This is a genomic window from Telluria sp. LT2P34 (assembly GCF_059685915.1).
Genome location: NZ_JCASIN010000002.1, coordinates 742,425 through 853,458, shown reverse-complemented (window position 1 = coordinate 853,458; position 111,034 = coordinate 742,425). Strand labels below are relative to the sequence as shown.

The 111,034-nt window shown below is 65.0% G+C and carries 108 protein-coding genes (1 of these 108 running past the window's edge); 59 read left to right on the top strand and 49 right to left on the bottom strand.

What is annotated here, in order from left to right:
• Positions 1-149, top strand: partial view of a dienelactone hydrolase family protein gene (locus AC56KZ_RS09685; RefSeq protein ID WP_497161940.1) — the final stretch only. 703 nt of this gene lie to the left of the window's left edge; only the last 149 of its 852 coding nucleotides appear in the window; its start codon lies beyond the left edge, outside the window; the stop codon is at positions 147-149.
• A 49-nt stretch (positions 150-198) separates the two neighbouring features.
• Here AC56KZ_RS09685 and AC56KZ_RS09680 read toward each other — a convergent pair whose 3' ends face one another.
• Positions 199-1,164, bottom strand: a complete 966-nt coding sequence (locus AC56KZ_RS09680) for a TerC family protein (RefSeq protein ID WP_497161939.1) — start codon at positions 1,162-1,164, stop codon at positions 199-201.
• Between the two features lie 14 nt (positions 1,165-1,178).
• A complete protein-coding gene (locus AC56KZ_RS09675; protein ID WP_497161938.1) occupies positions 1,179-1,583 on the bottom strand; it encodes an HPF/RaiA family ribosome-associated protein in 405 nt (134 codons plus the stop codon).
• Positions 1,584-1,695: 112 nt separating this feature from the next.
• Between AC56KZ_RS09675 and nhaR the strand changes: the two genes are divergently transcribed.
• Positions 1,696-2,595, top strand: a complete 900-nt coding sequence (gene nhaR, locus AC56KZ_RS09670) for a transcriptional activator NhaR (protein WP_497162132.1) — start codon at positions 1,696-1,698, stop codon at positions 2,593-2,595.
• Positions 2,596-2,604: 9 nt separating this feature from the next.
• On the opposite strand, the gene AC56KZ_RS09665 is transcribed toward nhaR, so the two are convergent.
• From AC56KZ_RS09665 to AC56KZ_RS09640, 6 genes are all read right to left on the bottom strand, one after another.
• Positions 2,605-2,784, bottom strand: a complete 180-nt coding sequence (locus tag AC56KZ_RS09665) for a hypothetical protein (RefSeq protein WP_497161937.1) — start codon at positions 2,782-2,784, stop codon at positions 2,605-2,607.
• 303 nt (positions 2,785-3,087) lie between these two features.
• Positions 3,088-3,585, bottom strand: coding sequence for a GNAT family N-acetyltransferase (locus AC56KZ_RS09660; RefSeq protein ID WP_497161936.1), 498 nt, complete (start codon positions 3,583-3,585; stop codon positions 3,088-3,090).
• Positions 3,582-4,529, bottom strand: a complete 948-nt coding sequence (locus AC56KZ_RS09655; RefSeq protein ID WP_497161935.1) for a DMT family transporter — start codon at positions 4,527-4,529, stop codon at positions 3,582-3,584. Before AC56KZ_RS09655 ends, AC56KZ_RS09660 begins: the two co-directional genes overlap by 4 nt.
• A 50-nt stretch (positions 4,530-4,579) precedes the next feature.
• On the bottom strand, positions 4,580-5,026 hold the full coding sequence (locus AC56KZ_RS09650) for an outer membrane lipoprotein (RefSeq protein ID WP_497161934.1): 447 nt from the start codon (positions 5,024-5,026) through the stop codon (positions 4,580-4,582).
• Positions 5,027-5,091: 65 nt separating this feature from the next.
• Positions 5,092-5,556 carry an Mpo1 family 2-hydroxy fatty acid dioxygenase gene (locus AC56KZ_RS09645; RefSeq protein WP_497161933.1) on the bottom strand — a complete coding sequence of 155 codons (465 nt, stop codon included), beginning with the start codon at positions 5,554-5,556 and terminating at the stop codon, positions 5,092-5,094.
• Between the two features lie 18 nt (positions 5,557-5,574).
• Positions 5,575-6,531: a LysR family transcriptional regulator gene (locus tag AC56KZ_RS09640; RefSeq protein ID WP_497161932.1), complete on the bottom strand. Its 957-nt coding sequence runs from the start codon at positions 6,529-6,531 to the stop codon at positions 5,575-5,577.
• A 160-nt stretch (positions 6,532-6,691) separates the two neighbouring features.
• Between AC56KZ_RS09640 and AC56KZ_RS09635 the strand changes: the two genes are divergently transcribed.
• The 7 genes from AC56KZ_RS09635 to infA all read left to right on the top strand — a co-directional run bounded on the left by AC56KZ_RS09635 (position 6,692) and on the right by infA (position 15,016).
• The gene (locus AC56KZ_RS09635) at positions 6,692-6,859 is read left to right on the top strand and encodes a hypothetical protein (RefSeq protein WP_497161931.1); all 168 of its coding nucleotides are present in this window, start codon (positions 6,692-6,694) and stop codon (positions 6,857-6,859) included.
• Complete coding sequence (locus tag AC56KZ_RS09630; protein WP_497161930.1) at positions 6,856-7,713, top strand: alpha/beta hydrolase; 858 nt, start codon at positions 6,856-6,858, stop codon at positions 7,711-7,713. The genes AC56KZ_RS09635 and AC56KZ_RS09630 overlap by 4 nt, the downstream gene beginning before the upstream one ends.
• A 161-nt stretch (positions 7,714-7,874) precedes the next feature.
• The gene (locus tag AC56KZ_RS09625) at positions 7,875-9,050 is read left to right on the top strand and encodes an efflux RND transporter periplasmic adaptor subunit (RefSeq protein ID WP_497161929.1); all 1,176 of its coding nucleotides are present in this window, start codon (positions 7,875-7,877) and stop codon (positions 9,048-9,050) included.
• A 4-nt stretch (positions 9,051-9,054) separates the two neighbouring features.
• On the top strand, positions 9,055-12,237 hold the full coding sequence (locus tag AC56KZ_RS09620; RefSeq protein WP_497161928.1) for an efflux RND transporter permease subunit: 3,183 nt from the start codon (positions 9,055-9,057) through the stop codon (positions 12,235-12,237).
• Complete coding sequence (locus AC56KZ_RS09615) at positions 12,234-13,652, top strand: efflux transporter outer membrane subunit (protein WP_497161927.1); 1,419 nt, start codon at positions 12,234-12,236, stop codon at positions 13,650-13,652. The genes AC56KZ_RS09620 and AC56KZ_RS09615 overlap by 4 nt, the downstream gene beginning before the upstream one ends.
• Positions 13,653-13,661: 9 nt before the next feature.
• The gene (locus AC56KZ_RS09610) at positions 13,662-14,189 is read left to right on the top strand and encodes a DNA-deoxyinosine glycosylase (protein WP_497161926.1); all 528 of its coding nucleotides are present in this window, start codon (positions 13,662-13,664) and stop codon (positions 14,187-14,189) included.
• Positions 14,190-14,746: 557 nt separating this feature from the next.
• Positions 14,747-15,016, top strand: coding sequence for a translation initiation factor IF-1 (gene infA, locus AC56KZ_RS09605; protein WP_497161925.1), 270 nt, complete (start codon positions 14,747-14,749; stop codon positions 15,014-15,016).
• Positions 15,017-15,036: 20 nt separating this feature from the next.
• Here infA and AC56KZ_RS09600 read toward each other — a convergent pair whose 3' ends face one another.
• Together AC56KZ_RS09600 and AC56KZ_RS09595 are read right to left on the bottom strand one after the other, a co-directional pair.
• A complete protein-coding gene (locus AC56KZ_RS09600) occupies positions 15,037-16,215 on the bottom strand; it encodes a tetratricopeptide repeat protein (protein WP_497161924.1) in 1,179 nt (392 codons plus the stop codon).
• Between the two features lie 70 nt (positions 16,216-16,285).
• Positions 16,286-17,146, bottom strand: a complete 861-nt coding sequence (locus AC56KZ_RS09595; RefSeq protein WP_497161923.1) for an HDOD domain-containing protein — start codon at positions 17,144-17,146, stop codon at positions 16,286-16,288.
• A gap of 157 nt (positions 17,147-17,303) precedes the next feature.
• Here AC56KZ_RS09595 and AC56KZ_RS09590 point away from each other — a divergent pair, with 157 nt between their 5' ends.
• A complete protein-coding gene (locus AC56KZ_RS09590; protein WP_497161922.1) occupies positions 17,304-17,885 on the top strand; it encodes a DNA-3-methyladenine glycosylase in 582 nt (193 codons plus the stop codon).
• Here the strand turns inward: AC56KZ_RS09590 and AC56KZ_RS09585 are convergent.
• Both AC56KZ_RS09585 and AC56KZ_RS09580 read right to left on the bottom strand, forming a co-directional pair.
• On the bottom strand, positions 17,866-19,590 hold the full coding sequence (locus tag AC56KZ_RS09585; protein WP_497161921.1) for a methyl-accepting chemotaxis protein: 1,725 nt from the start codon (positions 19,588-19,590) through the stop codon (positions 17,866-17,868). The genes AC56KZ_RS09590 and AC56KZ_RS09585 overlap by 20 nt on opposite strands.
• 60 nt (positions 19,591-19,650) lie before the next feature.
• The gene (locus AC56KZ_RS09580) at positions 19,651-20,106 is read right to left on the bottom strand and encodes a cache domain-containing protein (RefSeq protein WP_497161920.1); all 456 of its coding nucleotides are present in this window, start codon (positions 20,104-20,106) and stop codon (positions 19,651-19,653) included.
• A 296-nt stretch (positions 20,107-20,402) separates the two neighbouring features.
• Here AC56KZ_RS09580 and AC56KZ_RS09575 point away from each other — a divergent pair, with 296 nt between their 5' ends.
• From AC56KZ_RS09575 to AC56KZ_RS09565, 3 genes are all read left to right on the top strand, one after another.
• Complete coding sequence (locus AC56KZ_RS09575; protein WP_497161919.1) at positions 20,403-21,809, top strand: KamA family radical SAM protein; 1,407 nt, start codon at positions 20,403-20,405, stop codon at positions 21,807-21,809.
• Between the two features lie 11 nt (positions 21,810-21,820).
• Positions 21,821-23,110, top strand: a complete 1,290-nt coding sequence (locus tag AC56KZ_RS09570; protein WP_497161918.1) for an MFS transporter — start codon at positions 21,821-21,823, stop codon at positions 23,108-23,110.
• A 93-nt stretch (positions 23,111-23,203) separates the two neighbouring features.
• Positions 23,204-24,532 (top strand): PQQ-dependent sugar dehydrogenase, encoded by a 1,329-nt coding sequence (locus tag AC56KZ_RS09565; protein WP_497161917.1) that lies wholly within the window; start codon positions 23,204-23,206, stop codon positions 24,530-24,532.
• A gap of 116 nt (positions 24,533-24,648) precedes the next feature.
• Here the strand turns inward: AC56KZ_RS09565 and AC56KZ_RS09560 are convergent, their stop codons facing one another.
• Genes AC56KZ_RS09560 through AC56KZ_RS09545 form a run of 4 tightly spaced genes read right to left on the bottom strand, consistent with a single transcriptional unit; the run spans position 24,649 to position 28,881 of the window.
• A complete protein-coding gene (locus tag AC56KZ_RS09560) occupies positions 24,649-24,981 on the bottom strand; it encodes a hypothetical protein (RefSeq protein ID WP_497161916.1) in 333 nt (110 codons plus the stop codon).
• Positions 24,982-24,986: 5 nt separating this feature from the next.
• On the bottom strand, positions 24,987-27,515 hold the full coding sequence (ctaD, locus tag AC56KZ_RS09555) for a cytochrome c oxidase subunit I (protein ID WP_497161915.1): 2,529 nt from the start codon (positions 27,513-27,515) through the stop codon (positions 24,987-24,989).
• The gene (locus AC56KZ_RS09550) at positions 27,512-28,477 is read right to left on the bottom strand and encodes a cytochrome c oxidase subunit II (RefSeq protein WP_497161914.1); all 966 of its coding nucleotides are present in this window, start codon (positions 28,475-28,477) and stop codon (positions 27,512-27,514) included. Before AC56KZ_RS09550 ends, ctaD begins: the two co-directional genes overlap by 4 nt.
• On the bottom strand, positions 28,474-28,881 hold the full coding sequence (locus tag AC56KZ_RS09545) for a c-type cytochrome (RefSeq protein WP_497161913.1): 408 nt from the start codon (positions 28,879-28,881) through the stop codon (positions 28,474-28,476). The genes AC56KZ_RS09550 and AC56KZ_RS09545 overlap by 4 nt, the downstream gene beginning before the upstream one ends.
• 92 nt (positions 28,882-28,973) lie before the next feature.
• On the opposite strand from AC56KZ_RS09545, the gene AC56KZ_RS09540 reads away from it, so the two are divergent.
• From AC56KZ_RS09540 to AC56KZ_RS09530, 3 genes are read left to right on the top strand one after another with little or no spacing between them, the layout of a single operon-like run.
• Positions 28,974-29,573: a c-type cytochrome gene (locus tag AC56KZ_RS09540; RefSeq protein WP_497161912.1), complete on the top strand. Its 600-nt coding sequence runs from the start codon at positions 28,974-28,976 to the stop codon at positions 29,571-29,573.
• Entirely contained in the window at positions 29,570-29,956 is a 387-nt protein-coding gene (locus tag AC56KZ_RS09535; RefSeq protein WP_497161911.1) for a c-type cytochrome, read from the top strand. The genes AC56KZ_RS09540 and AC56KZ_RS09535 overlap by 4 nt, the downstream gene beginning before the upstream one ends.
• Before the next feature lie 60 nt (positions 29,957-30,016).
• Positions 30,017-30,868 carry a fumarylacetoacetate hydrolase family protein gene (locus AC56KZ_RS09530; RefSeq protein WP_497161910.1) on the top strand — a complete coding sequence of 284 codons (852 nt, stop codon included), beginning with the start codon at positions 30,017-30,019 and terminating at the stop codon, positions 30,866-30,868.
• Here the strand turns inward: AC56KZ_RS09530 and AC56KZ_RS09525 are convergent.
• Positions 30,865-32,190 (bottom strand): aspartate aminotransferase family protein, encoded by a 1,326-nt coding sequence (locus tag AC56KZ_RS09525; RefSeq protein ID WP_497161909.1) that lies wholly within the window; start codon positions 32,188-32,190, stop codon positions 30,865-30,867. The genes AC56KZ_RS09530 and AC56KZ_RS09525 overlap by 4 nt on opposite strands.
• 143 nt (positions 32,191-32,333) lie before the next feature.
• Between AC56KZ_RS09525 and AC56KZ_RS09520 the strand changes: the two genes are divergently transcribed.
• Positions 32,334-32,888, top strand: coding sequence for a carboxymuconolactone decarboxylase family protein (locus AC56KZ_RS09520; RefSeq protein WP_497161908.1), 555 nt, complete (start codon positions 32,334-32,336; stop codon positions 32,886-32,888).
• Positions 32,889-32,910: 22 nt separating this feature from the next.
• Here AC56KZ_RS09520 and AC56KZ_RS09515 read toward each other — a convergent pair whose 3' ends face one another.
• From AC56KZ_RS09515 to yjgA, 4 genes are all read right to left on the bottom strand, one after another.
• Complete coding sequence (locus tag AC56KZ_RS09515; RefSeq protein WP_379784566.1) at positions 32,911-33,108, bottom strand: hypothetical protein; 198 nt, start codon at positions 33,106-33,108, stop codon at positions 32,911-32,913.
• Positions 33,109-33,277: 169 nt separating this feature from the next.
• Positions 33,278-33,946, bottom strand: a complete 669-nt coding sequence (locus tag AC56KZ_RS09510) for an alpha/beta hydrolase (RefSeq protein ID WP_497161907.1) — start codon at positions 33,944-33,946, stop codon at positions 33,278-33,280.
• On the bottom strand, positions 33,943-34,590 hold the full coding sequence (gene mog / locus AC56KZ_RS09505) for a molybdopterin adenylyltransferase (protein ID WP_497161906.1): 648 nt from the start codon (positions 34,588-34,590) through the stop codon (positions 33,943-33,945). The genes AC56KZ_RS09510 and mog overlap by 4 nt, the downstream gene beginning before the upstream one ends.
• On the bottom strand, positions 34,571-35,167 hold the full coding sequence (gene yjgA / locus AC56KZ_RS09500) for a ribosome biogenesis factor YjgA (RefSeq protein ID WP_497161905.1): 597 nt from the start codon (positions 35,165-35,167) through the stop codon (positions 34,571-34,573). The genes mog and yjgA overlap by 20 nt, the downstream gene beginning before the upstream one ends.
• Before the next feature lie 94 nt (positions 35,168-35,261).
• Here yjgA and pmbA point away from each other — a divergent pair, with 94 nt between their 5' ends.
• Genes pmbA through AC56KZ_RS09485 form a run of 3 tightly spaced genes read left to right on the top strand, consistent with a single transcriptional unit; the run spans position 35,262 to position 37,307 of the window.
• Positions 35,262-36,614 carry a metalloprotease PmbA gene (pmbA, locus tag AC56KZ_RS09495; RefSeq protein ID WP_497161904.1) on the top strand — a complete coding sequence of 451 codons (1,353 nt, stop codon included), beginning with the start codon at positions 35,262-35,264 and terminating at the stop codon, positions 36,612-36,614.
• Between the two features lie 24 nt (positions 36,615-36,638).
• The gene (locus AC56KZ_RS09490) at positions 36,639-36,878 is read left to right on the top strand and encodes a hypothetical protein (RefSeq protein WP_497161903.1); all 240 of its coding nucleotides are present in this window, start codon (positions 36,639-36,641) and stop codon (positions 36,876-36,878) included.
• Between the two features lie 6 nt (positions 36,879-36,884).
• Positions 36,885-37,307, top strand: coding sequence for a DUF1801 domain-containing protein (locus tag AC56KZ_RS09485; protein ID WP_497161902.1), 423 nt, complete (start codon positions 36,885-36,887; stop codon positions 37,305-37,307).
• 51 nt (positions 37,308-37,358) lie between these two features.
• Here the strand turns inward: AC56KZ_RS09485 and AC56KZ_RS09480 are convergent, their stop codons facing one another.
• From AC56KZ_RS09480 to paaX, 5 genes are all read right to left on the bottom strand, one after another.
• The gene (locus AC56KZ_RS09480; protein WP_497161901.1) at positions 37,359-39,092 is read right to left on the bottom strand and encodes a response regulator; all 1,734 of its coding nucleotides are present in this window, start codon (positions 39,090-39,092) and stop codon (positions 37,359-37,361) included.
• Entirely contained in the window at positions 39,079-40,590 is a 1,512-nt protein-coding gene (locus tag AC56KZ_RS09475; RefSeq protein WP_497161900.1) for an ATPase domain-containing protein, read from the bottom strand. The genes AC56KZ_RS09480 and AC56KZ_RS09475 overlap by 14 nt, the downstream gene beginning before the upstream one ends.
• A gap of 177 nt (positions 40,591-40,767) precedes the next feature.
• Positions 40,768-41,001: a hypothetical protein gene (locus AC56KZ_RS09470; RefSeq protein WP_497161899.1), complete on the bottom strand. Its 234-nt coding sequence runs from the start codon at positions 40,999-41,001 to the stop codon at positions 40,768-40,770.
• Positions 41,002-41,062: 61 nt separating this feature from the next.
• Positions 41,063-42,196 (bottom strand): M14 family metallopeptidase, encoded by a 1,134-nt coding sequence (locus AC56KZ_RS09465; protein WP_497161898.1) that lies wholly within the window; start codon positions 42,194-42,196, stop codon positions 41,063-41,065.
• A 43-nt stretch (positions 42,197-42,239) separates the two neighbouring features.
• Positions 42,240-43,172 (bottom strand): phenylacetic acid degradation operon negative regulatory protein PaaX, encoded by a 933-nt coding sequence (gene paaX / locus AC56KZ_RS09460; protein ID WP_497161897.1) that lies wholly within the window; start codon positions 43,170-43,172, stop codon positions 42,240-42,242.
• 107 nt (positions 43,173-43,279) lie between these two features.
• Between paaX and paaA the strand changes: the two genes are divergently transcribed.
• The 13 genes from paaA to AC56KZ_RS09395 all read left to right on the top strand — a co-directional run bounded on the left by paaA (position 43,280) and on the right by AC56KZ_RS09395 (position 55,754).
• Positions 43,280-44,269, top strand: coding sequence for a 1,2-phenylacetyl-CoA epoxidase subunit PaaA (gene paaA, locus AC56KZ_RS09455; protein ID WP_497161896.1), 990 nt, complete (start codon positions 43,280-43,282; stop codon positions 44,267-44,269).
• 29 nt (positions 44,270-44,298) lie between these two features.
• Entirely contained in the window at positions 44,299-44,583 is a 285-nt protein-coding gene (gene paaB / locus AC56KZ_RS09450) for a 1,2-phenylacetyl-CoA epoxidase subunit PaaB (RefSeq protein WP_171083342.1), read from the top strand.
• Positions 44,584-44,591: 8 nt separating this feature from the next.
• The gene (gene paaC, locus AC56KZ_RS09445; RefSeq protein WP_497161895.1) at positions 44,592-45,344 is read left to right on the top strand and encodes a 1,2-phenylacetyl-CoA epoxidase subunit PaaC; all 753 of its coding nucleotides are present in this window, start codon (positions 44,592-44,594) and stop codon (positions 45,342-45,344) included.
• On the top strand, positions 45,344-45,874 hold the full coding sequence (gene paaD, locus AC56KZ_RS09440; RefSeq protein WP_497161894.1) for a 1,2-phenylacetyl-CoA epoxidase subunit PaaD: 531 nt from the start codon (positions 45,344-45,346) through the stop codon (positions 45,872-45,874). Before paaC ends, paaD begins: the two co-directional genes overlap by 1 nt.
• Positions 45,875-45,894: 20 nt before the next feature.
• Positions 45,895-46,971, top strand: a complete 1,077-nt coding sequence (gene paaE, locus AC56KZ_RS09435) for a 1,2-phenylacetyl-CoA epoxidase subunit PaaE (protein WP_497161893.1) — start codon at positions 45,895-45,897, stop codon at positions 46,969-46,971.
• 17 nt (positions 46,972-46,988) lie between these two features.
• Positions 46,989-47,780 carry a 2-(1,2-epoxy-1,2-dihydrophenyl)acetyl-CoA isomerase PaaG gene (gene paaG / locus AC56KZ_RS09430; RefSeq protein WP_497161892.1) on the top strand — a complete coding sequence of 264 codons (792 nt, stop codon included), beginning with the start codon at positions 46,989-46,991 and terminating at the stop codon, positions 47,778-47,780.
• Entirely contained in the window at positions 47,780-49,342 is a 1,563-nt protein-coding gene (gene paaH, locus AC56KZ_RS09425) for a 3-hydroxyacyl-CoA dehydrogenase PaaH (RefSeq protein ID WP_497161891.1), read from the top strand. Before paaG ends, paaH begins: the two co-directional genes overlap by 1 nt.
• Positions 49,335-49,781, top strand: coding sequence for a hydroxyphenylacetyl-CoA thioesterase PaaI (gene paaI, locus AC56KZ_RS09420; protein ID WP_497161890.1), 447 nt, complete (start codon positions 49,335-49,337; stop codon positions 49,779-49,781). The genes paaH and paaI overlap by 8 nt, the downstream gene beginning before the upstream one ends.
• Positions 49,782-49,802: 21 nt before the next feature.
• Positions 49,803-51,110, top strand: a complete 1,308-nt coding sequence (gene paaK / locus AC56KZ_RS09415) for a phenylacetate--CoA ligase PaaK (RefSeq protein ID WP_497161889.1) — start codon at positions 49,803-49,805, stop codon at positions 51,108-51,110.
• A 32-nt stretch (positions 51,111-51,142) separates the two neighbouring features.
• Positions 51,143-52,348, top strand: a complete 1,206-nt coding sequence (gene pcaF, locus AC56KZ_RS09410) for a 3-oxoadipyl-CoA thiolase (protein ID WP_497161888.1) — start codon at positions 51,143-51,145, stop codon at positions 52,346-52,348.
• A 2-nt stretch (positions 52,349-52,350) separates the two neighbouring features.
• Entirely contained in the window at positions 52,351-52,944 is a 594-nt protein-coding gene (locus AC56KZ_RS09405) for a phenylacetic acid degradation protein PaaY (protein ID WP_497161887.1), read from the top strand.
• A gap of 67 nt (positions 52,945-53,011) precedes the next feature.
• Positions 53,012-55,102: a phenylacetic acid degradation bifunctional protein PaaZ gene (gene paaZ / locus AC56KZ_RS09400; protein ID WP_497161886.1), complete on the top strand. Its 2,091-nt coding sequence runs from the start codon at positions 53,012-53,014 to the stop codon at positions 55,100-55,102.
• A gap of 94 nt (positions 55,103-55,196) precedes the next feature.
• A complete protein-coding gene (locus AC56KZ_RS09395) occupies positions 55,197-55,754 on the top strand; it encodes a cupin domain-containing protein (RefSeq protein WP_497161885.1) in 558 nt (185 codons plus the stop codon).
• A gap of 1 nt (position 55,755) precedes the next feature.
• Here AC56KZ_RS09395 and AC56KZ_RS09390 read toward each other — a convergent pair whose 3' ends face one another.
• Complete coding sequence (locus AC56KZ_RS09390; protein ID WP_497161884.1) at positions 55,756-55,983, bottom strand: hypothetical protein; 228 nt, start codon at positions 55,981-55,983, stop codon at positions 55,756-55,758.
• A 130-nt stretch (positions 55,984-56,113) separates the two neighbouring features.
• On the opposite strand from AC56KZ_RS09390, the gene AC56KZ_RS09385 reads away from it, so the two are divergent.
• The gene (locus tag AC56KZ_RS09385) at positions 56,114-56,578 is read left to right on the top strand and encodes a hypothetical protein (RefSeq protein ID WP_497161883.1); all 465 of its coding nucleotides are present in this window, start codon (positions 56,114-56,116) and stop codon (positions 56,576-56,578) included.
• Here the strand turns inward: AC56KZ_RS09385 and AC56KZ_RS09380 are convergent.
• Positions 56,566-57,201, bottom strand: coding sequence for a class I SAM-dependent rRNA methyltransferase (locus AC56KZ_RS09380; protein ID WP_497161882.1), 636 nt, complete (start codon positions 57,199-57,201; stop codon positions 56,566-56,568). The two genes, AC56KZ_RS09385 and AC56KZ_RS09380, sit on opposite strands and share 13 nt — an antisense overlap.
• Positions 57,202-57,357: 156 nt before the next feature.
• Here AC56KZ_RS09380 and AC56KZ_RS09375 point away from each other — a divergent pair, with 156 nt between their 5' ends.
• From AC56KZ_RS09375 to AC56KZ_RS09365, 3 genes are all read left to right on the top strand, one after another.
• Positions 57,358-57,774 carry a hypothetical protein gene (locus tag AC56KZ_RS09375; RefSeq protein ID WP_497161881.1) on the top strand — a complete coding sequence of 139 codons (417 nt, stop codon included), beginning with the start codon at positions 57,358-57,360 and terminating at the stop codon, positions 57,772-57,774.
• Between the two features lie 75 nt (positions 57,775-57,849).
• The gene (locus AC56KZ_RS09370) at positions 57,850-58,941 is read left to right on the top strand and encodes a helix-turn-helix domain-containing protein (protein ID WP_497161880.1); all 1,092 of its coding nucleotides are present in this window, start codon (positions 57,850-57,852) and stop codon (positions 58,939-58,941) included.
• Positions 58,942-59,039: 98 nt separating this feature from the next.
• On the top strand, positions 59,040-60,521 hold the full coding sequence (locus AC56KZ_RS09365) for a S41 family peptidase (protein WP_497161879.1): 1,482 nt from the start codon (positions 59,040-59,042) through the stop codon (positions 60,519-60,521).
• Positions 60,522-60,541: 20 nt separating this feature from the next.
• Here the strand turns inward: AC56KZ_RS09365 and AC56KZ_RS09360 are convergent, their stop codons facing one another.
• The 3 genes from AC56KZ_RS09360 to argH all read right to left on the bottom strand — a co-directional run bounded on the left by AC56KZ_RS09360 (position 60,542) and on the right by argH (position 63,998).
• Positions 60,542-61,984: a serine hydrolase domain-containing protein gene (locus tag AC56KZ_RS09360; protein WP_497161878.1), complete on the bottom strand. Its 1,443-nt coding sequence runs from the start codon at positions 61,982-61,984 to the stop codon at positions 60,542-60,544.
• Between the two features lie 28 nt (positions 61,985-62,012).
• Positions 62,013-62,477: a MarR family winged helix-turn-helix transcriptional regulator gene (locus AC56KZ_RS09355; RefSeq protein ID WP_497161877.1), complete on the bottom strand. Its 465-nt coding sequence runs from the start codon at positions 62,475-62,477 to the stop codon at positions 62,013-62,015.
• 123 nt (positions 62,478-62,600) lie between these two features.
• Positions 62,601-63,998: an argininosuccinate lyase gene (argH, locus tag AC56KZ_RS09350; protein ID WP_497161876.1), complete on the bottom strand. Its 1,398-nt coding sequence runs from the start codon at positions 63,996-63,998 to the stop codon at positions 62,601-62,603.
• A gap of 140 nt (positions 63,999-64,138) precedes the next feature.
• Here argH and AC56KZ_RS09345 point away from each other — a divergent pair, with 140 nt between their 5' ends.
• From AC56KZ_RS09345 to AC56KZ_RS09325, 5 genes are all read left to right on the top strand, one after another.
• The gene (locus tag AC56KZ_RS09345) at positions 64,139-64,723 is read left to right on the top strand and encodes a hypothetical protein (protein ID WP_497161875.1); all 585 of its coding nucleotides are present in this window, start codon (positions 64,139-64,141) and stop codon (positions 64,721-64,723) included.
• 87 nt (positions 64,724-64,810) lie between these two features.
• A complete protein-coding gene (locus AC56KZ_RS09340) occupies positions 64,811-65,248 on the top strand; it encodes a GNAT family N-acetyltransferase (protein ID WP_497161874.1) in 438 nt (145 codons plus the stop codon).
• Between the two features lie 69 nt (positions 65,249-65,317).
• The gene (locus AC56KZ_RS09335) at positions 65,318-66,556 is read left to right on the top strand and encodes a cyanophycinase (protein ID WP_497161873.1); all 1,239 of its coding nucleotides are present in this window, start codon (positions 65,318-65,320) and stop codon (positions 66,554-66,556) included.
• 75 nt (positions 66,557-66,631) lie between these two features.
• Positions 66,632-68,062 (top strand): IgA Peptidase M64, encoded by a 1,431-nt coding sequence (locus AC56KZ_RS09330; RefSeq protein WP_497161872.1) that lies wholly within the window; start codon positions 66,632-66,634, stop codon positions 68,060-68,062.
• 120 nt (positions 68,063-68,182) lie between these two features.
• Positions 68,183-68,686, top strand: a complete 504-nt coding sequence (locus tag AC56KZ_RS09325) for a hypothetical protein (RefSeq protein ID WP_497161871.1) — start codon at positions 68,183-68,185, stop codon at positions 68,684-68,686.
• A gap of 145 nt (positions 68,687-68,831) precedes the next feature.
• Here AC56KZ_RS09325 and parC read toward each other — a convergent pair whose 3' ends face one another.
• On the bottom strand, positions 68,832-71,159 hold the full coding sequence (gene parC / locus AC56KZ_RS09320; protein WP_497161870.1) for a DNA topoisomerase IV subunit A: 2,328 nt from the start codon (positions 71,157-71,159) through the stop codon (positions 68,832-68,834).
• Positions 71,160-71,175: 16 nt separating this feature from the next.
• Positions 71,176-73,173: a DNA topoisomerase IV subunit B gene (locus tag AC56KZ_RS09315; protein WP_497161869.1), complete on the bottom strand. Its 1,998-nt coding sequence runs from the start codon at positions 73,171-73,173 to the stop codon at positions 71,176-71,178.
• 291 nt (positions 73,174-73,464) lie between these two features.
• Here AC56KZ_RS09315 and AC56KZ_RS09310 point away from each other — a divergent pair, with 291 nt between their 5' ends.
• The 3 genes from AC56KZ_RS09310 (at position 73,465) to AC56KZ_RS09300 (ending at position 75,997) form a co-directional block, all read left to right on the top strand.
• The gene (locus AC56KZ_RS09310; protein ID WP_497161868.1) at positions 73,465-74,262 is read left to right on the top strand and encodes a PleD family two-component system response regulator; all 798 of its coding nucleotides are present in this window, start codon (positions 73,465-73,467) and stop codon (positions 74,260-74,262) included.
• 67 nt (positions 74,263-74,329) lie between these two features.
• Positions 74,330-75,313 carry a gamma-glutamyl-gamma-aminobutyrate hydrolase family protein gene (locus AC56KZ_RS09305; protein ID WP_497161867.1) on the top strand — a complete coding sequence of 328 codons (984 nt, stop codon included), beginning with the start codon at positions 74,330-74,332 and terminating at the stop codon, positions 75,311-75,313.
• An 87-nt stretch (positions 75,314-75,400) separates the two neighbouring features.
• Positions 75,401-75,997 (top strand): CPBP family glutamic-type intramembrane protease, encoded by a 597-nt coding sequence (locus AC56KZ_RS09300; protein ID WP_497161866.1) that lies wholly within the window; start codon positions 75,401-75,403, stop codon positions 75,995-75,997.
• 33 nt (positions 75,998-76,030) lie between these two features.
• Here the strand turns inward: AC56KZ_RS09300 and AC56KZ_RS09295 are convergent, their stop codons facing one another.
• Genes AC56KZ_RS09295 through AC56KZ_RS09285 form a run of 3 tightly spaced genes read right to left on the bottom strand, consistent with a single transcriptional unit; the run spans position 76,031 to position 78,676 of the window.
• Positions 76,031-77,212, bottom strand: coding sequence for a vWA domain-containing protein (locus AC56KZ_RS09295; protein WP_497161865.1), 1,182 nt, complete (start codon positions 77,210-77,212; stop codon positions 76,031-76,033).
• A gap of 1 nt (position 77,213) precedes the next feature.
• A complete protein-coding gene (locus AC56KZ_RS09290) occupies positions 77,214-77,813 on the bottom strand; it encodes a GNAT family N-acetyltransferase (protein ID WP_497161864.1) in 600 nt (199 codons plus the stop codon).
• Positions 77,810-78,676, bottom strand: coding sequence for an AAA family ATPase (locus tag AC56KZ_RS09285; RefSeq protein ID WP_497161863.1), 867 nt, complete (start codon positions 78,674-78,676; stop codon positions 77,810-77,812). Before AC56KZ_RS09285 ends, AC56KZ_RS09290 begins: the two co-directional genes overlap by 4 nt.
• Before the next feature lie 192 nt (positions 78,677-78,868).
• On the opposite strand from AC56KZ_RS09285, the gene AC56KZ_RS09280 reads away from it, so the two are divergent.
• Together AC56KZ_RS09280 and AC56KZ_RS09275 are read left to right on the top strand one after the other, a co-directional pair.
• Positions 78,869-79,213, top strand: a complete 345-nt coding sequence (locus tag AC56KZ_RS09280) for a c-type cytochrome (RefSeq protein WP_497161862.1) — start codon at positions 78,869-78,871, stop codon at positions 79,211-79,213.
• A gap of 10 nt (positions 79,214-79,223) precedes the next feature.
• Positions 79,224-79,565, top strand: coding sequence for a c-type cytochrome (locus AC56KZ_RS09275; protein ID WP_497161861.1), 342 nt, complete (start codon positions 79,224-79,226; stop codon positions 79,563-79,565).
• A 70-nt stretch (positions 79,566-79,635) separates the two neighbouring features.
• Here the strand turns inward: AC56KZ_RS09275 and AC56KZ_RS09270 are convergent, their stop codons facing one another.
• The 5 genes from AC56KZ_RS09270 to AC56KZ_RS09250 all read right to left on the bottom strand — a co-directional run bounded on the left by AC56KZ_RS09270 (position 79,636) and on the right by AC56KZ_RS09250 (position 85,492).
• Entirely contained in the window at positions 79,636-81,120 is a 1,485-nt protein-coding gene (locus AC56KZ_RS09270) for an aspartyl protease family protein (RefSeq protein ID WP_497161860.1), read from the bottom strand.
• Positions 81,117-82,631 carry an aspartyl protease family protein gene (locus tag AC56KZ_RS09265; protein WP_497161859.1) on the bottom strand — a complete coding sequence of 505 codons (1,515 nt, stop codon included), beginning with the start codon at positions 82,629-82,631 and terminating at the stop codon, positions 81,117-81,119. The genes AC56KZ_RS09270 and AC56KZ_RS09265 overlap by 4 nt, the downstream gene beginning before the upstream one ends.
• A gap of 136 nt (positions 82,632-82,767) precedes the next feature.
• Positions 82,768-83,196: a DUF1841 family protein gene (locus tag AC56KZ_RS09260; RefSeq protein WP_497161858.1), complete on the bottom strand. Its 429-nt coding sequence runs from the start codon at positions 83,194-83,196 to the stop codon at positions 82,768-82,770.
• 30 nt (positions 83,197-83,226) lie between these two features.
• Positions 83,227-84,747 carry an aspartyl protease family protein gene (locus tag AC56KZ_RS09255; protein WP_497161857.1) on the bottom strand — a complete coding sequence of 507 codons (1,521 nt, stop codon included), beginning with the start codon at positions 84,745-84,747 and terminating at the stop codon, positions 83,227-83,229.
• A gap of 127 nt (positions 84,748-84,874) precedes the next feature.
• Complete coding sequence (locus AC56KZ_RS09250) at positions 84,875-85,492, bottom strand: RNA pyrophosphohydrolase (RefSeq protein ID WP_497161856.1); 618 nt, start codon at positions 85,490-85,492, stop codon at positions 84,875-84,877.
• Between the two features lie 204 nt (positions 85,493-85,696).
• Here AC56KZ_RS09250 and AC56KZ_RS09245 point away from each other — a divergent pair, with 204 nt between their 5' ends.
• From AC56KZ_RS09245 to AC56KZ_RS09230, 4 genes are all read left to right on the top strand, one after another.
• Entirely contained in the window at positions 85,697-87,427 is a 1,731-nt protein-coding gene (locus AC56KZ_RS09245; protein WP_497161855.1) for a proline--tRNA ligase, read from the top strand.
• On the top strand, positions 87,427-88,071 hold the full coding sequence (locus AC56KZ_RS09240; protein WP_497161854.1) for a lytic transglycosylase domain-containing protein: 645 nt from the start codon (positions 87,427-87,429) through the stop codon (positions 88,069-88,071). Before AC56KZ_RS09245 ends, AC56KZ_RS09240 begins: the two co-directional genes overlap by 1 nt.
• An 80-nt stretch (positions 88,072-88,151) precedes the next feature.
• Positions 88,152-89,588, top strand: a complete 1,437-nt coding sequence (locus tag AC56KZ_RS09235) for an alkaline phosphatase (RefSeq protein ID WP_497161853.1) — start codon at positions 88,152-88,154, stop codon at positions 89,586-89,588.
• A gap of 26 nt (positions 89,589-89,614) precedes the next feature.
• Positions 89,615-91,015: an alkaline phosphatase gene (locus AC56KZ_RS09230; protein ID WP_497161852.1), complete on the top strand. Its 1,401-nt coding sequence runs from the start codon at positions 89,615-89,617 to the stop codon at positions 91,013-91,015.
• A 227-nt stretch (positions 91,016-91,242) separates the two neighbouring features.
• Here the strand turns inward: AC56KZ_RS09230 and AC56KZ_RS09225 are convergent, their stop codons facing one another.
• Together AC56KZ_RS09225 and ffh are read right to left on the bottom strand one after the other, a co-directional pair.
• Positions 91,243-91,644, bottom strand: coding sequence for an SWIB/MDM2 domain-containing protein (locus AC56KZ_RS09225; protein WP_497161851.1), 402 nt, complete (start codon positions 91,642-91,644; stop codon positions 91,243-91,245).
• A gap of 228 nt (positions 91,645-91,872) precedes the next feature.
• The gene (gene ffh, locus AC56KZ_RS09220) at positions 91,873-93,243 is read right to left on the bottom strand and encodes a signal recognition particle protein (protein ID WP_497161850.1); all 1,371 of its coding nucleotides are present in this window, start codon (positions 93,241-93,243) and stop codon (positions 91,873-91,875) included.
• Between the two features lie 92 nt (positions 93,244-93,335).
• On the opposite strand from ffh, the gene AC56KZ_RS09215 reads away from it, so the two are divergent.
• The 8 genes from AC56KZ_RS09215 to AC56KZ_RS09180 all read left to right on the top strand — a co-directional run bounded on the left by AC56KZ_RS09215 (position 93,336) and on the right by AC56KZ_RS09180 (position 105,036).
• Complete coding sequence (locus AC56KZ_RS09215; protein WP_497161849.1) at positions 93,336-94,145, top strand: cytochrome C assembly family protein; 810 nt, start codon at positions 93,336-93,338, stop codon at positions 94,143-94,145.
• Positions 94,142-94,393, top strand: coding sequence for a PP0621 family protein (locus AC56KZ_RS09210; RefSeq protein ID WP_497161848.1), 252 nt, complete (start codon positions 94,142-94,144; stop codon positions 94,391-94,393). Before AC56KZ_RS09215 ends, AC56KZ_RS09210 begins: the two co-directional genes overlap by 4 nt.
• A gap of 34 nt (positions 94,394-94,427) precedes the next feature.
• Positions 94,428-96,218, top strand: a complete 1,791-nt coding sequence (locus tag AC56KZ_RS09205) for a sensor histidine kinase (RefSeq protein ID WP_497161847.1) — start codon at positions 94,428-94,430, stop codon at positions 96,216-96,218.
• Entirely contained in the window at positions 96,215-97,657 is a 1,443-nt protein-coding gene (locus tag AC56KZ_RS09200; protein WP_497161846.1) for a sigma-54-dependent transcriptional regulator, read from the top strand. The genes AC56KZ_RS09205 and AC56KZ_RS09200 overlap by 4 nt, the downstream gene beginning before the upstream one ends.
• A 584-nt stretch (positions 97,658-98,241) precedes the next feature.
• Positions 98,242-101,178, top strand: coding sequence for a ribonucleoside-diphosphate reductase subunit alpha (locus AC56KZ_RS09195; RefSeq protein WP_497161845.1), 2,937 nt, complete (start codon positions 98,242-98,244; stop codon positions 101,176-101,178).
• Between the two features lie 76 nt (positions 101,179-101,254).
• Positions 101,255-102,367 carry a ribonucleotide-diphosphate reductase subunit beta gene (locus tag AC56KZ_RS09190; protein WP_497161844.1) on the top strand — a complete coding sequence of 371 codons (1,113 nt, stop codon included), beginning with the start codon at positions 101,255-101,257 and terminating at the stop codon, positions 102,365-102,367.
• Positions 102,368-102,999: 632 nt separating this feature from the next.
• Complete coding sequence (locus tag AC56KZ_RS09185) at positions 103,000-104,421, top strand: hypothetical protein (RefSeq protein ID WP_497161843.1); 1,422 nt, start codon at positions 103,000-103,002, stop codon at positions 104,419-104,421.
• 81 nt (positions 104,422-104,502) lie between these two features.
• A complete protein-coding gene (locus AC56KZ_RS09180) occupies positions 104,503-105,036 on the top strand; it encodes a YggT family protein (RefSeq protein WP_497161842.1) in 534 nt (177 codons plus the stop codon).
• Positions 105,037-105,100: 64 nt separating this feature from the next.
• Here the strand turns inward: AC56KZ_RS09180 and AC56KZ_RS09175 are convergent, their stop codons facing one another.
• The 6 genes from AC56KZ_RS09175 to aroQ form a co-directional block, all read right to left on the bottom strand.
• Positions 105,101-106,042, bottom strand: a complete 942-nt coding sequence (locus AC56KZ_RS09175) for a carbohydrate kinase family protein (RefSeq protein WP_497161841.1) — start codon at positions 106,040-106,042, stop codon at positions 105,101-105,103.
• A 4-nt stretch (positions 106,043-106,046) separates the two neighbouring features.
• On the bottom strand, positions 106,047-107,468 hold the full coding sequence (locus tag AC56KZ_RS09170; RefSeq protein WP_497161840.1) for a zinc-ribbon and DUF3426 domain-containing protein: 1,422 nt from the start codon (positions 107,466-107,468) through the stop codon (positions 106,047-106,049).
• Positions 107,469-107,481: 13 nt separating this feature from the next.
• The gene (gene prmA / locus AC56KZ_RS09165; RefSeq protein WP_497161839.1) at positions 107,482-108,438 is read right to left on the bottom strand and encodes a 50S ribosomal protein L11 methyltransferase; all 957 of its coding nucleotides are present in this window, start codon (positions 108,436-108,438) and stop codon (positions 107,482-107,484) included.
• The gene (gene accC / locus AC56KZ_RS09160; protein ID WP_497161838.1) at positions 108,435-109,823 is read right to left on the bottom strand and encodes an acetyl-CoA carboxylase biotin carboxylase subunit; all 1,389 of its coding nucleotides are present in this window, start codon (positions 109,821-109,823) and stop codon (positions 108,435-108,437) included. Before accC ends, prmA begins: the two co-directional genes overlap by 4 nt.
• An 87-nt stretch (positions 109,824-109,910) precedes the next feature.
• Positions 109,911-110,372, bottom strand: a complete 462-nt coding sequence (gene accB / locus AC56KZ_RS09155; protein WP_497161837.1) for an acetyl-CoA carboxylase biotin carboxyl carrier protein — start codon at positions 110,370-110,372, stop codon at positions 109,911-109,913.
• Positions 110,373-110,468: 96 nt separating this feature from the next.
• Positions 110,469-110,900: a type II 3-dehydroquinate dehydratase gene (gene aroQ / locus AC56KZ_RS09150; RefSeq protein WP_497161836.1), complete on the bottom strand. Its 432-nt coding sequence runs from the start codon at positions 110,898-110,900 to the stop codon at positions 110,469-110,471.
• Positions 110,901-111,034: the final 134 nt, after the last annotated feature.

Genomic DNA, 111,034 nt, shown 5'->3' with positions numbered 1-111,034 from the left:
TCAAGGCAGCCGGTGGCGACCTCAGCTTCAAGCTGCTCGAGGTCGATAAAATCAATGGTCACCAGCTGTTTCATCGCGCACTGCCGTTGTGGGAGAGCAGTGTGGAAGAGTTTTTGGGTCGCTTGCGGGTGACACCTGCAGTGAAATGAGACGCCGAAAAAAGGGGAGCCCTGTAGAGCGCTCCCCTTTTGCGTTTCCTTACTCGCCGCTTTTCTTCCGCGTCACAAACACGCTGGCGATACAGCTGCCGGCAATCAGCACAGCCACCACGGTGAGCGAGGCCTGCACGGGTACGTGGTACCACGGCATGATCAGCATCTTGGTACCGATGAAGGTCAGCACCATGGCCAGGCCATATTTCAGCAGATGGAAGCGGTCAGCCACATCCACCAACAGGAAATACAGTGCACGCAAGCCCAGGATCGCGAACATGTTCGAGGTGAACACGATGAACGGATCGGTGGTGATCGCGAAAATCGCCGGAATCGAATCCACCGCGAACACCAGGTCGGTTACCTCGATCAGGATCAGCACCAGGAACAAGGGCGTGACATAGCGCACACCTGCTTTCGTGACGAAGAACTTTTCTCCGTGGTCGCCCTCGGCCACCTTCAGGTGCCTGCGTGCGAAACGCAGCACGGGATTGTTCGCCACGTCGGGTTCCTGGTCGACCGCCACCAGCATCCGCAGACCGGTGTAGAGCAGGAAAGCGCCGAACAGGTAGAGCACCCAGCTGAATTCGCTCACCACCCAGGCGCCGGCGCTGATCATGATGGCCCGCATCACGATGGCGCCCAGTACGCCGTAGATCAATACCCTGCGCTGGTATTGCTGGGGCACCTGGAAGGCCGTGAAGATCAGCAGGAAGACGAAGACGTTGTCGACCGAGAGCGCTTTCTCGATCAGGTAACCCGAGAAAAACTCGAGCGCCTTCTGGTCGGCGATCTCCGCACCCACCGTCCCTTTCAGGTACCACCACAGACCGCCATTGAACAGCAAGGCCATGCTGACCCAGACCAGGGACCAGATGCCGGCTTCCTTGACGCTGACCTTGTGCGCCTTGTTTCCGCCGAAGACAAACAGGTCAAGCGCCAGCATCACCAGCACGAAGCCGACGAAACCGGCCCACATCGGGCCGCTTGCAATACTTTCCAGGCTATTCATTGAATACTCCACATTCAGCGCGATGTTGAAAAATCGGTCAGGCCGTGATCGGGCACTGTGCCATCATCCGTGGCGTCGGCTATCGACGCAGGGGCGGGCATCCGGTCATGCGAAAACTGGCGGGCGCGTTCAACCTGCTTCACGACAGCGCGGTCCGCACGGTCGGCGGCGCGGTCGATCGCGGCATACAGATCGGCTTCGCATTCCTCGATGATGACTTCGCGTCCGCCACTGAGCTGGACCTGGATCTTGCAGCGCTTGTCGACGCCGCCGCGTGGCCCGTTGATGTCGGACAGCGACACGGCCAGCTTGCGCATATGATGGCGCGCCCAGCCCAGTGCGACGGACAAGCGCTGCTCGGTGTACATGCGTAATGCGATGGTCATGACAAAACCGTTGGATTGAATGGCGACGCGCATGGTGGATCTCCTGTTGGGGTTGAAGACCCGACTATATGGGGTGGCGAAACATCGTACAATCCGAATAATACTTATCGTCGATTCGGTTTTTTCGATGTTTACAGGGGCGACCGTGCAATCACTCAACTACAAACACCTGCGCTACTTCTGGATGGTGGCGAAAACCGGCAGTGTCGCCAAGGCAGCCGCGCAGCTGCATCTGACGCCGCAATCCGTTTCCGGGCAGCTCAGCGAATTCGCGGACACGCTCGGGGTCGAGCTGTTTCGTCGGGCCGGCCGCAACCTGGAGCTGACCGATACCGGTCGCCGGATTGTCAGCTTCGCCGAGGACATCTTCAACACGGGCGATGAGTTGCTCGAGCTACTGCGCGACAAGACCCTGACGGCCACGAGGTCGTTTCGTGTCGGCTGCGCCGACTCGGTGTCGAAGCTGATCGCATGCAAGTTGGTGGAACCGGCCTTGAAACTGCGCGAGCCGGTCAAGCTGATCTGCCGTGAAGGCAGGCTCGACAGCCTGATTGGAGACCTTGCGGTACACCGGCTCGATCTGGTGATCGCAGACCGGCCGATCCCGGCGCATTTCAGCGTGCGTGCCTACAATCACCTGCTTGGCGAAAGTGCCATGACCGCGTTCGCGACGCCGGCGCTCGCTGCCGGACTGAGCGGGGAGTTTCCCGGCTGCCTGCACGAGGCGCCCATGCTCTTGCCCGGCGAAGATTTCGCCATCCACCACCGTCTGTTGAGATGGCTGGAAAGCAGCGATGTGCACCCGCGCGTGGTCGGGGAGTTCGACGACAGCGCCATGATGAAAGCCTTCGGCCAGTCCGGTGCAGGGGTGTTTTTTGCGCCTGCCGTGATTGCGCCGAATGTATGCAGCCAATACAAGGTGGTCGCACTCGGTCAGGTTGATTCTGTTGTCGAGCAGGTGTATGCCATCAGTACGGAACGGCGCATGAGCCATCCGGCAACCGTGGCGATCAGCACCATGGCGCGCGACCAGCTGTTCGTCTGAGTCTTCGCTTCACAGCGACTGCAGCTTCGAACGCATTGCCGTTACTTCCCGGTGCAATATGCGCTCGGCATGAAAATCATTTTCGCGCTGGGCCGCGATGGCGTGCAGGCTGCGGGTGTAGTTGTCGAGGCGGGTGCGCAGCCAGGCTTTGTAGAGCCGCCTGGCGACCGGTTTCAGGATGCGAGTCATGGCGTCTTCCTTATGCGAAGAGCACATTTTCATTGCGGCCCATCTATTGCACTTGTGCTAACTCAATCGTGCGACAGCCGGTTTCATCATTTGACGAACCTCAAGTTGCCAATCTACAGCTCGGTAATTATAGGTATCAGACAAGCGGTAAGAGAGGTAAGCAATTGTAAGAACAACCACTTTCCACGAGCTCACGCGGCTATAGTGAACTCGATTTCCGGTCTCCCCTCCCCATCCTAAAAAATGGGTTCGCCCACGGCGCCTCACGGTCCCGTGGGTTTTTTCTTGTGCGGCGGCTTTACATTACAGTGCGCGGCGCGCCAGGTGGTCGAGCGACTCGCCGGTGACACGGCAGATGCGCCACTCCGGCAGGATCTCGGCGCCCATCGTCTCGTAAAAGCCGATGGCCGGCGCGTTCCAGTCCAGCACCGACCACTCGAAGCGGCCGCAGTTGCGCTCTACCGCCAGCTGCGCCAGGCGCGACAGCAATTGCGTGCCATAGCCCTTGCCGCGATGCGACTGGCGCACGTACAGGTCTTCCAGGTACAGGCCCTTCTTCGTGAGGAAGGTCGAGAAATTATGGAAGAACAGGGCGAAGGCGACGACTTCGCCGTTCTCCTCGCCGACGATCGCCTCGCAGGCGGGACGCATGCCGAACAGGCCTTCGTGCAGCAGCTCTTCGGTGGCGACGACCATGTGCTCGAGTTTTTCGAACACGGCCAGTTCGACGATCATGGCGTGGATGTGGGTAACGTCGGCGGGTTCAGCGGGGCGGATGGAAAAATGGGTGACGGCGGTCATGGGGTTTCGATGGCGTTGTTGACGTTATTCAGGGTTGCGGAGGCGAGCGGTTTGGCAGCGGGTGCGCGCAGGGCCCAGGCCACGCTGGCCAGGCACAGAATCATGCCCAGGAACTCGATGGGGCCGGGGCGATAGGCTTCCAGCTTGATCGACAGCAGCACCGACAGCACCGGCGTGATGACGCCGATATACACGGCTTTCTGCGGCCCGATGCGGTTGATCAGCGTGAAATAGGCCAGGAAGGCGATGACCGAGCCGAACAGCGACAGGTAGATCAGGCCGAGCGTATACGTGAGGCTGGGCGGCGCCACGAAGCGCTGGCCGGTCAGGACGACATACAGCCCGACCATGAGCGTACCCCACAGCATCGACCAGGCGGTGGTCAGCATCACGTTGCTCGACTCCTTGCGGATATTCCCGACGACGATGCTGCCGGCCGAGCTGGCGATGGTGGCGACCAGCGCCAGTACCACGCCCAGCAGGAATTGTCCGCTGCCGCCCGCCTGCATGTCTTGCCAGGCGCTGCCGATCGAGTGGTAGAAGAGCAGGCCGACGCCGCAGATGGCCGCCGCGCCCGTGGTCCAGGTGCGCGGTGCGATCGGCGTGCCGTGGAAGACGCGCCCGAGCAGCGGCGTCCAGAACACCATCAGCGCGAACAACACGGCGACCAGGCCGGACACCACGACTTCTTCGGCCTGGTAGGTGCAGATATACGACAGGCCGAAGGTGGCCAGTCCCTGCAGCATCAGCCATTTCTGGGTGCGCCAGGGCAATTGCAGCTTGTGGCCGCGCATCATGCAGATGGCGAACAGGGTGGCGGAAGCCAGCGCGAAGCGGTAGACCACCGACACCGACGGCGGCACTTCGCCCAGCTGCAGGGTGATGGCCCAGAAGGTCGAACCCCAGATCAGCGAGGCGATGATGAACAGGACGGAAGTAGGCATCGCGGGAGTATACGTGCTTTCCGCCCCGCAAGGGAACTGCCGCTCCTGGGCTAGTGCGTTACCCGTGTCTGGTAACCGTTGCTCACCAGGCGCACGCGTTCGCCGGGGCGGAACAATTCGTCCGCCGCCTGGGTGATGGCGCGCAGCTCGCCACTGTCGAGCTTGACGGTGATTTCGAAACCGGGACGCTGATTCGCGCTCGCCTCGACCCGCTGGCCGAGCAGGCCGCCGGCGATGGCGCCGACGATGCTGGCCGCCGCCGAGCCGCGGCCGCTGCCCGCGTGCGAGCCGGCGATGCCGCCGAGCGCCGCGCCGCCCATGGTGCCGACGCCCGATTCCGGGTTGACGATGACGACATTGCGCACCGATTCGACGGTGCCGGTACGCACGACCTGCTCGTTCTGGGTCTGGTAGGCACGGTAGACGCTGGCAGAGGGCGGCGGCGTGGCGCAGCCGGCCAGCAGGGCCGCGCAGAAGAGGGCGAGGGTGGGTTTCATGGCGGTCTCCGAAAAGCGCAAGGTGCTCCCGAAAAGTCTACTCCTGCCGGCGCCAGCGCGCGAGGTCAATAGGCCACGTTCAACCGGCGGTACAGGAAGCCCAGCACGAACAGCGGGCCGATCAGCAGGAAGCGCAGGTCATCCAGAAACGAAGGTTTCTTGCCCTCGATTTTGTGGCCGATGAACTGGCCGATCCAGGCCACCACGAAGATGGCGATCGACAGCGGCAGCACCGTCATCGGCGGCATGATCGCCAGGATCCCCAGCATCAGGGCCGACATCGCCAGCATGCCGTAAGCAAATGGCTTTGACAGCTGGAAGTAGTACCACATCGCCCAGCCCACCGCCGCCAGCGCCGCCACCGGGTGGATGGTCCACAGGATGCCCAGCAGCGAAAACACGATCAGCGGCACGCACACGAAGTGAAAGCGCTCGTTGGTCGGGTTGCGGTGGCTGTCGCCGTACTGCTCGAGCAGGGCGTGGATGTTGCGCTGGTTGCCTTCATTGCGCGGCTGTGCGGTCTGGTCCATGGAAGTCTCCGGCGATGTTCACACTGATGCCTGGGATTCTACACCGCCAGCCACGGCCGGACGCGCCCCCAGCCGCATCTGCGGATGGCTGGCGAACAGTTCCGATACCCACTCCACAAAAACGCGTACCTTGGCCGACATGTGGCGGTTCTGCGGGTAGACGATGTGGACCGGCAGCGGGTCGCTCGTCCAGTCCGGCAGCACCGGCACCATCCGTCCTTCCGCGACATGGCTGGTCAACAGGTAATCGGTCATCTGGATGATCCCGAGGCCTGCCAGGCCCGCCTTGACATACGCATTCGAGTCGTTCAGCGCGATCACGCCCGGCATCGGCACCTCGATGCGTTCGCCGTCGCGGTTGAAATCCCAGTCGTAGACCTTGCCCGTCTTGGCCGAAAAATAGTTGACGCAGCGGTGCTGCGCCAGGTCGTGCGGATGGCGGGGAACGCCGAAGCGCGCCAGGTAGGAGGGGGAGGCGGCGGTGACGAAGTGGATGATGCCGACGCGCCGCGCGATCAGGCTGGTGTCGAACAGGGGGCCGCCACGCACCGCGCAATCGACACCTTCCTCGACCAGGTCGACCGGGCGGTCGGTGCTGTCGAGTTCGAGCGTGATGTCGGGATAGCGCTCGAAAAAGGCCGGCAGGGCCGGCACCAGGATCTCGCTCGACAGACCGGTGGGCGTGCCGACCCGCAGCCGGCCGCTCGGATTGATGCGCATGCGCGACAGCGATTCCTCGGCCTCGCGCACATCCGACAGGATGCGTACGCAGCGCTCGTAATAGGCGGCGCCATCCGAGGTGACCGTGACCTGGCGCGTGGTGCGGTGCAGGAGCTTGGCCGAGAGCGCCTTTTCCAGCGCCTGCACCAGGGTCGACACGCTGGCCTTGGGCAGGTTCAGCAGCTCCGCAGTGCGCGTAAAACTGCCGGTATCGACCACCTGGACGAACACTTCCATCGCCTGCAATTTGTTCATGATTCCCTCGCCGACGCCAATGCGCCGCCATTTTATCGGCTATTGTTCGCGAATTGCGAACAATGATTTCACTATTGCCGTCTTTATCAGATTGTAGACGAGGTCTATAGTGAGCGTACTGACACACACAACTTCGCCCCACGGCGCCAGGAGCAGCATCATGAAACACGCGGATTCGGTAATAGGCACGATTGCACTGGCGCTCGGCACGCTGGCGATGGCCGGCGTGATCGCCAGCGGCGCCTACGGCCAGGCCGCCGGCGCCGAGGCCCGTGGCGTGCATGCATTGACCACCGTGCTGGCGTCCGCACCACAGGAAACCCGATGAACGCGCCACTCGACAGCCGCAGCCTGGCGGCCGACGCGGTGCGTGTGCGCGAACTCGAAGTCGCCGGCGAGCAGGGTCCGCTGAAAGCGCGCCTGTACGCGGCCGGCGTCCCCTCCAAGCGCGACACCTTGATCGTCTTCTTCCACGGCGGCGGTTTCGTCAAGGGCGACCTCGACGACGCCGACGGCTTCCTGCGCCACCTGGCCGACGCCAGCGGCTCGCAAGTCATCCTCGCGTCGAACTACACGCTGGCCACCGTGCGTCCCTTCCCGGCCGCGGTCGAGGATGCCCATGCGGTGCTGTTGTGGGCCAAGAAGAACAAGACGAAACTCGGCTGGAACGGCAAGCGCATGCTGGTGGCCGGGATCGAGGCCGGCGCCAACCTGGCGGCGGTGTGCGCGCTGATGGCGCGCGACCGCGGCGCCCCGAAACTCGACGGGCAAATCCTGCTGATGCCGATGCTCGACCCCGGCCTGTCGACCTGCTCGATGCGTGAAATGCCGCTCTGCCCGGACAAGGAAAAACTGGCAGACAGCTGCGCCGCCGCCTACCGCGGCTACCTGCCGAACGCCGCCGACCGTACCCACCCCTACGCCTCGCCGCTGCAATCGAGCCGGCTGAAGAACCTGCCGCCGGCCCTGATCCTGTCGGCCGAGGACGACCCCTTGCGCGACGAAGCCGAAGCCTACGGCGAAAAGCTGGCCAGCTTCGGCGTTGCCGCCACCGTGCGCCGCCTGCTGCCGGCGCCGCAGCAGGCCGACGACCGCAACGAATGCGCCTGCGAAGGCGCCGCGCTGAGTGAAATCGCGACCTTCATCGCAAGCCTCTGCGGGCAGGAGGCCCCGCCCGGCTAAGCCAGCACCTTTCCCCGGCATTCCCATCATCGATTGACAGGACCCGCGCCCTACCATGGGCGCGGCGAGCCCCCTTTTACCCGCGCGTTTGCCAGCATGCGCGCCGGGAGGGACGGGTGTCGCCTGCTGATTAACATTCTCGCAATAAAAAAGAGGCCATCATGAAAAACCAACACGTAATTAAAACCGTCCGTCCACTGTTTGCGGCCCTCGCGGCAGCCGGCCTGCTCGCCGCGACGCTGGCGGGCTGCGGCGACGCCAACAGCAAGGCCGCGGCCGCCCCGCCGCCGCCGCCGGTCTCGGCTGCCCTGGTGCTGGAGCAAGCGGTCGCCGAAACCCAGGAGTTTTCGGGACGGCTGGAAGCGGTGGAACGGGTCGAGATCCGTTCGCGTGTCAGCGGTTTCATCACCGCGGTGAACTTCAAGCCGGGCAGCGAAGTCAGGAAGGGCGATGTCCTGTTCATCGTCGACCCGCGTCCTTACCAGGCCGAGGCGAACCGCGCATCCGCCGCGGCGGCCTCGGCGCGCGCCAAGCTGGAACTGGCGCGGCGCGAGCTGACCCGTGCCGAAAGCCTGCTGGCGGACAAGGCGATCGCCAAACGCGAGTTCGACGAAGCCTTCGCAGCGCAGAAGGAACTCGAGGCGAATGCCGGCGCCGCCCAGGCGCAATATGAATCGGCGCGCCTGAACCTGGCCGACACCCGCGTGGTGGCGCCGATCGACGGCCGCGTCTCGAAAGCCGAGATCACGCTCGGCAACCTGGTCGACCCGACTGCCGTGCTGACGTCGGTCGTATCCATGAAACGCATTTACGCCAGCTTCGACGGCGACGAGGAAACCTACCTGCGGATCGGCGCCCGCGCCCAGCAGGGCATGCCGGTGGCGGTACGTGTCGGCCTGGCCAACGAGCAGGGCTTCCCGCACGAGGGCCGGCTCGAGTTCGTCGACAACCAGCTCGACGCCCGCACCGGCAGCGTGCGCATGCGCGCCCTGTTCGAGAACGACAAACGCACGCTGGTGCCGGGCCTGTTCGCACGGGTCCAGCTGGGCGCGGCCGACAGCCGCAAGGAGGTCCTGATCAGCGACCGCGCCGTCAGCACCGACCAGAGCCGCAAGTTCGTGGTCGTGGTCGACGCCGCCAACAAGGCCGAATACCGGCAAGTCACGCTGGGCCCGGTCATCGACGGCCTGCGCGTGGTGCGCACGGGCTTGAAAGCAGGCGAGAAAATCGTCGTCAATGGCCTGCAGCGCGTGCGTCCGGGCGAGCCGCTGGCGCCGAAACTGGTGCCGATGGATGCGGCGCTGGCGCTGGCTTCCGCCTCGCAAGCCAAGGAGTGATGCGATGAATTTCTCGCGCTTCTTCGTCGACAAACCGATTTTTGCGGTGGTGCTGTCGGTGCTGATTTTCGTGGCCGGCCTGATTGCCATCTTCCGCCTGCCGGTGTCCGAATATCCTGACGTGGTGCCGCCTTCGGTGGTGGTGCGTGCGCAATACCCCGGCGCCAACCCGAAAGTGATCGCCGAAACGGTGGCCGCGCCGCTGGAAGAGCAGATCAACGGGGTCGAGAACATGCTCTACATGTCCTCGCAAAACACCTCGGATGGCGCCCTGATGCTGACCCTGACCTTCGCCATCGGCACCGACATCGAGCAGGCCGAGTCGCAGGTGCAGAACCGGGTCCAGCGCGCGCTGCCGCGCCTGCCCGAGGAGGTGCGCCAGATCGGCGTCACCACCGTGAAAAGTTCGCCGAATCTCACCATGGTGGTGCACCTGAAGTCGCCCGACGGCCGCTATGACGACCTCTACCTGCGCAATTACGCGACCCTGAACGTCAAGGATCGCCTGGCCCGGCTGAACGGCATGGGCGAGGTGCAGCTGTTCGGCTCGGGCGACTACGCGATGCGCGTCTGGCTCGACCCGCAAAAGGTCGCCGCGCGCGGCCTGGTCGTGGGCGACGTCGTCGACGCCATCCGCGAGCAGAACGTGCAGGTGGCGGCCGGCGTGATCGGCCAGGGACCGAGCAAGGGCGCCGAGTTCCAGCTCACCGTGAATACCCAGGGCCGCCTCGAGTCGGTCGAAGAGTTCGGCGCCATCATCGTCAAGACCGGCGACGACGGCGCGACCACCTTGTTGAAAGATGTGGCGCGCCTGGAGATGGGCTCGAATTCGTACGCACTGCGTTCGCTCCTGAACAACAAGTCGGCGGTCGCGATCCCGATTTTCGAGGCGCCGAATGCGAATGCGCTGCAATTATCTACCGACGTGCGCGCCACGATGGCCGAGCTGTCGAAAGAGTTTCCGGAAGGCGTCGAATACAGCATTGTGTACGACCCGACCCAATTCGTGCGGGAGTCGATCGACTCCGTCATCGTCACCCTGTTCGAGGCGATCGTGCTGGTCGCGCTGGTGGTGATCGTGTTCCTGCAAAGCTGGCGCGCTTCGCTCATTCCGCTGCTGGCGGTGCCAGTGTCGGTGGTCGGCACCTTTGCCGTGATGCTGATGTTCGGCTTCTCGATCAACACGCTGTCCCTGTTCGGCCTGGTGCTGGCGATCGGCATCGTGGTCGACGACGCCATCGTCGTCGTCGAGAACGTCGAGCGCAACATCACTGACGGCCTGTCGCCGCGCGACGCGACGATCCAGGCCATGCGCGAAGTGTCGGGACCGATCATTGCGATTGCCCTGGTGCTGTGCGCGGTGTTCGTGCCGATCGCTTTCGTGTCCGGCCTGACCGGCCAGTTCTACCGCCAGTTCGCGCTGACCATCGCCATTTCCACGGTGATTTCGGCCTTTGCTTCGCTGACGCTGGCGCCGGCTTTGTCAGCCGCGCTCTTGAGATCCCACGATGCGCCGAAGGACCGCGCAACGCGCATCATCGACCGCATCTTCGGACGCTTCTTCGCCGCCTTCAACCGCTTCTTCGGGCGCGCCTCGACCCGCTACGAAGGCGGCGTGCAGACCGTATTGCGCCGCAAGACCCTGTCGCTGGCCGTGTACGCTCTGCTGGCCGTGGCCGCGCTGTTCATGTTCAAGGCGGTGCCGCCGGGCTTCGTGCCGCAGCAGGACAAGGCTTACCTGATCGGCTTTGCCCAGCTGCCGGACGCCGCCTCGCTGGACCGCACCGACGCCGTGATCCGCAAGATGTCGGCCATTGCCCAGGAAATCCCCGGCGTCGAATCGTCGATCGCCTTCCCTGGCCTGTCGATCAACGGCTTCACCAATGCCCCGAATGCCGGCATCGTGTTCACGGGCCTGAAACCGTTCAGCGAACGCACAGGCAAGGACCAGACGGCCGAAGCCATCGCCGCGGAAATCAACAAGCGCATGGGCGCCGTCGAAGACGCCTTCGTGATGGTGCTGTCGCCGCCGCCGGTAAATGGCCTCGGCACGACCGGCGGCTTCAAGATGATGCTGGAAGACCGCGGCAACCTGGGTTACGACGCGCTGTACAAGGCAACCCAGGCGATGCAGGCGAAAGCCTGGGCCGAACCGCGCCTGCAAGGCGTGTTCTCGAGCTTCCAGATCAACGTGCCGCAGCTGTACGCGGACGTCGACCGGGTGAAAGCCAAGCAGATGGGCGTGCCTTTGGCGAGCATCTACCAGACCTTGCAGGTGAACCTCGGCTCGCTCTACGTGAACGACTTCAACAAGTTCGGCCGTACTTATCAGGTGCGGGTCCAGGCGGACGCTCCCTTCCGCTCGCAGCCCGAGCAGATCGCCCAGCTGAAAGTCAGGAGCAGCAAGGGAGAGATGATCCCGCTGTCGTCGCTGATGCAGGTGAAGGACACCTATGGTCCGGACCGCGTGCAGCGCTATAACGGCTACGTGTCGGCCGACATGAACGGCGGCCCGGCCCCGGGCGTGTCTTCGGGCCAGGCCCAGGCCATCATGGAGCAGATCGCGAAAGAGACGCTGCCCAAGGGGATCGCCTACGAATGGACCGACCTGACCTACCAGGACATCCTGTCCGGGAACACGATGATCTATGTCTTCCCGCTGTGCGTACTGCTGGTGTTCCTGGTGCTGGCGGCCCAGTACGAAAGCTGGACGCTGCCGCTGGCGGTGATCCTGATCGTGCCGATGTCGATCCTGTGCGCGCTGGCCGGCGTCAAACTCACCGGCGGCGACAACAACGTGTTCACCCAGATCGCGCTGTTCGTGCTGGTGGGCCTGGCCTCGAAGAACGCGATCCTGATCGTGGAATTCGCTCGCGAGCTGGAACACCATGGCCGCAGCGTGGTCGACGCCGCCCTGGAGGCGAGCCGCCTGCGCCTGCGTCCGATCCTGATGACCTCGATCGCCTTCATCATGGGTGTGCTGCCGCTGGTGTTTTCCAGTGGCGCCGGCGCCGAAATGCGCCATGCGATGGGTGTGGCCGTGTTCGGCGGCATGCTGGGCGTGACCTTCTTCGGCCTGTTCCTGACGCCGCTGTTCTACGTCCTGCTGCGCACGTTCGCAAAACGATTTGAAAAGCCGGTCGCGCATGTTGCGCCGGCCGTGCACCAAGAAGGAGTTGCGCAATGAACAAGATGATCGCAAGGGGCATGGCCCCGCTGATGGCCGCGCTGCTCCTCTCCGCCTGCGCGGCGCCCGCCTTCCGCCAGCCGCAGATGGAGGTGCCGGTCGCGTTCAAGGAAGTGTCCGACGCGCCGCGCCTGGCCGCCGACGGCAGCCTGTGGCGGCCGGCCCGTTCGAGCGAAGCCCAGGCCCGCGGCGAGTGGTGGCTGGCCTTCCAGGACCCGGCCTTGAATGGACTGGTCGGCGAGGCGACGCGCAACAATGCCAGCCTGGCCGTGGCCGCGGCCCGCGTCAAGCAGGCGCGGGCGATCGCCGGCATCGCGCAGGCCGATCGCGTGCCGCAAGTGGGGCTGGGCGTCGGCGCCCAGCGCGGACGCGCCTCAAACGAGGCCCCTGCGCGCAGCACCTACACGGCCAGCCTCACTGCCAGCTATGAAGTCGACCTGTTCGGCCGGGTGGCAGCGAACGTCGAGGCGGCGCGGCGGGACGCCGGCGCTGTCGAGGCGAACTACCGGTCGGTGCTGCTGTCGCTGCAGGCGGACGTGGCCCAGACCTGGCTGCGCCTGCGCACGCTCGACGCCGAACTCGAGACCCTCGAACGGGCAGTACGCCTGCGCGAGGAAAGCGTGGCGATCAATGCTCGCCGCTTCGAGCTGGGCGCCATCGGCGAATTCGACCTGGCGCGCGCGCGCACCGAGCTGGCGACGACCCGCGCCGAAGCCGTCGGCCTGCAGCGCCAGCGCACCACGGCCGAACATGCGCTGGCGGTGCTGCTGGGGCGGCCGGCGGCGCATTTCACGGCGGCCGCCAACCCGCTGCCCGACACCGCCGCGCTGCCCGTCATCCCGGCCGGGCTGCCCTCGACCCTGCTCGAGCGCCGTCCCGATATCGCCAGTGCCCAGCGCAGCATGGAGGCGGCGAACGCCCGCATCGGCGTGGCGCGCGCGGCGATGTTCCCGGCGCTCGACATCAGTGCCGCGGGCGGCGGCGTCGGCGGCGCGCTGTCGCAGGCCTTCAAATGGAGCAGCGGTTCCTGGGTGCTGGGCGCATTGTTGTCGCTGCCGGTGATCGACGGCGGGCGCAATGCCGCCAATGTCGCGCGCAGCGAGGCGGGGCTGGAAGAAGCGGTCGGCGCCTGGCGCGAGAGCGTGCTGGGCGCCTTTGCCGAAGTCGAGGACAACCTGGCCGGCCTGCGCATCCTGGGCGAGCAGGGCGCGCAGCTCGATGAGGCGGTGCGTTCGGCGCGGCGCTCGGCGGAACTGGCGCGCAAGCTGCATGACGCCGGCCGCTCGAGCTACCTCGACCTGCTCGACGCCCAGCGCAACCTGGCCGCGGCCGAACGCAGCGCGGTCCAGCTGCGCGGCAGCCGCGCCATGACGACGGTGGCGCTGATCCGCGCCCTGGGCGGCGGCTGGGGCTAGAATGGACGCATGACCATCCCGTCGACACTGCTGACCGGCCTGGCGCCGGTACTGCGGCCAGATACGCGCATCCTCATCCTGGGCAGCTTCCCCGGTGCCCAATCCCTCGCCGCCGGCCAGTACTACGCGCATCCGCGCAACCAGTTCTGGCCGCTGGTCTCCCAGTTGGCCGGGGAGGAGCTGGCAGTCTTGCCGTATGCCGAGCGCCTGGAGCGCCTGCTGGCGCACGGCTTCGGCCTGTGGGACGTGCTCGGCGCCTGCGAGCGCGAAGGCAGCCTCGATTCGGCCATCCGCCAGCCGGCCGCAAATGATTTCGAGCGCCTGCGCAGCCTGTGCCCGCAATTGCGGACGGTCGGCTTCAACGGCCAGGCCTCGGGCAAGTTCGCCCCCCAGTTCGCGCAGGCCGGCTACCGGACCGTCGTGCTGCCCTCGAGTTCTCCGGCGCACATGACGCTGAGCTTCGAGCAGAAGCTGCAGCTGTGGCGGCAACTGACGGACGGCAGCGCGGCCGCGCCTGCGCAAGCCGATTTGTTTTGACCGGCAGCGAACTGAGCAGCTACGCAACGGATTCGTGCGCTTTGCACGCGCCAGGCGGCAAAAGCTGACCCAGCCATACGTGGTTTCGCCAACCGTGTTACACTGTGTTCAGTCGAAGGAGTTCTGGTGAAGGTTTCACTGAACTTCAGAGACATCCCGCAACAGCCCGCAGTGCGATATGTGTAATGTCGCCGCGACCAGCAAAGCGGGATTGTGATTCGAGATACGTTGGTCGACTTACACGATGGAGGCACTACGCAGATAGCGTGGGCGTCCAGGGCTCCGCACCACGCAGATAGCATGGGCTGGGGCAGCGATACAAGCATTGGCAATACATTGAAACGAAGCCCGCAGCAAGCGGGCTTTTTTTTCTGTCCCACGCAGGTCGGCGTCCGGCTGCAGTCCCGGATCGAAGCCGCCGCCGTTCAAGTATCCGCCAGATAGCGGCCCATCCACTCTTACTTTCGATCCAGTCGCAGTGAAGGACTGGCATCCAGCAGCATCGTCGCGGCGCCGTCATCTTGCGCCTAGCAGAACAACCTCTAAAAGGAAAAAACATGGCAAAAGAAGAACTCATCGAAATGAACGGTCTCGTCACCGAAGTGCTGCCGGAACTGCGTTTCCGCGTCGACCTCGAAAACGGCCACAAGCTGATCGCCTACACCTCGGGCCGGATGAAGAAAAACCACATCCGCATCCTGATGGGCGACAAGGTCACGCTCGAACTGTCGCCGTACGACCTGAACAAGGGACGCATCGTGTTCCGTCATATCGAAACCCGCGGCGCCCCGGCGCCACGTACCGGCGGCTTCCAGCGCCGTCGTTAAGCAACACGCAGTAAAGCGGTTCAGCGCGGGCGCGGCATATTTGCCGCGCCCGTTGCGTTTGAAGTGCGTAAATTCTCCAGTTTCGCTACATAGCGCTCGCGTGTGTCCGCACGCACGCTGGTGTCGCGCGCCAGCGCCAGCTGCTTGAGTGCCGGCTCGCGCTCTCCCAGCCCCAGGTGGGCCACCCCCAGCCAGAAATGAAACTCGTCGTTGTAGGGCGCACGCGCCACTTCGCGCGCGAACAGGGCGCGGGCGCGTGCGAAGTCCCTGGCGCGCCAGGCGTCCATCCCCTGGTCGAAATAGTGGAAGGGCGGGGCCGGATACAGCCGGGTGATGCGTTGCGCCAGCAGGTCCGCTTCCGCGGTCTTGCCGTTCGCGGCCAGCAGCGGCGCCAGGTTCTGCATCACGACCAGGCTGTCGGGCTGGCGTTCGAGGGCGGCGCGGTAGGCGCGTTCGGCCAGCAGCGGCCGGTTGCTGCGCTGGTAGACGACGCCGAGCGTGTTGTATGCCGGTACGCTCGACGGCCGTGCCTGCAGCGCCGCCCGCGCCCACCAGTAGGCGTCGGTCGTGCGTCCCTCGGCCAGTTCCTCGACGGCGCGGTTGTTCATGTAGAGCGCAACGATATCGGCTTGCTCGAGCGCGCGCGTGCGCATCTGGCCGGCATCCGCCGAGGGCAGGAAATCGACCGTCAGCCCGCCGTCCGGATCGTGCACATTCCCTCCGGACGGGCGCGCCGCCAGGTGGATGTTGACATGGTCGCTGACGAGATAGAGCGCATTCGCGCGGGTCCAGGTTTCGTTGGCCTGCACGCTCTGGAAGCGCACCGGCATGCCCAGTTCGCGCGCGAAGGCGGCCGTCATGATGACGAGCGACAGGCAGTTGCCCGAGCGCGCCGCATAGGTCTCGGCGGCGGTCCTGGTGCGCGTGGCGTCGTAGTCGAGCTGCAGCTCGCGCTTGTCGTAGAGCGCTTCGAGCAGGCCGCGTACCGCGCCCTTGTCACGCAGCTTGGCCTGGAACTCGGGGCTGCCCAGGTGCGCCGACATGGCGGGACTCAGGGTAAACAGATCGGAAGCCGTGACCGGCACGGCCGGGGCGGCGAAGGCGCCATCGTCGAACAGGCCGGGGGGCAGGGGCGCTTGTGGCGGCGCGCTGGCGCAGCCGGCCAGGAATGTGCACAGCAGCAGGGACCAGGATCGCATTGCGCCTCCGTGACGGGGATTTTTCCCAGTATCGGCCGCTTGCGCGGCGCTGTCAAAGCATGCAGCGTTCTCAGTGGTCGTCGTGCAGGGCTTCTTCCAGTTCTTCCAGCAGTTCGGCCGTTTCGTCCTCGTCGAGCGACAGGTAGGCCTGGGCGCGCGCGCCGCCCTTGTCCCATTCCGGCGAGCCGGCCAGGCCGCGGTAGCGGCAGATCGCGCGTTCAGCCAGCAGCGACAGCGCCACCAGCGAACGCACCGCATCGGACGTTGCCTCGTCCTCGAGCACCGCATGGTCGTGGTGGTGCAGGATGGCCCAGGACACATCGCTCGACAGGCCCCAGTTACGCGCCAGCAGGGTGCCGACGGCGGCGTGGTTGGTGCTGTGGCGCTCGTCCTCGACTGCCGTGAAGGCGCGCTGCGCTTCGGCGCCGGCGTCGAGGAAGGTCGATTCGTAGCCAGGAAAGCGGTTCATCAGGAGCGGCATGCCGATGTCGCAAAACAGGCCGAAGGTGTGGGCGATGTCGGGTGCGCCGATGCGCAGGCGGCGCGACAGGAACACCATCGCGTGCGAGCGCCGGGTCGACACGTCCCAGAAATTCGCCAGCGCCGGACTGTCGGCGGGAATGGCCTGGCGCGCCAGCAGGCCGGTCATCAGCGCCGCCACCTGGTTAATGCCGAGGAACAGGATGGCCTGCTCGATCGACTTGGCGCGGCGTCCGCCGAAGAGCGAGGAATTGGCCAGTTTCAGCAGTGCGCCGGCCATGCCGACGTCACGCGCGACGATGCGCCCGATGCGTGCCAGCGAGGGGTCGGGCGATCCCAGCTCGGCCTGCAGGTCGGCCAGCAGGCCGGGACGGGGCGGGATGCGGATCGATTTGATCAGCTCTTCCACGGGATCCCCTGCGGCCGGGGCGCGGGCAAGGCGCCCTGGCATTGCTTGAACGGCAGCTGTACTCATGGGAAGAGGTGTTCAGGAGAAATAAAAGCGAAGTTCACCACTATAAACCAGGTTAAATTTCCATGCAGCAACAGGTTGCCTTGTGTGGCAAAACGGACAGAACGGTGTTGCGAACATGCCTAGAATCGCCTGCATGAACCTCAATATGACCCCGACACGCCTGGCAGGAATCGATTTCACGGCCCCGTCCGAGGAGGTGGCGCGCCGCCTGATCGGCGTGGTGGTGCTGGTTGACGGCGTCGGCGGGCGCATCGTCGAGACCGAGGCCTACGATCGCGAAGATCCGGCCTCGCATGCCTTTTCCGGGCCGACCGAGCGCAACATGGCCATGTTCGGCCCGCCCGCGCACGCCTACGTGTATCGCTCCTACGGCATCCACTGGTGCCTGAACTTCGTCTGCCGCGAGGAGGGACATGGCGCCGGGGTGCTGATCCGGGCCATCGAACCGCTGGCCGGACTCGATGCCATGCGCGCACGGCGCGACGTGCAAGACCCGGTGCAGCTGTGTTCCGGCCCCGGCAAGCTGTGCCAGGCGCTGGACGTGACGCGCGCCTTCAACGGCCGTTCGCTGGCGCAGCCGCCCTTCGTGCTGGAAGCGGCCGCGCCGGATCTGGAAGTGGTGGCCGGGCCGCGCATCGGCATTTCCAAGGCGATGGACGTGCCCTGGCGTTTCGGCCTGGCCGGCTCGCGTTTCCTCAGCCGCCCGTTCCGGTAAGGTGGGAAGCAGGCTTGCGCTTGCCGCTGCCCTCGTGGGTGAGGGCGCGTGGCGTGCGCGTGCGCAGCGGGCTGTCGGGAGCGCGCCGCTCGAGCGGATCCTGGAAGGCGTCGGCGCCGTCTTCCTGCGCCTCAAGGGTTGACGCGGCGAGCGGCTCGACGCCTTCGATCTGGAAGATCGACACGGCGCGCGACAGGTTCACCGTCTGCTCGTGCAGGCTCTCGGCGGCGGCCGCCGCTTCCTCGACCAGCGCCGCGTTCTGCTGGGTCATGTCGTCCATCTGGCCGACCGCCCGGTTCACTTCGGCGATGCCCTCGGCCTGCTCGGTGCTGGCCACGCTGATGCGCTCGATGATGTCGTTCACCTGCTGCACCGAGGCGACGATGTGGCCCATGCTGCTGCCGGCTTCATTGACCGAGACCGCGCCGCCGTCGATGATCGCGACCGAATCGGCGATCAGGGCCTTGATCTCCTTGGCCGCCGCCGCCGAGCGCTGGGCCAGCGTGCGCACCTCGGAGGCCACCACGGCAAAGCCGCGTCCCTGTTCGCCGGCGCGCGCCGCTTCCACCGCGGCGTTCAGCGCCAGGATATTCGTCTGGAACGAGATGCCGTCGATGACGCCGATGATCTCGACGATCTTGCGCGAGCTGGCGCGGATCGACGCCATCGTCTCGACCGCGCGGCCGACCGCCTGGCCGCCGTGCGACGCCAGGCGCGCCGCTTCGGCCGCCAGGTCGGTCGCCAGGCGCGCATTGTTCGCGTTTTCCTTCACCGCCACGGTCAGGGTTTCCATGGCGCTGGCGGTCTGCTCGAGCGAGCCGGCCTGCAGCTCGGTGCGGGTCGAGAGGTCGAGGTTGCCGGTGGCGATTTCCTTCGAGGCGGTATCGATCGAGCGCACCGAGGTCAATATCGCGTGCAGCGTCGTGTTCAGGGTGGCGATCGTGTGGTCGAGCGCGCGCGAGGTGTCGGCGATCTCGTCGCGCCCGGTGCTGGCGGTGGCGCCGGCCAGGCGGCCTTCCGCCAGTTCCGCCACCACGTCCGAAATGGCGCGGATATCGGCCAGCATGGCGCGCCGCACCAGCACCGTCACGGCCAGCGAGAGCGCGATCGACAGCACCACCAGCACCGCCATCGACATCCCCAGCGTGCGGAATTCGGCGCCGGCGGCGGCATAGGCTTCCTCGGAGAGGCGCGTCTCGAGCGCCGCCAGCGCGGCCAGCTGGGTATTGAGGATGCCGAAATCCTTCTCGGCCTTCTGCATCGAATTGGTGGCGATCGACTGGTCGACCTGCGCCATCTCGATCGTTTCCAGCACCCCCTTGTGGTAGGCCGCCAGCGCCGTGCTGGAGGCGTCGATCAGCTTGCGCTCGGCGGGGTTGGCCACCTTCGCCAGCGCGTCCAGGCGGGTCTTGATGGAGCTGTGCTTCTTGTTGATGTCCTGGACCAGCGCGTCCAGGCGGTTCTTGGCGAAGCTGCCGCTGATCCAGGCCAGCAGCTGGTAGATGTTCGCGTGCGCATATTTCGCTTCGCCGGCGACGTCGGCCGTGTCCTGCAGGCGCGCCGCGCGCACCTGCACCATGTTCTCGAGCGAGGCATGCTGGCGCACCATGCCGTAATAAGCGGCGCCGGAGAGCAGCGTCAGCAGCACCAGCACCAATCCCGGCGCCAGCAACAGCTTCGGGCCAATCCGCAGTTTTTTCAGCATGCTCTTCCCCCTTGGTACCAAAGAAAAAGGCGGCCGAAGCCGCCCCAGGCAATACCGCGTTTACTTCTTGTACAGGCCCGCTTCCAGCACGACGCCGTCGACCAGCAGGATATAGGTGGTCTTCGGTTCGATCTTGCCGCTGGTCGGGTTCTTGTACATGTAGTCGACCCAACCCTTGCCCTTGGCGGCGGCCAGTTCGATGATCTCGCGGCGATATTTCTTGCCGTTAGCATCCGGCACGTCGGTCAAATCCTTGCCGACGATCGACGGGTTGTAAGGATGCGCCAGCACGATGCCGGTCTTGACGTCGCGCAGGTCGACGTACAGCGCGCCCTGGACGAAATCCGGATCCTTGGCATTGATGCGCTTCATCATTTCGTCCTTGCCTTTGGACTTGATCAGCGCGGCGCCGCGTTCGGCCATGGCGATCGCGTCTTTTTCGGTGGGTTCGTTGGCCAGTGCACCGGCGGAGGCGAGTCCGAGGCACAGGGCGGTGGCAGTGGCGAGCAGCTTCATGGGGTCAATCCTTTCGATAAGACGTGTATGGATCAAAACTTTCCTAAGTGCATTGAGGAATGTACGCCGCACTTCCTACAGGCAATTTGAGGCATCGCAAACGGGTAGGCGAGGTGGGGGAAGTATGCAACATGTCGAATAGCAAGAAAAAATACGTGCAAGAAAGATTGTTGGTGATGAGTTGATTGCGTGCAACGTCGAATCAGACGCTGCCTCCTAAGATTAATTCCCGTCGGCAATTTCTTATTCGAGAATTCGTCCGCCGTCCCACCATCTTTCCTTTCCAGGAGCATGACGTGATCACCACCGATTCGACGCCCGCCAAGTTCAAGCCCTACACGCGCCAGACCATCGCCCTCGCGCGCCAGTGGCAATGGATGAGCCCCGACCTGCAGGAAGCCGTGCAGGTGGTTTCGCATGTGCTGCCGTTTCGCGTCAACGAATACGTGCTCGATGAGCTGATCGACTGGAGCCGCATTCCGGACGACCCGATCTTCCGCCTGACCTTCCCGCACCGCGACATGCTGCCCGCGCGCGAATACGAGCAGCTGCGCGACCTGGTGCTGCACAAGAAGGATTCCGCCGCAACCGCCAAGCTGGTGCACCAGATCCGCATGCGCATGAACCCGCACCCGGCCGGCCAGATGACCCACAACGTCCCGCGCGTCAACGATGCGCCCCTGAAGGGCCTGCAGCACAAGTACAAGGAGACGGTGCTGTTTTTCCCGAGCTCGGGCCAGACCTGCCACGCCTACTGCACCTTCTGCTTCCGCTGGCCCCAGTTCGTCGGCATGGACGACATGAAGTTCGACGCCCGCGAGTCGTCGGAACTGGTGTCCTACCTTGCCACCCATCCGGACGTGACCGATGTCCTGATCACCGGCGGCGACCCGATGATCATGAATACGCGCTCGCTGGCGGAGTTTCTCGAGCCCTTGCTGGCGCCCGAGCTGGCGCATATCCAGAACATCCGCATCGGCACCAAGTCGGTGGCCTACTGGCCGCAGCGCTTCGTCTCGGACAAGGATTCGGACGACCTGATGCGTTTGTTCGAGCGCGTGGTCAAGGCCGGCAAGAACCTGGCGATCATGGGCCACTACAACCATGCGGTGGAGCTGCGCCATCCGATGGCGCAGGCAGCCGTCAAGCGCATCGTCGGCACCGGCGCCACGCTGCGCATGCAGGGCCCGCTGATCCGCCACATCAACGAAGACCCGAAGAGCTGGGCCGAGCTGTGGACCACCGGCGTGCGCCTGGGCGCGATTCCCTACTATATGTTCGTCGAGCGCGACACCGGCCCGAGCGATTATTTCGCCCTGCCGCTGGCGCGCGCCCACGAGATCTTCCAGCAGGCCTATTCGATGGTGTCGGGCCTGTCGCGCACCGTGCGCGGCCCTTCGATGAGCGCCTTCCCCGGCAAGGTCGTGATCGACGGCGTGGTCACGATCAACGGCGAAAAGCTGTTCGCGCTGCAGTTCCTGCAGGCCCGCAATCCGGAATGGGTGCGCAAGCCCTTCTTCGCCAAATACGATTCCGAGGCTACCTGGCTCGATCACCTGAAGCCCGCTTTCGGCCGCCAGAAGTTCTTCTTCGAAGAAGAGGGAGGGCTCGCCGGCCACCACGCGCCGGCCGGGCGCGTGATCCCGATCGTCCAGGCGCAGCACGACCGCCGCGCCAGCGACAGCCAGCCCAGCGCCGCCTGATTCCGAACGCCATGGGCGACCAGACCGCGCCACGCCTGTCCGGCGTGGCGGTTTTCTTCTACGTATTCCTGCCGTTCGCGCTCGGGCACTACCTGTCTTCGCTGCTGCGCAACGTGAACGCGGTGCTGGCCCCGGACCTGGTCAGCTCGCTCACGCTCACGCCCGGCCAGCTCGGGCTGCTCACCAGTGCGTTCTTCTTTGCGTTCGCACTGGTGCAGCTGCCGGTCGGGATCGCGCTGGACCGCTATGGTCCGCGCAAGGTGCAGGTGGTGCTGATGCTGCTGGCGGCGCTCGGTGCGCTGATGTTCGCGCGCGGCGACAGCTTCACGCAACTGGTGCTGGCGCGTGCGGTGCTGGGCTGCGGCCTGGGCGGCTGCTTCATGTCGGCGGTCAAGGCCCTCTCGACCTGGATCGCGCCGACCAGGCTGCCTTCGGTGCATGGCTACCTGATCGCCGTCGGCGGGCTGGGCGCGGCGTCGGGCACGATTCCGGTACGCCTGGCGCTGGAACACACCGACTGGCGCGGCCTGTTCGTGCTGCTGGGTCTCCTGATTGCGGCCTGCGCTGCGCTGATCTGGCTGATCACACCGCGCAGCGCGCCGGCCGTCGCGTCCGCCGGCAGCAAGCGCCCGCCGATGATCGCCTCGGTCATGGGCGTCTACCGCCATCCCGTGTTTCGCCGTACGACCTCGCTGGTGCTGTTGCCGCACGCGGTCTTCTTCGGCATCCAGGGTTTATGGATCGGGCGCTGGCTGTCGGATGTGGCGCGTTTTCCGGACGATGCGGTGGCCTACCTGCTCTACCTGAGCATGGCGGCCGTGATTTTCGGCGCGATTGCGGTCGGCATGATCACCGAGTGGGCCGGGCGGCGCGGCATCACCCCGCTCGACGTCGCCGGCGCCGGCATCTTCCTGTTCGTGCTGGTGCAGGCCGCCTTCGTGTTCGGGTTCAAGCCGAGTTTCCAGCTGCTGTCGGTGCTGTTTACACTGGTGGGAACGATCACCGGCATCGAATACGCGATCGTCGCCCAGAGCATGCCGCGCGAACTGACCGGGCGCGCCGCCACCTGCCTGAACCTCCTGATCTTCGTTGGCGCCTTCATGGTGCAGGCCGGCTTCGGCCTGGTGATCGGCTTCTGGCAGCCCGACCACCTTGGGCGCCATCCGGCGGTGGCCTACCAGGCCGGGTTCGGGCTGCTGGTGCTGCTGCAGCTGCCTGGCCTGCTGGGATGGGCGCGCCAGAAGATGGCGCCGGCCTGCGTGGAAAGCGATGTCGGCGAGGAGGCGCAAACGGCCGCGTAATGGTGCATGGGACTGCGGGCGAGCCGCGCGCGGCAATGTTGGCGGCTTTGCTAGAATCGGCCGCTGTCGCCCGATTCCGTCCAGGAGAACCCCATGCGCCACCAGCTGTCCACTGCCTTGGCCGCAGCCGTGCTGCTCACCCTTGGCGCCTGCGGCGACAAGTCGACGCTTCCTGCCGGTGCCGGCGTCGGCCCGGCGCCGACGCTGCCGGCGCCGAATAAGGCCCTGATCCCGACGGTCAACATCGCGCCCGCCAAAGGCTGGCCCCAGGGCGGCACGCCCGCGCCGGCCCCCGGCCTGCAGGTCGATGCGATGGCGGCGAACCTCGACCATCCGCGCTGGCTCCACGTGCTGCCCAACGGCGACGTGCTGGTGGCCGAGTCGAACAAGCCGCAAACGCCCGAGACGGAAAGGAAAGGCATCAAGGCCTGGATCATGAAAAAGGTCATGAAAAAGGCGGGAGCGGGCGTGCCGAGCGCCGACCGCATCACCCTGCTGCGCGATGCCGACGGCGACGGCGTCGCCGAGACCCGCAGCGTCTTTCTCAAGGGCCTGCATTCGCCCTTCGGCATGGCGCTGGTCGGCGAGACGCTGTACGTGGCGAACGCCGACGGCATCGTGCGCTTCCCGTACAAGGAAGGCGCCACCGAAATCACCGAGGCCGCGCAGAAAGTGGCGCCGCTGCCGGCCGGGCTGAACCACCACTGGACCAAGAACATCATCGCCAGCCGCGACGGCGGCAAGCTGTACGCCACCGTCGGCTCGAACAGCAATGTCGGCGAAAACGGCATGGAGATCGAAGTCAACCGCGCCGCCATCCTCGAAGTCGACGTCAAGACCGGCGCAACCCGCTTGTTCGCCGGCGGCCTGCGCAACCCGAACGGCATGGCCTGGGAACCGCAGACCGGCGTGCTGTGGACGGTCGTGAACGAACGCGACGAAATCGGCAGCGACCTCGTGCCCGACTACCTGACCTCGGTCAAGGACGGCGGCTTCTACGGCTGGCCATACAGCTACTACGGCCAGAACGTCGACGCGCGCGTCAAGCCGCCGCGCCCCAACCTGGTGGCCAAGGCGATCTCGCCGGACTACGCCCTCGGCGCCCACGTCGCCGCCCTCGGCCTGACCTTCGCCGATGGCGCGAAACTCGGACCGCAGTTCGCCGGCGGCGCCTTCATCGGCCAGCATGGCTCCTGGAACCGCAAGCCGCTGTCGGGCTATAACGTGGTCTATGTGCCGTTCGCGAACGGCAAACCGAACGGCAAGCCGGTCGAGGTGCTGAGCGGTTTCGTCGACAGGAACGGCGACGCGCTCGGCCGCCCGGTCGGGGTGGCGATCGACAAGGCGGGCGCGCTGCTGGTGGCCGACGACGTGGGAAATGTCATCTGGCGTGTGCGGGCTGCGGCTGCGGTCACTCCGTAAATCGGAATGTAGGGTGCGCGGGTCTCCCGCTCACGCGTTCAACCAGTGCAAGATCAGCGGAGCAGGCATTTCACACGTGATTTGAACGCGTGCGCGGCCGAGCCGCCCACCCTACGTCAAGCGCAGCTGTCAATCACCCACAGCGGCACCGACGTCCACACGATCCCGATCAGGCTCAGCACCGCCGACCACGCAGCCGCCCTGTCCAGCAGGGCGGTATGCTCGTCGTCGCCGACGAACGACGCCCGCGCGCGCCAGGCAAGCAGGGTGCAGGCGGCCAGTGCCACGATCGTCATCAAGACCAGCGGCAGATGCCGTGGATTGCCCGGTTTCAGGCCCGCCGGGCTGCATTGGAAGGCCACCAGCACGTAGCAGGCGGCAAAATGCGCTGCCCAGACCAGCAGCGGTAGCGTGCCCCATATCAGCTTCCTGAAAAACCGTTCGCGCATCGTTTTCAATCCATCAAGAGGGGCACGACGTGCACCGCCAGCGCCCCAAGAATGCCTTGCAGCGTCGTGTAGTGCCACATCAGGGCGGTGTTGTCGAGGGTGGCGCGGCTGCGCTCCGTCAGGCGGCCGGACCAGGCGCGCGCCGCGACGTACATGCCGGCGATTCCCAGGATGAGCACATGGAAGCCCTGATAAGCGACGATGGTCGCGATCGTCGCGCTCCAGGCCTGCGCGCGCGGGTTCAGCCCGGCCAGTCCATAGCCATGCAGGTCGATCATGAAACCGGCCACCGTGCAGGCGGTGGCCGCCAGCACCAGCCACGGCAGCCGGCGCTTGCCGATGCTGCGCGTCCCCAGCAGCATCAGCAGCGAGCCTGCCACCAGCAGGGCGCCGGACAGCATCGGCCAGATCCGCTCCGGCAGGCTTGCCGAGGGTGGCGGGCAGACTTCCAGGCGCATCGAGATGTGGATGTAGGAAAACACAAACGAAGCGAAGATGGTCGCGTCCACCACCAGCATGATGATCGTGGCCCACCACGAATGCGATTGCGCGCCTTTTGCGCCGACCGGCAGCACCAGCGAGTCCGACACCCTGGCCTCGGTGATCGACGGCACCCGGTCCGAACCCCACAGCCAGGCCAGGGTGGCCACCACCGCGGTGATGCCGCAGGCCCAGGCGATGACCATCATTTTGATCGTCAGCAGCAGGAAGAAGCCGGCCGTCCCGGCCGCCGCGATGAAGGGCAGCCAGCTGTCGCCGGGGAGCATGAGCAGGTACATCGGCTTGCCGGCGATCGGGCTGGTGGCGATGGTCTCGCGGCCGCCGCTGATGGTGCCCGGCAGGTAGTGGCGGCCCGCTTCGACTTCTTCCCGCAGGTTCGGCTGGTCCCAGAGCGGATCGCTTGACCTCACTTCGGGAATGCTGCGCGTCGCATAGTCTTCCGACGGCAGCCATTCGAGGGTCGACGCGTTCCACGGATTGCCCACCGGCTGCGCCGGGCGGCGCAGCGTGCGAACGACATCGAACACGAACAGCAGCACGCCGGCGGCCAGCACGAAGGCCCCGATCGTGGACACCATGTTGAGCGTGTTCCAGCCCATGTCGGCCGGATAGGTGTAGACCCGGCGCGGCATGCCCAGCAGACCCGTCAGGTGCATCGGGAAGAAAGCGATATTGAAACCGCCGAACATCAGCCAGAACACCCATTTGCCGAGGCGCTCCGACATGCGCTGGCCCTTGATCAGCGGGATCCAGTAATACAGCGCCGCGAACACCGGGAACACCATCCCGCCGACCAGCACGTAATGCAGGTGGGCGACGATGAAATAGGTGTCGTGCGCCTGCCAGTCGAAGGGCAGCACCGCGACCATTACCCCGGTCAGGCCGCCGAGGACGAAAATGAACATGAAGCCGCCCAGGAACAGCGCCGGCGAGCTCATGCTCACTTTTCCTTTCCAGAGCGTCGCGATCCAGCCGAACACCTGGATCGCGGTCGGCACGGCCACCGCCATGCTGGCGGCCGACACGAAGCTCATCGTCATCACTCCCAGGCCGGCGGTGAACATGTGGTGCGCCCACAGTGCAAAGCTGAAGAAGCAGACCGCGACCAGGGCCACGATGATGGCGCGCCGTCCCACCAGCGCGGTGCCGGCGATCGTCGGGATCATGGTCGAGACCATGCCGGCGGCAGGCAGGAAGATGATATAGACCTCGGGGTGGCCGAAGAACCAGAACAGGTGCTGCCACAGCACCGGGTCGCCCCCGCGCTCGGCGATGAAGAAGGGCCAGTCGAAGGCGCGCTCGAGTTCCAGCAGCGTCGTGCCGGCGATGATGGCCGGGAAGGCAAACACGATCATCACGGCCACCACCAGCATCGCCCAGGCGTACACCGGCATGCGCTGCAGGGTCATCCCGGGGGCGCGGGTGAACAGGATGCCGACGATCAGTTCGATGGCGCCGGCGATCGCCGAGATCTCGATGAAACCGATGCCGAGCAACCAGAAGTCCGCGTTCAGGCCGGGCGAATACTGCTTGCCCGTCAGCGGTGGATACATGAACCAGCCGCCGTCGGGCGCCAGGCCGGCGAACAGCGTGCAGAAGAAGGCCAGTCCGCCGATCGCATAGGCCCAGAAGGCATAGGCCGACAGGCGCGGGAAGGGCAGGTCGCGCGCGCCCAGCATGTTCGGCAGCAGGTAGACGGCGAGCGCCTCGACGATCGGAATCGCGAACAGGAACATCATCACGGTGCCGTGCATCGTGAAGACCTGGTTGTAGACGGATGGGCTGAGCAGCCCGTTGTCCGGCACCGCCAGCTGGGTGCGCATCATCAGGCCGAGCACGCCGGCGAGCAGGAAGAACAGCATCGCCGTGCCGATGTAGAGCAGGCCGATGCTGGTGTTGTTCACGCTGGTCAGGAAACGCAGGCCGGTCGGGGTGCGCCAGGCTTTTTCCAGGCGCGCCAGTTCGTCCGCGGGACGGGGCAGCGAGCTTGGCAAGCCCTTGGGAAGGGTGTCGTGGGTTGCTGTCTGCGTCATTTCAGGTGCTCGAGGTAAGCGGCGAGCGCGTTCAGCGTAGGGCCGTCGATGTCGGTGGCGGCAGGCATGCGCGCCCCCGGTTTGATGGACTGCGGGTCGGCGATCCAGCCGGCCAGCGTGCCGCGGTGGTTGCGCAGCGTGCCGGCCGCGATGTGCATGCGGCCTCCCACGTGGGTCAGGTCCGGTCCCAGTTTCGCACCTTCGGAAACGCCGCGGATCGTGTGGCAGCTCTGGCAGCGCTGCTCGATGAAAGCGGCCTGCCCGCGCACAAGAAGGGGAGAAGTGGGCTCGCGCGCCGGCTGCGCCTCCTGCGCCAGCCAGCGGTCGAACTCGGCCTGCGGCATCGCCACCACGTGCAGCGCCATGCGTGCGTGCTGCTCGCCGCAATACTCGGCGCACTGGCCGCGGTAGATGCCGGGCTTGTCGGCCTGGATGGTCAGGCCGTTGAGGCGCCCGGGAATCATGTCCATTTTGCCGTTCAGGGAGGGGATCCACATGCTGTGGATGACGTCCGTCGAGCTCAAGCCGAGGTAGACCGGCTTGGCGACCGGAACGCGGATCTCGTTGGCGCTGGCGAACTCGCGTCCGCTGACCGGGTCGTGGTAGCGCACTTCCCACCACCACATCTTTGCGGTCACGCCGATGGCCAGCGCGCCGCGCGAGGTTTGCGGGGTCAGCTCCGCGCTGCGCAGCGTGCTCCAGACCAGCAGCGCGGACAGCACCGTCACCGGGAAGGCGACGCCGGCGCCAAGAATCCAGAGGCGCGGCGACACCTGCCGTCCGCTGGGGCGCAGCGCCAGCACCGTCAGCGCCATCACGCCGGCGAAAATGATTGCGCCGCCGATGAACAGGACCCAGGTCAGCTGGGCGATGATGGCCGCATCGGGACCGGCCGGATGAAGCGCCGACTGGAGCCAGAGCGGCAGCGGCATGGTGGGCGTGACGCTCACTGCGGCGCTCATTGCAGGGACATCAGGTAGGCCGCCATGTGACGCGCTTCTTCGGGAGAGACGCCAAGGTCCGGCATGGGCGTGCCCGGTTTCATGGCCTGTGGATTGTCGAGCCAGCGCGTCAGCGCGGCGGGCGTGTTCGGGATGCCGCCGGCGATGTAGCTGCGCCTGCCGAAACCGTCGAGCGGTGGCCCCAGGTTTCCGGCCGCGCCCGGCACCTCCGGTATTGCATGGCAGGCCGTGCACTGGTATTGCGCCATCAGCTGCTGGCCGCGGGCAATATCGCCGCCGGCGACCCGCACAGGCGCTTTGCTTTCTCCACAGCCGGCCAGCGCCAGGCAGAGGCCCATTGCGCCGAGCAGGCGGACATGCTGCGGAGGCAGGCATAAGAACTGACTGCGAAATTGATTGCGCACAATTGAATCCGGCGATGACTGTTGGGTCTATATAATACAAGAGAAAAACATAGCATTTTTTCAACAGTGTGCACCCCAGCCCATCGCCACCCATGCCTTCGAACCGTACCCGCCTGATCTTGAAGACCGCCGCCGCCACCCTCGCACTGGCCGGCGTCGCAGGCGCCGTCGGCGGGCTGGCTGTCTGGCGCGCAGGCTGGTATGACATCAGCGCCACCGCCTCGCACATCCAGCCGGTGTACACCTTCCTCGAAGAAGCCATGCGCTATTCGGTCCGCAACCATGCCAGCGAGATCGCGGTGCCGACCCTGGGCGCGCCGCAGCAGATAGCGCGCGGCGCCGTGCTCTACAGCGCCAACTGCGCGCAATGCCATGGCGCGCCCGGCTTTGCCCAGTCGAAGATCGGGCAGAGCATGCAGCCGCTGCCCGGTCCCTTGATCGACGCCAGCAAGCGCTGGCAGCCGCGCGAGCTGTACTGGATCACGCGGCACGGCATCAAGATGAGCGGCATGCCGGCGTGGGAATTTCATTTGAGTGAATCGGACATGTGGTCGCTGGTCGCCTTCATGCAGGTGCTGCCGACGCTGTCGGCGCGCGACTATGCCGCCGTCACCACGGCGGTGGGCGCGTCGGCTGGCCGCGATGCGGGCGATCCCCCACCGGCGCCCGCGGAAGGGAAGGTAAGGCAATGAAGAACCGTCTGCTCGCCGGCGCCCTGGCGCTGCCGCTGTTGCTGGTGCTGCTGTCCGGTTGCGGCAAGGGCAAGAACGAGGCCGCGGCGAACGGCTTGCAGGGCGACCCGCAGCGCGGCCGCATCGCGCTGGCCCAGCATGCCTGCCGTGCCTGCCACATCATTCCCGGCGTGAGCGGCCCCGAGACCTATGTCGGCCGTCCGCTGGTCGACCTTGCCGAACGCCGCTTCATCGCCGGCGGCCTGCCCAACACCCAGGCCAACCTGGTACGCTGGATCCGCGACCCGCAATCGATCGACCCGGGCAGCGCGATGCCGGCCATGGGCGTGAGCGAGCGCGACGCCCTCGACATGAGCGCCTGGCTGCTGACACAGCGGAAGTAAGCCGCGGAAGCAAGCGCGTCTTTTGGTATCATTCGCTCCCCTCCCCACAGGAAGAACGCGATGAGACTGGTACGCTATGGCCGCCCCGGCAAAGAGAAGCCGGGCCTGTTCGACGAAGAAGGCCGCCTGCGCGACCTGTCCGGCGTCATTCCCGATATCGACGCGTCGGTCCTGAACGACCGCTCGTTGCGCAAACTCGCGAAGATCGACCCGGCGACGCTGCCGCTGGTGCGCGGCAATCCGCGGATGGGCGTGCCGGTCAAGGGCATCGGCAAGTTCATCGGCATCGGCATGAACTACGCCGACCATGCGCGTGAAACCGGCGCCGAGGTGCCGGCCGAGCCGGTGTTCTTCACCAAGGCGATCAGCTCCCTGAACGGCCCGGACGACCCGATCCGGCTGCCGCAGGGTTCAAAAAAGACCGACTGGGAAGTGGAACTGGGCGTCGTGATCGGCGCCCGCGCCCAGTACGTCAGCGAAGAAGATGCCTTGAAATGCGTTGCCGGCTATTGCGTGGTGAACGACGTCTCGGAACGCGCTTTCCAGTTCGAGATGGGCTCGCAGTGGGACAAGGGCAAAGGCTGCGACACCTTCGGCCCGGTCGGCCCCTTCCTGGTCACGCGCGACGACATCCACGACGTGCAGGACCTCGACCTCTACCTGGAACTGAACGGCAAGCGGATGCAGACCGGGAATACCGCGGACATGATTTTTTCGGTGGCGCAGATCGTCAGCTATGTGTCGCGCTTCATGACCCTGGAACCCGGCGACATCATCACCACCGGAACCCCGCCGGGCGTGGGCATGGGCCGCAAGCCGCAGCGTTTCCTCAAAAAGGGAGACACGCTGCGGCTGGGGATTGCGGGCCTGGGAGAGCAGCAGGCCGAAGTTGTGGCGTTTTCGAAGACCTAAATCTTCAAGGCCGCGTCGACGGCCTCTTCCAGCCGCGTCACGATCTCGGCCAGCTCGTGCGCGGTGACGATGAACGGGGGCGCCAGCAGGATATGGTCGCCGCGCTGGCCGTCGATGGTGCCGCCCATCGGATACACCATCAGGCCGCGCGCCATCGCTTCCTGCTTGATCGCGGCATGCACGCGGCAGGCCGGAGCGAAGGGCTCCTTGGTCGCCCGGTCCTGGACCAGCTCGATCCCGAGGAAGAGCCCGCGCCCGCGAATGTCGCCGACATGTTCGTGCTTGCCGAAGACGTCGCCCAGCATGCGCCTGAGGGTGGCGCCGCGCTTTTGCACCTGCTCCAGCAAATTGTCGCGCTCGATCACCTGCTGCACCGCCAGCGCCGCGCTTGCCGCGACCGGGTGGCCGATATACGTGTGGCCATGCAAAAAGCTGCCGCTGCCGTGGCGCAGGCGCTCGACGATCGCGCCTTGCGCCAGCACCGCGCCCACCGGCTGGTAGCCCGCGCCCAGTCCCTTGGCCACGGTGATGATGTCGGGCGCCACGCCGTCCTGCTCGATGGCGAACATGGTGCCGGTGCGGCCCATCCCGCACATCACTTCGTCGGCGATGAACAGGATGCTGTGGCGGTCGCAGATCTCGCGCACGCCCTTGAAATAACCCGGCGTCGGCGGGATCGCGCCGCCGGTGGCGCCCACCACGGGTTCGGCCACGAAACCGATCACGCGTTCCGGCCCGGCCGCGATGATTGCGGTTTCCAGTTCGTCGAGAAGAAACGCAGTGTAATCGGCGGTGCTCTGGCGCTCGGCGCGCCCGCGGTATTCGTAGCAGGGAGACACGCGCGGCACGTCCATCAGGAGCGGCGCGAAGGGTTTGCGGCGCCACTCGTTGCCGCCGACGGCGAGCGCGCCGAGCGTGTTGCCGTGGTAGCTCTGGCGGCGCGCGATGAAGACGGAGCGCCGGGTTTCGCCGCCTTCGACAAAATACTGGCGGGCCAGCTTGAGCGCCGTCTCCATCGCTTCCGATCCGCCCGAGACCAGGTACACCGCGTCGATGCCGCTTGGGGCCCGCGCCACCAGCCGTTCGGCCAGTTCCTCGGCCACGTCGGTGGTGAAAAAGGCGGTGTGCGCATAGGCGCAGCGGTCGATCTGGCGGTGCATCGCCGCGATCACATCCGGGTGTCCATGCCCGAGCGAGGACACGGCCGCGCCGCCGCTGGCGTCGAGATAGGTATTGCCGGCCGTGTCGACGACCGTGATGCCCGATGCGCTCGCCGCCATGGGTGGCACCTGGCGCAGGCTGCGATGGATAATGTGGCTCACGTCTTTCCCTCCAACAAAAAGTTGACGGTTGACAATAAACCTGGCGGCGCCGGATTCCTTTGATCTTTGAGGGAAGCTGTGCGAATATTTTTCCGTCCAGACATTTCCGAGACGCTAACCACTACCCAGTGAGCCAAGTGATGATGAGTGACCGTCTCCGCCCGATTCCGCAAGAAGAGATGACCGAGGCCCAGCGCGCCGCCGCCGAGGCAGTGATCAACGGCCCGCGCGGTGCGCTGTATGGCCCCTTCGTGCCCTTGCTGAGGAGTCCCGAGCTGCTCGAAAATGCCCAGCGCATGGGCGAATACCTGCGCTACCGCAGCGCGATCGGCGTGCGCCTGTCGGAGCTGGCGATCCTGGTCACGGCGCGCGAGTGGAACCAGGGCGTGGAGTGGGCGATCCACGCGCCGATCGCGGCGCAGGTGGGCGTGCCGCCCGGCGTGATTGCCGCCATCGGACGGCGCGAGCGGCCGGAGAACATGCTGGTGGATGAAGCGGTGGTGCACGATTTCTGCATCGAGCTGCATCGTGCCAAAGCGGTATCGGACCGCACCTATGCCGACGCGCTGGCCTTGTTCGGCGAGCAGGGCGTGGTCGACCTGATGGGATTGAACGGTTACTACACTTTCCTGGCGATGGTGATGAACACTGCGCGCACCGAAGTGCCGGAGTCGAGCGCAGCGCCCTTGCCGGATTAAAGCGTGGAGTCAGGACTCCACCCTAGGCCAGCGCTTCCTTTGCCGCTTCTTCCGGCGTCAGGCCGTCGTAGAACAAGTCGGTGAACCACTCGACCTGTTCTTCGATATGTTCCTGGGCCTGCTCCTGGGTGGCGCCGCCGGCGACCAGGTGTTTTTCGACTTCGATGCACCAGTTAATCAGCGCCATCGTTTCTTCGTCGAGTTCTTCTTTCTTTGCCATATCGAGCCTCATAAACAAATTAGGGAGCGTTCACGCTCCCAAAAATTAGAGAGCCGCGAGAAACCGTAGCGAGCGGAAGGAGTGTTGGCCGAGAAGCGCAGCTGTACGACTGTACAGCGAGCATTGCAGGCCGACAATCCGACGCGCAGTAGGTTTATCGGGGCTCTCCTTAGGCCAGGACTTTTTTCAGCCACGCCGAGATGTCCTGCACCTCGTCGAAACACAGCGAGTGCTGCATCGGATACTCGCGCCACTCGACCTGGTAACCCAGATCCTTGAGGATGTCGCGCGACTGCTCGCCGCGCAGGTAGGGCACGACATGGTCCTGGCGGCCGTGGGCCATGAAGATCGGGGTGTCGATGCTCTCTTCGGTGCGCTCGTGCGCCACCTTGTCGCTTAGCGGCAGGTAGCCCGACAGGCACAGCATGCCGGCCAGCTTTTCCGGATGGCGCAGGCCGGTCTGCAGCGTCATCGCGCAGCCCTGCGAAAAGCCGGCGATGATGATGCGCGAAGCCGGAATGCCGCGTGCTTTTTCGCGCGCGATCAGGGCCTCGACGTCGCGCTGCGAGTCGCGCAGGCCCGTTTCGTCTTCGCGGCGGGTCAGTTCGGCGCCGGTGATGTCGTACCAGGCGCGCATCACGTAGCCGCCGTTGATGGTGACCGGGATCGTCTTTGCATGCGGGAAGACGAAGCGGATGCCCGGCAGTCCCGCCAGATCGAGTTCGCGCACCAGCGGCACGAAGTCATTGCCGTCGGCGCCCAGGCCGTGCAGCCAGATGACCGCGATGTCCGGATTCGGTTTGGTTTCGATTTCGATGTTTTGCAGCAGATCGCTCATGCGTTATCCTGAGGTGTGGGCGCGGCAGGGCGCTGGGCCGACTTTGGGCGCCAGGCGCTCGTCACGGCCGGATGGGTGTCGATGTAGGGGCCGCCGATCAGGTCGATGCAATACGGGACGGCGGCGAAGATGCCGCCGGCGAGCACCTTGCCGTCCGCGTCCTTCAAGCCTTCCAGCGTTTCCTTGATCGCCTTCGGCTGGCCCGGAAGATTCATGACCAGGGCCGCGTGCGCATTCGCGTCCGACCCGGTTTCGCGGATCACCGCGACCTGGCGCGACAGGATCGCGGTCGGGACGAAGCGCAGGCTGATCTGGCGCATCTGCTCGCCGAAGCCGGGCATTTCCTTGGTGCCGATGGCCAGCGTCGCTTCGGGCGTGACGTCGCGCCGCGCCGGACCGGTGCCGCCGGTGGTCAGTACCAGGTGGCAGCCGGCCGTGTCGACCAGCTCGATCAGGGTTTGTTCGATTTGCGCGCGTTCGTCCGGGATCAGGCGCGTTTCGACGCGATAAGGGGACCTGATGGCCGAGGCCAGCCAGTCCTGCAGCGCGGGAATGCCCTGGTCCTGGTAGACGCCGCCGCTGGCGCGGTCGGAGACCGAGACCAGGCCGACGACCAGTTCGTCCTTACTCGTCTGCAGGCTCATCTTCACCTGCCTCGTCGTCTTCGGGTACCGGCTTGGCCTTCTTGGCCAGGTCCTTCAGGATCTGGAACAGCTCGCGGTAGGCCTTCGGCGGCTTCGATTCCGCCTGCTCCTTGCGGGCATTGCGGATCAGGGTGCGCAACTGCTGCACGTCGAGTTCTGGATGCTCTTCCAGCAGCTTGGTCAGGGCGGCATCGTCGGTCAGCAGCTTGTCGCGGCGGCGCTCGAGCGCGTGCAGCGCGGCCGTCTCGGCCTTCGAGGCGCCTTTCCAGCTGTCGATGGTGCGCTGGATCACGGCCACTTCCTCTTCGGAGAGGGTGCGCATCTTCTTGCCGACGAATTGCAGCTGGCGGCGGCGCCCTTCGTGGTTGGTGATGGTCTGGCACATGAGGATCGCCTCCTTCACGTCTTCCGGCATCGGCACGCGCTTGACGCGGTCGCGCGGCTCGGCCACGAGCTGCGCGCCGAGCTTTTGCAGCTCGTCCATCTGGCGCTTGAGTTCGGACTTCGATGGGCGTTCGTATTCTTGCTCGAACTCGTTGGACTGGAAGCCCACGGCGCCGCGGTTTGGATTAGGCATGATATTAGATGATCCGATTGGCGCTGAGCCGATCAGTGAAAACAGTAAACGGCTGCTATGATAACTGTTTTACGGCTCGCACAAAAAAACACACATGAACGACACCGTTTTTACCCACACCCAGGACCAGTTGCGGGAACTGGCGCAGAGCGTGCTTTCGTTTGCCCGAGAGCAGGGCGCCACCGACGCTTCGGTGGAAATCAGCGAGGGTAGCGGTTTGTCGGTGTCTGTGCGTCGAGGCAAGATCGAGACCATCGAGCAAAACAAGGACAAGGGCATCGGCGTGACCGTGTATGCCGGCCAGCGCCGCGGCAATGCCAGCACCTCCGACTTCTCGGAAACCTCGCTGCGCGCCACCGTGGAAGCGGCCTGGAACATCGCCCGCTTCACCGCCGAAGACGACGCCGCCGGCCTGCCCGACGCCGACATGCTGGAAATGAATCCGCGCGACCTGCGCCTGTGCTACCCGTGGCAGATCAGCACGGAGCAGGCCGTGGAACTGGCCACACGCTGCGAGGACGCCGCCTTCGCGGTCGACCGTCGCATCACCAACAGCGAAGGCGCCAGCGTCTACGTGCAGCAGTCGCATTTCGTGGCCGCCAACACGCGCGGCTTCATGGGCGGCTACCCGTTCTCGCGCCACACGATGTCGGTCGCGCCGATTGCCGGCAAGGGCAACAAGATGCAGCGCGACGACTGGTACACGTCGGCGCGCGACCCGACACAGCTGGCCAAGCCGGAAGCGGTGGGCCGCTACGCCGCCGAGCGCGCGCTGGCGCGCCTGAACGCGCGCAAGCTCAATACCCGCACCTGCCCGGTGCTGTTCGAGGCGCCGCTGGCCGCCGGCCTGATCGGCGCTTTCGTCCAGGCCGTGTCGGGCGGCGCGCTTTACCGCAAGTCGACCTTCCTGCTCGATACGCTCGGCAAATCCGTGTTCCCGAGCCATATCCAGATCATGGAAGACCCGCACCTGATCGGCGAGGCCGGCTCCTCGCCCTTCGACGACGAAGGCGTGCGTACGGTGCGCCGCAAGGTCGTCGACAATGGCGTGCTGCAGGGTTATTTCCTGGGTTCGTACTCGGCGCGCAAGCTGGGCATGCAGACCACGGGCAACGCCGGCGGTTCGCATAACCTGGCGATCACCTCGGACGAGACCCGCCTGGCCGACGACTTCGAAGGCATGCTGCGCAAGATGGGCACCGGCCTGCTGGTCACCGAGCTGATGGGGCAGGGCGTGAACTACGTCACCGGAGATTACTCGCGCGGCGCTTCGGGCTACTGGGTCGAGAACGGCGTCATCCAGTATCCGGTCGAGGAAATCACCATCGCCGGCAACATGCGCGACATGTTCCAGCAGATCGTCGGCATCGGCAACGATATTCTGACGCGAGGCAACAAGTCGACCGGCTCGATACTGATCGAGAGTATGGTCATTGCAGGTGAGTAAACCAGATATCAACAGAGGAAAGCCGTGAGCAAATTCGTCCGTATCGACAAGGAAAACAACCCGAAGAAGGCGGTCCTGCTGAACCTGGACCTGGTCGCATCGGTCGAGCTGGCGCCGCAGTCCGATCTGCTCAGCTCGGCTGACGAAAAGCGCGTGTATGCCAGCTGCCTGGCCAGCGACAAGACGGTGATCGCCACCGTCCACTTCGACAGCGTCGAGGATGCGCACGCCTGGATCGAAAAGCAGCTCGGCATCAAGCTATAGCCGGCCATGACGGCCAACAAGACCGCGCCGACCGAGGTCAGCGCCGCTGCTTATCTCGCGGCCATCGACGACCCCGCGCGCCGCGCCGACTGCGCCGTCCTGGTCGAATTGATGACCCGCGCCACCGGCGCGCCGGCCGTCATGTGGGGCGCCGGCATCGTCGGCTTCGGCAGCTATCACTACCGCTATGAGAGCGGGCGCGAAGGCGATTTCTGCACGGTCGGTTTCGCCTCGCGCAAGGGCGACATCAGCCTGTATCTGATGGACGGTTTCGAGGGCAAGGAAGCTTTATTGGGCAGGCTGGGGCGGCACAAGACGGGCAAGGCCTGCCTCTACCTGCGCAAGCTGGCTGAGGTCGACCTGGCGGTGCTGGAGGAGCTCATCAAGGGCTCGGTGGCGGCGACCAGGGCGCGCTACGGCAGTTCGTAGGGTGGGCTCAAGAGCGGTTCGCCGCCCGGCCGACCCTACAAAAACCAAATCTCAGGCAGCCCGCGACGCAGCCGCCATCTCGCCATCCACCTTCTGCAAGGCCCGCTCGACAATCGCTGCCAGCGCAGCCAGCTGGAAGGGTTTGCGCAGCAGCATGTCGTCGTCGATGACTTCCTCGATCGCCTTCATGTCGGCGTAGCCGGTGGCGATGATCATCGGGACCTCCGGCAGCAGCACGCGGGCGCGGCGCACCAGTTCGGCGCCGGTCATGCCGGGCATCAGGTAGTCGGTGATGATCAGGTCGGGCTGGGCGCGTTCGAGTTCGCGCAGGCCGGCTTCGCCATTAGGCGCCTGCGCCACCTGGTGGCCGAGCGCCTGCAGCGATTCCACCATCGATTCGCGCACGAAATCGTCGTCCTCGACCACCAGGATCTGCGCGCCCGGACGCGGCGCCGCCGTGGACGACGGCTCCGCCAGCGCCGGGGCGATGTCATCCTGGCCCGCCAGGCGCAGCCAGATTTCCACCGTCGTGCCGACGCCCTGTTCGCTCACGATGCGCGCCGCACCGCCGGACTGCTGCGCCATGCCGTAGACCTGGGACAGGCCGAGGCCCGTGCCCTTGCCGACGCCCTTGGTGGTGAAGAAGGGCTCGAACACGCGCGCGGCGATTTCGGGCGGCATGCCTTCGCCGCTGTCGGTGACGGCGATGCGGACATAATCGCCGGCCGGCAGCAGGTCGGCGGGAGGCTGGGCGGGGCCGGCCTCGAAGCGCAGCTCGCCGCCGGTTTCCATCGCGTCGCGCGCATTGATCGCCAGGTTCAGCAGCGCCATTTCCATCTGGTTGCGGTCGGCCATCACGCTCGTGCCGGGCGCGTCGACAGCGAAGTGCAGGCGGATACCGGAGCCGAGCGAGGTCGCCACCAGTTCCTGTACGCCCTCGAACAGGGCGGCGACATCGAGCGGGTGCAGGTCCAGGTTCTGGTTGCGCGAGAAGGCCAGCAGCTGGCTGGTGAGCTTGGCGCCGCGCTGGCAGGCGCGGCGCGCCACTTCGGCGCGGCTTTTCGCCACGTCGTCCTTCGACATCAGCAGGATCAGGTCCATGCTGCCCTGGACCACGTTCAGGAGATTGTTGAAGTCGTGCGCGATGCCGCCGGTGAGGCGCCCGATCGCTTCCATCTTCTGGAGCTGCACCATCGCCTGCTGGACCCGTTCGCGCTCGATGACTTCGTTCATCACGCGGTCGTTGGCCTGGGCCAGCGCGCGCGTGCGCTCGTCGATGCGCGCTTCCAGGGTCTCGTTCAGGTGCACCAGCGCGTCCTGGCTGTGGCGCAGGCTGTGCGCGGTGCGCTCGCGGTCGGCCAGCACGTCGCGCGACTGGAACTGGCGCCGGCGTGCGCGCAGGGCCGAGGAGACGGCGCTGCGCAGGGTCTGGGCGTTGAGAGGTCGTTCGAGGAGGATTACGTTGCCGAGCTCGCTGATGCGGTCACGGGTGCCATCAACCGCGCCCACTGCCTTACCCAGCAGCACGACGAACGGAAAATCGGACCATGAGGGCTGACATTCCAGCCAGCCGTGCAGACGCGCCATGTCGACCTCGGACAGCGCTTCCTCGGCCACGATCGCGGCGCCGGCGCCGCCTTCGATGTGGGCGACAAAGGCATCGAAGCCGTACATGATGTCGCAGTCGAAGCCGTCGCCGGTCAGGACCGAGCACATGACGTCGGCGTCGCGCCCGCGCGGCGCGAAAACAAGAATACGCTCTTCGGGGGTCTTATTCGGCAACATCGGAAGCCGGCGGCATCATCGGTGTGGCGCCGTGATAGCTCGGCACACCCGTCATCACGCCCTCGAAGCCGACCAGCGGCTCGCCGATGCGGACCCCGCCATCGCCAAGCTGAAGTTCATGGATCGTCAGCGCGTGGGCCGCCGTGCGGCTCTTGATGACGGTGATGGCGCGCAGCAGGCGGCCTTCCGCTTCGAAAAAGCGCATCAACACCGTGGTGTCGGACAGGTAGCTCAGGTCGACGTCGGTGCGCACTTCGCCGATCAGGCCGTGCTGCCCCAGTACCAGCACCGTGGTCACGCCCTGCTGGTTCAGGTAGGACAGCAACTCGTGCATCTGCAGGGTCAGGAATTTTTCCCCCGGCATTGCCTGCAGGTAGGCATTCAGGCTGTCGATGACGACGAAGCGCACGTCCTGGGCCTCGACCGCGTCGCGCAGCATCTGAGCAAATTCGCCCGGTGCCAGCTCAGCCGGGTCAATGTGCTGGAGGTTGAGCTGGCCGTTGTCGGCGTAGGGACGCAGGTCCATGCCGAGCGCTTTGCTGCGGGCAAAAAAGGTGCCGAGGCCTTCGTCGAACAGGTAAAACGCGGCCTTTTCCCCGCGTTCCAGCGCCGACAGCAGGCAGCGCACCGAGAGGGTAGTCTTGCCGATGCCCGACGGCCCGATCATCAGCGTGTTCGTGCCGCGCACCAGGCCGCCGCCCAGCAGGTGGTCGAAGCCCTCGGAGCCGCTCGAGCTGACCTGCGGCGTGAAGTCGCTCGAGTGTTCGTTCGCCACCAGGCGCGGGAAGATGGTGATGCCGCCGGTGTCCATGCTGTAGTCGTGGTAGCCGCCACGAAAGCGGATGCCGCGCATCTTGATGATGTTGACGCGGCGGCGCTCCTTACCGAATTCCTTGGCGATCTGATCCAGGCTGATGACGCCATGGGCGACACTGTGCAGGTGCTGGTCGGACTGGCTGGTCTTGTCGTCGAGCAGGAGCACGGTGCAGCCGCGCGCGCTGAAGAACTGCTTCAGCGCCAGGATCTGGCGCCGGTAGCGCAAGGGGTTTTGCGCCAGCAGGCGCATTTCCGACAGGCTGTCGAAGACCACGCGCACGGGTTTGAGCAGGTCGACCTGGTTCATCACGTTGTGCGTGGTTTCGGCCAGTTCGACTTCCGACGGGTGGAACACCGACTGCTGGGCGTCGATGTCGAGGACCTCGTCGCCCGCCAGCTCGAAGATCGACAGGCCGTCGAGCGACCAGCCGTGGGTGGCAGCCACCGCGCGCAGTTCCTCAGTGGTTTCGGACAGGGTGATGTACAGGCCGCTATCGCCCTTGGCAAGCCCATCGAGCAGGAATTGCATGCCGATCGTGGTCTTGCCGGTGCCGGGCGAGCCCTCGACCAGGTAGATCCGCTGCGGTGTCAGGCCGCCGCCAAGGATGTCGTCAAGACCGGCAATACCAGTCGACATGCGGGGGCTGGGCGCCACCGGGCGCGTGAAGGATGCAAAATTCATGTACGCCTATTGGTGTGTCGGGGAACAACCGTTGCGATACTGGCGTAGTGCTGCTTGCCCAGCCGGTCAGGTGGCGCCACAGTTTGCGCGGCGCGTGAGGAAGGAATTATAGAGCGATTTGGGCAAGGAGGGTCGCCCGTTGTGCTGATAGGTACTGTGGCAACTGTGGTGCGAATGTCACGCAGGCTGGACGCGGCTGAGGCGCTGGCCATAAATGCCCCAGGTCACGTCGACGCCATCGACCTGGCCGCGCAAGGCCCAGCCGGTGCCGATTTTCTCGACCGTCACCGGCGATTCGATCTCTTTTGCGACTTTTGCCGCCCAGCCTTCGGCCGCACCGCGGCCCTTGAAAAGTTCCTGGCCGTTGTAGATCACGGTGGCGTCGAATACGGAAGCGGAGAAGATGGTCATGGTAGCTGATAGATGGTGATGGAAAAATGCCCCGCACCGGCGGGGCATTCCTGTTGAGAACTTATTTGATCGCCCTGATCGCTTGCAGCACCGGCTGCAGCACCGCGGCGCCGAGGCGGGCGCTGCGCGCGCCGTCCCAGCCGACCAGCGGATCCGGGTCGTTGGCGTTGTCCTTGAAGGGCAGCTCCAGCGTCAGCGACAGGGCGCCGAAGGCGTGCGTGATGTGGGGCGAACCCATGGTCAGCGTTTCCGGGGTGTAGGGCGTGGCGCCGTAGCCGTGCACGTCCTGGAAGTCCGGGCTGGCGATTTTAAAGTCGTCGCTGAAGCGCTTCTGCGCGGCGGCCTGCTCGGCGGTAAAGGTCGGCAGGGATTCGCTGCCGGCGATGAAGACATACGGCAGGCCTTCGTCGCCGTGCACGTCCAGGCAGACATCGACACCGGTATCAATCATCTTCTGGCGCACCAGGAAAACTTCCGGGCTGCGCTCCATGGTCGGGTTCAGCCACTCGCGATTGAGGTTGGCGCCGGCCGCGTTGGTGCGCAGGTTGCCGCGCACCGAGCCGTCCGGGTTCATGTTCGGCACCACGTAAAACACCGATTCGTTGAGCAGCTGGCGCCCGAACGGGTGGGCCGGGTCGAGCAGGGCATCGAGCATGCCCTCGACGAACCACTCGGCCATCGTCTCGCCCGGGTGCTGGCGCGCGATGACCCAGACCTTCTTTTTCCCTTCGGCCGGTTCGCCGATGACCAGCATGTTCAGGTCGCGGCCGTCGACGGTAGAACCGAGATCGAGCATGCGCACGTTCTCGCTCATCTGGGCGCGGTCGAGCAGCTCGAGGTGGCGTTCCCAAGAGTAGGGCTCGAAATAGGCGTAGTAGACGCTGTCCATGCCCGGGGTGTGCTCGATGGTGAGGACGTCGCCATCGAAGGAGGTCGGCACCCGGAACCAGTTGACGCGGTCATAGCTCGCCATCGCCTGGTAGTCTTCCCAGCCCTTCGGGTAGGCGGCCTGGCCGGCGTTAAGCAGGCGGATGGTGCAGGCCTGGCCTTGCGCGCCCTGCAGGCGGAAGTAGAACCACTGGGTGATGTCGGCGTGCGAATCCTTGCGGATGTTCAGGTCGATGGCGCTCGCGCTGGCGGCGTTCACGATCTCGATGGCGCCAGCGTCGAACTGGCTGCTGATCTTGATGGACATGGTGGGTTCCGGTGATGGCGTAAAGCCGAGATGATAACCGTTTTCACCCGGGGCGCAAGCCGCCGAACCGTTGATAAAACGCGTCATCCGCCGCCGGCGCCGACGCATCCTCGCGCCGCAGCACCGCGTCCACGTGCAGCTCGGCCTGTGCGAACACCAATAGATAAATCGCGCGTGCCACCTCGTAGGCGTCCGACCCCGGCCAGGGATCGGGCAGCAACGCGATCGGCAGCATCGGATCGTGCAGCTGCAGGCGGCGGTAGGCGTGGATCAGCAGCGAACGGATTGCAAACGCGGCCTCCGGCGCCGGCGCCGCTTCCTGGCGCAAGACAGCCAGCAGCGGCGTGAACTGCCGGAAGAAATCGACATAGCTGCGCGCCACCGCCGTCAGGTCCCATCCATCCTGGGCCAGCTCGCGCAGCGGACGCGAACCGGCGCCCGGCAGCTCGGACGAGGTCAGCACGAACACGCGGCCATTCGCTCCGGTACGCTGGAAAACGTCGGCCAGTCCCTCGGCATCCGCCGCCGGATGCGCCAGCACGCCCGGCCCCAGCATGGCAAAGCCTTCCCACTCCAGCTCTTTCCTGAGCACCGTGCGCAGCTCGCCGTCGATGCTGCCGTTCGGCGACAAAACCAGCGTCCAGCGCCCGTCCCAGTGCAGGCCGGGCGGCGCGTAGATGCGGCGGTCGGCGCGCTGGAAACGCGGCAGCGAGCTCGGCTCGAAACCATAGCGGCTGCGCCGGCCCTCGCGGCTGGCGCTCAGCCAGCCTTCCTGCACCAGGCGGAACACGCTGGTGCGCACCAGGCGGTCCGCGACCCCGAGCGGCGCCAGCAATTCGATCAGGCTGCCCAGCCAGACGGCGCCGCCATGGGGCGCGATCGTGTCGCCCATTACCGTCATCACGAGCGATTTCGCACGCAGCGGCTCCGCGGCCAGCGCGCTGGCGATCCATTCCGTGCTGGTGGCTTGTTTCATGGTTTTCCAGTGTACGAATGCTTCTTAATATGATTCAAAATTTCGGTGTACATCTCTAATTCTGTATCGTATTATTGTTGGACGATGTTTGCAATGGGAGACTGACCATGTACGCGCAACTGGTGGAAACGGGCCTGAAAAAGGTCCAGAGCAACGAGGACATGAGCCTCGAAGAACAGGCCTTTCAGGCCCGCATCGACGCGGGCGTGAAGATCGAAGCGAAGGACTGGATGCCGGACGCGTACCGCAAGACGCTGATCCGCCAGATCTCCCAGCACGCGCACTCGGAAATCGTCGGCCAGCTGCCCGAGGGTAACTGGGTGACCCGGGCGCCGACCCTGAAGCGCAAATCGGTGCTGCTGGCGAAAATCCAGGACGAAGCCGGCCACGGCCTGTATCTGTACAGCGCCGCCGAAACCCTGGGCGTCTCGCGCGATGAATTGCTGGCAGCCCTGCACTCGGGCAAGGCCAAGTATTCGAGCATTTTCAATTACCCGACCCTGAGCTGGGCCGACATGGGCGCCATCGGCTGGCTGGTCGACGGCTCGGCGATCATCAACCAGATCCCGCTCTGCCGCTGCTCCTACGGGCCGTATGCGCGCGCCATGGTCCGCGTCTGCAAGGAAGAATCCTTCCACGCGCGCCAGGGCTACGACATCATGATGAGCCTTGCCAAAGGCACCCCGGAACAGAAGGCGATGGCGCAGGATGCGCTGAACCGCTGGTGGTGGCCGTCGCTGATGATGTTCGGGCCGTCGGATGCCGAGTCGGTCAACAGCGCGCAATCGAGCAAATGGCGCATCAAGCTGTTCTCGAACGACGAGCTGCGCCAGCGCATGGTCGACCAGACCGTGCCGCAGATCGAATACCTGGGCCTTACGGTGCCCGATCCCGACCTGAAATTCAATGCCGAGACCGGCCACTACGAATTCGGCGAGATCGACTGGAGCGAATTCCACAACGTCCTCAAGGGCAACGGCCCCTGCAACCGCGAGCGCCTGCGCACGCGCGTCAAAGCCTGGGAAGACGGCGAATGGTTCCGCGACGCCCTGGTGGCGCATGCCGACAAGGCCGCCGCCCGCAAAGCCGCCGCATAAAAAACAATCCTGAAACACCGGAGACAAGCATGAGCAAAGAATGGCCCCTGTGGGAAGTATTCATCCGCAGCCAGCACGGCCTCGCCCACAAGCACGTCGGCAGCCTGCATGCCCCTGACGCCGAAATGGCCGTCAACAACGCGCGCGACGTCTACACCCGCCGCAACGAAGGCGTCTCGATCTGGGTCGTGCGCGCGATCGACATCGTCGCTTCCAGCCCGAACGACAAGGAAGCCCTGTTCGAGCCGGCCAACAGCAAGGTCTACCGCCACCCGACCTTCTTCCCGATGCCGGAAGAAGTCAAAAACCTGTGAGCACGCCAGTGGATGCAAAACTTGAATACCTGCTGCGCCAGGGCGACAACGCCCTGCTCCTGTCGCAGCAGCTCTCCCAGCTGTGCGGCAAGGGTCCGGCCCTGGAAGAAGACATGGCGCTGACCAACGTCGCGCTCGACCTGCTCGGCCAGACCCGCATGTGGCTGACCTATGCCGGCGAACTCGAAGGGCAGGGCCGCGACGAGGACAAGCTGGCCTTCCACCGCGACGCCGGCGAATACCGCAACGTCCTGCTGGTCGAGCAGCCGAACGGCAGCTATGCCGAGGTCATGATGCGCCAGTTCCTGTTCGACACCTGGCACTACTTCCTGATGGGGGGACTGACCACATCGCTTGATCCGCGCATCGCCGAGATCGCCGAGAAATCGCTGAAGGAAGTGACTTACCACCTGCGCCGCAGCGGCGACCTGGTGGTGCGCCTGGGCGACGGCACGGATGTCAGCCGCCGCATGATGCAGGCCGCGCTCGACGACCTCTGGATGTACAGCGGCGAAGTCTTCCTCTACGACGAGGTCGACAAGGCGATGGTCGAGCAGGGCATCGCGCCCCCAGTCGAGGGCTTGCGCGCCGCCTTCCTCGAGCACGTTGGCGAGATCCTCGCTGAGGCCACCTTGACGATGCCCTCGCCGGACGCCTGGATGCAGCGCGGCGGCAAGCAGGGCCGCCACAGCGAGCGCCTCGGCTTCATCCTGGCCGAAATGCAGTTCCTGCAGCGCGCCTATCCCGGAGCCGAATGGTAATGATGGCCCAGCACGTCACGCCTCAGCAGGTCTGGGCCTGGCTGGGCGAGGTGCCCGATCCCGAGATCCCGGTGATTTCGATCGTCGACCTCGGCATCGTGCGCGACGTGGCCTTCGAAGGCGATGCCTGCGTCGTCACGATCACGCCCACCTACTCCGGCTGCCCGGCGATGCAGGTGATCGCCGAGAGCGTCGTCGAGGCGCTGCAGGCGCATGGCTTGGACAAGGTGAGCTTGGTCAACCGCCTGTCCCCGGCCTGGACCACCGACTGGATGAGCGAGGCCGGCAAGGCGGCATTGACAGGCTACGGGATCGCGCCGCCGGTGCAGCAGGCGATCGACATCAGCGGCCTGCGCAGCGGGCTTAAGAACGGTGTCAAACGCAGCGCCTTCGTCGAGCCGGAAATCGCCTGCCCGAATTGCGGCAGCAAGCATACCCAGCTCACCAGCCAGTTCGGCTCGACCCCGTGCAAGGCATTGTATAAATGCCTGGACTGCCGAGAGCCTTTCGATTATTTCAAGTGCCACTAAGTGGTCAAAGCCAGGCAAACATGAGCAAATTCTATCCCCTCACCGTCGCCAGGGTGAAGCACGAGACGCGCGACGCGGTCTCCGTCACCTTCGCCGTGCCGCCCGAACTCAAATCCGCCTTCGCCTACCAGCAGGGCCAGCACCTGACGCTGCGCACGCTGATCGATGGCGAAGACGTGCGCCGTTCCTACTCGATCTGCTCGGCGGTGCAGGACGACGTGCTGCGCGTGGCGATCAAGAAGACGCCCGGCGGCCTGTTCTCGAACTGGGCCAACGAGCACCTGGCGCCGGGCGCCACGCTGGACGTGATGCCGCCGATGGGTCACTTCAACGTGCCCCTCGAACCCGACAGCGAGCGCCACTACCTGGCCTTTGCGGCCGGCAGCGGCATCACCCCGATTCTGTCGATCATCAAGACCACCCTGCTGGCCGAGCCGAAGAGCCGTTTCACCCTGGTCTACGGCAACCGCGCCTCGTCCTCCGTCATCTTCCGCGACGAGCTGACCGACCTGAAAGACGTCTACATGGGACGCCTGAAACTGGTCTACGTGATGAGCCGCGAGCAGCAGGACATCGACCTGTTCAACGGCCGCATCACGGGCGAGAAGTGCAGCGCATTCCTGAAGAGCTGGATCAGGGCGGAGGATATCGACATCGCCTTTATCTGCGGCCCGGAAGACATGATGCATGGCGTGTCGAAATCGCTGCAGGAAGCCGGCATGGCCAAGGAACAGATCCGCATCGAGCTGTTCGCCGCCAGCATCCCGAAGCATGAGCACAAGCCACGCCCGATTGAAGCCGGCGCACGCCAGCAGACCGAAGTCACCGTCATCATGGACGGCAGCACGGCCAGTTTTACCATGGACAAGGACAAGGAATCGATCCTGGACGCCGGTATCCGGGCCGGCATCGACATGCGCTATTCGTGCAAGGGCGGCGTCTGCTCGACCTGCCGCTGCAAGGTCGTCGACGGCAATGTCGAGATGGACGTGAACTATGCGCTCGAAGACTACGAAGTCGCACGCGGCTTCGTCCTGTCCTGCCAGGCTTTCCCGATCACCGACAAAGTGGTCGTCGACTTCGACCAGCACGAATAAAAAAGAGAGATCAGACCATGAGCTACGAATCGATCCTGTTCACGATCGAAGACGGCATTGCCGTCCTCACCCTGAACCGCCCCGACCGCCTGAACAGTTTTACCCAGGCCATGCACCTGGAAGTGCGCGACGCCCTGGAGCAGCTCCAGGCCGACAAATCGGTGCGGGTGCTGGTGCTGACCGGCGCCGGCCGCGGCTTTTGCGCCGGCCAGGACCTGGGCGACCGCGCGGTCAGTCCGGGCGCGCCCGGTGTCGACCTCGGCGAATCGGTGGAAAAATTCTACGCGCCGCTGGTGATGACCTTGAAAAGCCTGCCGCTGCCGGTGATCTGCGCCGTCAACGGCGTGGCCGCCGGCGCCGGCGCCAACCTGGCCCTGGCCTGCGACATCGTCATCGCGGCAAAATCCGCCAGCTTCATCGAAGCCTTCTGCAAACTCGGCCTGATCCCGGACACCGGCGGCACCTGGCATTTGCCGCGCTTGATCGGCCAGGCGCGCGCCACGGGTCTGGCCATGTTGGGCGACAAGCTGCCCGCCGAAAAAGCCGAGGAGTGGGGCCTGATCTGGCGCTGCGTGGCGGACGAAGCGCTGATGGAAGAGACCATGGCGATGGCGAAGCATTTTGCCAGTGCGCCGACGAAGGGGCTCGCGTTCACGAAAAAGGCGCTGCAGGCCAGCTATGCCAACACGCTGCCGGAACAGCTGAAACTGGAAGGCGAGATGATGCGCGAACTCGGCTACAGCCACGACTACAAAGAGGGCGTCGCCGCCTTCATCGCCAAGCGCCCGGCGCAGTTCAGGGGGGAATGATGGAAGCCCTGTCAAAAGATAGCGTCGTCGCCGTCATCGGCAGCGGCGCCATGGGCGCCGGCATTGCCCAGATCGCAGCCGCCAGCGGCCACGAAGTGCGCCTGTTCGACACGCGCGACGGGGCAGCCATCAAGGCCGTCGGCATCATCAGCACCATCTACGGCAAGCTGGTCGAAAAGGGGCGCATGAGCGAGGCCGAGGCCGAGCAGGCACGCGGACGCCTGAAGCCGCTGGCGACGCTGGGGGAAGTCGCGGGCGCCGCGATCGTCATCGAAGCCATCGTCGAAAACCTGGAAGCCAAGCGCGCGCTGTTCCTCGACCTGGAAAGCGTCGTCGGCGCAGACTGCATCCTGGCGACCAACACCTCGTCGATTTCGGTGACCGCGATTGCCGCCCCCTTGCAGCATCCCGGACGCCTGGTCGGCATGCACTTCTTCAATCCCGTGCCGCTGATGGCGCTGGTCGAAGTGATCAGTGGCCTGGCCACCGACCAGGCTGTCGCCGACAAGGTGTTTGCCCTGGCCGCGGCCTGGAACAAGGAGCCGGTGCACGCGAAATCGACGCCCGGCTTCATCGTCAACCGCGTCGCCCGTCCGTATTACGCCGAGGCGCTGCGCCTGCTGCAGGAAGGCGCCGCCGATGCCCCCACGCTCGACGCGGTGATGCGCGACTGCGGAGCCTTCCGCATGGGGCCCTTCGAGCTGATGGACCTGATCGGCCACGACGTGAATTTTTCGGTCACGCAGTCGGTGCACGCCGCCTATTACGGCGACGGCCGCTTCACGCCCTCGGTGGTGCAGCAGGAATTGGTGAACGCCGGTTTCCTCGGCCGCAAATCCGGCCGCGGTTTTTATCGCTATGGCGACGATGCCGCCAAGCCCGTGGTCCAGGCGGAAGCTGCGCAGCCGCGCCCGAACACGGTCGCCATCAGCATCTCGCGCGAAGTCAAAACCAGCATCCTCACCCCGATGGAAGCGCGCCTGGCCGCCGCCGGCTTTACGGTCGGGCACCGCGAGCCCTTGCCCGGCGTGGAAACGAGCGAGGCGCCGGCCTTCCACTGCAATGGCGCCGCGATCTTCCTCACCGATGGCCGTAGCGCCACCGAGCGCGCCGCCGCCAACGCGCACCCGAATACGGTGGTCTACGACCTGCTGTTCGATTACGCGAAAGCGACGCGCATCGCGCTGGCGCGCGCCGACCAGTGCAGCGACGAGGCCTACCAGGCAGCGGTCGGCCTGTTCCAGGCCGCCGGCTTCGCCGTCACGCGCCTTGACGACGTGCCCGGCATGGCCGTGATGCGTACCGTCGCCATGCTCGCCAACGAAGCGGCCGACGCCGTCAACCAGGGCGTCTGCAGCGCGCAAGCCGTCGACATCGCCATGCAGAAGGGCGTGAACTACCCGCGCGGCCCGCTGGCCTGGGCCGATGCGATCGGCCTGCGGCATGTGGTGACGACCCTGTCCAACCTCGGCGCCAGCTATGGCGAAGACCGCTACCGCGTCTCGCCGCTGCTGCGCCGCAAGCTCGCCGCCAACCCTTTGGAGCCGCGTTTCCATGCATAGCAGTCTGGAGCTTGACCCGCAGGCGCTGGCCGAACTGGCCGGCAAGGCCATGTACGAGCGCGACCCGGCCAGCCAGGCGCTGGGCATGCTGCTGGACGCGATCCGGCCCGGCTATGCGCGCATGAGCATGCGTGTGCGCCACGACATGCTCAACGGGCACGCGACCTGCCACGGCGGCTATATCTTCATGCTGGCCGACAGCGCCTTTGCGTTCGCCTGCAATTCGCACAATTTCAATACCGTCGGCGCCGGCTGCACGATCGACTACCTCGCTCCCGGGCGCGAAGGCGATCTGCTGGTGGCCGAGGCGGTCGAGCAGGCGCTGTCCGGCAAGACCGGCGTCTACGACGTCACCGTAACGAACGGGGAAGGGCGAACGGTCGCGCTTTTCCGCGGCAAGTCGCACCGGGTCAGCGGCCTGGTGGCGCCCGTCGCCTAATCCAGAACGAGAGGGGTCAACATGGTCCAACGCATCCCGGCGCCCGGCGAACTCGAACCGATCGAGCGCGCCAGCCGCGACGAACTGCAGGCATTGCAACTGGAACGGCTGCGCTGGTCGCTGCGGCACGCCTACGAGAACGTGCCGCACTACCGCCAGGCTTTCGACGCCGCCGGCGTGCACCCGGCCGACCTGAACACCCTGGCCGACCTGGCGAGATTCCCGTTCACCGAGAAGAAGACCCTGCGCGACAACTACCCCTTCGGCCTGTTCGCCGTACCGCGCGAGCAGGTAGTGCGGGTGCACGCGTCTTCCGGCACCACGGGGCGCCCGACCGTGGTGGGCTACACCAGACGCGACATCGATACCTGGGCCGATGTGGTGGCGCGCTCGATCCGCGCGGCAGGCGGGCGGGCCGGCGACATGGTGCACGTCGCCTACGGCTATGGCCTGTTCACGGGCGGCTTGGGCGCCCACTACGGCGCCGAGCGCCTGGGCTGCACGGTGGTGCCGATGTCGGGCGGGCAGACCGAAAAGCAGGTGCAGCTGATCCGCGATTTCGAACCGTCGATCATCATGGTCACGCCTTCGTACATGCTCAATATCGTCGAGGAGTTCAAGCGCCAGGGCCTGGATCCGGCACAGTCCTCCTTAAAACTCGGCATCTTCGGGGCCGAGCCCTGGACCGACGCCATGCGCCGCACCATCGAAACCGAAGCCGGCATCGACGCGGTCGACATCTACGGCCTGTCGGAGGTGATGGGGCCGGGCGTGGCCAGCGAATGCATCGAGAGCAAGGACGGCCCGGTGATCTGGGAAGACCATTTTTATCCCGAGATCATCGACCCCGAGACCGGCGCCGTGCTGCCCGACGGCGAAGAAGGGGAACTCGTTTTCACCTCGCTGACGAAAGAAGCGATGCCGATCATCCGCTACCGCACGCGCGACCTGACGCGTTTGCTGGCGCCGACCTCGCGCTCGATGCGGCGCATGGCGCGCATCACCGGGCGCTCGGACGACATGCTGATCATCCGCGGCGTGAACGTATTCCCCAGCCAGATCGAGGAACTGATCCTGGCCATGCCGGCGCTGGCGCCGCAATACCAGCTGCAGGTCGCGCGCGACGGCCATCTCGATACCTTGACCGTGATCGGCGAGCTGCGCGAGGCCGGCGCGGCCGACGCCGTCGCGCTTCTCTCCAAAGAACTCCAGCAACGCATCAAAACCCATGTCGGCGTGACCACGACCGTGCAATTGCTGCCCCCGATGGGCATTGAGCGCACCCTGACCGGCAAAGCCCGGCGCGTCGTCGATCACCGTTCAAAGTAAGCGCACCAAGAACATTTAAACAGGAGAATTTCATGACCGACGCCTTCATCTGCGACGCCATCCGCACCCCTTTCGGCCGCTACGGCGGCGCGCTCGCCTCGGTGCGTGCCGACGACCTGGCCGCGTTGCCGATCGCCGCGCTCATCGAACGCAACCCGGGCGTGAACTGGGCCATGGTCGACGATCTGTATTGGGGCTGCGCCAACCAGGCTGGCGAAGACAACCGCAATGTCGGCCACATGGCTGGCCTGCTGGCCGGCCTGCCGCCCGAAGTGCCGGGCAATACCATCAACCGCCTGTGCGGCTCGAGCCTGGATGCGGTGGGCCTGGCGGGCCGCGCGATCCGCGCCGGCGAAGCGCATCTGATCATCGCCGGCGGCTCCGAGAGCATGACGCGCGCGCCTTTCGTGATGGGCAAGGCCGATTCCGCCTTTTCGCGCGCGGCCAAGATCGAAGACACCACCCTCGGCTGGCGCTTCGTCAATCCGCTGATGAAGGCGAAATACGGCATCGACTCAATGCCGGAGACGGCCGAAAACGTCGCGCGCGAATTCAACATCAGCCGCGCCGACCAGGACGCCTTTGCGATCCGCAGCCAGCAGCGCTGGGCGCGCGCCCACGCCGCCGGCATTTTTAATGATGAAATAGCGCACGTGACGCTCCATGGCAAGAAGGGTGAGCTGCGCGTGTTCGATACCGACGAACATCCGCGTCCGGATACGACCATCGAGGCGCTGGCGAAATTGAAAGGCGTCGTCACGCCCGATGGCAGCGTCACCGCCGGCAACGCCTCGGGCGTGAACGACGGCGCCTGCGCGCTCCTGATCGCCTCTGGCGCGGCGGCCGACCGCTTCGGCCTCATGCCGCGTGCACGCATCGTCGGCATGGCCACGGCGGGTCTTGCGCCGCGCATCATGGGCTTCGGCCCCTCGCCGGCGACCAAAAAAGTGCTGGCGCAAACCGGTTTGAGCATCGGCCAGATGGACGTGATCGAACTGAACGAAGCCTTCGCCGCCCAGGGCCTGGCCGTGATGCGCGACCTCGGTCTCGCGGACGACGCCGAACACGTGAACCCGAACGGCGGCGCGATTGCGCTGGGCCACCCGCTGGGCGCCTCCGGTGCGCGCCTGGTCACCACCGCTGCCTACCAGCTGCAGCGCAGCGGCGGGCGCTATGCGCTGTGCACGATGTGCATCGGCGTCGGCCAGGGCATCGCCCTCATCATCGAACGCGTGTAACCATGGTCAAGGTGTATGAAATCGACGGGGTGCGCCCGGTGGTGCATCCCACCAGCTTTGTGCACCCGACGGCGGTGCTGATCGGCGACGTCATCGTCGGGCCGCGCTGCTACATCGGCCCGCTGGCCTCCCTGCGCGGCGACTTCGGCCGCCTGGTGCTGGAAGAGGGCGCCAACGTGCAGGACAGCTGCGTGATGCACGGCTTCGAGAACGGCGTCACCGTGATCGAAGTCGACGGCCACATCGGCCACGGCGCGGTGCTGCACGGCTGCCGTATCGGGCGCAACGCAATGGTCGGCATGAACGCGGTCGTCATGGACGGCGCGGTGGTGGGCGAAGAGTCCATCGTCGCCGCCATGAGTTTCGTAAAAGCCGGAATGCTCATCCCGCCGCGCAGCATGGTGATGGGTACGCCGGCGCGCGTGATGCGCGAGCTGAAAGACGAAGAGATCAAGTGGAAGAGCTTCGGCACCCAGCAATACCACCAGCTGGCGGTACGCTCCCTGAACACCATGCGCGAGGTCGAGGCGTTGACTGAAATCGAGCCGAACCGCCCCGTTTTTGCATTCGACAGCGGCCACGCGCCCAAAAAATAATCCGTAGGGTGGAGCGGGCGGCGAACCGCGCCTGACTCCACGCGTTACGTCTGAGGAGACAAACAACATGACACACCCAAACACCCTGCAAAGCTGGATCGCCGGCCGCTGGATCGGCCAGGAAGCCGCCACCCCGCTGCACAGCGCCCTCGACGGCCAGCTGGTCTACCACACCCACGCCGAGCAGCTCGACTTCGACGAAGCCGTCACCTATGCCCGCAAGACCGGTGTGCCGGGCCTGATGAAGCTCGACTTCCAGACCCGCGCCCAGCGCCTGAAAGCGCTGGCCTTGTACCTGATGGACCGGAAGGAAGAGCTGTACGAGATTTCGCACCTGACCGGCGCCACCCGCCAGGACAGCTGGGTCGACGTCGAAGGCGGCATCGGCACCCTGTTCGCCTACGCCAGCATGGGCGGGCGCGAGCTGCCCTCGTCGAACGTGCTGCACGAAGGCCCGGCAATCGCCCTGGGCAAGCGCGGCGGCTTTGCCGGCACCCACATCCTGGTGCCGCGCGGCGGCCTGGCCGTGCACATCAACGCCTTCAACTTCCCGATCTGGGGCCTGCTCGAAAAATTCGCGCCGAGTTTTCTCGCCGCGATGCCCTGCATCGGTAAACCCGCCACCGCGACCAGCTACCTGACCCACGCCGTCGTCCGGATGATGATGGACTCGCAGCTGCTGCCGGACGGCGCGCTGCAGCTCGTCATTGGCTCGACCGGCGACCTGCTCGACCGTCTCACCGGCTTCGACGCCGTCACCTTCACCGGCTCGGCCGACACCGCGATGAAGCTGCGCTCGAACCCGAAGCTGCTGCGCGAATCCGTGCCCTTCACCGCCGAAGCCGATTCCCTGAACTGCGCGATCCTGGCGCCCGACGTTGAACCGGGCGATCCGGAATTCGAGCTGTTCGTAAAAGAAGTGGCGCGCGAAATGACCGGCAAGGCCGGCCAGAAGTGCACCGCGATCCGCCGCATCATCGTGCCCGAGCAGCATGTGGATGCGCTGGGCGAGCGCCTGCGGGACCGCCTGGCGAAAATCGTCGTCGGCAATCCGAAGATGGAAGGGGTGCGCATGGGCGCGCTGGCCTCGATGGACCAGCACCGCGACGTCACCGAACGTGTGGAAATGCTTGCGCGCGGCAACGAGATCATTTTCGGCGCCGGTCACGGCTTCAATCCGGTGGGTGAGGGCAGCGCCGCGGGCGCCTTTTTCTCGCCGACCCTGCTCCTGTGCCGCAACGCGTCCGTCAACACGGCGGTACACGACATCGAAGCCTTCGGCCCGGTCAGCACCATGATGAGCTACCGCGACCTGGACGAGGCGCTGCACCTGGCGGCGCTCGGCAAGGGCAGCCTGGTGACCACGCTGGCGACCAAGGACCCGGCGATTGCCGCCCACGCGGTGCCGGTCGTGGCCGCGACGCACGGGCGCGTGCTGATCCTCGACCGTGAAGCGGCAGTCGATTCTACCGGCCACGGCTCACCGCTGCCGCAACTCAAGCACGGCGGTCCGGGCCGCGCCGGCGGCGGCGAAGAGCTGGGTGGCATCCGGGCGGTGAAGCACTTCCTGCAGCGCGCCGCGGTGCAGGGTTCGCCGACGATGCTGACCGCCGTCACGGGAGAATACGTGCGCGGCGGCGCGGTCAAGGAATCGGAACTGCACCCCTTCCGCCGCCACTTCGAGGACCTGGAAATCGGCCACTCGCTGCTGACCCATCGCCGCACCGTGAGCGAAGCCGATATCGTCAACTTCGGTGGCGTCTCGGGCGATTATTTCTACATGCACTTCGACGAAATCGCGGCGAAGGACACCCAGTTCGGCAAACGCATCGCCCACGGTTACTTCGTGCTGTCTGCGGCGGCAGGCCTGTTCGTGTCGCCGGCGCCGGGACCGGTGCTGGCCAACTATGGCCTGGACAACCTGCGCTTCGTGGCGCCGGTGGCAATCGGCGACACCATCCGTGCGCGCCTCACCTGCAAACGCAAGGTCGACCGCAACCGGACGGACGAGGCTGGTCGCGGCCAGGGCGTGGTGGCCTGGGACGTGCAGGTGACGAACCAGCACGACGAACTGGTGGCGAGCTATGACATCCTGACACTGGTGCAGAAGCACAAGAGCACCACTGCGCTTGAGGCAGCACAACAAGCCTTGCCGTAAAAGGCGCGGCCGCGCAAGGCGTGCATAATGGGGGATCGGACGCACACTATGCTGTCTGCATCCCCCATTTGTTATCAATTGCCATGGAGCCTGTATGTCGCGGTTAGACCTGAGCAGTATTCCCGTATTGACCGGCACCGGTTATCCCGAAGTCTTTGCCGAAGCGGTCAATGGACGCAGCCGCCAGGCGCTGGGCGAAGCGGGCGGCCTGAGCCAGTTCGGCGTCAACCTGGTCGAACTCAAGCCGGGCGCGGCGTCGTCCCAGCGCCACTGGCATTCGCACGACGACGAGTTCGTCATGGTCGTCTCCGGCGAACTGACGCTGGTGAACGACGAAGGCGAAACCCTGATGCGCGCCGGCGACTGCGCCGCCTTCCCGGCCGGCGTGCCGAATGGCCACCACCTGGTCAACCGCAGCTGGGGCAACGCCCTGTTCCTGGCCGTCGGGCCGAATGCGAAGGAAGACAAGGCGACTTATCCGGACATCGACCTGGCCTACGACGCCGCCAGCGACAGTTTTACCCACAAGGACGGCACCCCGTATCCGAAACGCGCCGATGCCGCCGTGCCTGCGGCCAATCCGGGTGTGGAAGAACATACGATCGGGCAGCGTGTCTACCGCACCGATCCGCACCCGGAAGAGCGCGGCTGAGTCAGTCCAGCTTGCGCTCGTAACGGTCGCGAACCACCTGGCTGATATAGGTGGACAAGCCGCTGCCGAGCGTGGCCAGGCGCTGCATCTCGGCGATGTTGCCGGCGCCGGCGCTCTGGTCGGTGTAGAGATAACGGTCGCCGCCGGCAAAGCGCACCGTGATCGAACGGTCACCGATGTCGTAGGCTTCGACGCCCGATTCGCCGCTCAGGTTCTTGTAGCGTTGCATTGGCTTCTCCCTGCGATGGTCTTGTGCGGATTCTAGCGAGAGACGGCGGCGGCGGTTGTGCTCCTTCCAACCGTGCGCGCCGTCGGGCAGATGGTAAAGCCGGGCAGAAGCATGTAATCTGGAGAACAAGATGGCGATACGCAAGCGCATCAGGCACGTTGCAGGAGGCGTACTCGGTTCGATCACGAGCCGCTACAACGATCTGGATGGCTACTGGGCGATCGGTGTGTTGTATGAAGAGCTAGGATCGGCGCCGTATCGCGTTGAGCTCGACCTGCTGGCGGGTATTGCCACGCCTGCCGGAAACAACGCGATCTTGATCGCCGAGCGCTATGCCGACTTTCTCAGGCGGGCGCTAGCTAAAAAGAACCTGCAGCCGGGAGACCTGACCGAAGCGACGGTCACGCTGCAGTTCAATGCCGAAAGTCCCCAAGGGTATGGTCTGCCCTATCTGATCGGCGACCCCTACACCTGCAGCGTCACGCTGCGCGGCGCGCACGACGAGGCAATCTACACGGCGCATGGCAAGTGCATGCCGCATGATCCTCGCATGTTCAGCCGTAGCGGCTGCGCCTCTGCCGCTCAGCGCGGGTAAGTAAACCCGGTCCGGATATCCATCGGCGCGATCCGCTTGCCGTCACGCACCATCAGCTTCTGCGGCGGCTCCTCGCCCACCAGCGCACGCGACAGGACATGCAGTCCTTCGCCCTTGCGCAGCAATTCGTCGCAGCGTTCATAGACGTTGCGGCAGCCCGTTGCGGCAAGCAGCGCCTGCACAATCGGCACTTTCCACATCTCGACGCCGCCAGAGTTGAACTGGCAGACCAGGTAGCCGTCGGCGCCGCCATAGCTGTGCACCAGCAGGCCGGGCAAGCCGTCCTTGTCGCCATCGATCACTTGCACCAGTTCCTGCGGGTCGGCAATGCTCAGGGCCACGGCGCGGCGCGCCACAGCGGCCTGCACGCGCCGTTTCATCATGGCGTGGTCGACCGGCTCGTCCTCGCGCAGGGTCCAGACGCGGGCGGCGATCTGCGACTTGGCGTTGTAGGCGGCGCGGGCGATGAATTGGCGGCTCGAGGACTGCACGGTGGCGGTGGCGCCCGGCTTGCTGCGCTCTTGCGGCTTGCCGTCGACGCGGTCGATGGCGGAGACGTAAATCCAGGGGTCGCCGGCCAGCAAGCCTTTTTCCTTGCCCTGTTTGATGGTAATGATCAGCATGTGCGGCTTTCGTTTTCAGGAACGGGATGATACAGCAAGCCTGCGACGGCATTTTGGACGACTGTGAGTATCCGTGAGCCTTTCGTCATTCCCCGTGGGTATCATGCGACCCTGACACTTTTTTAACAGCGTAGCAATTCAAAACTGGGAAATGGCATGACCGAGGGTTTTTTGGGTGTGTTCGCCTTGGCGATCGTTGAAATGTGGGCCGCAATTCCATTGGGTTTCCACCTGAAATTGCCACCGGTCTTGCTCGCCGTCACGGTGGCGACGGGTGCGTTTGCGGGCGCGGTGGCGGCCATCTTTGCGGGGGATGGCATCCGCCGCCTGGTTTTCTGGCGCAAGAAGGAAAAGACCGAAGGCAGCCGCTTATCCAATTGGCTCACTACCAAGGGACCGTGGGCTATCGGCCTGCTGGGACCCCTGCTGATCGGCCCCCTGTTCGCCGCGGGCCTGGCAGGCGCCACCGGCATGCCGCGCGCTTTCTCGCTTGGCCTGCTGGCAGCCGGGATCGTCATATGGACGATTGTGCTGGTCGCGCTCGGCAGCTACGGCGTCGCCATGTTCCGATAACATCGCATCCGGCCGGATGGGATGGGCGCGAAGCGGCGTAGAATACGGCGTTCCCCTCCCGTTCCGACCGCTGCGATGATTCGATTTGGCCCGATGAGCATCATGCTGCTGTGCGCGGCCCTGTACGGCGTCATGCGGGCGAGCATGCTGTGCTTTGTTCCGGTCAACCGGCGCGCCAACCGCCTGCTGGCGGCACTCATCCTTGTGCTGGCGCTGTACACCGCGCCTTATGTCATCGGCTACGCCGGCTACTATGACGCCTATCCCTGGCTGTCCTTTGCACCCTATAACCTGACGCTGGCGATCGGTCCCTTGCTCTACCTGTACGTGGGCGCGATGCTGAACGCCCATGAATCGTCAAGATACCGGCATCTGCACTTCGTGCCGGCGCTCCTCCAGTTCACGTATTACTGCGCCGTGTTCGCGCAGCCGCTGGCATTCAAGAACAACTGGGATGCCGAGGTCCATGTGCCCGTGGTCGATCCGCTGGAAACGGCGGCCCTGCTCGCGTCGCTTGGTGTGTACTGGTTCCTGGGCTGGCGGGCCTCGACGCCGGGGCGGCCGGAGTGGCTGCGTAACTTCCTGATCGTCATGGGCCTGGCCGTCCTGTGCTGGTGCGGCCTGGTCGCTGCCGAACAGGCGTTCTCGGGACTGAGCTATTTCCAGCGCTTTCCCTTCTATGCCTGGCTGGCGATGCTGGTCGGCTACCTGGGCACCGAGGGCTACCGCCATGGGTCTATCGCCACTGTCCCGGCCAGGGCCGACCCGCCGGCGCCGGCGGCAGTCCCCCCGAGCCAGGCCGAACAGGGTGCGCGTTGGCGTGCCGCGCTCATCGAGGGAGGGTGGTGGCGCGATCCGGAGCTGTCCCTGGTCACGCTGGCGCAGCGGCTCGGCACCAACACCACCGCACTGTCGCGCGCCCTCAACGAGGGACTGGGCATGAACTTCAATGAGGTCATCAACCGGCTGCGCGTGGAGGCGGTCGTGGCGGCGCTGGAAAAGGACGACGGCGACAGGCCAGTGCTCGACATCGCCCTGGCCGAAGGCTTCAATTCGAAGGCCAGCTTCAATCGCGCCTTCAAGCAGTACACCGGAGAGACGCCGTCCGACTACCGGCGCCGGATCCGCTCGGGCGGCGCGGCGCTGCACGTCTCGACTTCCGAGTAGCAGAATCCATATTTCGTCGATGGCGCCGGATTTTGCAGCGCCTGGCGCCCCGTGGCGGTCTATCGTCGATGCACTTCGTCCCCCTCTGAAAGTGCATCATGATCCCCCGCCTGTTGCGCGCCCTCGGCAGCGCCATGCTTGCCTGTTCCTGCCTGTGCCAAGTCACGTACGCCGCCGAAGCACTCACCGCCGAGCAAGCCGGCCGCGATGCGAAAATCCTCGTGGCAGCCTTGCGCGCCCTGCATCCTGCCCTCGACAAGTATCGCAGTCCGGCCGAGGTGGAGGCGTCGTTCGCGCGTTTCGAGACCCGTGCCGGCCGTGCCCGCAGCGTGGCCGAGATGTATCTCGCCGCGACCGAACTGGCGGCATCGGTCCGCTGCGGCCATACCTGGACCAATGTCCTGAACCAGCAGCGGGCGATCAAGACGCGCCTGCTCGACACGCCCGACAAGCTGCCCGTGACCATGACTCTGGTCGACGGCCGCTGGCGGGTGCTGGGCAGCGTCGCCCCCGGCATCGATGCCGGCGACGAACTGGTGAGCATCGATGGACTGGACAGCAGGCAGGTGGTCGCCAGGATGCTGCCCTACCTGCGCGCCGACGGCAGCAGCGACGGCAAACGCCTGCGCCAGCTGGGGCACGACCGGCTCGATTACAGCATGATGGACATCGTCTGGCCCCTGCTGGCGCCACCGGTCGGCGGCGTCTACCGGCTCGGCGTGCGTCGGGGCGACGGTCCCTCGCGCACGATCGATGTCAAGGCGGTGAGCCTGGCCGAGCGGGGCGCGCAGCTGGCGACACAGGGCGCCAGGCCGGCGTCGACTGCCTGGCGTTTTCGCATCGACGGCGGCCAGGCCGTCATGACGCTGCCCAGCTTTTCCGTGTATCGCGACAAATTCGACTGGCGGCGCTTTTTCGCGGACAGTTTCGCTGAGCTGCAGCAAGGCCGGGTCGGTCGCCTGGTCATCGATATCCGCGAGAACGAAGGCGGCGATGGCGCGATCGGCCTCGAACTGCTGTCCTACCTGGTCAAGGCGCCCAAGAGCTATCGCGCCGACCAGTCGGTGACGACCTATGAACGGGTTCCCTACAAGCTGGCGCGCTACCTCGATACCTGGGATTTCGGCTTCTTCGACCGCACCGGCCAGGTCGATCCGATCCTGGAAGGACCGCAAGCGGGGCGCCTCAGTTTCCGGCCGAATGCCGCCCGCCTGCAGGTGGTGGAACCGCGCGCCGCGCGCTACGCCGGCAAGGTCTTCCTGCTGGTCGGCCCGGAGAACAGCTCGGCCACCTTTGCGCTGGCCAGGCTTGCCCAGCAATGGGGCGCCGCCACCCTGGTCGGCCAGCCCACCGGCGGCAACCAGCGCGGCCTGAATGGCGGCCAGCTGGCCTGGGTCACCTTGCCGGAGTCGGGCGTGGCCGTCGACATCCCGCTGCTGGCCACTCGCTATGCCAGCGACACGCCGGATGCGGGCGTCACCCCGGACATCCTCGTCCGGCGCAGCTTCGCCGCCCAGACGGCCGGGCGTGACGAAGAGATGGAGGCCGTCCTGCAATCACTGGCTGGGCCAGGCAGGTAAAGGCGGCTGCTGCCGCTGTCTCACCACAGACCCGATACGCGGGTGTAGCTCTTCGATGACGATCCGAGCACGGTGTGGCCGCTGTCAGCATCGACGGGACGAATTTCCAAGTTGCGCGACAGGACAAACAGCAGCTTGTCCGACTCGGCGTACAGCGGTTCCCACTGGCCCGGGCGCAGGGCGACCATCAGCTGGCCGTCGCGTTCGGCGACATGGAAATCACCCAGGCCCGAGATTTTGTACTGGCCGACCAGGGCCTTGCGCGCCTGGGGCGTGAGGGTCACGGTTGGACGGATCACGGTCTGGTTGCCCGCCCACTTGTATTCGTGGGCGATGGCGCGCAGCAGCCCGGCAGCGAGCTCGCCGCCATTGTCGCCGTTGGTCAGGATGACGGCGCCATCGCCTCCCTCGACAAAGGCGAGCAGCGCGGCCTTGAAGCCCATGTTGCTGCCGCCATGGCCAAATGCCTTGCCCTTGTCCTGGAGTTGCAGGCCCAGCGCGTAGTCGTTCATCAGGGGCGTGAGCATGGTGCGCGTCATTGCCGGCGACAGTACGCCGGTGTCGCGTCCGGCGGCCCCTTGCTGGATGGCGATCGCGAACTTTGCCAGGTCACGTGGCGTGGACCACAAGCCGGCGGGAGCCTGCTCGGGATAGGTAAAGGCGCCTCCGGGGAAGGCCTTGCCTTCACGGTCGTGCGGGAGCGCCGCCTTCGCCGCCAACGCGGCAGGCAGCGGTTGCGCAAAGGTACTGGCCGTCATGCCCAGGGGTGTTAGCACCAGGTCGCGCATCAGCACATCGAAGGGCTGGCCCGCCCGGTCGGTCATCGCTTGCTGGAGCACGACGTAACCGCCGCCCGAATAGCGCCAGGCCGAACCCGGCGCGGCGTCGACCCGGATCGGCGCGGTGTTGCCCGGCGCTTTCCCGTCGAGGAGCTGGACCAGCGAAGGAACCGGCTTGCCAAAGGCATAGCCGGGGAAGCCGGATACGCTCACGCCGCCGGTGTGCGATAGCAGCTGACGCACGCTTGGCTTGCCCGCACCGGCCGGCAGCTTCCAGCCGGTAAGGGCGGTGTCGACAGGCGCATCGAGGTCGAGCTTGCCCTGTTCGACCATGCGCAGCGCTGCCATCGCAGCGACCGGTTTGCTCACCGAAGCAGCCTGGAACAGGGTGTCGGGCGTGACGGCCGGTCCACCGACCCAGGCGACACCATAGCCTTGCGTCCACGCGACTTTGCCACCTCGAATCACGGCGACACTCACGCCGGGCACCTTCAAACGCGCCATCGCGTCCTGCAGCTTCTCCGTCTTGACCGGCGCATCGGCCAGCGCGACGAGCGGGCGCAGGCCGGCTTCGATGCGGGCCATGGCCTCACGCTCGCCCACATCCGCGACGGGCGCCGCGCCGGCACCAAGCGATAAAGTTCCTGACAGGACGATTGAAACGATCTTCTTTTTGCTTGACATACCCATCTCCCAAGTTTAACTACGCGTTTTACGGGCCCGTCTCGTTCGCCTCGCGGATGCGGGCGCCGAAGGGGCGTTTCTCGAGCAAGGCGATCGCCTGTTCAAGGCAGGCAGACAAGGGAAATGCCAGTTCTGCATCGAGGCTGTCGGCGGCAGCCTTGGTCGCTTGCCAGCACACCTGCAGGCGGGGCAGCAAAGCCTGGCCGAGCGCGCTCAGGCGCACCATGCGCTGCCGGCCATCGTCGTCGCCATGAGCGATCGTCAACAAACCTTTCTTCACCATCAGGGCGACGGTCTGGGTGGCGGCGGGCTGGGTCATGCCACCCAGCGCTGCCAGCTCGCCGATCGTCGCGCTGCCTCGCTCGGCCAGCACGCGCATCACGGGCGTATAGCGCGGCCGATAATCCAGCCCCGCTTCCACATAGGCCTGCTCGACTGCGCCATCGAGCAATTCGATCAGATGCCGCAACTGCGTGCCTAGTCCTTTTTTCATGAGGAAATTATATCAGTCTTTATATAACTGCTTATGTATTTTCTTGCCTTGGGCCGGAATCTGGCGATATGCGAGGAAAAGGGTGTGCGCCACAAGCGGGCGCACACGTGGTTTGCTGCTGGCTCAGCCCTTGAGTTGCCCGCGTACCCGCTCGATCGCACGGCGCACCTGCCTGGGCGCGGTGCCGCCGACATGGTCGCGCGCGGCCACCGACCCTTCCAGGGTCAGCACGGCAAACACGTCGTCCCCGATCAGCGGCGAAAACGCGCGCAGGCGCTCGAGGGACATTTCCGACAGATCGCATTTGGCGTCGTCGCATGCACGCACCGCATGGGCCACGGCTTCGTGGGCGTCGCGGAAGGGCAGGCCTTTTTTGACCAGGTAGTCGGCCAGGTCGGTGGCGGTGGCATAGCCCTGCAGGGCAGCGGCGCGCATGTTTTCAGGTTTGACGCTGATGCCGCCGGCCATGTCGGCGAAGATGCGCAGCGTGTCGAGCACGGTGTCGATCGTGTCGAACAGCGGCTCCTTGTCTTCCTGGTTGTCCTTGTTGTAGGCCAGCGGCTGGCCTTTCATCAGGGTCAGGAGGGCGGTCAGGTTGCCGTACACGCGGCCGGTCTTGCCGCGCGCCAGTTCCGGCACGTCCGGGTTTTTCTTTTGCGGCATGATCGACGAGCCGGTGCAGAAGCGGTCGGCGATGTCGATGAAGCCGATGCGTGGGCTCATCCACATGACCAGCTCTTCCGACATGCGCGACACGTGCATCATGAGCACGGCGGCGGCGGACGTGAATTCGATCGCGAAATCGCGGTCCGAGACGGCGTCGAGCGAGTTGTGGCAGACGTCCTCGAAGCCGAGGGTATTCGCCACGCGCAGGCGGTCGATCGGGAAGGTGGTGCCGGCCAGGGCGGCGGCGCCCAGCGGCAGGCGGTTGACGCGGCGGCGCGCGTCCAGCATGCGCTCGGCGTCGCGGCCGAACATCTCGACATAGGCCAGCATGTGGTGCCCAAAGGTGATCGGCTGCGCCACCTGCAGGTGGGTAAAGCCCGGCATGATGGTGTCGAAGTGGCGCTCGGCCAGGTCCGTCAGGGCGCTGCGCAGCGTGCCCAGCAAGGCCACCACGTCGTCGATCGCCGCGCGCACGTACAGGCGGATGTCGGTCGCGACCTGGTCGTTGCGCGAGCGGCCCGTGTGCAGGCGCTTGCCGGCGTCGCCCACCAGTTCGGTCAGGCGCTTTTCGATATTCAGGTGCACGTCCTCCAGGTCGAGCAGCCACTCGAAGCTGCCGGCTTCGATCTCGAGGCGGATCTGCGCCATGCCGCGTTCGATATCCAGCCGATCCTGCGTGCTGATGATCCCCTGCGCGGCCAGCATCTCGGCATGCGCGAGCGAGCCTTCGATGTCGAACATCGCCAGGCGCTTGTCGAAGAACACGGAAGCCGTGTAGCGTTTCACGAGGTCGGAGACGGGTTCGGAAAAGCGCGCCGACCAGGCTTCGGCTTTTTTGGAGAATTGTTCGGTCATGGTGGGTTCCGGTTGATTTACCCGATTATAAACCGCGGCCCGCCGTGTCGCCGTGGGCCGCCGCCGGTGCTGCCGGGATGACAAACATGGGGAAATAGCGGATTATTCGATCGTCAACATATGCAAGGTGGGGTAAAAACATGAAACGATGGATGCAAGTCGGGCTTGCCGCGGCGCTCGCCCTGGGTGCGGGCGCCTCCCTGGCGCAAACGGCGCCGCCGGTACAGCTCGCCCCGGCCCAGCCGGTCACGGCCAAGGAAGCCGACGGCGCCTCGGTCGACACCATCGTCGCCGCCCTCTACGACGTGATCTCGGGCCCGGCTGGCGCGCCGCGCAACTGGAACCGGATGCGCGCCCTATTCGCGCCCGACGCGAAACTGATGGTGATCGGAGCACGCCCGGACGGCAGCTTCGGCCTGCGCGCGATGACGGTCGAGGATTACATCAGCCGCAACATGAGTTCTTTCAACACCAGCGGCTTCTACGAGCGCGAGATCGCGCGCACGACGGAGTCCTTCGGCCAGCTGGCGCACGTGTTCAGCACCTATGAACTGCTGCGTTCGCCGAGCGACCCCAAACCTTTCATGCGCGGCATTAACAGCGTCCAGCTGGCCCATGACGGCAAGCGCTGGTGGATCGCCAACCTGGTCTGGCGCGCCGAAGACAGCGGGCTTGCATTGCCGGAACGTTACCTGCAGGGCCGCCAGCCGGCCGCTGCACGTTAAGAGCAATCGAATCTTGGTTAAAAAGCAAACAGGGCTAGAATTGGTGGTTCGCCAGACAATCGCTGCACAATCGCCAATAAGCAGGCAATGACTACCAACGACTCCAGTTTCGAGGTCAGCACCGACCAGACGCGGCTCGACATCCCGATGATTTACCGCTTCCTCAGCGAGCAGTCGAGCTGGGCGGTGGGAATCTCGGCTCCACTAGTCGAGCGGTCGATCGAAAATTCGCTGTGCTTCGGCGGCTACCTCGACGGCCGCCAGATTGCCTTTGCGCGCGTGATCACCGATTTCGCCACCTTCGCCAACATGATCGACCTGTTCGTGTTGCCCGAATACCGCGGCCATGGCTATGGCAAGCAACTGGTGGCCGCGGTATTGCGCCATCCGAGCCTGCAACGCCTGCGCCGCTTCACGCTGGCCACGAACGACGCGCACGGGTTGTATGAACGCTTCGGTTTCACCTCGCCGCAAAAGCCAGAAACACTGATGGAGCGTTACTTTCCGAACATTTATCTCTCCTGACCCGGCGCAAGATGCTGTGACGCTTCTCGACTCAGGCTTGGTATTTGCCGTGTTCGAGAAGGAGATCGTATGTGGCCGATTGCCGGCGCTGTCGCTCATGCCCTTGCGCTTGCCGTTTCCTTGCTGACCGCTCCCACCTCACAGGCCTTTAACAAGCCTGCCCCTGCGCCGGCTTCGGCGGGGTCGCTCGTCATCATTGGCGGCGCCCTGCGTCCCGACAACACGGCCGTCTGGGAACGCATCGTCGCCTTGGCGGGCGGGCAGGGCGCCCCGATCGCGGTCTTCGCGTCGGCCTCGGAATATCCCGAAAAAACCGGCGCCGCCCTGGTCGAGCGCTTTGCCAGATACGGGGCGCAGGCCTTTTTCGTGCCGGTTGCGGTGCGCCTGGCCGGCAGCGACTACCAGGTGGCGGCCGACAATCCCGAACTGGCGGCGCTGGTGCGCAAGGCCGGCGGCGCCTATTTCAGCGGCGGCGACCAGTCGCGCATCACGCATGCGCTGCGCCGCCCCGACGGCAGCAATACCCTGGTGCTTGACGCCCTGTGGGACCTGTACCGGCGCGGCGGCGTCATCGCCGGCAGCAGCGCCGGCGCGGCCATCATGAGCAGCACCATGTTCGGGCATCCCAAGCCCATCCTCGCCACATTAAAACTGGGCATCACCGACGGCCAGGAGATCATGCCGGGCCTCGGCTTCATCGGCAACGACGTCTTCGTCGACCAGCACCTGCTGGTCCGCGGGCGCTTTGCGCGCATGCTGCCGGTCATGCTGCAGAAAGGCTACAAGCTGGGACTGGGCATCGACGAGGACACGGCCATGATCGTCGGCCCCAGGCGCGACGTCGAGGTGCTTGGCTACAAGGGCGCGCTGCTGGTCGACCTGTCGAATGCGAAGGCCCGGCAGGGCGACTTCAATGTCAGCAACGTCAAGTTGAGCTACCTCGACAACGGCGACCGCTTCAACATCGCCAGCCACACGTTCACTCCGGCGCCCGACAAGCTCGAGGGGCGGCTCGACCCGGCCCGGCCCTATTACCGCGACCCGCTGTTTTCGGCCGACATCCTTGGCAACAGCACGGTGGTCGACCTGATGGGCAAGCTGATCGACAGCGACCAGCCTGAAGCCATCGGCCTCTCGCTCGACAGCGCCAACGGCATCCAGCCCGATCTCGGCTTCGAATTCCGCTTTACGCGCACCCCTGACAGCGTGGGCTACATGTCGGCCGCGACCGAAGCGTATTCGGTCTACAACGTGCGGCTCGATATCCGGCCGATCGTGGTGAGAAGGCCGCTGTACCAGTATAAATAAGCGGTACCAACGGGGAGCGCGGGAAGGGGAGTGTCAGGATTACAATGTCGGCACTCCACCGTCCGAGGAATCTTCATGCTCCGTCATTTCGCGCACCTGCTCCCTGCCGCGCTCATGTTGGTCGCTTGTGCCGCCCAGGCCGCCCAACCGGCCACCGTCCGCGTCGACTACGCCCACAGCGGCAACGCCCTTGCCGACACCTACGCCCTGGAACAGGTCGCGATCGAGCCGCTGCCCTGGCCGGGCGACACCGCCCGCAACCTCGACAATACCAACCGCGGCCAGAACCGGGTCGAGGTGGTCGACGCGAAAACGGGCGACGTCCTGTATTCGCGCGGATTTTCGACCATCTTCGGCGAATGGCGCACGACCGAAGAGGCGAACAAGATGAGCCGTTCGTTTCAGGAATCGGTGCGCTTCCCCAAGCCCGATCGGCCGGTGCGCGTGCGCATCCTGAAACGCGACGAGCGCAACCAGTTTTCGGTGGCCTGGAGCGTCGACATCGATACCGATGCGCCCGAAGTGGTCAAGAAGCAGCCGCCGGCGCCTGCCCGGCCGATTCCCGTGCACGTCAGCGGCCCGTCGGCGCAGAAGGTCGACCTCCTGATCATGGGCGACGGTTACACGGCGGCGGAGATGGCCAAATTCGAGCGCGATGCGCGCCGCCTGTCGAAGCACCTGTTCACGGTGTCGCCTTTTAAAGAGCGCGCCAAGGACTTCAATGTCTGGGCGCTGGCCGTGCCGACCGAGGAATCGGGCGTGTCGCGCCCGTCGACCGGCGTGCACCGGGCATCAAAGCTGGGCACGCGCTACGACATTTTCGGCAGCGAGCGCTATGTGCTCACCCTGGACAATCGCGCACTGCGCGGCATCGCCCAGCACGCGCCCTATGAATTCATCGAAATCCTGGTCAACAACGAGACCTATGGCGGTGGCGGCATCTTCGGCCAGTTCAGCACCGCGGCGGCGGGCAACGACTGGGCCGGCTACCTGTTCGTGCACGAGTTCGGCCACCATTTCGCGGGCCTGGCCGACGAGTACTACACCTCGCCGGTGGCCTATGCGTCCAGCAGCACGCGCATGGAGCCGTGGGAGCCGAATGTGACGGCGCTGCGCGACCCCGCCAAGTTGAAGTGGCAGGCGCATGTGAAAGCGGGCACGCCGCTGCCGACGCCGTGGCCGAAGGCGAAGTACGAGGAAGACTCGCGCGCCTATCAACAGCGGCGCGCGGCGCTGCGGGCCGCGAAGCGTCCCGAGAGCGAGATGAATGCGCTGTTCCGTGAAGACCTGGCGCGGACGAAAACCCTGTTCGCGCAGCAGCCGCACCGCCACGCGATCGGCGCCTTCGAGGGCGCGAACTACGAGGCCAGCGGCTATTACCGGCCGGCGATGCAATGCCTGATGTTCGACCGCAGCGAAGCCTTCTGCCCGGTATGCCAGGACGGCATCACGGACATCATCGACCTGTACGCCGGGACGGCGAAGGCGCTTGATGTGAAGAAATAAGAGTGTGTGATGGCGAACAGACCAAGCCAGGCACGGCCGGTATTCTGGGTGCATACTTGATAAAAAGTTAACAGCGCGGGCAAGAGACCCGCGACTTTCCATACATCGAAAGGACACACCATGAACAAACTGCTCGCCACCCTGATCGCCGGCCTGATGGCCACCAGCTCCTTTGCACAAACCACGGTCACCACGACGACGACCACCACGCCCGTCACCAAGGCCGTCGTGAAAGCCGAAGCCCGCGCCGAAGCCGATGTCGCCAAGGCCGAGGCCAAGGAAATGAAAGTGGTTTCGAAGGCCGACGAGAAAGCCGCCAAGGCCGTTGCCGACGCCCAGGAAAAGAAAGCCAAGGCGCATGCCAAGGCCGTCAAGGTACATGCTGAAGCCGCCGGCAACATCACCCGCGCCGATGCCGATGACCGCGCGATGGTCGTTGCCCGGGCTCAGGAAAAGGTCGCTGAAGCGAACCTGAAGGCCGAGAAGACGATGATCAAGGCCGACGAAAAGTCGCTGAAAGTCCAGGTTGGCGCGGCCGCCGACAAGGCAACCGCTTCGGCCAAGACCGAAGAAGCCCGCGCCGAAGCCATGGCCGACGTGCACAAGGCAGCCGCCAAGAAGTAATGTAAGCGGTTGAAACGACAAAATGCCGGCGCGAGCCGGCATTTTCAGTTTGTAGCAGTACCGCGTGGGCGGAGCCCACCCTACGTGTCTACGTGTAGTTCGTAGGGTGGAGTCCTGACTCCACGCGTGCACAGCCAGGGTGAAATTATTCGCCGGTCGCGCGCATCGCCAGGTCAGTTGCCTTGAGCTTCTGCGACAGCGGCTTGCCCTTGCGCGCGCGCTTGCCGAAGTGCGGCTCCAGCCCGGAGGCGAACAGTTCCACGGTGCGCGGCTTGGAGCCGGCCCAGGTGCCGATCACGTTCACGCCTTTCTGGGTGATCGGCTGGGCGGCCAGCAGCTGCTCTTTCGGCTCGAGGTCGATCAAGGTCACGCCGCGTCCGCCGTTGGTCAGCGTTTTCATTTCGTCGATGCCGAACACCAGCACTTTGCCGCTGCTCGACAGGCAGGCCACGGCGCCGGCCTGGTCCTGCACCACGCGCGGCGCCAGCGGGATGGCGCCGGTGTCCAGCGTCAGGAAGGACTTGCCGCCCTTCAGACGGCTGACCATGTCGCCGGCCCGGGTGATGAAACCGAAGCCGTTCGACGCGGCCAGCAGCAGGCGCGTGTCGGCATTGCCGGCGAAGTAGTGCAGGATGCGCACACCGCCCGACAGATCGACCAGGGTCGTGATCGGCACGCCGTCGCCGCGGGCGCCGGGCAGGGCCGACACCGGCACCGAATACGCTTTTCCATTGTCGCCGATGCCGACCAGCGCATCGACCGTGCGGCATTCGAAGAACAGATGCAGCGCGTCGCCCGGCTTGAAGGTGAACTGCACCGGGTCGTGGCCGATGCCGGTACGCGCGCGCACCCAGCCTTTTTCCGAAATGATGACCGTGACCGCTTCGTCGACGATGCGCTGCTCGGCCACGGCCTTTTGCGCTTCCTCGATCAGGGTGCGCCGGTTGTCGCCGAACTGCTTGGCGTCCGCCTCGATTTCGCGGATGATCGTGCGCTTCATGGTCGAGGGATTGGCCAGGATGTCTTCCAGCTTTTCCTTCTCGCCGCGCAGTTGGGCCAGCTCCTGCTCGATCTTGATCGCTTCCAGCCGCGCCAGCTGGCGCAGGCGGATTTCCAGGATGTCTTCGGCCTGGCGTTCCGACAGGCGGAACTCCTCCATCAGGGCTTCTTTCGGCTCGTCCGCATTGCGGATGATGGCGATCACCTTGTCGATGTTCAGCAGGACGATCTCGCGGCCTTCGAGGATGTGGATGCGATCGTTGACCTTGCCCAGCTTGAATTCGGTACGGCGCTTGATCGTCACGAAGCGGTAGTCGATCCATTCCTGGATGATTTCGGACAGGCCCTTCTGGCGCGGACGGCCATCGCCGCCGATCATCACCAGGTTGATCGGCGCCGAGGTCTCGAGCGAGGTATGCGCCAGCAGCAGCAGCATGAACTCGTTCTGGTCCAGGTTCTTCGACTTCGGCTCGAACACCAGGCGCACCGCCGCTTCGCGGCCGGATTCGTCGCGCATCGTGTCGAGCGAATTGAGGATGTTCTGCTTGAGCGCGATCTGTTCCGGCGTGAGCGTCTTCTTGCCCAGCTTGACCTTCGGGTTGGTGATCTCCTCGATCTCCTGCTGCACCCGGGCCGCCGAGGTACCTGGCGGCAGTTCGGTGACCACCGCCTGCCACTGGCCGCGCGCCAGCTCTTCGATCTTCCAGCGCGCACGGACCTTCATCGAGCCGCGCCCGCTGGCGTACATCTCGGCGATCTGCGCGGCCGGGGTGATGATCTGGCCGCCGCCCGGATAGTCGGGGCCGGGCATGATGGTCATCAGCTCGGCATGCGAGATCTTCGGGTTGCGGATCATGGCCACTGCCGCTTCCGCCACTTCGCGCAGGTTGTGCGAGGGGATCTCGGTCGCCATGCCGACGGCGATGCCGGAGGCGCCGTTGAGCAACACCATCGGCAGGCGCGCCGGCAGCGTGCGCGGTTCATTGGTGGAACCGTCGTAGTTCGGCTGGAAGTCGACCGTGCCCATGTCGATTTCGTCCAGCAGCAGGCGCGCGATCGGCGTCAGGCGTGCTTCGGTATAGCGCATCGCCGCCGCGCCGTCGCCGTCGCGCGAGCCGAAATTGCCCTGGCCGTCGATCAGCGGGTAGCGCAGGGAAAAGTCCTGGGCCATGCGCACCAGCGCGTCGTAGACCGACTGGTCGCCGTGCGGGTGCAGTTTGCCGAGCACGTCGCCGACCACGGCCGCCGATTTGCGCGGCTTGGCGGTGGGGCCCAGGCCCAGTTCGTTCATCGCGTACAGGATGCGGCGCTGCACCGGCTTCTGGCCGTCGGCCACGTCGGGCAGGGCGCGGCCCTTGACCACGGATACCGCGTAGTCGAGGTAGGCGCGCTCGGCGAAGGTCGACAGGGTCAGGGTTTCGATGTCGTCGGCCGGCTCGGCGGCTTGTTCGAAGAGGTTTGCTTGGATGGTCATAATTCAGTGTGCTCGATCAAATATCCGCTTCCGTCTCGTTCCCGTGTTCCTCGATCCACGCGCGGCGGGCGGCGGCTTCGCCTTTGCCCATCAGCATATTGAAGCGCGCGCTCGATTCGCCGTGGTCGAAACCGCCCAGCGCCACCGGCAGCAGGCGGCGCGTGTCCGGATTCATCGTGGTTTCCCAGAGCTGCTCGGCGTTCATCTCGCCCAGGCCCTTGAAGCGCGAGATGTTCCAGCTGCCTTCCTTGAGGCCGTCTTTTTTCAGCTTGTCCTCGATTGCCAGCAGTTCGCCGTCATCCAGCGCGTACAGCTTTTGCAGCGGCTTCTTGCCGCGCGGCGGCACGTCGACGCGGTACAGAGGCGGGCGCGCCACGCAGATGTGGCCATGCCTGAACAGGGCAGGGAAGTGTTTGAAGAATAGGGTCAGCAGCAGCACCTGAATGTGCGAGCCGTCCACGTCCGCGTCCGACAGGATGCAGATTTTGCCGTAACGCAGGCCCGTCAGGTCGGGCGAGTCGCCCTGCGAGTGGGGATCGACCCCGATCGCGACCGAAATGTCGTGGATCTCGTTGTTCGCGAACAGGCGGTCGCGGTCGGTTTCCCAGGTGTTCAAGACTTTGCCGCGCAGCGGCAGGATCGCCTGGTATTCCTTGTCGCGGCCCATTTTTGCCGAGCCGCCGGCCGAATCGCCCTCGACCAGGAACAGTTCGTTGCGGGTGAGGTCGGTCGATTCGCAATCGGTCAGCTTGCCCGGCAACACGGCCACGCCCGAGGACTTCTTCTTTTCGACCTTTTGCAGCGAGCGCATGCGCGACTGCGCCTGCTTGATGACGAGGTCGGCCAGCTTCTTGCCGTATTCGACGTGCTGGTTCAGCCACAGCTCGAGCGGCGGCTTGGTAAACGTCGACACCAGCTTGACCGCGTCGCGCGAATTCAGGCGTTCCTTGGTCTGGCCCTGGAATTGCGGGTCCAGCACTTTTGCGGACAGCACGAAGGAGACGCGTGCGAACACATCTTCCGGCAGCAGCTTGACGCCTTTCGGCAGCAAGCCATGCAGCTCGGCGAAGCCTTTCACGGCGCCAAACAGGCCATCGCGCAGGCCGGATTCGTGCGAGCCGCCGCTGGGCGTTGGGATCAGGTTGACGTAGGACTCGCGCACGACGCCGCCTTCCTCGTTCCAGGCCACGACCCAGGCCGCGCCTTCGCCTTCGGCAAAGCTTTCGTCGCCCGGCGCGGCATACGCGGCGCCTTCGAACAGCGGAATCACGGTGTCGCCACTGGACGACTGCGCCATCGCTTCGGTGAGGTAGCCGCGCAGGCCCTCGTCGTAGCGCCAGGTTTGCACGTCGCCGGTCTTCTCGATCGTCAGCGTGACCGTCACGCCCGGCAGCAGCACCGCTTTCGAGCGCAGCAGGCGCACCATGTCCGGCATCGGAATGTTCGGCGAATCGAAATAACTGGTGTCGGGCCAGGCGGTGACGCGGGTGCCGTTTTTCTTGCCGCCGCGTTCAAAGGGAACCGAGGTCAAGGGTTCGATGACGTCGCCCGCGGCAAAGGCCAGGCGGTGGATGCCGTTGCCCTCTTCATCACGGCGCCAGACAGTGATCTCGAGGCGTTTCGAGAGCGCGTTGGTGACCGAGACGCCGACGCCGTGCAGGCCGCCGGAAAAGGCGTAGGCCCCGCCCGAACCCTTGTCGAACTTGCCGCCGGCGTGCAGGCGCGTGAACACGATCTCGACCGTGGAGACGCCTTCTTCCGGGTGGATGCCGACCGGGATGCCGCGGCCGTCGTCCTCGACGGTGACGGAGCCGTCGATATTGAGCGTGACGCCGATGTTCTTGCAGTAACCGCCGAGCGCCTCGTCCGAGGCGTTATCGATGACTTCCTGGATGATGTGCAGCGGGTTTTCGGTGCGCGTGTACATGCCCGGCCGCTGCTTGACGGGTTCGAGTCCCTTCAGGACACGGATGGATGATTCGCTGTAATCGGGTGCGGGTTTCTTGGTTGCCATGCTGATCAGGTTTTGTCGAATGCCTGCGCATTCTATCTTGTCGTGAGGAAAAAGCAGGAGTGAAGTCGTTGATTACGCGCGGATTGTTCTTGTCAGCGACTTGAAACGTGACTAGATTGGTACGCACGGTTGACACCACGGTTGCCAGGTCGATTGCCCTATCGAGTGATGCGCAGTCGCCGACCCGGCAGCCCTGTAAAACCGTCGAGCGAGGGCGTGGACTGAGGCTGATACTGTACATGCATACAGTATTTTTCGCAAGGCTCGGCTGCGCTTCAGGGCTAAATCATTATGCACGCACATAAGATACCAAGCGCCGTACGCTTGCTGGGCTTTTCCCCCGGCGAGGGCGAGCGCATGGCCGCGCTGCTGGACACTGAGCCGCGTTCTGGGGCGCTGTATTCGTTGTTGCATGACGACAGTTTGCAGGAGCCCGATATCGTCCTGGCCGATGGCGCCAGTCCCGCCGTCCTGGCGCAGCTGGACGGCATGCGCTGCGCGCCGCCGGCGCTGCTGGTCGGCGGCCGCGAGGGCGACGGTTACACGCATATCGCGCCGCCGGTCGACGCCCCTGTTCTGCACGCTGCCATTGCCCGCCTGCTGGCCGACCGGCAGCGTGCGCTGGCCTTGCTGGCCGCGCGCGGCGAGCCGATGCTGGCGGAACGCCGGCGCCAGCCGCGGGTCGGGCCGCCCCTCGATGGCTGCGCGCTGAAACGGCAGCCACCCCGGCCCGGCAAGGTGCTCATCGTCGACAAGGGCGGCGCCCTGCGCGACCACCTGGCGCGCCTTGCCTTCGGGCGTCCGGTGGCGATCGCCTGGACCGACAGCGCGCCGACCGCCGTGCGCCTGTGCGACGAGATGCCGGTGTCGCTGGCGATGATCAACACGGCGGCGCCCGGCATTGATCCCTACGCCCTGAGTTTCGCCATCAAGTCCCAGGAAGGGGCGGGGCGTACCGCGGTCGTGCTGCTGGTCGGGAAGGGTTTTGCTTATGACAGCACCCGCGCACGCGAAGCCCGGGTGCGCGGGCTGCTCGACAAGCCGGTGGGCGACCGCAGCCTGGTCGCGATGCTGCAGCGCCTGGCTTAGGCGGCATTACAGATTTTGTTACAACTTTGCATCGTGTGCAGCAAATGGCAGGGCTATATTTAAGCCCATGGCAGACGATCATCCACTGCGTCCGGGCGAGGCTCCGGGCCCGTTACTGGCGCCGCGTACGGATGCGCCGCGGCGCGTGCCCGACCGCCGTTCGGACGGACCAGCGCGCTACCGCCGCCCCGGCGACAGCCCGCTGTCGCTGGCCGGGCGGGTGCTGTCCTCGCGCTGGCGCGCGCTGCGCGACCGCTTCAGCCGCGACTTCACGCGCCGCACCCTGCGCATCGGCATCTCGGCGCGCATTTTCCACCCCGAACCCGGCGCCAAGGGCCTGCGCGGCAAGAACCTGCAGTACTTGGAAGAGTCGCTCGCGCAGTGGGTGATGTCGCGTGACGTGCTGGTCTTCATGATCCCCACCGTAAACGCGAACGGTCGTTTTCATCCGAGCAATATCACGCTGCGCCACTACGCGCGCCACCTCGACGGCCTGGTGCTGCAGGGCGGGGCCGACGTGTCGCCGCAAACCTATTCCGAGTCGCCGACGCGCCCCGAGTGGAGCGGCGACCGGGCGCGCGACCTGTACGAGCTCGAGCTGCTGCACGAGTTCGTCGAGGCCGGCAAGCCGGTGCTCGGGGTCTGCCGCGGCTGCCAGCTGATCAACGTGGCCTTCGGCGGCACCCTGTACCAGGACGTGGCCACGAATGTGCCCGAGGCGCAGGTGCACGTGAATACCGACTACGACGCCCACCGCCACCCGATCGAATTCCCGCCAGGCTCGTCGCTGGGCCGGATGTTTCCCCAGGCCGGGCGGCCGATCGTCAATTCGATCCACCACCAGGCGGTCAAGGAGCTGGGGCGCGGCGTGCGGGTCGAGGCGATCTCGTATCCGGACGGGATCGTGGAAGCGATCCGCTACGAGCCGGCGGACTTCGTGATGGGGCTGCAATGGCATCCTGAATTCCACCGCGCCGGCGGGACCGAGCTGCTCGATTGCACGCCGGTGCTGGATGAGTTTTTAAGGGCGGCGAGGGAGACGAGGTTGTGATGTGACGGCGTGGAGTCCCGACTCCACGCGGTATGCCCGAGGCGAGTTCCGCGTTGGTAAAATGGCGACTTTGCCCAACGCGCCTTCATGCCAACTCAACCGCCCAGCCAGCCCCAATCCCGCCCACCGATCCGCCTCACGGCCCAAATCCTGACCTGTGTCGCGTTTTCCTTGATCGCCCTCGTGATCATATTTGTGACGCAAGACGAGCCGCTGGCGGTGCTGACCGGGCCGATGGGCTGGGCTTCGCAGCTGCTGTTCGGGCTTGCCATCTCGGCGCTGGCGGCTGTCGGGTCCTACCTGGGCTTCCGCCTGACGGCGAAGTCGGAAGCGACCCGCAACACGATCACGGCGTATGGCCGCCTCGACCTCTCGGGCTTCAATCCCCTGTGGATCAGCCTAGCGGCGGGCATCGGCGAAGAACTGCTGTTTCGCGCGGCGCTGCAGCCGCTGCTGGGAGTGTGGATCACGTCGCTGATCTTCCTGATCACCCATACGCCGGTGTACCAGTTCCGCAAACTCGATCGTGCGACCCTGGTGCAGGCGGCCGGCGTGTTCGGCGCCAGCGTGGCGCTGGGCTTCGTGTATCAGTACGTGGGGCTGCTGGCGGCGATCATGGTGCACACCGCGCTCGATGTGGTGGGGCTGTATGTGGTGCGCAATGTGCTGACGCGGCGCGTGTGATCAACGGGTGAGACCGCGTGGGCAGAGCCCACCCTACTTGCTCAGCAGCCGCATCGCCCGCTCCAGCCCTTCGATCGTGATCGGGAACATCCGGTTGTTCATGATCTGGCGGATGACGGCGATCGATTGGCGGTATTCCCACAGGTTTTCCGGTTCCGGGTTGAGCCAGGCGAATTTCGGAAAGGCGTTGCAGAAGCGCGCCAGCCAGTCGGCGCCGGCTTCCTCGTTGTTGTACTCGACCGAGCCGCCGGGCGCGAGCACCTCGTAAGGGCTCATGGTGGCGTCGCCGACGAAAATCACGCGTGTGTCGGGCGGATATTTGCGCAGGATGTCCAGGGTCGGAAAGCGTTCCGAGTGGCGGCGCCGGTTGTTCTTCCACAGGTAGTCGTAGACGCAGTTGTGGAAGTAGTAGAACTCCATGTTCTTGAATTCGCTCTTCGCTGCTGAAAACAGCTCCTCGGTGCGCTCGATGTGGTCGTCCATGCTGCCGCCCACATCGAGCAGCATCACCACCTTGATCCGGTTCTTGCGCTCTGGCTGCATGCGGATGTCAAGGTAGCCGGCGTTGCTGGCGGTGGCGCGGATGGTGTCGTCGAGCGCGAATTCGTCGAGCGCGCCGGTACGGGCGAAGCGGCGCAGGCGGCGCAGGGCGACCTTGAGGTTGCGGGTGCCGAGTTCGCGCTCGTCGTCGTAATCCTTGTAGGCGCGCTGCTCCCAGACTTTCACGGCCGTGCGGTTGCGGCCGGCGCCGCCCGGGCTTCCAATACGCACGCCTTCTGGATTGGTGCCGCCATGGCCGAAGGGCGAAGTGCCGCCCGTGCCGATCCACTTGCTGCCGCCTTCGTGGCGTTCCTTCTGTTCCTTCAGCAGTTCGTTCAGGCGGTCCATCAGCTTGTCGTAGCCGAATTTTTCCAGCGCCGCCTTTTGTTCGGGCGTCAGCTCGCGCTCCATGCGCTTGATCAGCCAGTCGAGCGGGATCTCGCCCTTCGACGTGTCGAACACGGCTTCGATGCCCTTGAAGTAGGACCCGAAAGCGCGGTCGAACTTGTCGAAGTGGGCTTCGTCCTTGACCATCACCAGGCGCGCCAGGTAGTAGAACTCGTCGAGCGAGGGCGCGATGACGCTCTTTTCCAGCGCTTCGAGCAGGGTCAGGAATTCCTTGATCGAGACCGGGACTTTAGCGTGACGCAGGGCGAAGAAAAAATCGATCAGCATGCTAGCGGGCGTTCCGGGTCAGCAGGTAGTGCAGGTGCGTCTTAATTTCCTGCCACTCGCCGCGCACGATGCTGTACATGACGGTGTCGCGCACGCTGCCGTCAGGGCGCGCGGCGTGGTGGCGGATCACGCCGTCCTTTTTTGCGCCGAGGCGTTCGATGGCGGCCTGCGAGGTGTGGTTGAAATTATCGGTCCGAAAACCGACGACCGCGCAGCCGAGGGTGTCGAAGGCGTGCGACAGCAAGAGCAGCTTGCAGCTGGTGTTCACATGGCTGCGCTGGACGCTTTTCGCGTACCAGGTAAAACCGATTTCGACGCGGCCGATGGCGGGCAGGATGTCGTGGTAGCTGGTCGTGCCCAGCACCGCGCCCGTCGACGAATCGACCACGGCGAAGGCCACGCGGTTGCTCGTTTCCAGCGCGGTGTGCACATAGGCCTGGGTACGGTGCGGTTCCGGCACGGACGTGACGCGCAGATTCCACAGTTCGCCGTCGAGGGCGGCGGCGCGCAGGCCGTCGACGTGCGCAAGTGAGAGTGGTTCCAGGCGCACGCCGTTGAATTCGAGCGTGACCGGCTCGACCACGATGCCCCCTGCGTTCATCGATTGGTCCTCGACATGTAGACCAGGCGCTCGAACAGGTGCACGTCCTGCTCGTTCTTCAGCAGCGCGCCGTGCAGCGGCGGCACCACCGCCTTGTTGTCCTGGCTGTGCAGGGCTTCGGCCGGGATGTCCTCGGCCATCAGGAGCTTGAGCCAGTCGAGGAATTCCGAGGTCGACGGCTTTTTCTTGATGCCGGGGACGTCGCGTACCTGGTAGAAACTCTGCAGCGCGGCGGCGAGCAGCTCCTGCTTCAGGCGCGGGTAGTGCACCTTGACGATGTCGGCCATCGTCTCGCGGTCCGGGAATTTGATGTAATGGAAGAAGCAGCGGCGCAGGAAAGCGTCCGGCAATTCCTTCTCGTTGTTCGAGGTGATGATGACTAGCGGGCGGTGCTTCGCGACGACCATTTCGCGCGTTTCGTAGACGAAGAACTCCATCCGGTCGAGTTCGCGCAGCAGGTCGTTCGGGAATTCGATGTCGGCCTTGTCGATCTCGTCGATCAGCAGCACCACCGGTTCCGGCGCCGTGAACGCCTGCCACAGCACGCCCTTGACGATGTAGTTGTGGATGTCGCGCACGCGTTCGTCGCCCAGTTGGGAGTCGCGCAGGCGCGAGACGGCGTCGTATTCGTACAGGCCCTGCTGGGCTTTGGTGGTCGACTTGATGTGCCATTGCAGCAGCGGCATGTCGAGTGCGGCCGCCACTTCCTCGGCCAGCATGGTCTTGCCGGTACCCGGCTCGCCCTTGATCAGCAGCGGGCGCTGCAGGGTGAGGGCGGCGTTCACGGCCAGTTTCAGGTCGCTTGTCGCGACGTAGCTCTCGGTGCCTTCGAAGCGGCTGGGGGCTGGTGCTTTGGCTTGCATACGCGGTCGTCAATCAGGTGGAAAATCCCGAGTATATGCCAGATGGCCTGGGCAAGAGGAGGGGGGACGTGCGAGCTTGGTAGACTGCAATCTTTTGTTGGGCTAGAATCAATAGGTTAGTGGTATAGAGTTCAGTTCCAGTTCAGTTCTAGCGGTAGCGGTATTCGATTAAAAAATCTTGCGATTCCCACCATGAAAAAATATTTGGCAGTACTTGTTCTGGCCGCTAGTGCCGCGACGTCGTCGGCTGCGTTTGCAGCGGAAGTCGTCGGCAACGCGAAGGCCGCGCCGAACAAGATCGAAATGTGTATCGGTTGCCACGGCATCCCTGGCTACAAGGCCACCTTCCCTGAGGTCTACCAGGTGCCGAAAATCGGCGGCCAGTCCGCCAAGTACATCGAAGCGGCGCTGCAGGGTTACAGGAAGGGCGACCGCAAGCATCCGTCGATGCGCGGCATCGCGATGAGCATGTCCGACCAGGACATCGCCGACGTCGCCGCCTATTATTCGCAGCAGAACGCCCAGAGCCGAAAGTAAGGACCACGCCATGAAAAAACTGATCATCGCGCTGGCCATCGGCGCCGCCGCATCGTCCAGCTTTGCCGCCGACGTCAAGCGCGGCGAAGAGCTGGCCAAGAAATACAACTGCGCTTCCTGCCATGGCGCCGACTACAACAAGCCGATCGACCCGAGCTATCCGAAGCTGGCCGGCCAGCATGCCGACTACATCGCGCACGCCCTGCGCGCCTACAAGCGCGGCGGCGACCAGCCGAACGGCCGCAGCAATCCGATCATGGCCGGCTTCGCCAAGCCGCTGTCGAACCAGGACATGATCGACATCGGCGCCTACATGGCCAGCTTGCCGTCGACGCTGGTGGTGCGCAAGTAAACAGGTAGACCGAGTCGATAAAAAAGCGGCCCAGGCCGCTTTTTTTGTATCGTTTTGACCGGAGCCGCTCTCAGTCGCCGATGTTGACGTAGGTGTGCCCGTTATTGCTGCACTTGGCTTTCAACTCGTCGTCGCGCAGCTTGGCTGCTTCGGTCTGGCCGTGGGCGCGGTGCCAGTCTCCCGCTGCCGACAGGGCGCTGCAACGGCGCTCTTCGTCCTTCGAAGCCTGCTCGAGCAGCGTGTGGAGAGGAAGCTTGCCAAGGTAGAAGTCGGCGATTGGCTGCGGCCATGTCTTGTCTCCCGTGCGCGCGAAAGTGGCCGCCAGTTCCGTCTTTGCCAAGTCAGCCTGGCCGTTGCGCACCCGAGCGATGTAGAGCACGAGGGCCGCATCGCGTTCGGCCGGAAGCATGTCGAGTCCGGCGCGCAGGCGCAGAACGGCCTTCGCGTAGTCGCGCTGCTCAACCAGGACTTGTCCGCTCTGCAGGAGCGCTTGCGCGTTGCCGGCGGCGATCGCCTTGTCCAGCCAGGCAGCGGCCTTGGCATCGTCGCGTGGAACGGTCTTGCCTGCTCTATAGGCCCTGGCCAGAATCAGCTGGGCGTTCGGGTTGCCTTTGTCGGCTTCAGCCTGGACCCATGGATCGAGCTTGTCCCGCTGGCCAAACGGTTCACCACCAACGTGTGAAAAATATAGCTTTTTCTGGCTCATTGCGAACAGTACTCGGTATGCGTGCAGGAAGTCGATGCCGAGACCGATATCCGGTTTGCTATCTGCCGCGTCCGAATTGATTACCCAGAATCGTGTGTTGCGAACGGTTTCGCCACCAATCTGGAAGCTTGCCGCTGCCGTAAGCTTGCCTTGCTCTCCATCTCGTGCCGCGACGGCGAGTCCGGCCCGTTTGGCGGCATTGCTATGGATATAACTGCTGGAGGCGCTGGTGCTGATCTCGGCAACGAGTTTGTGTCCGTTGAGGTGGACGATAAACTGCGGATTGGATTTCTGCCCATTGTCCTGCGGTTCGAATGGAATGGCGTGCACGTTCTCCTGCCAATAGCCGAGATGGGTGTCAGCGCAATTTTTGGGAACGTAGAAGCTCATCTCCCTGGTCGCGAGCGACACCTCGAGGTCGGCCTGGAACAGGAAGGGTGTACCGAGAATGACGTCGTACCAGGTGGCGAGGCCGATACCATCTTCCAGTACCTCCAATGTGCGCCGGGTGGCGCGTACCGGACCGACGACAAAGTCCTCGATGAGCGTCTCATAGATGGGAATCTTGCTGCTGCCCACAGACGCCTGGACGCCGGTAGTGCGCAGCTTCAGATTGTGCTGCGCGATGCTACCCTGCGTCAGGAAGATCGTGTTGGTGCCACTGGAAACCAGCATGTCGGCCGGCTTGCCGTTGATGCTGCCCGAGGTTGTCGGGAGCAAGCCTGGCCCTGAATACCGCAGCGGCATTTTCCCCGCGAGCGAATACACGCATTCGGCAGGCGCCGCGGCGGCATGGGAAAAGCTTAGCAGGGCGCAGGCTGCGCCCAGCAGCAGGTGCGCGCGCTTCACGTGTCGCTGCAGCCGGTTTTCACCTGTTCTTCAAGTGACTTGGCCGGCGCCTCCTGGCCATGGGCCCGGTGCCAGTCCGCCATCGCCGTCATCGCTTCGCAGCGGCGCGCCTTGCCTTCCTTGCGGTCCTCGGCTGCCAGTTCCAGCAGCTTCGGAGCAGGGAGCGTGCCGAGATAGAAATCGGCGACCGGCTTTGGCCATTCGTTGCCCTCGCTGCGCGCGAAGGCGGTGGCCAGTTCGGTCTTGGCGAGGTCGGCCTGGCCGGTGCGCACGCGCGCCAGGTAGAGCGTCAGGGCGCCGTCGCGCTCGGCCGGCAGTTTGTCGAGGGCGGCGCGCAGGCGCGGCACGGCGGCGGCATACTCGCCGCGGCGCATCAGCGATTCGCCGGAATACAGCAGGGCGCTCGGGCTGCCGCCGAGGGCGGCCTTTTCCAGCCAGCTGGCGGTGAGTTTCTGGTCGCGCGGCACCAGCTCGCCCTTGTTGTAGGCATAGGCCATGGCCATCTGGGCATCGGCGTTGCCGGCGTTCGCCTCGGCCTCGATCCAGGGCTTGAGTGTGCGCGGGTTGTCGAAGGGCTCGCCGCCCACATACGAAAAATAGATCTTGTTCTGGCTCATCGCGAACAGGACGCGGTGCGAGCGCAGGAAGTCGGCGCCAAGGACCATGTCGGTGCCGTCGAGGCCGGAGTCCTGGACGCCGAGCTCCGGGTTCTGAATGGTTTGTTCGCCGATCTGGAGAGTCTTGGCCGTGATGTGCCAGAGCCCGGCCGTGTAGCTGCCGATGCCGACGATCTTGCTGTCGCTCTCGCCATCGGGCCGGCCGTAGGCAATGCCGGCGCGCTTGGCTGCGGAACTGCTGATCGAGCTGAAACTGGCGCCGCTGTCGATCATGGCTTCGAGCTTGGTGCCATTGACGTAGACGAAGAAATACGGATTGCGGTGGTTTTCCTCGTGGCGCCGCATCGGCACCTCGAGCACGTCCTTGCTCCAGTAGCCGAGGAAGGTGTTGCTGCAGTTTTCCGGCACGAAGAAGGTCAGCTCCTTGGTCGCCAGCGAGATTTCCAGGTCCGCTTGCAGCAGGAAGGGTGCGCCGAGGATGCCGTCGAACGACGGTGTGCTGCCGAACTGCTGCAGCACCGGCATCGTGGTGCGGCCGGTACGGACCGGGCCGACGACGAACTCATCGATGCGGGTGGCGAAAATCGAGGAAATGCCGCCGAAGCCCGACGAGCGGCTGCCGGTGTTGTAGAGCTTCAGGCCGCGCCGCTCGGTACCGGTGCGCGTCAGGTAGGTCTGCGAAGCGCCGGTATCGACCAGGAAGCTGGCCGGCGTCCCGTTCAGGCTGCCGGGAGTGGTGATTTGCAGGCCCGGCCCGGTATAGCGCAGGGGCAGTTTGGCGATGGGTGTATAGCTGCACTTTGCCGGTTCCGCGGCGGCGTGGGCGAAGGGGACGAGGGCGCAGGCGGCACCCAGGGTCAGGCGCGTGGCTGCGCGGGCAAAGGTAGGATTCATGCATAGATTCTAGGAGGAAAGTTTCACTCCTGGCAATTCATTTTGCATACATCCTGGTCATTGTTGTGAATTGGAACATGATACGAAAAATGCGGCCTGGGCCGCATTTTTGTTTCGTTTTGCGTCGACTCCCGCGCTAGCGCGTCGCGCGCCGCCGCACGCAGTCGATATAGGCGTCGGTGTCCGGCGCGGTGCTGCTGCGCTGCGATTTCCAGATCATCTCGCCCAGGCATTCCATGATTTCATGGTGCGCATCGTGCTCGCCGATACGGCTCACCAGCAGGTCGTGCGCCGCCTTGATGCCGCGCGGCTGGTCGATCGACACCTGTTCGGCAATCGACAGGTGCATCGAGAGGTGTAAAAAGGGATTCGGCTGGCCGCCCTCGACCGAATAATCGCGGGCGACGGCGGCATCGGCGTCGACCAGGGCCTCGTGGTATTCCGGGTGCTGGACGATCCAGTCGGCGGCGATGGCGTCCATCGGCGTCAGGATCTCGCCGGCGCGCTGCTTGCGCAGGGCTTCGCAGAAAAAGCGGCGCACGTCGTGCGAGGACGGAGTGAACATGGGCAGGACCGGGAACGAAAGGGGAGGGCCTTATTGTAACGCGATGGGGGCCGCCCCGCCGGCGGGGGTGCAGCCGGCGCCGGCGCGCTGCGCGGTCAGCGCGGGCACGGCTGCCATGTCTCCGTGCGCCTGGTGCCACTCGGCCATCGCCAGCAGCGATTCGCACGTGCGCACCGCGGCCAGCATGCGCTCGTCGCGCGCTTCCTCCAACAGGCTCGCCCCAGTCAGTTTGCCGAGATAGAAGTCAAGGATCGGCGTTGGCCATTCGTCGTCCCGCTTGAGGGCGCGCGTGGCTGCCAGCTCGGTTTTCGCCAGCTCGGGCTGCCCCGAGCGCATGCGCGCGATGTAGAGCCAGAGCGCGCCCTGGCCGTGCCAGTGCAGCTTGTCCAGGCCGGCGCGCAGCCTGGGTGCGGCCTCGGTGGGTTTGCCTGCCACCAGCAGGCGGCGGCCGGTCAGGATATTCGCCTCGGCATTGCCGCCGAGCGCCGCCTTTTCCAGCCACTGCCCGGCCAGCGCCATGTCGCGCGGCACCAGCTTGCCCTGGGCGTAGTACATGGACAGCGCCAACTGGGCGTCGGCATTTCCGCCGTCCGCTTCGGCCTGGATCCACGGCTCGAGCCGGTGACGCTGGCCGAAGGGTTCGCCGCCGATATAGGACAGGTAGATTTTCTTCTGGCTCATCGCCAGCAGGACGCGGTGCGAACGCAGGAAATCGGCGCCCAGGAACACATCGATCGCCGCATCCGAGTCGATCACTCCGACCTCGGCATTGTGCACGACCTCGGCGCCGATCTCGAAGCGCTTGAAGCTGGTACGCCAGCGGGCAACTCTGCCGCTGCCGACGCCGCTGCCGTGACCCATGCGCAGCACGTCGGGCGCGTCGAGCTTCAAGCCGGCGCGCTTGGCGGCGCCCAGGGTGATGTGCGAGGTGCTGGCGCCGCTGTCGATGATGGCGTCCATCTTGACGCCGTTGACGACGACCGTAAAGTGCGCGAAGGGCGAGCTTCCGTGCCGGGTGAAGGGCAGGACAATCGCGTTCTGGTCCCAGTAGCCAAGGAAACTGTCGCCGCAATCCTTGGGCCGGAAGAACTTCAATTCCTTCGTGGCGAGCGAAATTTCCAGGTCCGACTGCAACAGGAAGGGCGCGCCGACCAGGGCCTCGAAGTGCGGGGGGCTGCCGAATTCGGTCAGCACGCGCACGGTCGAGCGGTTCAGGCGCGCCGGACCGATGGAAAACTCGTCGACACGGGCCTGGTAGATCGAGGCATAACCGCCGAAACCCTTCGCTTCGTTGCCGGTATGGCGCAGCACCAGCTTGTGGCGGTCGGCGGCGGTGCGGGTCAGGAAGGTCTGTCCGGCCCCGGTGTCGACCAGCATGCTTGACGGCCTGCCGTTGATGCTGCCGTCGGTCATGATGTCGAGGCCGATGCCGCCATAGCGCAAGGGCAGGCGCGCCACCTCAATGTATTTGCATGCCGGCTCGGCCGCTGATGCACCAAGGGGGAGGAGGGCGGAGACGATCAGGGTCGCGGCAAGGGCGTAAGTATTCATGCAACTAATTTTAAACGGGAAAGTTTCCTGCTAGGTAAGTTTTTGCATCCTTGGACCGGGCGAAAAAAAAGCAGGTAGCCCGTTCGAAACGGTGCTGCCTGCTTCTACTACGCTTGTTACCTGAGCTTTACTTCTCCGGCGCCAGCATCAACTGCGATTCGACGACCGTCTCGTGCCTTGCGGCCGGCTTCCCGGCCACGGCGGCATTTCCCCCGCTGCGCGGCTGGCGCAGGTAGCGCGCACTGTGGCGGCGCTCCACCTGCCCGCCGGCGGGGAGGGTGAGGAAACGCGACAGCTCCTGCAAGGCACGCTGGTAGACATCGCGCTTGAACTCGATGACCACATCCAGCGGCACCCAGTAGTCGTGCCAACGCCAGGCGTCGAACTCCGGATGGTCGGTCAGGCGCAGGTTGACCTCGTTATCGCGCGCAACCATGCGCAGCAGGAACCAGATCTGCTTCTGGCCACGGTAATGGCCGCGGATCTCGCGCTTGATGAAATGGTCCGGCACCTCATAGCGCAGCCAGTCGCGAGTACGGCCCACGATCTTGACATGCTCCTGGCGCAAACCGATTTCTTCTTCGAGCTCGCGGTACATCGCCTGTTCCGGCGTCTCGCCGTATTTGATTCCTCCTTGCGGAAATTGCCAAGAGTGCTCGCGCACCCGCTTGCCCCACCACACCTCGTTATTGGCGTTCAGCAGGATGATGCCGACGTTGGGGCGAAACCCTTCCCGATCGAGCATAGTGCACCTCGAAACTTTCTGCCGGCCTCTGTGTCCGTTATATTTTTACTTACAAATCCTCGCGTCGACCGCCCTCGCTCGTGACGAAAACCGCGGACGCTGCGTGTTCCGGACCCATTTGTACAAAGATTGGACGCATCAGCCAGCTAATCCTTTAAAATTAGGTCGATTATAACTCTCTCTTTTTAAAAAGAATTCATCGATATGCGCGCCTCACGATTTTTTATTTCAACTCTTAAAGAAGCGCCGTCCGACGCCGAGATCGTCAGCCACCAGCTGATGATGAGGGCGGGGATGATCAAGCGCCTGGGCTCCGGTATTTACACGTACATGCCGCTTGGCCTGCGCGTGATCCGCAAGGTCGAGGCCATCATCCGCGAAGAGATGAACACGTCGGGCGCGCTCGAACTGCTGATGCCGGTCGTGCAGCCGGCCGAGCTGTGGCAGGAAACCGGCCGCTGGGACAAGATGGGTCCGGAACTCATGCGCGTCAAGGACCGTCATGGCCGCGAATTCGCGATCCAGCCGACCTCCGAAGAAGTCGTGACCGACGTGGTGCGCAGCGAAATCAAATCCTACCGCCAGCTGCCGCTGAATTTTTATCACATCCAGACTAAGTTCCGCGACGAGCGCCGTCCGCGCTTCGGCCTGATGCGCGGGCGCGAGTTCACGATGAAGGATGCGTATTCCTTCGACCGCGACCTGGCAGGCATGCAGAAGTCCTACCAGATCATGTTCGACGCTTACACGCGCATCTTCAACCGCTTCGGTTTGAAATTCCGCGCGGTGGCGGCCGACAACGGCGCCATCGGCGGCACCGGTTCGCACGAATTCCACGTCATCGCCTCCACCGGCGAAGACGCGCTGGTCTACTGCCCGAGCTCCGATTTTGCCGCCAACATGGAAGCGGCCGAGGCACTCGCCATCGGCGAACGCGGCGCGGCGACACAAGCCATGGCCAAGGTGCCGACGCCGGGCAAGACCAAGTGCGAAAGCGTGGCGGAGCTGCTCGGCCTGGCGCTGTCGCAGACCGTGAAAACGATCGCGCTGACGGTCGAGAAGGATGTCGACGGCAAGGTGACGAAGCAGTATTTCATGCTGCTGCTGCGTGGCGACCATGAGCTCAACGAGGTCAAGGTCGGCAAGGTCGAGGGGCTTTCCAATCACCGCTTTTCCACCGAAGCCGAAATCCTGGAAGTCTACGGCACCGTGCCGGGCTACCTCGGTCCGGTCGCGCCAAAACAGCCGGTCACCATCGTTGCCGACCGCACGGTCGCCAACATGGCCGATTTCGTCTGCGGCGCGAATGAAGCCGATGCCCACCTGACGGGCGTGAACTGGGGCCGCGACCTGCCGGAGCCGATCGTTGCCGACCTGCGCAACGTGGTCGAAGGCGACGCCTCGCCGGACGGCCAGGGCGTGCTGGCCGTCGAGCGCGGCATCGAGGTGGGCCACGTGTTCCAGCTCGGTACCGCTTATTCGAAAGCGATGAACGCGACTTTCCTCGACGAGAACGGCAAGCCGGCGCCACTGCAGATGGGCTGCTACGGCATCGGCGTGACGCGCATCCTGGGCGCGGCGATCGAGCAGAACTTCGACGCCAAGGGCATCGTCTGGCCGGACGCGCTGGCGCCCTTCCAGGTCGTGCTGTGCCCGATGGGCATGGACCGCAGCGAGATGGTCAAGGAGCAGGTCGAGGCGCTGTATGCCGGCTTGCAGGCGGCAGGTGTGGACGTGATCGTCGACGACCGCGGCCTGCGTCCGGGCGCGATGTTCGCCGACTGGGAACTGATCGGCGTGCCGCACCGTGTCGTCATCGGCGAGCGCGGCCTGAAAGAGGGCAACCTCGAATACCAGGGCCGCCGCGACCTCGAGGCCACTGCCGTGCCGCTGGCCGACATCGCCGGCTTCATCAAGGGCAAGCTGGGCCAGTGATGTCGACCACGCCATACAGCCGGGCCGCGGCCTGGCTGGGCGGCGCCTTGCTCGCCGCCGTCCTTGCCAGCCTGCCGGCGCAGGCGGGCAACCAGAAAGAAGAAGCGATGGCCGTCTCGGTGCGCCTGGCGCTGGCCAACGCGATCGCCGACACGCGCCCGCCGAAGCCAAGCTTTCGCGACGAGGCGGCGCGCGTGCGTTACCAGGCCTGGTTCACCGAGATGTCCGGACGCCTCAAGAAGCGCCTGCCGGACGAGCAGGTGCGCACCGAATTCCTGGAATCGGCCTGGTACGAATCGACTCGCGCCGGACTCGATCCGGGCCTGGTGCTGGGCCTGATCCAGGTCGAATCGGCCTACCGCAAGTACGCCGTGTCGATCGTGGGCGCGCGCGGCTACATGCAGGTGATGCCGTTCTGGACCAAGGTCATCGGCGACAACGACCGCCGCAAACTGTTCCACATGCAGACCAACCTGCGCTACGGCTGCTCGATCCTGCGCATGTATATCGACATGGAACGCGGCAACCTGTATCTCGCGCTGGGCCGCTACAACGGCAGCCGCGGCCGGCCGCAATACCCGAACGCGGTGCTGTCGGCCTGGAAGAAGTGGGAGTTCAATCCGGTGGTGGTGGCGCAGCGCTGACTGATCGACTCGCATACCAATCGAGCCACAGTCTCGCATCCCGGTGTAGACTTCCCGTTTTTCCCGCCACAACATCCATCATGCGAATCAAGATTCTCGCCGCCGCCTGCGCGCTGGCGGCGCTTGCCGGCTGCGCCTCTACTATCCCGGCCGGCGGCAAGCCCCGGCCTGCCGTCGACGGCCAGGCCAAAAACATCATCTTCTTCCTCGGCGACGGCATGGGCATCAACACGCTCACCGCGGCGCGCATTTATCACGCCGGCGAAGACGGCGAACTGACCATCGATACGCTGCCCGAATCGGCCTTCGTGAAAACCTTCTCGAACGACGCCCAGGTCACCGACAGCGCCGCCTCGATGTCGGCCTACATGACGGGTGTCAAACCGAACAACAACGTGATCTCGATGTCGGCCGACACGCGCGCGATCTCCCCGGCGGAGGATGCCAACGGCAACCGCCTGGTGAGCCGCTGCGAGAACGGCAAGCCGGTGCCGACCCTGGCCGAACTGGCCAAGGCGCGCGGCATGGCCGCCGGCGTCGTCACCAACACCAACGTCACCGACGCCACCCCGGCCGCGACCTACGCCCATGCCTGCACGCGCCGCCTGGAAACCGACATCGCAGCCAGCCTGGTTCCCGGCGGCGCCGGCTACAACAAGGCCTTGGGCAGCACCGGCCTGGACCTGGTCTTCGGCGGCGGCATGCAGTTCTTCACCCCGTTAGCCGCGGGAGGCAAGCGCGCCGACGGCCGCCAGCTGGTCGACGAGCTGCAGGCCCAGGGCTGGCGCGTGGCATCGAACACCGCGCAGATGACGGCGCTGGCCGCCACGACCCAGCCGGTGATCGGCCTGTTCGGGCAGTCGCACCTGGCTTTCGAGGCGGCGCGCGATCCGGTCAAGCAGCCGCTGCTGGCCGACATGACGGACAAGGCAATCGATATCCTGTCGCGCAACCCGAACGGCTTCTTCCTGGTGGTCGAGGGTGGCCTGATCGACCATGCGCTGCACGCCACCCAGGCCAAGCGCGCCCTGCAGGAAACGGTGAGCTACAACGCGGCCCTGAAACGCGCGATCGACAAGATGCAGGCCATCGATCCGGGCCTGAAAAACACGCTGATCGTCGCCACGGCCGACCACGACCACACCCTCCTGATCAACGGCTACTCGCCGCGCACCGGCAAGACGACGCCGACCAATCCGGGCATCCTGGGCCTGGTGCGCAGCATCCCGGACGGTAAGATCCGCCTCGACAAGGACGGCGCGCCCTTCACGATCCTGGGCTTCGGCACCGGCGAACACCGCGTGCAGGGCAGTCGCAAGGACGTGAAACTGACCGACGCCATTGCAGCCGCCGACGACTATCACCAGGAAGCGGTGGTGCGCACCCGCGCCGGCGCCGAGACCCACGGCGGCGCCGACGTCTACCTGGGCGCCATCGGCGCCAACGCTGAACTGTTCCGCGGCACCATCGACAACACCCGCGTGTTCAGCCTGATCAAGACCGCGGCGGGCCTGTGATGACCCATGCCGCCAGAAAGCCCACCATGACGACCATCCGACTTTCCGCGCTGCTCGTGGCAGCCTGCTCCACCCTGCCTGCGCAGGCCGCGGCGCCCACCGCGAAACCGCTGGCGAAGAACATCATCTTCTTCCTCGGCGACGGCATGGGTCCGACCACGATCACCGCCGCGCGCATCTTCAAGGCCGGCGAAGACGGCCTGCTCGACTTCGAACGCCTCGACCGCACCGCGCGCATCAAGACCTACTCGAACGATGCGCAAGTGACCGACAGCGCGCCATCGATGGGCGCCTACATGACCGGCGTGAAGATCAACAACGACGTGATCTCGCTGAAGGACGCCAAACCTGTCCCGCCAGCCAAGGACGCGAACGGCATCGCCAGCATCGACCGCTGCAGTACAGTCAACGGCGGGACCAATGGCAGCGCGCCGATGACGATCCTGGAACTGGCCAAGGCGAACGGCAAGGCCGTCGGCGCCGTCACCACCACCGAACTGACCCACGCCACCCCGGCCTCGACCTTCGCCCACGTCTGCGACCGCGACATGGCCTATACCATCGCCCAGCAGGTGGTGCCCGGCGGGCCCGGGTACAACGCGCGCCTGCTCGACGGCGTCGATGTGCTGATGGGAGGAGGGCGCAACCACTTCACGCCGTTCGACGCCAAAACCAACCCGAAGGGCCGCGGCGACGGGCGCGACCTGATCGCCGAACTCGAAAAGCAGGGCTATTTCGTGGCCAATACGCGCGCCGACATGGCGTCCGCGCCCACGGGCCGCAAGTTCGTCGGCATCTACAGCGCCGAGAGCCACCTCGACTACGCGGCCAAGCGCCGCCCGACCCAGCCGACGCTGGCCGAGATGACCGCGAAATCGATCGAGCTGCTCTCGAAGAACCCGAAAGGCTTCTTCCTGATGGTCGAAGGCGGCAAGATCGACCACGCGCTGCACGAGACCAATGCGAGGAATGCCCTGGTCGAGACGGTGGCCTTCGATGAGGCGGTCCAGACCGCGGTGGAGCGCATGCGCGCGCTCGACCCGGGCCTGGACAACACCCTGATCGTCGTCACCGCCGACCATGACCACACGATGGTGCTGAACGGCTATCCGAAGCGCGGCAATCCCGTGCTCGACATCGTGCGCAACATCGGCGACGGCCAGCCGACCAAGGATGCCGACGGCAAGAGCTATACCACGCTCGTCTTCGGCAATGGCCCGAACCGGCCCGAGCTGCGCGCCGACGTCGACAGCGCCCAGGCGCTCGCCCACGACTATCGCCAGGAGTCGGGCGTGCGCTGGTCGAGCGAATCGCACGGCGGCGGCGACGTCAAGCTGTATGCGGCCGGCGCCGGCTCGGCGCCGTTCAAGGGGACGATCGAGAACACGCATGTGTTCACCCTGATGAAGGCAGCCTTCGGATTCTGACTAGATGCAGAATCGTAGGGTGGGCGGCTCCGCCGCTCATGCGTCCAACCGGTGCATGATTTGTGGAATAGCGTTTCGACAGGCGTACGTTCGTTGAACGCGTGAGCGGGGAACCCGCCCACCCTAGGGGTAAACGCCTGCGATATATTCAATACCCCCCAAAACAAAAAGCCCCGATCTGCGATCGGGGCCTTTCACATTCAGGCTGGATTAGAGCCGGAATTTTCTTATTTAAGATGATTCGAAATGAGTTTGGTCATTTCAAACATCGAGACTTGCGCCTTGCCGCCGAAAACAGCTTTCAGCTTGTCGTCGGCATTGATCATCTGGCGGTTGTCCGGCGCCTGCAGGTCTGCCTTCTTGATGTATTCCCAGACTTTCTTCGTCACCTCGGTGCGTGGCAGCGGCTTGTTGCCGACCACTGCAGCCAGTTCGGTCGAAGGCGTCAGTTCCTTCATGAACGCGGCGTTTGGCTTGCGCGCTGCGGCCGGTTTCTTCGCTGCTGCTGCTTTCGGCGCGGCTGCCTTTGCAGGAGCTGCTGCCTTCTTCGCTGCAGGCTTGGCTGCGGCTGCCGGCTTGGCGGCGGCTTTCTTTGCGGGCGCTGCTGGGGATTTCTTGGCTGTTGCCATCTTCGAGCCTCCTAATATGAGAAATTGCGCAATACATCGCACGGCTTATATTGGTGGCGTTTTACTGTTCCTGCAAGTCTTTTTCTTAACTTTTTCACTCTGACAAGCCTAAAAAACAGGGTTTATACGCAACTCGACCCTATAGAGTGAAGATTCGGTCAAAAACAGGCGAAAAAAACGCCGCGCCGGCAAGATGCGGGCGCGGCGTTTCAAGAGCCTGAAAAGACCTTAGCGCATCCCACCAGGCATCATGCCCTTCATACCGCGCATCATTTTCATCATGCCGCCGCCCTTCAGCTTTTTCATCATGGTCTGCATCTGGTCGTACTGGGTCAGCATGCGATTGACTTCCTGCACCTGCACGCCGGCGCCGGTGGCGATGCGGCGCTTGCGGTTGGCCTTGATCAGTTCCGGCTTGGCGCGCTCGAGCGGCGTCATCGAGTCGATGATGCCGACCATGCGCCGCACCTGCTTTTCGGCCTGGTCCATGTTGGCGTTGCCGGCCGCCTGCTGGAACTGCGCCGGCAGTTTATCGAGCAGGCCGGCCATGCCGCCCATTTTCTTCATCTGCGCCAGCTGCGCCTTGAAGTCGTTCATGTCGAAGCGGCCGCCCGCCTTGATCTTGTTGGCCATCTCGGTGGCGGCTTTTTCGTCGACGCCCTTGCGGGCTTCTTCGACCAGCGCCAGGATGTCGCCCATGCCGAGCACGCGGTTCGCCATCCGGGTCGGATCGAAGGCTTCCAGGCCGTCGAGCTTTTCCGAGACGCCGGCAAACTTGATGGGTTTGCCGGTGATGTGGCGCACCGAGAGGGCCGCACCGCCGCGCGAATCACCATCGAGCTTGGTCAGCACGATGCCGGTCAGGGGCAGGGCGTCGTTGAAGGCCTTGGCGGTGTTGATCGCATCCTGGCCGAGCATGGCGTCGACCACGAACAGGGTTTCGATCGGCTTGACGGCGGCGTGCACGGCCGCGATTTCCTGCATCATCGCCTCGTCGATGCCGAGGCGGCCGGCGGTGTCGATGATCAGGACGTCGTGGTAGTGCTTCCGGGCCCAGTCCAGCGCATTCAGGGCGATGTCGACCGGCTTGTCGCTCGAGGTGGACGGGAAGAAGTCGGCGCCGACCTGTTTGGTGACGGACTCGAGCTGCGCGATCGCGGCCGGGCGGTAGACGTCGGCCGAGACGGTCAGCACCTTTTTCTTCTTCTGTTCTTTCAGGTACTTGGCGAGTTTGCCGACGGTGGTCGTTTTACCGACACCCTGCAGGCCGGCCATCAGGATGATCGCCGGTGGCTGCTGGGCGAACGAGAGCTGGTAGGCTTCCGGGCCGAGGTCGGCGCCCATCAGCGTGGCCAGCTCGCGCTGCACCACGCCGACCAGCGCCTGGCCGGGGCTGAGCGAGCCGACGACTTCTTCGCCGAGTGCTTTTTCCTTGACGTTGGCGATGAAGGTGCGCACCGCCGGCAGCGCGACGTCGGCCTCGAGCAGGGCCATGCGCACTTCGCGCAGCATCTCGGCGGTGTTCGCTTCAGTGAGGCGCGCTTCACCGCGCATGGTCTTGACGACCTTGGCAAGGCGTTGGGTAAGGTTATCTAGCATGTTCTACCTGACTATATAGAGGGGACGGCATTCGGCAATCCTTCATTTTACCCTGCGCACAGCCGGCCTGCCCATTGGTGTAGACTGCCGCTATGCACACCACCCTCTTTCTTGCCGCGGCTTTCCTGTACGCGGCCTGCGCCCTGCTGCCTTCGCGCCGGGGCGGTATCGTCTCGATCGTGACGGCGCTGGCCTGGACGGTGCACGGCGCGGCGCTGTGGAGCGATGCCTTCGCCCCGAACAGCTTGCGCATCGGTTTTGCCATCATGCTCTCGGCCGCGCTCTGGGTCTCGGTGGCGGTGTACTGGATCGAAAACCGCAACTTCGCGCTCGACGGCCTGCGCCGCCTGGTGATGCCCTGCGCGGTCGTCGCCACCATGCTGCCGGTGCTGTTCCCGGGGGCGCTGATGCCGCTGCAGGGGCAGTCGAGCGCCTTCGGCTGGCATGTCGCGGTGGCCGTACTGGCCTACAGCACCCTGACCATCGCCGCCTTCCACGCCGTCCTGATGGCGCTGCAGGAAACCCGCCTGCATGCGCGCACGGTGGTGGCCGGCGGCGGCTGGTTCGGCGGTACGCTCGACCAGCTGCCGGCCCTGCTGACCATGGAAAAGCTGCTGTTTCGCCTGATCGGGATCGGCTTCGTGCTGCTGACCCTGACGGTGCTGTCGGGCGTCGTGTTTTCCGAGCAGCTGTTCGACCGCGCCATGCGCTGGGACCACAAGAACGTGTTTGCGCTGCTGTCGTGGATTCTTTTTGCCGCCTTGTTGGCCGGACGGCGCTGGCGCGGCTGGCGCGGCAAGACGGCGCTGCGCTTCACGCTGGCGGGCTTCGCCACGCTGGCGCTGGCCTATGTCGGCAGCCGTTTCGTGCTCGAAGTCGTGTTGCAGCGGGGTGTCGCATGAGCCGCATCGTGTTCTGGATCCTCCTGATCGTCGTGGTCGGCTTCGCCATCCGGGCCAAGCTGAAAGGGGCGGCGCGCCGCGCCGGGACGCATGTGCCGCCGCCACGCCCGAGCGCGCAGGCGACGGCCGTCATCGAAAACATGAGCAGCTGCGCCCATTGCGGCCTGCATTTCCCGGCCTCCGAAGCGGTGCGCGTCGAGGGGCACGATTACTGCAGCCCGGCGCATGCCGCGAAACTGGGCGATTGAGCGGCGTGCCGGTCCATTGAATCCGCGCTCGTCCATGTCCCCGCGCTTGTCCCCGGCCGTGTCGAACCAGGCGCGCGCCACCTTCTGGCGTTCGCTGCAGGCGCTGACCGTCACGCGCATCGTCATCGCGCTGGTGCTGATCCTGTACCTGGCCTTCGACGTGCGCGGCGTCCAGGCGCCGAATGGGTCCTGGTATGCGCCCGCGTATGCGCGCATCTGCTTCTTTTACCTGCTTGCGGCGGCCGGCTTCGGGATACTGGCCACCTTCTGGCGGCGCCGCTTCCTGGCCCAGCTGGCCACCCAGGTCGCGCTCGACCTGGCGGTCATTTCGCTGCTCTACCTGGCCGCCGGCGGCGTGCGGAGCGGCCTCGGCATCCTCTACCTGTTCCCGCTGGCCGGCGCCGCCATCCTGGCGCCGCTGGTGCTGGCGCTGTTTTCGGCGGCGCTCGCCACCATCTTCATCCTGCTCGAGGCGCTCTGGCAGGGCGTGATGGACGGCGGCGAACCGGCCCTGATGCAGGGCGGGATGTACGGGATCGCCTTTTTCGCCGTGGTCTGGCTGGTCAACCGGCTGGCGGCGCGCCTGATCGGCCAGGAAGAGCTGGCGGCCCAGCGCGGCGCCGACCTCGAAGTGCAGCAGGCGATCAACGAGATCGTCATTGCCGACGTCGACGACGGCGTGCTGGTGGTCGGGGCGGACGGCGCCATCCACACCGCCAACCCGGCGGCGCGGCGCATGCTCGGTTTCGAGGGGGCGCAGCTGCTGCGGATGGACGAGCCGGGGATCGAGCCGGTGGCTCAGGCATTTGCGGCCTGGATCGGCAGCGGCGCCGTAGCGCCGGCGCCATCGGCGGCGCTGGCGGCGCTTGGGGGAGTTGCCCCGGTGCCGGGCGAGGCCGGACCGGACGCGGCCTGGGTGATCCTGAAGCCCTTCCAGGAAGCCGGAGGCGAGGGCGGCCAGCGCGCCCGCCGTGGCCAGCGCGCGCACCTGAAGCTGCGGTTCGCGCATGTGGCGGCCGGACCCGCTTCGCCGGGGCGGAGCGTGATTTTCCTGCAGGACGTGAGCGCGATCGAAAACCAGGCGCAGCAACTGAAGCTGGCCTCGATGGGACGCCTCACGGCGAGCATTGCGCACGAGGTCAGGAACCCGCTGTCGGCGATCGGCCATGCCACCGCGCTGCTGGCCGAAGACCTGCACGGCAAGGCCGAGCTGCGCCTCTTGAAAATCATCGGCGACAATGTGGCGCGCGTGAACCGCATGGTCGAGGACATCCTGCAGCTGTCGCGCAAGGCGCAGCCGTATGCGGAGCCGCTGCTGCTGGCCTCCTTCCTGGCCGAACTGAAGGCGGAATTCTGCGAAACCCAGGATCTGGCCGATGATATAGTGTGGCTGGGTGGCGCCGGCGCCATCGAGGTGCGTTTCGACGCGCTGCACCTGCGCGAAGTGCTGGTCAACCTGCTCGGCAATGCGATCCGCTATGCCAGCCGCGCCAGCGGCAGCATCCGGATCTGGCCCGAGCTCGACGCCTTCGGCACGCTCGAACTCCACGTGCAGGACGACGGCCCCGGCATCACGCCTGAAGTACGCGCCCACCTGTTCGAGCCCTTCTACACGACCTCGAGCAAGGGCACCGGCCTCGGCCTGTACCTGGCGCGCGAACTGTGCCTGAACAATGGCGCCAAGCTCGATTACGAATCGCGCCTGGACCTGCGCGGCGATGCCGGCGCCGCGGCGGCCGCGAGCGGGCGTTTTGTCATTACTTTCGCGCAGGCGCTGGCGCCGGCCGCTGGCGCGGCCGTCAAGTCCCTGGAAAGGCAGTCATGAGTTCTCCCCGCATCCTTGTCGTCGACGACGAACCGGACCTGCGCGACCTGCTGGAAATCACCCTCGTCAAGATGGGGCTCGATGTCGATTGCGCGGCCACGCTGCGCGAAGCGAGAAGGCTGGTTGCCGACAACGCCTATGCGCTGGTGCTGACCGACATGCGCCTGCCAGACGGCCTCGGGCTCGAACTCGTGCGTGAAGTCTCGGGCAGCTCGAAAACCCCGATCGCCGTCATCACCGCCTTCGGCAGCGCCGAAAACGCCGTGGTGGCGCTCAAAGCAGGCGCTTTCGATTATGTGTCGAAGCCGGTCGTGCTCGACGAGCTGCGCGTGATGGTGCGTTCGGCCCTGCGCCTGTCCGGAAGCTCGGCCGAGCCGGCGCCGGGCGAGGGCGGCGTTCCCTCGCGCCTGATCGGCGACTCGCAGGCAATGGGCGCCCTGCGTGCCCAGATCGCCCGCATGGCGCGCTCGATGGCGCCGATCGCGATCAACGGCGAATCCGGCGCCGGCAAGGAGCTGGCCGCGCGCGAAATCCACGCCCAGGGTTCGCGCGCGGCGAAGCCTTTTGTGGCCGTGAACTGCGGCGCGATTCCCGAAAACCTGATGGAGTCCGAATTCTTCGGCCACCGCAAGGGCGCCTTTACCGGCGCCGCCGAGGAACGCGAAGGCTTTTTCCAGGCCGCGAACGGCGGCACCCTGATGCTCGACGAGGTGGCCGACCTGCCGCTGGCGATGCAAGTAAAACTGCTGCGCGCGATCCAGGAACGGCGCGTGCGCAAGATCGGCGCCACCCTGGAGGAACCGGTGGACGTGCGCATCATCAGCGCCACCCACAAGGACCTGGCCCGTTGCGTCGAAACGGGCGTGTTCCGCCAGGACTTGTTCTACCGCCTGAACGTGATCGAACTGACGCTGCCGCCGCTGCGCGAACGGCTCGACGATTTGCCGGTGCTGGCCAACGCCATCCTGGCGCGCCTGGCAGGGCCCGGCGGCGCCGCGCTCGGGCCGGGCGTGCTGGAGGCGCTGCGCGCCTATTCCTTCCCGGGCAACGTGCGCGAACTGGAAAACGTGCTGGAACGGGCGCTCGCCTTTGCCGACGGCGGCGTGATCGAAGTCGAGGATTTGTCTTTGAAGGCAGCCAGGCTGGCGGAGGCGCCGCGCAGTACTGAGGCGCCGGCGGTGGTCCTGCCTTCGCCGCCTGCTGCGGCGCCGCCGATGCCGGCCGCGGCCCCCATGCCGCCGGCAGCGGGCATGCCCGTTCCCGGTGAGCTGCCGAGCGACCTGCCGGCCTACCTGGAGCAGGTCGAGCGCGACATCATCGGGCGCGCCCTGCAGCAGACCCAGTTCAACCGCACCAGGACCGCGGCCCTGCTGGGCCTGAGCGTGCGCCAGCTGCGCTACCAGATGCAAAAGCTCGATATCCAGGCGCCGGAGAATTAAGCCTGCCAACACGTTTGCTCGCCACGCCTTGGCAATGTCAAACATTGTCAAATAGCGTTGCCTTTTCGCCAGTGCAAAACGGTGCGCCCTGCACCATGTTTGAGCACTGGCGCGGCCGGTTGAACAAGAGTTAAGCAGCAGGTTAGTGCTTACTTACCGTCTACCGCGCATGCGGCGTCGGAAGACCAAATGTCAAGGCCGGCACATGCAGTAAACACCAGAAATCGGAAGTTTATTCACTTGCATCCTGTGCCGAACGGGTACTACAATTAGTCCCATATCAAACCGCATCACTAGATGTAGTGGTAGCGGACCCAAGTATCACAAGCAGTCCGGTTCGGCTAGCTCAGCAGTAAAAGCTAGCTGGCCGAGCAACAATTTAGTTCTGAAATGCCTGGACTAACTTGAAACTGACCGTGCTTCAAACCCGATAACACATCCTTCAGCAAGGACATTGTCCAGCTTGGTCCAACCAGGCCGGCAGGGTGATTTTTGCTTTTATATTTAGACTTGTCGGCTTTTCCGCGTGTGCGGGCGGGCCGTTGAAAACATGGCGGCAGTCGGACTGCCCATCTGGAGGCTCAATGCAGACATCCCAAGACATTTCCATCCACCCGCAAGCTGCGCCAGGCACGGCAGCCGGCAACAGTGCAGCCGAACTGGCCGCGCGCGCCGACTACCGCATCCTGCGCCGCAACGGCGCCGTCGTGCCTTTCGAGCCGAACAAGATCTCGGTCGCGATGACCAAGGCCTTCCTGGCCGTGGCCGGCGGCCAGGGCGCGGTGTCGGCCCGTATCCGCGAGCTGGTGGAAGAGCTGACCAACAACGTGGTCGCCGCCCTGATGCGCCGCCAGCCGAACGGCGGGACCTTCCACATCGAAGATGTGCAGGACCAGGTTGAATTGTCCCTGATGCGCTCGGGCGAGCACGATGTCGCGCGCGCCTACGTGCTGTACCGCGCCAAGCAGATGGAAGAGCGCCGTGCAGCCAAGGAAGCCGCGGGCGGGTCGCAGGTCGCCGCGCCGCAAATCCACGTGATCGACGGCGGCGAGCGCCGTCCGCTGGACATGGATGCCGTGCATGGCCTGGTCAACGCCGCCTGCGTCGGCCTGGAAAAGCACGTCGATGCCGAAGCCATCGTCGCCGAGACCCTGAAAAACCTGTACGACGGCGTGCCGGTCGAAGAGCTGCACAAGTCCGCCATCCTGGCTGCGCGCGCGCTGATGGAAAAGGACCCGGCCTACAGCCAGGTCACGGCCCGCATCCTGCTGCACACGATTCGCAAGGAAGTCTTCGGCAAGGAAGTCCCGCAGGCCAGGGCCGCCGCCGAATACGTCACCTACTTCCCGCAATACATCGCCAAGGGCATCGAGAACGAACTGCTCGACGCCGAACTGGGCAAGTACGACCTCGAGCGCCTGGCCAAAGCCATCGTTGCCGACCGCGACCTGCAATTCGGCTATATCGGCCTGCAGACCCTGTACGACCGCTACTTCCTGCACGTGCGCGAAACCCGCATCGAGATGCCGCAGGCCTTCTACATGCGCGTCGCCATGGGCCTGGCCCTGCGCGAAGCGGACCGCGAAGAGCGCGCCATCGAGTTCTACAGCCTGCTGTCGAGTTTCGATTTCATGAGCTCGACGCCGACCCTGTTCAATTCGGGCACCCGCCGCTCGCAGCTGTCGTCGTGCTATCTGACGACCGTCGGCGACGACCTGGAAGGCATCTACGACGCCATCAAGGAAAACGCGCTGCTCTCGAAATTCGCCGGCGGCCTCGGTAACGACTGGACCCCGGTGCGTGCGCTCGGTTCGCGCATCAAGGGCACCAACGGCAAGTCGCAGGGCGTGGTGCCATTCCTGAAAGTGGTCAATGACACGGCCGTGGCCGTGAACCAGGGCGGCAAGCGCAAGGGCGCGGTCTGCGCCTACCTGGAAACCTGGCACATGGACATCGAGGAATTCCTCGACCTGCGCAAGAACACCGGCGACGACCGCCGCCGCACCCACGACATGAACACGGCCAACTGGATTCCCGACCTGTTCATGAAGCGCGTGATGGAAAAGGGTTACTGGACCCTGTTCACCCCGAGCGAAACGCCGGACCTGCACGACCTGGTCGGCAAGGCCTTTGAAACCGCCTACACGGCGTACGAAGCGAAGGCCGAGCGCGGCGAAATGCTGGTCTTCAAGAAGATCGAAGCACTCGACCTGTGGCGCAAGATGCTGTCGATGCTGTTCGAGACCGGCCACCCATGGATCACCTTCAAGGATCCGTGCAACATCCGCTCGCCGCAGCAGCATATCGGCGTGGTGCACTCGTCGAACCTGTGCACCGAGATCACCCTGAACACCAGCGCCGACGAAATCGCGGTCTGCAACCTCGGTTCGATCAACATGCCACAGCACATGAAGGGCGATGGCCTGGATCACGTGAAGCTGCAAAAGACGATCCGCACCGCGATGCGCATGCTCGATAACGTCATCGACATCAATTACTACGCGGTCGAGAAGGCGCGCAATTCGAACCTGCGCCACCGCCCGGTCGGCATGGGCATCATGGGTCACCAGGATTGCCTGCACATGATGCGCATTCCGTTTGCCTCGGACAAAGCCGTGGAGTTCGCCGACCGTTCGATGGAAGCCGTCTGCTATTTCGCTTACCTGGCCTCGACCGAGCTGGCCGAAGAGCGCGGCCGCTACGAGTCGTATGCCGGCTCGCTGTGGGACCGCGGCATCCTGCCGCAGGACTCGATCAAGCTGCTGGCGGACGAACGCGGCGGCTACCTCGAGCAGGACACGAGCGAGTCGATGGACTGGTCGCTGGTGCGCAGCCGCATCAAGCAGTACGGCATGCGCAATTCGAACTGCGTGGCGATCGCCCCGACCGCGACGATCTCGAACATCATCGGCGTGTCGGCCTGCATCGAGCCGACCTTCCAGAACCTGTACGTGAAATCGAACCTGTCGGGCGAGTTCACCGAGATCAACTCCTACCTGGTGCGCGACCTGAAGGCGCGCGACCTGTGGGACGAAGTCATGATCGCCGACCTGAAGTATTTCGACGGTTCGCTCTCGAAGATCGACCGCGTGCCGCAAGACCTGCGCGAGATCTACGCCACCGCCTTCGAAGTCGAGCCGAAGTGGCTGGTCGAGCAGGCTTCGCGCCGCCAGAAGTGGATCGACCAGGCGCAGTCGCTGAACATCTACATGGCCGGCGCCTCGGGCAAGAAGCTGGACGAAACCTACAAGCTGGCCTGGCTGCGCGGCCTGAAGACGACCTATTACCTGCGCACCATCGCGGCGACCCACATGGAGAAGTCGACCAGCCGTACCGGCGCACTGAACGCGGTGTCGGTCTCGGGCGGCATGGTGGGTCACGCCGCACCGGCCAGCGCTTCGGCCGCACCTGCCCCATCCGTGGCTGCGGTATCGGCATCGGCTGCACAGGAAGCGGACGGCGAAGCTTGCTACCTGCGTCCGGGCGATGCCGGGTTCGACGAATGCGAAGCGTGCCAATAAGCTGCCCGTAACTGAAATGCACGCCCGGCCTTTGCGTCGGGCGCTGCCGTCAAAGAATCGAGAAGAAGGAAATATCATGCTGTCATGGGACGAAGAACCAACGAGCGCGCAAGCTGCGCCGCCACCGCAAGCCGGCGACATGCCGGAGAAGCTTGACGCCGCCCTGGTCGCCAAGCGCGTCAACGCCGACGACAAGCGCATCATCAACGGCAAGACCGACGTCAACCAGCTGGTGCCGTTCAAGTACAAGTGGGCCTGGGACAAATACCTGGCCGGCTGCGCCAACCACTGGATGCCGCAGGAAGTGAACATGCAGCGCGACATCGAGCTGTGGAAGAGCCCGAACGGCCTGACCGATGACGAGCGCCGCCTGGTCAAGCGCAACCTCGGCTTTTTCGTCACCGCCGATTCGCTGGCCGCCAACAACATCGTGCTGGGCACCTACCGCCATATCACGGCGCCGGAATGCCGCCAGTACCTGCTGCGCCAGGCCTTCGAGGAAGCGATCCATACGCACGCCTACCAGTACATCGTCGAGTCGCTCGGCCTGGACGAGCAGGAGATCTTCAACGCGTATAACGAGATCGAATCGATCCACGACAAGGACCAGTTCCTGATCCCGTTCATCGAGACCCTGACCGATCCGAAATTCGAGACCGGCACCCTGGAAAACGACCAGAAGCTGCTGAAATCGATTATCGTCTTCGCCTGCCTGATGGAAGGCCTGTTCTTCTATGTCGGCTTCACGCAGATCCTGGCGCTCGGCCGCCAGAACAAGATGATGGGCGCCGCCGAGCAGTACCAGTACATCCTGCGCGACGAGTCGATGCACGTGAACTTCGGCATCGACCTGATCAACACGATCAAGATGGAAAACCCGCTGCTGTGGACTCCGGCCTTCCGCGAAGAGATCAAGACCCTGTTCCTGGAAGCGGTGGAACTGGAGTACCGCTACGCCGAAGACACCATGCCACGCGGCGTGCTGGGCCTGAACGCCCCGATGTTCAAGGGCTACCTGCGCTTCATCGCGAACCGCCGTTCGGTACAGATCGGCCTCGATCCGCTGTTCCCGAACGAGGAGAATCCATTCCCGTGGATGAGCGAAATGATCGACATGAAGAAGGAGCGTAACTTCTTCGAGACGCGCGTGACCGAGTACCAGACGGGTGGGGCGCTGAACTGGGATTGATGGCGCAGCCAGCCACCATTCAGTCACCTGGACAGCACAGCCCGGCGAGGAATCGCCGGGCTTTTTTTATGTCGAATCTGACGGCGCCAGCGCGGACTGTCGACGCCTAAAAAGCGCTGGATCTGCGCTTCGCCTGATCCAAATCAAGCACCTCCGCGCGCACGGGGCGTCGCTAAATGGTCCAATAGGGCGTTTTAACCGTGCGCGGGTTGCGCACTGACAAGGTTTTCGTGTACTTTACGTGATTGAATTTGTCAAAACGTGAACATGGAAGTTTTTGCATGTTACGGGCAAACTAAACCGATCGAATTTACGGGACGCCAATTCCATCAGTATGCAAATAAAGCGTAACGAAATGAACAAGCCGCACTGCCTGATTTTATTCAGGCAAGGCGGCTTTTTCTTTTCGTGCCTGCAAGGGTAGCGATGTGGAAGCGCTACTGAAGTAGTGGGTCAGTGTCCCGACGTCGTTGGCTGAAGTGCTGCAATTGTGAGGAGTTGCAGCAGTTCAGCTGGTGCCGGATTCATGGGCAGTAACCGTTTGGTGTGCCGATGAATCATTCGCCTGACTTCAGGGTCGGCCGGATTTCAACCTTGTAGCGTATTTTCTCATCGCAGAGAAGGAGAACGAAATGGCAACAGCCGCAAAGAAACCAGCAGCAAAACCGGCAGCGAAGGGGGCATCTGCAAAGACGTCCGCAAAGTCGGCCGCCAAGCCGGCCGCCAAGGCCGCCGCAGAAAAACCAGCGGCCAAGTCGGCTGTCGTCAGCAAGGGGACGGCTGCCAAGACGTCCGCCAAGCAGGCAGCCAAGCCGGCCGCCAAGGCCGTCGCCAAGGCGCCAGCGAAAGCCGCAGCGAAGGCTCCGGCAAAAGCCGCAGCCAAGCCGGCAGCCAAACCAACGGCCAAGGCTGCTGCCAAGCCAGCGGCGAAACCGGCTGCCAAGGCAGCCAAGCCAGCCGCGAAAGCTGCATCCAAGGCTACGGCGAAGCCTGCGGCGAAGGCTACGGCAAAGCCTGCGGCCAAGCCGGCAGCGAAGAAGGCCGCCGCGAAGCCGGCAGCCAAGAGCGCAGCCAAGCCGGTAGCGAAAGCCGCCGCGACCAAGCCGGCAGCCAAGGGTACGCCTGCAAAATCGTCCGCCAAAACTGCGGCCAAGTCACCAGCGAAGTCGCCAGCGAAGACCGCGGCCAAGTCATCGGCTAAAGCGCCAGCCAAGACCGCAGCCAAGTCACCAGCGAAGACTGCAGCCAAGGCACCGGCCAAGGCCGCGGCCAAGGGGACGTCCGCGAAGTCGGCAGCCAAGGCACCGGTCAGGACGGCAGCCAAGGCTGTAGTCAAGACGGCAGCCAAGGCACCGGCGAAGACTGCAGCCAAGACCGCTGCCAAGGCGCCAGCCAAGACCGCAGCCAAGGCACCGGCAAAGACCGCGGCCAAGGCACCGGCGAAGACGGCAGCCAAGGCACCGGCGAAGACCGCAGCCAAGGCACCGGCAAAGACGGCAGCCAAGGCACCGGCGAAGACGGCAGCCAAGGCGCCAGCGAAGGCACCAGCAAAGCAGGCTGCAACGAAAACTGCTGCCAAGGCGCCAGCCAAGACCGCAGCCAAAGCGCCTGCCAAGGCGCCAGTCAAGGCGGCAGCGACGAAGCCCGCAGCCAAGCCAGCCGTGACGCCAGCGCCAAAAGCGGCAGCGACCAAGTCGGCCGCAGCCAAGCCAGCTGCCACCAAGCCGGCCGCGAAGCCAGCCGCCAAACCGGCCGCATCGAAAGCGGAGGCCAAGCCGGAAGCGACGAAAGCGCAAGCCAAACCGGAAGCAGTGAAGGCGCAGCCGGCAGCACCGGCCGCAGCCAAGGCGGAAGCCAAGCCGGAGTCGGCAGCGACCAAGCCGGCGGCGAAGAAGCCTGCCGCCAAGGAAGCCGCCAGCGCCGATGCGAAGCCGGCAGACAAGCCAGCCGCCGAGGCAGCCGCTGACGCCAAGCCTGCCGCTCCGGCTCCGGCTGCGAAGACCACGCTGTCGCCGGCCGCCGCCTGGCCGTTCCCCACCAGCAGCCGTCCATAACAGCAGGACGCGCCCGCTTTAGGGCAAAATACCGCTGTGTGAGCCTTTCACACAGCGGTTTTTTTATTTCAAGGAGTAGTCGTGCTGCCCATTCTTCAGTTGATCGTCGATACCGTTGCCACCATCCTGGGTGCGGTGCTGCTCCTGCGCTTCTGGATGCAGGCCATCCGTGTTCGTCCGCCCTCGTCCGTGTCGCAGTTCACGTTCACCCTGAGCGACTGGCTGGTCAAGCCGCTGCGCCGCATCGTGCCGGGCGCCGGCGGCTATGATTGGGCCAGCCTGATCGCGGCCTTCGTCGTGGTGCTGCTGGCGACCTCGATCTACCTGCTGGCCGGGGCCAGCGGCGAACAGGTGTTCCTGTACGCGCTGGCCCGCTTCATCAAATGGATCATCTACGGTTTCGTGGCGCTGCTGATCATCGAGGCCATCTTCAGCTGGGTCAATCCGCACGCGCCGCTGGCGCCCTTCGTGCACGAGCTGAACGCGCCGCTGCTGCGGCCGATTCGCCGCGTGGTGCCGCCGATCGGCGGACTGGACTTGTCGGTGCTGGTGGCGGTGCTGCTGCTGCAGATCGCCTTGTATGTGCTGCGGCTCGTGATCCCGGGACCGTATTGAGGCGGTTTCGCCGGATGTAAAAACGGGCAGCTTCGGCTGCCCGTTTTTTTGGCTTCGCTTGAGCTTACCGGAAGCGGTAGCCGAAGGCGGCTTCGAACTTTTCCGCGATCTCGGCGGGAGTAAAGGTATGGTTCTGGCCGCCCTGGTGGGCGATCTTGATCGCGCCGAGCAGGCTGGCCAGGCGCCCGGTGGTGTTCCAGTCGTAGCCCTGGGCGATGCCATACAGGAGGCCGGCGCGGTAGGCGTCGCCGCAGCCGGTCGGGTCGACCACGCTGGCGGCCGTGACCGCCGGGATGTCGTGGCGTTCGCCGGCGGCGTAGATCTCGGAACCCTTTTCGCCGCGCGTGACGATCAGCGCCTCGAGGCGGGCGGCGATCTGCTCGAGGGTCAATCCGGTGCGTTCCATCACCATCTCGAATTCGTAATCGTTCGCGGCCAGGTAAGTGGCCTGTTCGATAAAGGCGAGCAGTTCTTCGCCGCTGAACATCGGCAGCTGCTGGCCCGGGTCGAACATGAAGGGAATGCCTTGCGCCGCGCAGTCGCGTGCGTGCTTGAGCATGCCGTCGCGGCCGTCCGGGGCGATGATCGCCACGCGCAGCGCGCCGCAATCGGCTACGCTGTTCTCGTGCGAGAACTGCATCGCGCCGGGGTGGAAGGCGTTGATCTGGTTGTTGTCCTGGTCGGCGGTGACGAAGCACTGCGCGGTATAGGCGTCCGCAATGGTCTTGATGGCGCGCGTCTTGATGCCGAAGTGGCGCAGGCGCTCGAGGTAGTCGCCGCCGTCCTGGCCGATGGTCGCCATGATCAACGGGTCGCCGCCGAGCAGCTGCAGGTTGTACGCGATATTCGCCGCGCAGCCGCCGTATTCGGTGCGCAGGGTCGGCACCAGGAAGGACACGTTGACGCGGTGCAGCTGGTCGGCCAGCAGGGTGTCGGCGAAGCGGCCGTGGTACTGCATGATTTTGTCGAAGGCGAGCGAGCCGCAGATCAGGGTGGTGTGGGTCATAGGTTCAGGGATAGAAGACGGCGATGTGGTAGCCCGATGGTTTCAGGTCGTCCACGCGGAAGTTGATCTGGATCGGCTGTGCGGCGCCGGCTGCCACGCCGTTCGCAACCGGTGTTCCGGGCGCGAGGTAGTCAAGCGGCGGAAACACGCGCCGCACCAGCGGCTTGCCATTGCCATCGATCAGGGTCAGTTCGAGGGCCGGCCAGGCCTGCGCGGTGCCGGCGCCGTTGCGCAGTTCGGTCGTGAACGAATAGCTGCCGCCGCCCAGGGTGGTCAGTTCGCCCGTTTCGATGGCGAGCTTGTCGACCTGCGCCGGCAGTTCGACGCGGCAGCCCAGCAGCGCGCAGCTCGAGACCAGCAGCGGTTTCATCGCGGGAAAACGGGCGGCGAGGTCGTTGCGGAAGGTCAGCGCGCCCTGGGTCATCAGCACGAACAGCAGCGCGATCGAACCGGCCAGCATCGCGATCCTGCGCGTGCGCCCGGTCTGCTCCTGGTGGCGGCTGCGCTTGACGAATTCCGGCTCGTCGATCTCGGCCGCGCGCAGTTTCGGTTGCGCCGCGATTTTCGTCATGGTGAGCTTGGAGCGGCGCGCAGCGGCTTTTTCCGCGAGCTTGGCGGCGGGAGTGCGCATCGGCGGCGGCAAGGGCGCCACGCCCGGCGTGACCACGCTGGCGGCCGATTCGCGCGTCAGCAGCGGCGGCGCGTCGTCAGCGCGCTGCACCGGAGCCGGCGGCGTCGTGCTCGCAGCCGGCTCCGGTGCAGGCTCGGGTTCATCGTCGAGTGCCAGGTCGAATTCAGGCTCGTAGCCGGGCAAGGGGACGGCGACCAGCTCTTCGTCCACGGGCAGGTGGAAGGCGGGCTCAAAGCGTGCGCTGCCGTCCGTGACCGTGTCCGTTGCCGCTTGCGTTGCCACGCTGTCCGCATCGAGGGCCAGCGCTTCTTCCTGCGGGCGCGACCAGGGCTGGAGCAGCGCCAGTGGGTCGACGTCGTCAGCCACGGCTGGAGGCGCTTCATCCTCGTCGGGCGCGGCCGCCTTCGGCAGGATGCCGAGTGGATCGAAGGTATGGTCGAAGTCGAGGGTATAGACCGGCTGGTCGTCGAAATCCGGCGTGGCGGGCAAAGCTTGCGCGTCAGGCAAGTCAGGCGAGTCAGGCGCGTCGGTGTCGGCACCATCGTCGGTGTCGACGATGGTGAAGGCCGGCTCGTCGTCGGCAGGCGCTGGGTCGACCGCGGGTGCGGAGCTGAGCTCTGCCGCAGCCGGTTCGGGCGCCGGCGCCGGCAGCTTGTCGAGATCGACGAGCGTTGCGCTGCCGTCGAAGATTTCCTGGCAGGCGCCGCAGCGCACGATGCCCCCGCGCAGCTTGAGTTGGTCCGAGGCGACCCGGAACATCGTGCCGCAATGCGGGCATTGTGTGGCCAGCGCCATGCCTGGACTCCTGTTAGGGGGCGGTAGAGGAGCGCGCGGCCGGTTCGCTATCCTGGCCGAGCGTGCCGTGGAGGGCAACCCAGCCGTCTTGCTCGGCCCAGACGCCCAGCTTGATGAACGATGCGTAAGCGGCGGCCACTTCCTCGGCCTGGCGCGCCAGCACGCCCGACAGCACCAGCGAACCGCCTGGCGCCACGCGGCCGGACAACATCGGCGCCATCAGCTTCAATGGGCTCGACAGGATGTTGGCCACGACGATATCGAACTTGCCTGTCGCATGGCTTTCGTTGGCCGATGCAGCCAGTTCGTTCGGACCATAAAAGGTGATGTCGCAGGCATTGCGCGCGGCGTTGTCGCGCGCCGATTCGATCGCCTGCGGGTCGATGTCGACGCCGGTGACATCCAAGGCGCCGAGCTTCTTGGCGACCATCGCCAGGATGCCGGAACCGCAACCGTAGTCCAGTACCGACTTGCCCGGCGCCGGATGGGCCTCCAGCCACTCCATGCACAGGCGCGTGGTCGGATGGCTGCCGGTGCCGAAAGCCAGGCCCGGATCGAGTTCGAGGATCAGGCCGGTCGGATCGGGTGCTTCGTGCCAGCTCGGCACGACCCAGATGTTCTTGCCGATGTGGATGGGCGCAAATTGCGACTGGGTCAGGCGCACCCAGTCGGCGTCGGCCACGTCGCGCGTGGTGAAGCTGGGTACTTCGGCCAGGCCGATGGCGGCCGCGGCCTCGGAGACGATGACCATCTGGTCATCGTCGACATCGGTCAATGCCACCACGCGGCTGTGGTCCCAGGCGTTTTGCGTCGGCTCCATGCCCGGCTCGCCGAACAGCGGCTTTTCCTGGTCCGTGCCTTCATCGGCGTCTTCGACCGAGACCGACAGCGCGCCCGCTTCCATCAAGGCGTCCGACAGGCCTTCGGCGTGTTCGCGTGCGATTTCGATGACGACTTCTGTCCAGCTCATGCGTCTGCCTTGTTTTCCGGTGCCACGACCACTTTCGTGTCGGGGCGGTTGGCCAGCTTTTGCTCGAGGTAGTGGATGTTGGTGCCGCCTTCGATGAAACGGGCGTCGACCATCAGCTCGCGGTGCAGCTGGATGTTGGTCAGGATACCTTCCACCACCATTTCGGAGAGCGCAATCTGCATGCGGCGGATGGCCTGGTCACGCGTTGCACCGTAGGAAATTACCTTGCCAATCATCGAGTCGTAATGAGGTGGAACATAATATCCCGCATACGAGTGCGAATCGACACGGATGCCGGGGCCGCCCGGCGGGTGCCAGCCGGTGATGCGGCCAGGGGAGGGCGTGAACTTGAACGGGTCTTCCGCATTGATGCGGCATTCGATCGCGTGGCCGGCCAGCATGATGTCGCGCTGCTTGAAGCGCAGCTTCTCGCCGGCGGCGATGCGGATCTGTTCCTGCACGATGTCGATGCCGGTGATCATTTCGGTGACCGGATGCTCGACCTGCACGCGCGTATTCATCTCGATGAAATAGAACTCGCCGTTTTCATACAGGAACTCGAAGGTGCCGGCGCCGCGGTAGCCGATCTTGCGGCAAGCCTCGGCGCAGCGGTCGCCGATCTTTTCGATCAGTTTGCGCGGGATGCCCGGCGCCGGTGCTTCCTCGATCACCTTCTGGTGGCGGCGCTGCATCGAGCAGTCGCGCTCGCCCAGCCAGACGGCGTTGCGGTGTTCGTCGGCGAGGATCTGGATTTCCACGTGGCGCGGATTTTCCAGGTACTTCTCCATATAGACTTCCGGATTGCCGAAGGCGGAACCGGCTTCGGTCTTGGTCATCTGCACGGCATTGAGCAGGGCCGCTTCGGTATGCACCACGCGCATGCCGCGTCCGCCGCCGCCGCCGGCCGCCTTGATGATGACCGGATAGCCGACCTTGCGGGCGGTCTGGATGATTTCTTTCGGATCGTCCGTGAGGGCGCCTTCGGAACCCGGCACGCAGGGCACGCCGCTACGGATCATGGCCTGCTTGGCCGAGACCTTGTCGCCCATCAAGCGGATCGAATCGGAACGCGGGCCGATGAAGACGAAGCCCGATTTTTCCACGCGCTCGGCGAAGTCGGCGTTTTCCGACAGGAAGCCGTAGCCCGGGTGAATGGCTTCGGCATCGGTCACTTCGGCGGCGCTGATGATCGCCGGCATGTTCAGGTAGCTCAGCGAGGACTGCGCCGGCCCGATACAGACGGACTCGTCGGCCAGCTTCACATACTTGGCGTCCTTGTCGGCTTCCGAGTGCACGACCACCGTCTTGATACCCATTTCGCGGCAGGCGCGCTGGATACGCAGCGCGATTTCACCACGATTGGCGATAAGAATTTTTTCAAACATGGTTAGGCTTGTTCTGTGAGAGTGCCGGCGTCGTGCGCCGGCTTGGGTTCGGATCAAGGCCGCGAAGGGCGCGACCGGAGACGCTACTTAGCCGATCACGAACAGCGGCTGGCCGAACTCGACCGGTTGACCATTTTCCACCATGATCTTGGTCACGACGCCAGACACTTCAGCATCGATTTCGTTCAGGAGCTTCATCGCCTCGATGATGCAGAGGGTGTCGCCTTCCTTGATGCTGGTACCGACTTCAACGAACGCGGCGGCGCCCGGAGCGGACGAACGGTAGAAGGTGCCGACCATCGGCGACTTGATCACGTGGCCAGTCGGCTCGGCCGGAACGACGGGGGCCGCCGCTGCCGGCGCAGCCGCTGGCGCCTGTTGCGCCGAGAACTGCTGCATGCCGTTCGACGGCATCATGACCATCTGGCCTTGGGGCGTAGCGGACGACTTGACGATGCGAACCTTGCTTTCGCCTTCGGTCACTTCGAGTTCGGCGATGTCCGATTCGGCGACCAGGTCAATCAAAGTCTTGAGTTTACGTAGATCCATGTGAAACCCCTTGGAATTATTGTGTGGAGATTAAAACAGCGGAGCCCGGGAGAGGGCTCCGCTGCGCATGATGCATGAAGTTGACGTAGATTAAAGCTATTTAAGCACGAAGTCGATGGCAAACCGGTATCCGTCAACGCCCAGCCCGCTAATCGTGCCGCGGGCAATGGCCGACAGGAAAGAATGGTGACGGAAGGCTTCGCGCCCGTAAATATTCGAGATATGTACTTCAATAAACGGGATCGCCACCGCGGCCAGCGCATCGCGTAGCGCCACGCTGGTGTGGGTCAGTCCGCCCGGGTTGATGACGATCCCATCGATGCCTTCCTCGCAAGCGGCATGGATGCGGTCGATCAGCGCACCTTCGTGGTTACTCTGGAAACAAGCAATTGAACTGCCTGCCGCCGCAGCCTGGGCCTGGGCGGCAGTTTCGATGTCGGCCAGCGTGGTCGCGCCATACACCGCAGGCTCTCGGGTCCCCAGCAGGTTCAGATTGGGACCGTTAAGCAGCAGTAGCTTTTTCGCCATTAGTTTCTAGAGTATATGCTCGAAAGTGACGCATTTTGCCGCCAACATCGCTTATTGGCAAGCGATAAAATTCTCTGGGGATAACACGGACATGCGCGGCGCTCGGAAAAGAACGACCGTTCGCACCCGCCTTT

Excerpts from the sequence above, each read along its gene's own strand:
- AC56KZ_RS09345 (WP_497161875.1), top strand. The coding sequence starts at position 64,139 with ATGAAACGATGGATGCAAGTCGGGCTTGCCGCGGCGCTCGCCCTGGGT.
- AC56KZ_RS09475 (WP_497161900.1), bottom strand. The coding sequence starts at position 40,590 with ATGAATTTTGCATCCTTCACGCGCCCGGTGGCGCCCAGCCCCCGCATG.
- AC56KZ_RS09265 (WP_497161859.1), bottom strand. The coding sequence starts at position 82,631 with ATGAATCCTACCTTTGCCCGCGCAGCCACGCGCCTGACCCTGGGTGCC.
- AC56KZ_RS09565 (WP_497161917.1), top strand. The coding sequence starts at position 23,204 with ATGCGCCACCAGCTGTCCACTGCCTTGGCCGCAGCCGTGCTGCTCACC.
- AC56KZ_RS09515 (WP_379784566.1), bottom strand. The coding sequence starts at position 33,108 with ATGGCAAAGAAAGAAGAACTCGACGAAGAAACGATGGCGCTGATTAAC.
- AC56KZ_RS09465 (WP_497161898.1), bottom strand. The coding sequence starts at position 42,196 with ATGTCCATCAAGATCAGCAGCCAGTTCGACGCTGGCGCCATCGAGATC.
- ctaD (WP_497161915.1), bottom strand. The coding sequence starts at position 27,515 with ATGACGCAGACAGCAACCCACGACACCCTTCCCAAGGGCTTGCCAAGC.
- AC56KZ_RS09195 (WP_497161845.1), top strand. The coding sequence starts at position 98,242 with ATGCAGACATCCCAAGACATTTCCATCCACCCGCAAGCTGCGCCAGGC.
- AC56KZ_RS09680 (WP_497161939.1), bottom strand. The coding sequence starts at position 1,164 with ATGAATAGCCTGGAAAGTATTGCAAGCGGCCCGATGTGGGCCGGTTTC.
- AC56KZ_RS09310 (WP_497161868.1), top strand. The coding sequence starts at position 73,465 with ATGCACGCACATAAGATACCAAGCGCCGTACGCTTGCTGGGCTTTTCC.
- AC56KZ_RS09380 (WP_497161882.1), bottom strand. The coding sequence starts at position 57,201 with ATGCTGATCATTACCATCAAACAGGGCAAGGAAAAAGGCTTGCTGGCC.
- AC56KZ_RS09595 (WP_497161923.1), bottom strand. The coding sequence starts at position 17,146 with ATGCCAGGGCGCCTTGCCCGCGCCCCGGCCGCAGGGGATCCCGTGGAA.
- AC56KZ_RS09550 (WP_497161914.1), bottom strand. The coding sequence starts at position 28,477 with ATGAGCGCCGCAGTGAGCGTCACGCCCACCATGCCGCTGCCGCTCTGG.
- AC56KZ_RS09370 (WP_497161880.1), top strand. The coding sequence starts at position 57,850 with ATGATTCGATTTGGCCCGATGAGCATCATGCTGCTGTGCGCGGCCCTG.
- AC56KZ_RS09660 (WP_497161936.1), bottom strand. The coding sequence starts at position 3,585 with ATGACCGCCGTCACCCATTTTTCCATCCGCCCCGCTGAACCCGCCGAC.
- AC56KZ_RS09295 (WP_497161865.1), bottom strand. The coding sequence starts at position 77,212 with ATGCTGATCGATTTTTTCTTCGCCCTGCGTCACGCTAAAGTCCCGGTC.
- AC56KZ_RS09590 (WP_497161922.1), top strand. The coding sequence starts at position 17,304 with ATGAACCTCAATATGACCCCGACACGCCTGGCAGGAATCGATTTCACG.
- AC56KZ_RS09675 (WP_497161938.1), bottom strand. The coding sequence starts at position 1,583 with ATGCGCGTCGCCATTCAATCCAACGGTTTTGTCATGACCATCGCATTA.
- AC56KZ_RS09200 (WP_497161846.1), top strand. The coding sequence starts at position 96,215 with ATGAGTTCTCCCCGCATCCTTGTCGTCGACGACGAACCGGACCTGCGC.
- pcaF (WP_497161888.1), top strand. The coding sequence starts at position 51,143 with ATGACCGACGCCTTCATCTGCGACGCCATCCGCACCCCTTTCGGCCGC.
- AC56KZ_RS09175 (WP_497161841.1), bottom strand. The coding sequence starts at position 106,042 with ATGACCCACACCACCCTGATCTGCGGCTCGCTCGCCTTCGACAAAATC.
- AC56KZ_RS09570 (WP_497161918.1), top strand. The coding sequence starts at position 21,821 with ATGGGCGACCAGACCGCGCCACGCCTGTCCGGCGTGGCGGTTTTCTTC.
- AC56KZ_RS09535 (WP_497161911.1), top strand. The coding sequence starts at position 29,570 with ATGAAGAACCGTCTGCTCGCCGGCGCCCTGGCGCTGCCGCTGTTGCTG.
- AC56KZ_RS09620 (WP_497161928.1), top strand. The coding sequence starts at position 9,055 with ATGAATTTCTCGCGCTTCTTCGTCGACAAACCGATTTTTGCGGTGGTG.
- AC56KZ_RS09325 (WP_497161871.1), top strand. The coding sequence starts at position 68,183 with ATGAACAAACTGCTCGCCACCCTGATCGCCGGCCTGATGGCCACCAGC.
- AC56KZ_RS09615 (WP_497161927.1), top strand. The coding sequence starts at position 12,234 with ATGAACAAGATGATCGCAAGGGGCATGGCCCCGCTGATGGCCGCGCTG.
- yjgA (WP_497161905.1), bottom strand. The coding sequence starts at position 35,167 with ATGCCTAATCCAAACCGCGGCGCCGTGGGCTTCCAGTCCAACGAGTTC.
- AC56KZ_RS09245 (WP_497161855.1), top strand. The coding sequence starts at position 85,697 with ATGCGCGCCTCACGATTTTTTATTTCAACTCTTAAAGAAGCGCCGTCC.
- AC56KZ_RS09485 (WP_497161902.1), top strand. The coding sequence starts at position 36,885 with ATGACGGCCAACAAGACCGCGCCGACCGAGGTCAGCGCCGCTGCTTAT.
- AC56KZ_RS09560 (WP_497161916.1), bottom strand. The coding sequence starts at position 24,981 with ATGCGCGAACGGTTTTTCAGGAAGCTGATATGGGGCACGCTACCGCTG.
- AC56KZ_RS09250 (WP_497161856.1), bottom strand. The coding sequence starts at position 85,492 with ATGCTCGATCGGGAAGGGTTTCGCCCCAACGTCGGCATCATCCTGCTG.
- AC56KZ_RS09530 (WP_497161910.1), top strand. The coding sequence starts at position 30,017 with ATGAGACTGGTACGCTATGGCCGCCCCGGCAAAGAGAAGCCGGGCCTG.
- AC56KZ_RS09340 (WP_497161874.1), top strand. The coding sequence starts at position 64,811 with ATGACTACCAACGACTCCAGTTTCGAGGTCAGCACCGACCAGACGCGG.
- parC (WP_497161870.1), bottom strand. The coding sequence starts at position 71,159 with ATGACCATCCAAGCAAACCTCTTCGAACAAGCCGCCGAGCCGGCCGAC.
- paaI (WP_497161890.1), top strand. The coding sequence starts at position 49,335 with ATGCATAGCAGTCTGGAGCTTGACCCGCAGGCGCTGGCCGAACTGGCC.
- infA (WP_497161925.1), top strand. The coding sequence starts at position 14,747 with ATGGCAAAAGAAGAACTCATCGAAATGAACGGTCTCGTCACCGAAGTG.
- AC56KZ_RS09300 (WP_497161866.1), top strand. The coding sequence starts at position 75,401 with ATGCCAACTCAACCGCCCAGCCAGCCCCAATCCCGCCCACCGATCCGC.
- accB (WP_497161837.1), bottom strand. The coding sequence starts at position 110,372 with ATGGATCTACGTAAACTCAAGACTTTGATTGACCTGGTCGCCGAATCG.
- AC56KZ_RS09170 (WP_497161840.1), bottom strand. The coding sequence starts at position 107,468 with ATGGCGCTGGCCACACAATGCCCGCATTGCGGCACGATGTTCCGGGTC.
- paaG (WP_497161892.1), top strand. The coding sequence starts at position 46,989 with ATGAGCTACGAATCGATCCTGTTCACGATCGAAGACGGCATTGCCGTC.
- AC56KZ_RS09365 (WP_497161879.1), top strand. The coding sequence starts at position 59,040 with ATGATCCCCCGCCTGTTGCGCGCCCTCGGCAGCGCCATGCTTGCCTGT.
- AC56KZ_RS09355 (WP_497161877.1), bottom strand. The coding sequence starts at position 62,477 with ATGAAAAAAGGACTAGGCACGCAGTTGCGGCATCTGATCGAATTGCTC.
- AC56KZ_RS09520 (WP_497161908.1), top strand. The coding sequence starts at position 32,334 with ATGAGTGACCGTCTCCGCCCGATTCCGCAAGAAGAGATGACCGAGGCC.
- AC56KZ_RS09470 (WP_497161899.1), bottom strand. The coding sequence starts at position 41,001 with ATGACCATCTTCTCCGCTTCCGTATTCGACGCCACCGTGATCTACAAC.
- AC56KZ_RS09205 (WP_497161847.1), top strand. The coding sequence starts at position 94,428 with ATGTCCCCGCGCTTGTCCCCGGCCGTGTCGAACCAGGCGCGCGCCACC.
- AC56KZ_RS09335 (WP_497161873.1), top strand. The coding sequence starts at position 65,318 with ATGTGGCCGATTGCCGGCGCTGTCGCTCATGCCCTTGCGCTTGCCGTT.
- AC56KZ_RS09405 (WP_497161887.1), top strand. The coding sequence starts at position 52,351 with ATGGTCAAGGTGTATGAAATCGACGGGGTGCGCCCGGTGGTGCATCCC.
- AC56KZ_RS09330 (WP_497161872.1), top strand. The coding sequence starts at position 66,632 with ATGCTCCGTCATTTCGCGCACCTGCTCCCTGCCGCGCTCATGTTGGTC.
- AC56KZ_RS09290 (WP_497161864.1), bottom strand. The coding sequence starts at position 77,813 with ATGAACGCAGGGGGCATCGTGGTCGAGCCGGTCACGCTCGAATTCAAC.
- AC56KZ_RS09650 (WP_497161934.1), bottom strand. The coding sequence starts at position 5,026 with ATGAAACCCACCCTCGCCCTCTTCTGCGCGGCCCTGCTGGCCGGCTGC.
- paaB (WP_171083342.1), top strand. The coding sequence starts at position 44,299 with ATGAGCAAAGAATGGCCCCTGTGGGAAGTATTCATCCGCAGCCAGCAC.
- AC56KZ_RS09305 (WP_497161867.1), top strand. The coding sequence starts at position 74,330 with ATGGCAGACGATCATCCACTGCGTCCGGGCGAGGCTCCGGGCCCGTTA.
- AC56KZ_RS09260 (WP_497161858.1), bottom strand. The coding sequence starts at position 83,196 with ATGTTCACTCCGTCCTCGCACGACGTGCGCCGCTTTTTCTGCGAAGCC.
- pmbA (WP_497161904.1), top strand. The coding sequence starts at position 35,262 with ATGAACGACACCGTTTTTACCCACACCCAGGACCAGTTGCGGGAACTG.
- aroQ (WP_497161836.1), bottom strand. The coding sequence starts at position 110,900 with ATGGCGAAAAAGCTACTGCTGCTTAACGGTCCCAATCTGAACCTGCTG.
- AC56KZ_RS09610 (WP_497161926.1), top strand. The coding sequence starts at position 13,662 with ATGACCATCCCGTCGACACTGCTGACCGGCCTGGCGCCGGTACTGCGG.
- paaK (WP_497161889.1), top strand. The coding sequence starts at position 49,803 with ATGGTCCAACGCATCCCGGCGCCCGGCGAACTCGAACCGATCGAGCGC.
- AC56KZ_RS09640 (WP_497161932.1), bottom strand. The coding sequence starts at position 6,531 with ATGAACAAATTGCAGGCGATGGAAGTGTTCGTCCAGGTGGTCGATACC.
- AC56KZ_RS09395 (WP_497161885.1), top strand. The coding sequence starts at position 55,197 with ATGTCGCGGTTAGACCTGAGCAGTATTCCCGTATTGACCGGCACCGGT.
- AC56KZ_RS09385 (WP_497161883.1), top strand. The coding sequence starts at position 56,114 with ATGGCGATACGCAAGCGCATCAGGCACGTTGCAGGAGGCGTACTCGGT.
- AC56KZ_RS09275 (WP_497161861.1), top strand. The coding sequence starts at position 79,224 with ATGAAAAAACTGATCATCGCGCTGGCCATCGGCGCCGCCGCATCGTCC.
- AC56KZ_RS09315 (WP_497161869.1), bottom strand. The coding sequence starts at position 73,173 with ATGGCAACCAAGAAACCCGCACCCGATTACAGCGAATCATCCATCCGT.
- AC56KZ_RS09580 (WP_497161920.1), bottom strand. The coding sequence starts at position 20,106 with ATGAAGCTGCTCGCCACTGCCACCGCCCTGTGCCTCGGACTCGCCTCC.
- AC56KZ_RS09390 (WP_497161884.1), bottom strand. The coding sequence starts at position 55,983 with ATGCAACGCTACAAGAACCTGAGCGGCGAATCGGGCGTCGAAGCCTAC.
- AC56KZ_RS09215 (WP_497161849.1), top strand. The coding sequence starts at position 93,336 with ATGCACACCACCCTCTTTCTTGCCGCGGCTTTCCTGTACGCGGCCTGC.
- paaA (WP_497161896.1), top strand. The coding sequence starts at position 43,280 with ATGTACGCGCAACTGGTGGAAACGGGCCTGAAAAAGGTCCAGAGCAAC.
- AC56KZ_RS09540 (WP_497161912.1), top strand. The coding sequence starts at position 28,974 with ATGCCTTCGAACCGTACCCGCCTGATCTTGAAGACCGCCGCCGCCACC.
- AC56KZ_RS09635 (WP_497161931.1), top strand. The coding sequence starts at position 6,692 with ATGAAACACGCGGATTCGGTAATAGGCACGATTGCACTGGCGCTCGGC.
- prmA (WP_497161839.1), bottom strand. The coding sequence starts at position 108,438 with ATGAGCTGGACAGAAGTCGTCATCGAAATCGCACGCGAACACGCCGAA.
- paaD (WP_497161894.1), top strand. The coding sequence starts at position 45,344 with ATGATGGCCCAGCACGTCACGCCTCAGCAGGTCTGGGCCTGGCTGGGC.
- ffh (WP_497161850.1), bottom strand. The coding sequence starts at position 93,243 with ATGCTAGATAACCTTACCCAACGCCTTGCCAAGGTCGTCAAGACCATG.
- mog (WP_497161906.1), bottom strand. The coding sequence starts at position 34,590 with ATGAGCCTGCAGACGAGTAAGGACGAACTGGTCGTCGGCCTGGTCTCG.
- paaE (WP_497161893.1), top strand. The coding sequence starts at position 45,895 with ATGAGCAAATTCTATCCCCTCACCGTCGCCAGGGTGAAGCACGAGACG.
- AC56KZ_RS09360 (WP_497161878.1), bottom strand. The coding sequence starts at position 61,984 with ATGTCAAGCAAAAAGAAGATCGTTTCAATCGTCCTGTCAGGAACTTTA.
- paaH (WP_497161891.1), top strand. The coding sequence starts at position 47,780 with ATGGAAGCCCTGTCAAAAGATAGCGTCGTCGCCGTCATCGGCAGCGGC.
- AC56KZ_RS09625 (WP_497161929.1), top strand. The coding sequence starts at position 7,875 with ATGAAAAACCAACACGTAATTAAAACCGTCCGTCCACTGTTTGCGGCC.
- AC56KZ_RS09225 (WP_497161851.1), bottom strand. The coding sequence starts at position 91,644 with ATGGCAACAGCCAAGAAATCCCCAGCAGCGCCCGCAAAGAAAGCCGCC.
- AC56KZ_RS09600 (WP_497161924.1), bottom strand. The coding sequence starts at position 16,215 with ATGCGATCCTGGTCCCTGCTGCTGTGCACATTCCTGGCCGGCTGCGCC.
- AC56KZ_RS09285 (WP_497161863.1), bottom strand. The coding sequence starts at position 78,676 with ATGCAAGCCAAAGCACCAGCCCCCAGCCGCTTCGAAGGCACCGAGAGC.
- AC56KZ_RS09185 (WP_497161843.1), top strand. The coding sequence starts at position 103,000 with ATGGCAACAGCCGCAAAGAAACCAGCAGCAAAACCGGCAGCGAAGGGG.
- AC56KZ_RS09585 (WP_497161921.1), bottom strand. The coding sequence starts at position 19,590 with ATGCTGAAAAAACTGCGGATTGGCCCGAAGCTGTTGCTGGCGCCGGGA.
- AC56KZ_RS09210 (WP_497161848.1), top strand. The coding sequence starts at position 94,142 with ATGAGCCGCATCGTGTTCTGGATCCTCCTGATCGTCGTGGTCGGCTTC.
- AC56KZ_RS09630 (WP_497161930.1), top strand. The coding sequence starts at position 6,856 with ATGAACGCGCCACTCGACAGCCGCAGCCTGGCGGCCGACGCGGTGCGT.
- accC (WP_497161838.1), bottom strand. The coding sequence starts at position 109,823 with ATGTTTGAAAAAATTCTTATCGCCAATCGTGGTGAAATCGCGCTGCGT.
- AC56KZ_RS09240 (WP_497161854.1), top strand. The coding sequence starts at position 87,427 with ATGTCGACCACGCCATACAGCCGGGCCGCGGCCTGGCTGGGCGGCGCC.
- AC56KZ_RS09255 (WP_497161857.1), bottom strand. The coding sequence starts at position 84,747 with ATGAATACTTACGCCCTTGCCGCGACCCTGATCGTCTCCGCCCTCCTC.
- argH (WP_497161876.1), bottom strand. The coding sequence starts at position 63,998 with ATGACCGAACAATTCTCCAAAAAAGCCGAAGCCTGGTCGGCGCGCTTT.
- AC56KZ_RS09190 (WP_497161844.1), top strand. The coding sequence starts at position 101,255 with ATGCTGTCATGGGACGAAGAACCAACGAGCGCGCAAGCTGCGCCGCCA.
- paaX (WP_497161897.1), bottom strand. The coding sequence starts at position 43,172 with ATGAAACAAGCCACCAGCACGGAATGGATCGCCAGCGCGCTGGCCGCG.
- AC56KZ_RS09480 (WP_497161901.1), bottom strand. The coding sequence starts at position 39,092 with ATGTTGCCGAATAAGACCCCCGAAGAGCGTATTCTTGTTTTCGCGCCG.
- AC56KZ_RS09230 (WP_497161852.1), top strand. The coding sequence starts at position 89,615 with ATGACGACCATCCGACTTTCCGCGCTGCTCGTGGCAGCCTGCTCCACC.
- AC56KZ_RS09510 (WP_497161907.1), bottom strand. The coding sequence starts at position 33,946 with ATGAGCGATCTGCTGCAAAACATCGAAATCGAAACCAAACCGAATCCG.
- AC56KZ_RS09235 (WP_497161853.1), top strand. The coding sequence starts at position 88,152 with ATGCGAATCAAGATTCTCGCCGCCGCCTGCGCGCTGGCGGCGCTTGCC.
- AC56KZ_RS09655 (WP_497161935.1), bottom strand. The coding sequence starts at position 4,529 with ATGCCTACTTCCGTCCTGTTCATCATCGCCTCGCTGATCTGGGGTTCG.
- paaZ (WP_497161886.1), top strand. The coding sequence starts at position 53,012 with ATGACACACCCAAACACCCTGCAAAGCTGGATCGCCGGCCGCTGGATC.
- AC56KZ_RS09375 (WP_497161881.1), top strand. The coding sequence starts at position 57,358 with ATGACCGAGGGTTTTTTGGGTGTGTTCGCCTTGGCGATCGTTGAAATG.
- AC56KZ_RS09645 (WP_497161933.1), bottom strand. The coding sequence starts at position 5,556 with ATGGACCAGACCGCACAGCCGCGCAATGAAGGCAACCAGCGCAACATC.
- AC56KZ_RS09280 (WP_497161862.1), top strand. The coding sequence starts at position 78,869 with ATGAAAAAATATTTGGCAGTACTTGTTCTGGCCGCTAGTGCCGCGACG.
- AC56KZ_RS09665 (WP_497161937.1), bottom strand. The coding sequence starts at position 2,784 with ATGACTCGCATCCTGAAACCGGTCGCCAGGCGGCTCTACAAAGCCTGG.